The sequence below is a fragment of the Agrobacterium sp. LR_9 genome (genome assembly GCF_041954855.1).
Lineage (GTDB): Bacteria > Pseudomonadota > Alphaproteobacteria > Rhizobiales > Rhizobiaceae > Agrobacterium > Agrobacterium leguminum.
The window spans coordinates 1-115,343 of the sequence record NZ_JAVAYA010000013.1; the positions used below are offsets into that span (position 1 = coordinate 1).

A 115,343-nucleotide genomic window follows, 5' to 3' on the forward strand; every position below is an offset into this window, starting at 1 on the left:
AATCAACACCGTGCGCCATGTCCACCAAATTTAAACCGGACAGCAGTGGCCTTGTGCCGAGGATCTGCCAACGCATCGTCCAATCAATGCGTAGCAGATGCTCGGGACAGGCCCGAGCATGACGGAGGAGAGGTTTTGGGTTCGCCATCGATCACAGGCGGACGCATACCCGCCTTCCATTACCGGCCACCTTCTACCCTCACGAAGAAGAAACAACTATTCACGGAGAGACAGACCATGCAGACACCTTCCGTTTTCCCCAAAGGCGCAATCCAGACGGAAAACGGAACGGAATTCACGGTCTATTCCCGGCACGCCTCGCAGATCGATCTCTGCCTTTTCGATGCGAACGGCGAGAAAGAAACGGCCCGTTTGCCGATGACGCGCGGCGAAGATGACGTTCACCGGTTGACCGTCTCCGATGCCGGCCCCGGCACGCGATACGGCTTTCGCGCTCACGGCATTTACGCCCCCGAACACGGCCTCTGGTTCGATCCTGCAAAGCTGCTGCTCGACTCCTATGCCACGGAGATCGACCGCCCCTTCCGGCACGATCCCGCGCTTTACGCCTTTGGTGCGGAGACCGGCGGGATCATGCCGAAGGCGATCCTTTCGCAGCATGAGCCGGTCCGGCGTCAACCGCCGTTTTTTGCCGAAGGCGGGCTGATTTACGAACTCGCCGTCAAATCCTTCACCCGGCTGCATCCTGAAGTGCCGGAAGAGATCGGGGGCACCGTTGCCGCACTTGCCCATCCCGCCATTATCGCGCACCTGAAAAAGATCGGCGTCGATGCGGTGGAGTTGATGCCGATCACCGCCTGGATCGATGAGCGCCACCTGCCGCCGCTCGGCCTTTCCAATGCCTGGGGTTATAATCCCGTCGGCTTCATGGCGCTCGATCCGCGCCTCTGCCCCGGCGGCGTGCGGGAATTGCGGGATACGGTTGCGGCGCTGCATGCGGAGGGCATCGGCGTCATTCTCGATCTGGTCTTCAACCATACCGGCGAAAGCGATATCGAAGGTTCGATCCTGTCGTTGCGCGGGCTCGATAACCTCACTGCCTTTCGCCACCCGCCGGGAAAACCGGGCGTGCTGGTCAACGATACCGGCACCGGCAATACGGTTGCCTGCGACCATCCCTATATTCGCCAGCTCATCGTCGATTCCCTCAGGCATTTCGTTCTGAACGCCGGGGTGGACGGCTTCCGCTTCGACCTCGCGCCCGTGCTCGGGCGAACGGCCAATGGCTTTGACATGGCAAGCGAAACGCTCGCGGCCATGCATTCGGACCCGGCACTTTACGACCGCCTGCTGATCGCCGAACCATGGGATATCGGCCCTGGCGGATATCAGCTCGGCAATTTCCCCGAAAGCTTTCTGGAGTGGAACGACCGCGCCCGCGACGATATGCGCCGCTTCTGGCGCGGCGACGCCGGCACCACCGGGGCGCTGGCAGATGCGCTTTCCGGGTCTTCGCCGATCTTTTCCCGCCATGGCCGCCTAAACAGCCGCAGCGTCAACTTTCTCGCTGCCCATGACGGTTTCACCCTGTTCGATCTCGTCAGCCACGAACACAAGCACAATGAGAAAAACGGCGAGAACAATCGCGACGGCCACAATGAAAACCACTCCTGGAACAATGGTTTCGAAGGCCTGACGGATGATCCTGCCATTGTCGCCGCCCGCATTGCGGATGTGAAGGCGCTGCTTTCCACCCTGTTCGTCAGCCGCGGCGTCTTGATGCTGACCGCCGGCGATGAGGGCGGCCGCAGCCAGCATGGCAACAACAACGCCTATTGTCAGGACAATGACATCACCTGGGTCGACTGGTCTTCGCTTGTGCCCGAACTGATCGATCACACGGCATTTCTCGCAGTGCTTCGCAAACGCTTCGGCGTCTTTTCCGAGACCGGCTTCTTTTCCGGCAGCGGCGATGTGACATGGCTTGCCCCGGGCGGGGAGCCCATGACGATTGCGGACTGGGAAAGCCCGAATGGACCCGCCTTCGCCATGGTGCTTTCAACGTCGGACCGCGAAACGGGCGTCGAGGTCGAGCTTGCGGTTCTCATCAATCGCGGTCGCGAGATCGTTCCTTTCACGCTGCCCGGAGATGGCTGGCATGCGATCGGCACGGATTTCGGCAATCCCGCCTTCCTGCCCACCCGTTCCGTGGTGTTTTATCTGCGCAGTTGATCCCTTCGCGTCGCCAGCCGTATAAGTCCCAGGAAACAATGCGGACGAGGTAACATGACAAAAGAAATTGCGCTGGCGGAGATGAAAAATCTGGTCGGCACGGAAATGGGCGTCTCCGACTGGATCACCGTCGATCAGACAATGATTGACGCTTTCGGAAAGGCGACGCTGGACGAACAATTCATCCACACTGACCCGGAGCGCGCCAAAGCGGAAAGCCCCTTTGGCGGCACCATCGCGCATGGATTCCTGACGCTGTCTCTGCTTTCGGCGCTGAATTACGATGCCCTGCCCCGCATCCGCGAACAGACTATGGGCATCAATTACGGCTTCGATGCCGTTCGTTTCGTTACGCCGGTCAAAAGCGGTGCGCGGGTGCGCGGCCGCTTCACGCTGGCGGAGGCGCGTTTTCGCGGCGCGGCCATGTTGATGACGACCTATGACGTGACGGTGGACATCGAAAACGAGAAAAAGCCGGCGCTTACCGCCCGCTGGACCACCATCAGCCAGTTCAACCCGGAGGACAGGCCGGAAGACGCCTGAAACCGCCGCAAGGGAGAGACCGCATGCATGACGAAGCCGTAAGGAATGCGTTTCTCGTGCAGGCAAGAGCCTGCGACAGCCTCGGCTCGCCCTTTACCGCACGGCTTTGCCGCGCCATGGCAGCAAGGCTCGACCGCCATACCGAGGTGGGCGAGCGGATTTTATCCTAGCCCGGCGATGTCGGCCCCTCGGGCGATTCCGTTCCCCTCCGGCTGGCGGGCGCCCTGCATGCGCTCGCCATAGAGGAAAAGATCGCGCCGCTTGCCGATATCCCGCCGGAAGACGAAGAAGCGCTCTGGCAGGCCTGCGCCAGCGCCCTGCGTTTTCATTCCCCCTTCATCCTCGAAAGGTTGAAATCACCGCCGCAGACCAACGAGGTTCGGCGTTCCGCCGTTCTGCTGCCGGGCTTTCTTTCGATTGCGGCACTGACCGGCAAGCCGCTGGTGCTTTCCGAAGTTGGAGCCAGCGCTGGCCTCAACCTGCAATTCGACCGTTACCGATATCGCCTCGGCGATCTCGCCTGGGGTGAGCAATCTGATGTTTTCCTGTCACCGGAATGGCGCGGCGACACGCCCGCCCATGAGCGGATCGAGGTTATCGAGCGCGCCGGCTGCGATCTCAACCCGCTCGACCCGTCATCCGCCGAAGATCACCTGCGGCTGATGTCCTATGTCTGGGCCGACCAGACAGACAGGCTGGAGCGAACCGCCGCCGCCCTGCGGATAGCGGTGGAGCATGGTCTGCATGTCGAGAAGGCGGACGCGGTCGACTGGCTGAAATGCCGCCTCGCCACGCAATATGCGGGTGCTGTCCATGTCGTCTATCACTCGGTCGCCTGGCAATATCTGCCCGATGGACTGAAACAGGAAGGCGAGGTTGTGATTGCCGAAGCTGGAACCCGCGCCACGCCGGATGCCCCGCTTGCCCGGCTGCAAATGGAGGCGGATGCGACGCCGGGCGGTGCCGCCATTACCCTGCAGATCTGGCCGACCGGCGAGAAACAGGAAATCGGCCGGGCCGATTTCCATGGGCGATGGGTGGAATGGCGGGGCTGGATGGTAGGTTAAACCGCCACGTCCTCAGCCGCCTCCTGCAACAGCCCGCCGACATATTCCGCAAAGGAACGCCAGCATTCCACCCGGAACGTATCGTCCGCCGTGCGCAGCAGCACCACTTCCGCCTTGCCGAAAACGGTGCGCGAGCACGCGCCGACCGGGAACTTTGCGAGAGAAAGATCCTGCGGGCAACCGGCATTGAGTGCCGCTTCCGCACCGGCACCGGAGACGATGACGGCCGTATTGCGGTGGGAAACATCGGTTGCAGAAAACAGGCCGGAAACGCCGGCGAGAGCCGCCATCAGGTCGCTCTCGCCCTGATCAATCACCAGCCATTCATCCGGGCCGAGCCACAAAGCGGACCGCAGGCCCGAGGTGACGGAGCTTTTCGGGCGGGCCGGCAGGGCAAGACCGAGCGCTTCCGAAAGTGCCGGCAGGGCGCTTTCCCGGGCGCGCAGCGAGAGCCGCGAGGCGGAAGCAGCGGGTTTCAGCGAAACGAAGGGAGAGCCGCCGTGAAAATCCTCGAGCACGGATTTGCGTTTTGCGTGAAGTTTGTCAGCCATTGAGACGGGCTCCTTCCTTGTCGAGGAAGACCATGTCGGTCACTTCGACGGCAATGGTTTTATCGGCGAGCGGAATATAGAGCGTTTCGCCCATGCGCGCCCTGCCATCCGCCACCAGCGCGAAAGCGATGGAATGGCCGAGATTTTCCGACCAGTAGGCGGAGGTGACATGGCCGAGCATGGTCATGGGTTTCGGCTGGTTCGGATCGACAACGATCTGGCCGCCCTCGTCCGGAACGGTAAGCCGGTCTTTCGTCTTCAGGCCGACAAGCTGTTTGCGGCCGGAGCGCGTGAGATCGGTGCGTTTCAGACCGCGAATGCCGACGAAATCCGTCTTCTTCTTGGAAACGGCCCAGGCAAGCCCGGCATCGTCAGGCGTCACCGTGCCGTCCGTATCCTGCCCGACGATGATATAGCCCTTTTCCGCACGCAGGATATGCATGGTCTCGGTGCCATAAAGGCAGCCGCCGACGGCTTCCGCCCTTTCGCGGATCGCGGTCCAGACGGCCGCGCCGTAATCGGCCGGAACGTTGATTTCGAAACCCAGTTCACCGGTAAAGGACACGCGGAAGAGCCGTGTCGGCACACCGCAGAAGGTGCCTTCGGCCACCGCCATATGCGGGAAGGCCTCCGGCGAGAGATCGATGCCCTCGACGAAGGGAGCGATAACCTCGCGCGCCTTTGGCCCCTGCACGGCAATCACGGCCCATTGTTCGGTGGCCGAGGTGAGCCAGACATTGAGATCGGGGAATTCGGTCTGGAGATAATCTTCCATGTGCTGGAGAACGCGCGCCGCGCCGCCCGTGGTGGTCGTCACATGGAAACGGTCTTCGGCAAGACGCCCGACGACGCCGTCGTCGTAAACGAAACCGTCTTCGCGGGTCATGATGCCGTAACGGCAGCGGCCGGGTTTCAGCGTGTCCCAGGCATTGGTGTAGATGAGGTTCAGGAACTTCGCCGCATCCGGGCCGACCACTTCGATCTTGCCGAGTGTGGAGGCATCGAACACGCCGACGCTTGTCCGAACCGTCTTGCATTCGCGGTCGATCGCCTCATGCATGTCCTCGCCCGCCCGCGGGAAGAACCAGGCGCGCTTCCAGTTGCCGACATCCTCGAACACCGCACCGGCAGCCAGCTCTTCCTCGTGCATCGGCGTCTTGCGGGCCGGGTCGAACAGCGCGCCGCGCGAATGGTTGATGAGCGTGCCGAAGGTGACCGGCGTATAGGGCTGGCGGAAGGTGGTGAGACCGACCTTGGGCAAATCCCGGCCAAGCGCCTCCGATGCGATGGCAAGGCCGTGCATATTGGACATCTTGCCCTGATCGGACGCCATGCCATTGGTGGTGAAGCGCTTGATATGCTCGACGGAATGCATGCCTTCGCGCACGGCAAGGCGGATATCCTTGGCGCAGACATCGTGCTGGAAATCGATGAAGGCCTTGACGCCGGTGCCCTCACCCGCGCCTTCGGCCGCACCGATCATGCCGCCTGTCCAAATCCTTGCATTCTCACCGGAAAACTCCACGCCGCCGCCACCGGCAGCCGCAGCCTCGGCGATCAACGCGGAAAGATCGTCCGTGCCGTTGCAGGCGCCGATGGAAACACCGTTCTGCACATGGATATCTGGCAGGAAACGCTGGTTAGCCGCGTCAAACTTCAGCTTGCCGCGCGATTGCGAGAAGAGATGCACTGATGGCGTCCATCCGGCCGAAACCACCAGCGCATCGATGGCGATCTTGCGCTTGTTGGAACCGCCATTGCGGCCAACTGTCATGGAAGACACACGCAGGCGGCCGGCGGTATTGTAAACGCTATGGCCCGCCAGCACTTCGATGCCGAGCGCCCGCGCCTCATCCAGCAGGCGCTGATGCGGGTTCTCGCGGCAATCGACGATGGCGGCGATTTTCACCCCGGCCTTCTTCAGATCGAAGGCCGTCTCATAGGCCGAATCATGGGCGGTGTAGACCCCGACATTTTGACCCACGGCGACGCCGTAATGGTTGAGATAGGTACGTGCGGCCGAGGCCAGCATGATGCCGGGGCGGTCATTATTGGCAAAGACCATGTGACGTTCGATCGCACCCGCCGCCAGCACGACCTTTTTGGCGCGCACCTGCCACAGCCGCTCGCGCGGCTGGTGTCTGGCGGGCGTGGCGAGATGATCGGTCACCCGCTCGGCCAGCGCCACGAAATTGTGGTTGTAATAACCAAAAGCGGTGGTGCGGGTGAGAACCCGCACATTGGGCAGGGACTTCAGTTCGGCAAAAACCTTCTGCGCCCATTCGTAACCGGGCAGACCGTCGATAACCGTGCCAGTGTCGAAACGCAGCGCGCCGCCGACTTCGGCATTTTCATCGACCATAATGACGCTGACGCCGGTTTTCGCGGCAGCAAGCGCCGCCGTCAGACCAGCGACGCCGGCACCGGCCACCAGCACATCGCAATGGGCATAACGACCGGAATAATGATCCGCATCCGGCTCGCTCGGCGCCTTGCCAAGACCGGCGGCGCGGCGGATCAGCGGTTCGTAAACCCTGTGCCAGGCGGCCTTCGGCCACATGAAGGTCTTATAATAAAAACCGGCCGCGAACATCGGCGACAGGAGATCGTTGATGGCGCTCAGATCGAAGGATAGCGACGGAAAGCGGTTCTGCGAGGCGATGATCGCGCCGTCGAACACTTCCTGCACCGTGGCACGCACATTGGGCTGCTTGCGCAGACTGTCGCGGGAAACGTCGATCAGCGCATTCGGCTCTTCCGGCCCGGCGGAAAGGAAGCCGCGCGGCCGGTGATATTTGAACGAGCGGCCGATCAGATGCACGCCATTGGCCAGAAGCGCGGAGGCGACCGTGTCCCCCTCCAGCGCCTGATAAATCTTGCCATCGAAGGTGAAGCGCGCGGTTCTGGCCGGGGTGAGACGACCGGCCCCCTTGATACGATAATCGCCGCTCATTGCCCGGCTCCCTTTTCTGCGGAAAGGACCGTCTCAGTATCGGGTTTCGGCTCACCCGCCTTGTAGGTCATCAGGAATTTGTCGCTGACCGAATCGCGGGCGGCGTTGAAGAAGCGGCCGCAGCCGTGAATGTGACGCCAGCGCTCGAAAACGAGGCCCTTGTCATTGTCGCGAATGAAGAAATATTCGGCGAAGGCCTCGTCGGAAATATCGGCGATGTTTTCCGGCCGGGCGATATGGGCTTCGCCCGCCCAGCGGAATTCCAGTTCGGAACGGTCTTCCCCGCAATAGGGGCAATGGATCAGAAGCATCGTCGCTCCACCTAGAGAGAATTTTCCGGAAGGATCGTTCCGGCGGGTTGGTCACACAGCCGCTTTCCCATGGCTACGAAAGGGGAAAGCCGCTTTAAAAGCTGCTCGAAATTATCGAAAGGGCGTAGCGCCGAGGCCCGGCCCATATTGACGATGGCAACCGCCATCATGTCGGTGTCGATCGCGAAGGGGTAATCCTGCCCGCCATCCTCCTTCTCACCGACAAAATAAACCATCTTGTTCGCGAGACTTGGAGCGCAGAGAAGCAGGCCTTTTTCCGCCATGAAGGGCCAGTCTTTCTCACCCTGCATCTTAGCAATCTTCTGGCTGCGAAAATCCCTGGCCTCGGGAATGACGCTGCCGACGGGCACGGGCACGGCCGCGCCTGATATGTTGATCGCAAGCATGGCCGCCGCCAGCATCAATGCGCCACCGCGGCAGCGGCAGCCTCATCAATAAGACGGCCGGTGCGGAACCGGTCGAGCGTCAGCCCCGCCGCCAGACGATGCGGTTCACCCCGCGCGATGAGATGCGCGAAAAGATTGGCCGAACCCGGCGTCGCCTTGAAGCCGCCCGTACCCCAGCCGCAATTGACGAAGAGGTTCTGCACCGGCGTCACGCTCTGGATCGCCGAGCGGTCGGGTGTGTTGTCGGTAATGCCGCCCCATTGGCGCATCATCTTGACGCGGCGGAAGATCGGGAACAGCTCGCAGATCGCGTCGAGCGTGTGGGTGATGATCTGCAGGCCGCCGGTCTGGGAATAGGAGTTATATTGATCGGTACCTGCGCCGATGACCAGCTCGCCCTTGTCGGATTGCGAAATATAGGCGTGGACCGTGTTGGACATCACCACGCAGGGGAAAATCGGCTTCAGCGGTTCCGAAACCAGCGCCTGCAGCGGGTTGGAATGCAGCGGAACGCGCACATCCGCCATTTTCATGATGACGGAGGAATGACCGGCGGCGGAAACGCCGATCTTCTTCGCACCGATGAAACCGCGATTGGTTTCCACACCCGTCACCGCCCCGTCCGGCCCGCGGCGAATGCCCGTAACCTCGCAGTTCTGGATGATGTGCACGCCGCGGTCGGAGGCCGCGCGGGCATAACCCCAGGCCACAGCATCGTGGCGCGCCGTGCCGCCGCGGCGCTGGAGGGCAGCGCCGTTGATCGGATAACGCGCATTGCCTGATATATCGAGCGGCGGGCAATAGGCTTTCGCCTGCTCCGGCGTCAGCCACTCATTGTCGATGCCGTAAAGACGGTTGGCATTGATATGGCGGCTGAAGGACTGCCGGTCATGAATATTGTGCGACAGCATCATCACGCCGCGCGCCGAATACATGACGTTGTAATTGAGATCCTGGCTCAGGCCTTCCCACAGTTTCAGGGAATGCTCGTAAATATCCATGCTCTCTTCATAGAGATAGTTGGAGCGGATGATGGTGGTGTTGCGGCCGGTATTGCCGCCGCCAAGCCAGCCTTTTTCCAGAACTGCAACATTGGTAATGCCGTGTTCCTTGGCAAGATAATAGGCAGCCCCCAGCCCATGGCCGCCGCCGCCAATGATGATGACATCGTAATCCTTGCGCGGCTCGGGCGAGGCCCATTGCGCATCCCACCCCTTATGACCCCTGAGCGCCTCACGCGCCACGGCAAAAACGGAATATTTGCGCATTCGCAATCTGCTCCTCAAGAACCGGCCAGAAGCCGGAAACATGGCTCCGGCCCTTATCATACACATGGCAAATCGGGATGGGAGGCAATATCCATTTTGCGACGCCGCAATGATTTTGTTTCGACATCACAGGCAGAATTCCGGGCAAGCCGCATTTTGCTGGGTGATTATGCGCTACCGGCTGGACTTGGCTCAAATGATCTGTTATTGCACGTCACCAATCGCCCGGCTCGACAGCCGAACGAACGATTTTTTATTTGCGTGCGAATGCCTTATTCACATAGCAAATTAACCAAACCAAAGGAACGGGTTTAACGTGCAGGTACTAGTCCGCGACAATAACGTTGATCAGGCGCTCCGCGCCCTGAAGAAAAAGATGCAGCGCGAAGGCATTTTCCGTGAAATGAAAATGCGCGATTACTACGAAAAGCCCTCCCAGAAGCGCGCTCGCGAAAAGGCTGAAGCCGTTCGCCGCGTTCGCAAGCTGGCACGCAAGCGTGCACAGCGCGAAGGTCTGGTTGCAGGCCCCCGCGCAGGCCGTTAATAGGCCGTCTTTTGGACGTTTTTGAATGCTTGTTGGGCGGGGGCGATCAATTCGCCGCCGCTCTTTGTGTTTGTGGCCGGAGAACGCTCTTGAAAACGACCGTGAGACCGGCCTGCGAGGGAACCCACACCGAATGATCGCTGTCGACGCCTGTGTTGTGAAAAACTCCGATGCCTCCACGCGCCGGGTGCCATTGAAAAACAACAGAGGGTTCCGCGCTTCTCTGGTCGTCTGTACCGTCCTTGCCGGTCTTTCCGGCTGCGCGACATCCAACCAGACGGAGGATGTGTTCAGGATCGACCGTGCCCAGGGTTCGCAGGAAAACATCGCCTCGCTTACCTCGGTCATCAACGCCAATCCCCAGGATCCCGAAGGCTATAACGTCCGTGGCTCGGCTTACGGCCGCGCCGGCGATTCGCGCCGCGCCATCGAGGATTTCAACAAGGCGCTGCAGCTCAACCCACGCTTTTATCAGGCCTATGCCAACCGCGCGCTGGTCTATCGCAACTCCGGGCAGCAGCAGCAGGCCCTGCAGGACTACAACGCCGCCCTGCAAATCAATCCGAGCTACGATGTGGCGCTGATCGGCCGCGGCAATCTTTACCGCCAGTCCGGACGTGTGAACGAAGCCTTCAACGATTTCTCCCGCGCCATCGAGCTTGAAACCACCGATGGACGTGCCTGGCACAATCGCGGCCTGATCTACCAGCTGCGCAACCAGCATGCCCAGGCCATCGAGGACTTCTCCAAGGCAATCTCGCTGTCGTCGACGTCGCCCGAGCCCTATAATGGTCGCGGCCTTTCCTATGTCGCCTTGAACGACGATGAGAACGCCTTTGCCGATTTCAACCACGCCATTTCGCTGGATGGCAATGTGGCGGAATCCTGGGCCAACCAGGCGCTTGTTTATGAGCGTCGCGGCGAGATGGCCAAGGCCGCCAAGTCCTATGGACATGCGGCCCGGCTCGACCCGAAATACAAGCCCGCACTCGATGGCGTTGCCCGCACACGCGGCGCCGGCGCTTCCTGATCAAACGGGCATGAACAAAAAAGCCGGCAGGTTTGACACCTGCCGGCTTTTTTTATGGAAAACGCTGAGGCCTCAATGGCTGTCGCGGCGCGCCTCTGGCGTGGCATCGCCCGCCCACAATTCAGCCTGCACAGCGTTTTGAAATTCCATGACCTCGCGCCGCATGGCAGCGTCCTCATAGCCAAGCGCCATCAGACGGGCGGCCAGCTCACGGCACTCCCTGCGCCAGAAATCATTCGCCTCCACACCATGCAGCCGGTCGAGCATGGTTGCACATCTTTTTACGTCGGCAATACGGTTCTTTGCCGGAAAGGCGATTACTTCTGAACTCGTTGTCACGCGGGCACCTTGCTCTTGCTGAGGAATCAATACCGACTTTTTAAAGGCGAGATGGTTAACGAAGTCTGCAGAGGGCGTAAGACAGCCGACAATGGCCGCAAGAGAACGATTTTATGTCTCTAAAAAGCAGGAAATCGCCTGGTAAGGCAGCCCCGATTGGGGGAAGTCATCGACTACCGAGGAATTTACCAATCAAGATTACCGAAATTTCATGCCGCAACCGTTAGAAGAAGTATATGTGTGTTGAAACAGCACCGGTCTCATCGTATATTTCTTGCAAAGAAGAAAAATGCCGCAGCGCAGTCAAAAATGGAGAAATCGTTCTCGGGAGGAGAGCACCATGTATGCACCTCGTGTTTTTTTCAGCATGATCGGTGCATTGCTTACCTTTGCGGTTGCGACATATTTCATCCACGGCTCGTTCTATACGGCATTCATCCAGACCCTCATCTGCGCGGTCATTCTGCAAGTCGGTTATTTCATTGGGATTGTCGTCCTGGTCGCCCGGGAAAAGCGGCGGCTGCGCGAAACCTTCGCGCGGGATCGTGGTGCCGAGGCAATGCAGGCGGACGCCGTAAAAAGCCCGCCGCCGCACGGTGCAAAACTGACCGATATGTGAGCTTTCACGCAGCTTCATTTACTGCGTCGCAAAAAAATCGCTTGCATCCATACCCGTGACACTTTCTGCTGGCCAAATCCTGACGGTTGGTCAAAGCAGAAGGACAATACATGGTGAGCGGTTCACAGCCCATTTGCGTCATCATCGCTGCGAAAAATGCATCCGAAACGATCGATATCGCCATACGTTCCGCCCTCGGGGAGCCCGAGGTCGGCGAAGTGGTGGTGATCGACGATGGTTCCACCGACACGACGAGCGATGTGGCGCATGCGGCGGATGACGGCACGGGCCGTCTGCGGGTCGTGCGATTCGAGGTCAACCGAGGCCCTTCGGCTGCGCGCAACCACGCGATCTCTATTTCATCGGCGCCGCTCATCAGCATTCTCGATGCGGACGACTTCTTTTTCCGCGGCCGTTTTGCCGCCATGCTGGCCGACGATGACTGGGATCTGGTGGCCGACAATATCGCCTTCATCCAGCAATCGGTCCCCGGCGCATCCTCCATGCAGCCGGCCCGATTCGAACCGCAGGCGCGGTTTCTGTCGCTGACGGAATTCGTGGAAGGCAATATTTCCAGGCCCGGCGTTGAACGCGGGGAAACCGGGTTTCTGAAGCCGGTCATACGCCGCGCTTTTCTTGACAAACATGCACTGCGTTACGATGACGGCCTGCGGCTCGGTGAAGATTACGAGCTTTACGTGCGGGCGCTGGCCGCCGGCGCGCGTTACAAGGTCATCCGTCATTGCGGTTACGGCGCGATCGTGCGCGGCAACTCGCTGAGCGGCCGCCATCGCACCGAAGATCTTCGCCGCTTATACGAGGCGGACAAGGCCATTCTCGCCGGCTGCCGGCTTTCGGCAGAGGAAACGGCGATCATGCGGGAACACGAAAAACACATCCGCGCCAAATTCGAGCTTCGCCATTTTCTCGATGCGAAAAAGCAGAAGGGAATGGGCGGCGCGCTGAGCCATGCCCTTGCGCGGCTCCCCGCCCTGCCCGCCATCACGCGCGGCATCTGGAGCGACAAGACCGCCCGATTCCGTAAATCGCCGCCGGTGCGGGACGTGCGTTATCTGCTGGACGGTACGCCGGTTTCGTAGGGGAAAAGACGACCTGCGCCAATTCCTCGCCGTCATCCTCGGGCTTGGCTTGTCCCGAGGATCTACTCACGTATCGTATGATCGGTCGGTTGCAGATGCTCGGGACAGGCCCGAGCATGACGATAGAGACCCTAGAGGATGGCATCCTCAAGCGAAGGCGGCAGAAAATTCTCTGCCGCATCCACTCTTCACCCTCAGAGATAATCCCGCTTCACCGTTTCCAGAACGGCGGCGAAACGCTCCTTGCGCTCTTCCAGCCGGCCATCCGGGCTGAGACGCGGCTCCGCGCGGCTTGCCTGCCAGAGCGCCAGCGTGGAAGGTGCTGCCAGCACCTGCTTGGCCAATTTGCGCAATGACCGAGGCTGCGTTTCCTGCGGCCGCACCAGCACGTCGCCCTCATGCGCCGGGCCTTCATGTGCCGGAACGGAACCGGTCTCGGCAATGACGGGGCCGGGCGGCGGCGGGAAGCTCATGCCCCAGAAGCGCGAGCCCTTTTTCGCCGCCTCGGCGCGGGTTGAAACGGGCACATAGCGCGGCTGATATTCGACACCCACGCTGCCGGCCCAGTCGCTCCATTTGAAGCTGTTGATCGACGGCGAGGTGTTGACCGCGACCCATGGCACGCGGAAGGCATCGGCAAGAATTGCGCCATGCATGGATTCGGCCACGATGAATTCCGACTGGGCGATGGCGCGGATTACCGCTTTCGCCTCGCCGCGCGGGTCGAGATAGGTCAGCCCCGCCGGTTCGCAGACGGTTTCCCACATGCCGAATTCCGCCGATTCCCAGTGCGGAACGAAGGTTTTCTTGTAGAGCTTCGGCAGGCCTTTGAAATCGGGCATCTCGGTCACCATGACGGCCGGATCGACAATGCCCTTTTCGGGCGCGAGCCCCAGCTTGGCGGCGGTTTTTTCGCCGCGCACGCAGCGAATATCCCAGAACTCGGTGCTGGTATCCGGCACCGCGCCATAACCATAGCCGCTGCCGATCACCAGCTTGCGCTGCTTTGCGGGCAAAAGAACGTCGTTCAGCACGGTGCCGACGCCAACGAGCATGACGTCGTCATGCACATCGCGCAGGCCCGGAAGCAGAAAATCCCACAGCCACAGGTTGAGATCGTCACCGAAATTTCCGTGATGAGATTCCCAGTGGTAAGGTTTCATGAGGTCACTCCTGGGTGAAAAAACATATAAATTCTTGCGGGCGAGAATTCGCTCATCTGGAGCGGACGATTTTTCCAGCACCGAGCTCGAACGCGGCGCGCAGCAGTGCCGGATCGCGCATCGCCCATTTCAGGAGCAGTCCGAATTCGGGTGCCTTGCGCCGTTTCAGATTGCCCGCCTGGCTCCACAGCGCCTGTTTGCGCGCCGTGTTTTTATAGGAAGCGATGGAGGCGACATCGTCCGGCCGGCGTGAAAAACGCCCCTCCAGCGTATCGAGCGCCACCCAGGTATTGAACTGCTGGCGCAGGAATTCCGGCGAGGTATTGTCGATGCTGTGGAAGATATTGACCCCCATTCCGCGCATCGCGCCGGCGTCGTCACACAGAAGCGTGCGCTTCGATGCCAGGATGGAATCGCAGAAAAACAGCACGTCTTCCGCCGCCAGACGAAGCGCCGGGTCAAAGCGGATTTTCTCAAAAAGAGGACGGCCGATCACCATGCAGGAGAGATGCAGGAAGCTCCAGTTGCGCAGCATCACACTTGCCAGATCCGGCAGTTCGATCACCAGCGGCTTCTCGGAAAGCCTTGCCGCACCCTCATTTTTCTCCAGCTCGGAAATGGCGAAATGATAATAAAATTCGTCACTTGCCTGCATGGATGCCCAGTAGCACTCGCCGCCATAGGTCTGAAGCGCAAAGGCCGCATTCTGCAGATGATCGGGTGTCCAGATATCGTCGGAATCAAGAAAGGCGACATAGTCGGTGCCGTCAGGCACATTGTCCAAACCGGTGTTGCGGGCGCCGCCCGGGCCGGCATTGGCCTGTTTAATGACGAGAATCCGGTCTTTCTCACCCTGCGAAAGTTCCGCAAGTTCCTGATCGATCGGGTATGGCGATTCGTCATCGACGATGACAAGATCGAAATCCTGGTAAGTCTGCGCAAAAACCGATGCGAGTGCACGTCCCAAGACACCGTGCTGCTTTTGGTAGTAGGGAATGACGACAGTAAATCTTGCCATTGTTTCGCCCCTTGCGTTGATCAAGAAGTGTCGGGCCCGATCCTAAAAGCGGCCCCGATGGTATCGGCAACTCCCAACCGGCTTTCCTCCCGCCGGCCTCCAGAAACAGGATGCTTGTATGCCCCCAGCGCCAAATGTAAAGACCATCACCACGAATGTCGGCTGGAGCGTTTTATCAAAAACAGGGACATTCGGGCTTAAATTTGTCACGGTCCCAATTCTCGCAAGACTGCTTTCCCCGGAGGAATTCGGGGTGGTGGCGGTAGGACTAACGGTTGTACAGTTTCTGACGATGATCGCCGGCGCGGGGCTGACCTCTGCCCTGATCGTCGAAAAGGAAGAGGATATGGAAACGATCCATACCGTCTTCTGGGCCAATCTCGCCATCTCCTGCACCATGGCCGCCGTCCTCTACATCTGGGCAGAATTTTTCGGCGGACTTCTGGGTGCTGTTGAAAGCGCCTATCTGCTGCGCATCATGGCATTCCTCATCCCGCTGCAGCTTGCCGGCGATGTCGCCTATTCGCTGCTGGCGCGACGGATGAATTTCAGCAAGGACGCGCTGTGGAGCATGGCGTCGGAAAGCATCGCGGCCATCGTCGCGGTCGCGCTCGCCTTCATGGGCTTCGGCGTCTGGGCGCTGATCATCCAGCTTTTTGCCGCGGCCCTCATCCGGCTTGTCGGGCTTTATGCCGTTTCGCGCTATTGCCCGCGTTTCGTCATGAAACCGCGCCGGCTGGTGCCGCTTCTCGGCTTCAGTTCGGGGCTGATGGGCTCGGAAATCGCCAATTTCGTTACCTTCCAGTCACCGATGGTGGTCATTGCCCGACACCTGGGTCTGGCCGATGCCGGCGCCTATTCCGCCTCCAACCGCTTTGCCAGCATTCCCAATCAGGTAGTTCTGTCGTCCGTCATGGGTGTCCTGTTTCCCGCCTTCAGCCGCATGATGGACGACCCACAACGCCGGCGCGATGCGCTGATGTTCAGTACGCAGGTGCTGACCGTGCTCCTGGCGCCGATGATGTTCGGCCTCTGGGCCGTGGCGGAGCCGGCCATGCTTGTCATCTTCGGGCAGAACTGGGCCTATGCCTGGCCGGTCCTCGGTCTGCTCGCCCTGTCGAAGGCCATTCTGACGCCATGCAGCACCTTCATCCCCTATCTGAAGGGGGCAGGTTACGGCCGCGTGCTGTTCTGGTCGGCAACGATCCGCGCCATCGTCACCACCGTCGCGGTCTGGCTTGCCGCGCTTTATGGCACCCTGATCGACGCGATGGTGTGGCTCTGCATCGTCAATGCGGTAACGCTGGTCGCCTATTCCTGGGCCGTCTTCAAGGCGAGCGATACCCCCTTCTTCCGCGGCCTTTATGTCAGCAGCCGGCCGATGATCGCGGCGCTGGTGATGGCCGTTGCGGTGCGTTATCTGCTTCACCTTCTGGCTGAACGCGTTCCCAATGCCACGCTTCAGGTTCTCATCGGCGCTGCCGTCGGCGGCGTCATCTATGCGGTGCTGATCCTGCTGACCGAACGGGCGCTGCTCGGGAAAATTCTCGGAATGGTCAAATCGCGGCGTATGCGGGATACCGCAACTCAGGGTTAGTTCAACCGCAGAAAAACGCGCCTCATTTCCGCCGTTAACCGGCCTTTTCCGCGGTGATTTTCCTCACCGCGGCAGGGCGGGATGGCGGTTCTTTTTGCAGCGCAATATCACGACAAATGACAATTTCACACGCTTAGGCGATTTTTAACGATGGCGATATTTATAAAAATGCCAGTAATTTCAGATATTTGAATTTTTACAGCAACAGGAATGACCGGAACGCCAGACATTCACCCGCAAAATCTAAGCTTGTGTTTTTCCCGCGTCGCCACATTTTATCCCAAAGTCGAAACCAGACTTTCCAGTGCGGGCTTAAGTTCGCTCTGGTTGCAACGCGGCGTGGGTGGACGCCGCCCAATAGGGGTGACTGATGTGACTGTCGATCAGAACCTATCCTCCCGTATCAATTTGATGCGCATATTGCTGATCTCCGGGATCGTGTTCGTCCATGTGCCGCACGATGCCGAAACCAGCCCTTTTCTCGGCCTTTACGGTTTCTTCGACTGGCTGCGGGTTTTCCTCGGCGATGCGCTGTTTCGCATCGGCGTGCCCTGTCTCAGCGCCATTTCCGGTTATCTGCTGTTTCGCCGCGGCATGAGCGGTTTCGATTATCCGGCGACGATCCGTTCTAAGTCGAAAACCGTGCTGCTGCCCTTCCTTCTGTGGAACGGCGCGCTGTTTGCCGCGGTGCTGCTTATCCAGCTGTTCGACCTTGGCGTCGGCTATTTCCCTGATCTGTGGAATGCCAGCCCGCGGGAAATCATCAGTCACGGAACGGCGCTTGAAGAGCTGCCGGTCAACGTGCCGCTATATTTCCTGCGTGATCTCTTCGTCTGCATCCTGCTGTCGCCGGTGCTTGCCTTTCTGATGCGCCGTTTCGCGCTGCCGACGCTCGCGATCCTGCTCATCATCACCGCCATGCCTGATTTGACGATCTTCATCGTCCAGAAGAAATCCATCCTTTTCAGTTTTTCGCTCGGCATTGCACTTGCGCTGCACCGGGTCGACGTCAAGGCGCTCGATCCTTACGCCGTGCCAATCATGGCGCTGACCTTTGCCGCCTCGGCCATATTGGCGACGGGACTTTATTTCACCGGCCCGGAATTCACCTTCTGGCTCAACATGTCGCGCAATCTGCTTGCCGTTTTCGGCGCGCTCGGTTTCTGGGCGTCTTCCGCCCTGTTGATCCGCAGTCGGCTTGGCCAGCGGCTTGCCGAAACCGGCAGCCTGAGCTTCTGGATTTTCTGCGCCCATTATCCGCTGCTCGTCATCATGTGGATGGTATGGAACAAGGGCGGGCCGGATTTCTACCCCGCCTTTTATATCAGCGCAACGCTTTCCGCCTTCGTCATTCTGGTGATCAGCAATTCCCAGACCCGCAAATACCTGCCGACCGTCTATGCCGTGCTGACCGGAAGCCGCAGCGGCAAAGGCAAGACGAAGGCCGACTTTGCGGCAAAACGGGCCGCCATGATCGGCCCGCCGACATCCGAAACGCTTTATTCGCAACGACAGAGGTGAACCAATGACAACATTTGTCACCCGCGTTCAGACACGCATTCTTCTCGCCGCGGCCCTTCTGGCTGCTCCCTTTGCGACGCCGGGCCAGGCGCAGGAAGGCAATGGCGCATCCTTCATCGAGAACTTCGATTCCATGGACAGAAGCTTCTGGTACGTTTCCGACGGCTGGAACAATGGCGCGCATCAGAACTGCACCTGGTCGAAGAAACTGGCGACGGTGGAAAACGGCCAGCTGACACTCGGTTTTGAAGAAGCCAAGGCCGGCGACCGCAAATTCGCCTGCGGTGAAATCCAGACCAAGGGGCGCTATCGTTACGGCACCTATGAGGCACGCATGAAGGCTGCCACCGGCTCGGGCCTCAACTCCGCCTTCTTCACCTATATCGGCCCGACCGACAAGAAGCCGCACGATGAAATCGACTTCGAGGTTCTGGGCAGGAATACGGGCCAGGTGCAGCTAAACCAGTATATTTCCGCCAAGGGCGGCAATGAGAAGCTGGTGCCGGTGGAAGGCGGAGCCGATGCCGGCTTCAACGATTACGCCTTCGTCTGGGAACCGCAGCGCCTGCGTTATTACGTCAACGGCAAGCTCGTCCATGAAGTGACGGATGAGTCGAAAATCCCGCAAAACGCCCAGAAGATTTTCTTCAGCCTGTGGGGCACCGATATGCTGAAGGACTGGATGGGCAAGTTTTCCTATTCCGGCGCGACGCAGATGGTCGTTGATCGTTTTGCCTTCACGGCGCTCGGCGACAAATGTCAGTTCCCGGAATCCATTGCCTGCGCCCTCAACTGATTTTTTTGAACCAAACCGTCATCCGCGGCGTCTCTGACGCATGAACCAACCGGACCCTTGCATGACCCATGTTCTATATCTCGCGCATGATCTGTCGGACCCCGCCATTCGTCGGCGGGTGCTGACCCTGCTTGCGGGCGGGGCGCGGGTGACGCTGGCGGGCTTCCGGCGCGGACAGAACCGACTGGCGGAGATCGAAGGCGTCGTACCCGTCGTGCTCGGGGAGACCGCCGACGGGCAGTTTCTGCAGCGCATGGCGGCGGTGGCGAAAGCCAGCCTTTCGCTCGGCAAGACATTGAGCGGCATCCCCACCCCCGACGTCATTCTTGCCAGAAATCTGGAAATGCTGGCGCTGGCAAAGCGGGCCATGTCGATCTATGCCGGACAGCCGGCGCTGGTTTACGAGTGTCTCGACATTCACCGCCTGCTTCTTAACAAGGGAAAGCCCGGGCAAATGCTGAATGCCGCGCAGCGTTATTTCGCACGCGACGCCAAGCTGCTGATCACCAGCTCTCCCGCCTTCGTGGAGCATTATTTCAAGCCCGTGTCGGGCCTCGATCTTCCCGTCCTGCTGCAGGAAAACAAGGTGCTGGCGCTCGATGCGGCCGTTGCCGCCACGCCGCAGCCACGCGCTCCCGCCCAAGGCGAACCATGGAAAATCGGCTGGTTCGGCGCGCTGCGCTGCCGCAAATCGCTGGAAATCCTTGCCGAATTTGCCCGTCGAATGGAGGGCAAAGTCGAAATCATCCTGCGCGGCCGGCCGGCCTATTCGGAATTTGCCGATTTCGACGGCTTCGTGGCCACTGCCCCGCATGTGCATTTCCATGGGCCTTACAAGAACCCCGAGGAACTTGCCGCCATCTATAACGAGGTGCAATTCACCTGGGCGATAGACTTTTTCGAGGAAGGCCAGAATTCCAGCTGGCTGCTGCCCAACCGGCTTTACGAAGGTTGCCTTTATGGCGCCCTGCCGATTGCGCTGGCCGGCACGGAAACCGCCCGCTTCATCGAAAAGCGCGATATCGGCTTCGTGCTGCAACATGCGGGCGCTGGCGATCTCACCGCACTGTTTAACCGGATGAACCCGCAAACCTATGCGGACGCCTTCAACACCCTCTCGGCAACAGACAGGAAACAATGGCTGACGGACCGCGACGATTGCCGTCTGCCGGTGCAGCAACTGTCCTCTCTCGCCAAATCCGCTTCCGGCCATGCCCGTGAAGCGCAGTTTTCACCCGTGTAGTGCGTAGGGGGCAAATCATGGAAGGTCTTGGTCATTCCGGCATCAGAACGCTGATCGTCATTCCCTGCCTCAATGAGGCGAAGACGATCGAGGGGCTGCTTGTCAAATTCACCGGCGCGATGCAGGGGCGTCTTTTCCGCATCGTGGTTGCCGATGGCGGCAGCACGGATGGAACCCCCAATATCGTTTCCGCCTTCGCGGCGGCGGATGACCGCGTGACGCTTCTCGCCAATCCGAAGCGCATCCAGAGCGCCGGCATCAATCTTGCCGTGGCCACCTTCGGCGAGGATTTCGACTACCTCATCCGCATCGACGCCCATGGCGATTATCCCGATGATTATTGCCAGAGACTTATCGAGGATGCCGAGCGCACCGGTGCGGATTCCGTCGTCGTCGCCATGGATACCGTCGGCCACGGCCTGTTCCAGAAGGCGACGGCCATCGCCCAGAATTCCAAGCTCGGCAATGGCGGCTCCAAGCACCGCGAAGGTGCCAAAGGCCACTGGATAGACCATGGCCACCACGCGCTGATGCGGATTGCCGCTTTCGACGCGGTCGGCGGTTATGACGAGAGCTTCAGCCACAATGAGGATGCGGAGCTGGATTTCCGGCTGCGTAAATCCGGGTTCCGCATCTGGATGACCGACAAAACCCGCATGACCTATTATCCGCGCGCCAGCGTCATGCCGCTGTTCCGGCAATATCTCGCCTATGGCCGCGGCCGGGCAAAGAACCTGCTGAAACATCGCTCGATCCCGAAAATCCGACAGATGATACCGCTCGCCGTGCTGCCGGTTTTCATCTTCGCGCTGCTGTCGCTTGTGCATTGGGCGGCACTTATTCCGCTCGGCCTCTGGATCGCCGCATGTGTGGGTTATGGCTTGTGGATGGCAATAGGTCAGAAAAACCCATACGGCCCGCTCGCCGCCTTTTCGGCAATGGTGATGCATCTGGCCTGGTCCACCGGCTTCTGGCTGGAACTCCTGAAATTCCGGGGAAGAAAGGCTGTCTCATGACCGACAACACCGTCACCCGCACAGATGATTCGAAAACCGTCGATATCGGCATCTGCACCTACAGACGCCCGGCACTTATCGCCACACTTCTGTCACTCTTCGAGCTGGATGTGCCGGAAGGCGTGAACGTTCGGCTGATTGTTGCCGATAATGACGAGGAGCCGAGCGCCAGGGCAAGCGTCGATCGCCTGCGCGAAACCGCGCCCTTCGAGATCACCTATGTGCATTGCCCGAAATCGAATATTTCGATTGCCCGCAATGCCTGCCTGTCGGAATGCAAGGCGGATTATCTTGCCTTCATCGATGATGACGAGACCGCCCCGCCGAACTGGCTGGCTGCCCTTCTGGAAAAGGCCGATGAAACCGGTGCGGAAGCCGTTCTCGGCCCCGTAACGGCGGTTTACCGGGACAACGCGCCGGGCTGGATGAAACGCGGCGATTTCCACTCGACAGTTCCGGTCTGGGTGAACGGCGAGATCATCACCGGCTATACCTGCAACACATTGCTCAAGATGGATGCGCCCTCGGTGAAGGGCCGGCGCTTCGCGCTGGCGCTCGGCCAGAGCGGCGGTGAGGACACCCATTTCTTCTCGCACCTTCACGCCGCGGGCGGCCGCATCGTTTTTGCGGAAGACGCCATGCTGTCCGAACCGGTGCCGGAAAATCGCGCAAGCTTCATGTGGCTTGCCAAACGCCGCTTCCGCTCCGGCCAGACCCATGGCCGCGTGCTGGCGGACAGGAAACCCGGTATACGCCGCGTGGTGCAGGTGCTGAAGGCAGGTTCGAAAGTGCTGTATTGCGCCGTCTTCGCCGCCTTGAACGGCTTCAACGCCGTGCGCCGCAACCGTTATGCGCTGCGTGGCGCACTGCATATGGGCTCGATGAGCGGCGCCTTCGGCGTGCGTGAAATCCGCCAGTATGGCGTGGTGGAGGCGACCTGATGGAGAACCTTGCCTCGCCGCCCGATATCAGCTTCGTCATCGCCGCCTATAATGCCGCCGATACGATCGAAGCCGCCATTCAAAGCGCACTCGACCAGCAGGGTGTGACGCTGGAAGTGATCGTCGTCGACGACCGCTCCGCCGATGACACCATTGCGCTCGTGGAAGCTATCGCCATCATCGATCCGCGCGTCCGCCTGCTTGCTCTTGCCGAAAACCTCGGTCCGGGCGGGGCACGCAATGCCGGTATCGAAGCCGCGACCGGACGCTGGATCGCCGTGCTCGATTCCGACGATGTCATTCGCCCGGAGCGCTCCGCCTGCATGATGTGCCGGGCGGAAGCCGCCAATGCGGCGATTGCGGTCGATAATCTCGATGTGGTCTATACCGACGGCAGGCCCATGGAGACGATGTTTCCGGAAGAATTTCTGGAGGAACGGCCGGTTCTCACGCTTGAGGACTTCATTTCCTCCAACATTCTGTTCCGCGCCACCTTCAACTTCGGCTACATGAAACCGATGTTCCGGCGCGATTTCCTCAATGTCGAGGGACTGCGCTTCCGCGAGGACATCCGCATCGGCGAGGATTATATCCTGCTCGCCTCGGCGCTCGCCGCCGGCGGTCTTTGCGTCATCGAACCGAAGCCGGGTTATGTCTACAATATTCGCGAAGGTTCGATTTCGCGCGTGCTCGAACTTCATCACGTCGAAGCGATGATGCGGGCGGATCAGGAATTCCTGAGCCATTACACATTGCTGCCGGCAGCCATGGATGCGCAGCAGGCGAGAGCCCGCAGCCTGCGGCTGGCGCATAATTTTTTGACATTGGTGGAAAACATCAAGAGCCGCTCGGTACTCGGCGCCTTGAAGACCACGATAAGGGATCCTGCCGTGCTGGGGCACTTAAGAATGCCCATTGCAGTGCGGCTGAGGAGGCTGCGGGATGCGATGTTTGCGCCCGCGGCGAATACAGGGGTGAAAAGGCAGATTTCATAAAATTTGCGCGCGGACCATGTCTGCGCGGGGACTGGGGACAGATCAAACCTTGATGAAGGAGAACGCGATGGACCTGAACAAAACTGTCAGAAAAGCCGTCATTCCCGTAGCTGGCAACGGCACACGGTTTTTGCCCGCCACCAAGGCGATGCCGAAGGAAATGCTGACGATCGTGGATCGTCCGGTCGTGCAATATGCCGTTGACGAGGCCATGCAGGCCGGCATCGAGCACATTATTTTCGTGACGAGCCGCAACAAGACCGCCATCGAAGACTATTTCGACAGCGCGCCGGAACTCATCAACACGCTCACCCGCTCCGGCAAGACCGTGCAGGTATTGCAGCTGGAAAAGATGCTGCCCGTTGCCGGCACCGTCAGCTATACGCGCCAGCAGGTGCCGCTCGGTCTCGGCCACGCCGTCTGGTGTGCACGCGAACTGGTGGGCAAGGAGCCTTTCGCCCTGCTTCTGCCTGATATGGTTTCCTACGGTGCACGCGGCTGCATTGCCGGGCTGATGGAACTTTACGATGAAGTCGGCGGCAATATTCTCGGCGTAGAGGAATGCCTGCCGGAAGAAGTGTCGTCCTATGGCGTCGTCGGCGTCGGCCAGAAGGTCAATCACGGCTTCGCCGTCACCGGAATGGTCGAAAAGCCGGAACCTTCCAAGGCGCCTTCGAATTATTACCTGAATGGCCGTTACATCCTCCAGCCGGAAATCTTCGATATTCTCGCCAGGCAGGAACGCGGCGCGGGCAATGAAATCCAGCTGACCGACGGTATGAAGCGCCTTGCCGAAAAGCAGTCTTTCCATGCGCAGAAATATAGCGGCCGCACTTTCGACTGCGGCAGCAAGCAGGGCTTCATCGCCGCCAACGTCGCCTTCTCGCTGCTGCGCGCGGACATGGAAGCTCAGGTTCTCGCTTCGGTGAAGGAACTGGTGGCGAACCACGAAAGCCGCGTCCAGGCGGCCTGACTTTAATCGCGCCGCCGGGGGAGGCGGCCGGCGCACCAATAACGGGAGGCGGGAAGGCGAGCATGTGTTCGGCTTCCCGCGTACCATTTTAATTCACAAGGTAGGTCCATGCACCACAAGACCTTTAAATCCAACATCGGTTTTCCGGAGTCCGGCAAGGATTCCGATACGTTCATCGACCTCGACCGCCTGTGGGCCGCCGTGGTGCGTCGCGCCAATGTCATTGCCGCTTCGGTCATCGCCGCCGTGGTTCTGGCCGGCCTTTATCTGGTGCTTGCGACCCCCGTTTACACCGCGATGACGCAGGTGCTCCTGGATGAAAGCCTTTCCCGTTATGCGGAAGAGGAATCGCCGGTGCCCGCCGCGCAGATCGTCGACAACCGCATCGCCAGCGCCGTGGAAATCTTGAAATCCAAGGAAATGGCGCTGACGGTGGTCGACAAGGCCAAGCTCGATGAGAACGACACCATCGTCAATCCGCCGATGTCCCCGGTCGAACTCGTCAAATCCTCCGTGCGCGGCATTCTCGACCTAGTGCTGCCGGGCGACCCACCGGTCTCCGAAGCCGCAATCCGCGCCGGACGCCGCGAAAAGGCCGCCGCCGTGCTGCAGCAGTCGCTGACGGTGGAACGTGTCGGCCGCAGCTCGGTCATCGCCATCTCCACCCGCTCGACCGACCGCCAGCTCGCTGCGCAGATCGCCAAGACCTATGCGCAGGCTTATCTTACCGAACAGCTGAACGCCAATTTCGACGCCAGCGAACGCGCCTCCGTCTGGTTGCAGGAACGCATGACGGACCTGAACCAGCGCGCCCAGGCGGCTGAACTGGCGGTGCAGAAATTCAAGTCGGACAACAACATCGTCTCCTCGCGCGGCGAGCTGATGTCCGAAGGCCAGCTTGCCGACCTGAACGGCCAGCTGATTGCCGCGCAGGCCGATGCCGCGACGGCCTCTGCCCGTTACAACCAGTATAAATCGATCATCGACAGGGGGCCGGATGCGGCCGTCGACAATGCCGTCGTTTCGGCCCGTGATACCGATAATTCGGTCATTCAGGATCTGCGCAAACGCTACATCACCATTTCCGACCGGCAGCAGGGCATCGTCCAGCAATTCGGCGCCGACCACCCGCAGGCGGTCGCGCTGGACGCAGAGAAGAAAGAGGTTTCGCGGCAGATCTATCAGGAACTGCAGCAGCTTACCGGCAGCCTGAAGAACGAATACGACGTCACAAATTCCCGCGTTCAGTCACTGCGCGACAATATCGACCGGGTGGCTGGCCGTAATTCCGAAGCCAACATCACCATGGTCCAGCTGCGCGAACTCGAGCAGCGGGCAACCGCGCTGCGCACCCTCTACCAGTCCTATCTCGGCCGCTTCGAGGAGGCTTCCCAGAAGCAGTCGCTGCCAATCGCCAAGGCCCGCATCATCTCCGAAGCCGGCCTGCCGACATCGCCTTCCAGCCCGAAAAAGACCATGACCATGGCGCTTTCGGTCGTTCTCGGCCTGATGCTGGGCGGCGGTATCGCAGCGCTTCTCGAATTCCGGGATCGCTTCTTTCACACCGGTAATGATGTGCGTGACAATCTGCGCATGCGTTTTCTCGGTTACCTGCCCTTCATCGGTGAACGGGGCGTGGAAAACGCCAAGCCGGGCAACAGCGCCGCCACCCCCGGCGGCGAGAATGCGACGCTTGACGAAAGCGGACAGGTCTCGTTCCAGAAAATGCTGCGCCTTGCCGTCGACAGCCCGCGTTCCAGCTTTGCGGAGACGCTGCGTAACGTGAAACTCACGGCGGATGTCGTCATTCAGGAGCGCCAGTGCCGGGTCATCGGCGTCATTTCCTGCCTGCCGAACGAAGGCAAGTCGGTCGTGGCGCTCAATCTCGCCGGTCTCATCGCCTCCACCGGCAAGCGCACGCTGGTGGTGGATGCGGATATCCGCAATCCCGGCCTCAGCCGCATGCTGACGACACGGCAATCCGCCGGCCTCGTCGAAGTGGTGCTCGATGAAGTTCCGTGGACGCAGGCGGTGAAGGTGGATACGCGCACGAAAATGGGCATCCTGCCGGTTTCGACCAGCAACCAGTTCGCCCATTCAAGCGAGCTTCTGTCTTCCTCCGGCATGCGCAAGTTCATCGACTCCGCGCGAGAGGCCTGCGATTACATCATCGTCGACCTTGCACCCGTGGTTCCCGTCATCGACGCCAAGGCCTTTGCGCCGCAGGTGGACGGTTTCGTCTTCGTCACCGAATGGGGCAAGACGCCGATCCAGATGGTGCAGAACCTGATGGCCAACGAACCGCAGATCGCCAACAAGACGCTCGGCATCGTGCTGAACAAGACCGACATGACGGAATTGCAGCGTTATGCCGGCCCCGGCGGTTCGGAGCATTATCACGAGAAATTCTCGGCCTATTACGGCGATGCGAAGCCGCCGGTAAAGGAAGATGCGTAATGGCGAAACGGCCCGGTGAAAACCGGGCCGTTTTATTCTGCCGAAGATTAGAACGACAGGCCTCTGGCATTGCCCCCTGAAATTGCGCATTTATGGCATGAAGCTAAAATCGCAAGCAGGATCAGTCCCATGCCATCACCCATCGCCTTTGTTTCACGGATGAATGCGGAAACGGAAGCCGTCTGGAAAGAGGCGCTGCGCGCCGCAATGCCCCAGGAGGAAATCCTTTCCTTTTCCGAATTGACGGGCGAACAGCGCCGGGCAGTGGATTTCGCCATCGTCGCCAATCCCGATCCGGCCGATATCGCGGCACTTCCGGGCCTCAAATGGATCCACAGCCTGTGGGCGGGTGTCGAGCGGCTGGTGCTGGAACTGGGCGATAAGGCACCCCCCATCGTTCGGCTGAAGGACCCGGAGCTTTCCCGCGTGATGGCCGAGGCAGTGCTGGCATGGACCTATTATCTGCAGCGCGACATGCCCGCCTATCGCGAAAACCAAAAAAAGGCGCTCTGGCAGGAGCTGGACTATCACCACCCCGGTGAGATGACCGTCGGTCTCCTCGGCCTCGGAGCCCTCGGCACGGCTGCGGCGGAGCGCCTCACCCATGCCGGTTTCAACGTTGCAGGCTGGAGCCGTTCGGCCAAGGCGATAGAGGGCGTAGAAACGCTGACCGGCGATGCCGGGCTGCAGGCATTGCTGGAAAAGAGCGACATTCTCGTCTGCCTCGTGCCCCTTACCGATGCGACGCGCGGTCTTCTTGATGCCACCCGTCTCGCCGCAATGAAACAGGGCGCGGCACTCATCAATTTCGCCCGCGGCGCGGTCATCGTCGCCGATGACCTGATTGCGGCGCTTGATTCCGGCAGGCTTTCGCACGCCGTTCTCGATGTCTTCGAGCAGGAGCCGCTGCCCGCCGCTTCCGCCTTCTGGCAGCATCCCAAAGTTACGGTCCTGCCGCATATTTCCGCGCCGACAAGCCGGGAAAGTTCGGCCCGGATCGTGGCCGGCAATGTTCGCACATGGCGGGAAACGGGCGGGCTGCCGGAGACGGTCGACATGGCCCGCGGTTACTGAACCGGCGGCAAGGCGGCCTATTCGGCCGCCACCGACTTGCCCGTATGGGCCTGTTCAACGGCGGAGACGATCTGCTGTTCGTCGTAAGGTTTGGTCAAGAGAACCGCGCTTGCCGGCGCTCCTTCCGGCAAATGGCTGTCGCCCGTCGCAAACACAATGGCAATCCCCGGCTTGCGGCGCAGGGCCTCCACCGCCAGTTGGCCGCCCTTCATGTCGGGCAGGCCGATATCGGTGACGAGAACGTCGATCTGATCCGCTTCGATAGCTTTCAGCGCCTGCGCCGCATTTCCGGCCTCCACGACGGCAAAGCCGCTCTCCGACAGCATCTCCGTCGAATTCATCCGGATCAACTCGTCATCCTCGACCAGAAGAACGCGTATGGACCGGTTTTGATTTTCGACCGCCCTGACCGGCTCGGAAAGTTTGGAAGAACCCGGAGCCGATGTCGGCCGCGCTCTCGACAGCGAAACCTGCTTGCGGTTGGCGATGACGTGGCGAATGCGCCGCGCCAGCGCTTCGCGCGTATAGGGTTTGGAGAGAAGCTCCACCCCGGCATCCAGCTTGCCGCCATGCACGATGGAGTTTTCGGTGTAACCCGAGGTGAAGAGAACGGCGAGATTGGGCAGCCGTTCCTGCGCGCGGCGCGCCATTTCCCGGCTTTTCAACGGTCCAGGCATCACCACGTCAGTGAAGATGACATCGATCGGAATGCCGCTTTCCACCACCGTCAAACCGGCCTGCGCATCGCGGGCGGTCAGCACGCGGTAGCCGAGATCGCTCAAGGTCTCGACGACGGTGTTGCGCACTTCCTCGTCATCTTCCACCACAAGAATGGTTTCCGTGCCGCCCTCCACGGGGCCGGTCGGCATCACCACTTCCCTGTCCTCATCGGCGGCGGAGCGCGGCAGATACATCTTCACCGTCGTGCCCTGCCCCACCTCGCTATAGATGTTGACGTGGCCGCTGGACTGTTTCGCAAAACCATAAACCATCGAAAGCCCGAGGCCGGTGCCCTTGCCTTCCGGTTTTGTCGAGAAGAACGGCTCGAAGACCTTTTCGAGAATTTCCGGCGACATGCCCGAACCCGTATCGGTGACGGCGAGCATCACATATTGCCCCGCAGAAACTTCCGAGTGCTTGCGGGCATAATCGCGGTCGAGAACCGCATTTCCTACCTCGATGGTCAGCTTGCCCTGTCCTTCCATGGCGTCGCGCGCATTGATGGCCAGATTGAGAAGAGCATTCTCCACCTGGTTGGGGTCGGCATAGGTGTTCCAGAGACCGCCCGAGGTGATGACCTCCACCTCGATCGCCTCGCCAAGTGAGCGGCGAAGCAGGTCGTCCATGCCGGTCACGAAACGGGCGATATTGATGACACGCGGCTCCAGCGCCTGGCGGCGGCCGAAGGCCAGAAGCTGGCTGGCCAGCTTTGCACCGCGATGAACGCCGGCAAGCGCGTTTTCCAGCCGCCGCTCCGCACGTTCATTGCCCATCACATCCTTTGACAGCAATTGCAGATTGCCGGCGATCACCTGTAGCAGATTGTTGAAATCATGCGCCACGCCGCCGGTGAGCTGGCCGATGGATTCCATTTTCTGCGCCTGCTGTAGCGCCTTTTCGGTCTGGCGACGCTCGGCCATTTCCGCCTCGACACGCGCCTCAAGGCTCTCGTTCAATTGCCGAAGCTGCTCTTCCGCCCGGATGCGGTGGCGAATTTCGCGCTCCAGATTGCTCGCATGTTCCTTGAGGGTATTTTCGGCCCGCCGCTGTTCGGTGACATCCGTATGGACACCGACCCATTCGGCAATGGCGCCGGCCTTGTCGAAAATCGGCACGCCACGGATCGCGAAAGTGCGGTAGACGCCGTCATGGCGGCGCACCCGATGTTCCCAGATATAGGTCGACTTTTCCGCGACCGCTTTGTTCCAGCTGTCGACAGACCCCTGCCTGTCGTCGGGATGAACCGCTTCCGCCCAGCCAAACCCCTGATATTCTTCCGGAGTCTGACCCGTCAAAGCGCTCCAGGCGGGTTGCTCGCCCAGCATCATTCCTTCGGCGCTGTTGGTCCACAGCACGCCGTGCACGGCATCCACCGCAGCGCGGAAGCGATTGTTGCTGATGAGAATTTCCCGCTCCGAGCGCTTGCGCTCCTCGATATCGATGATCAGCACATAGATGCCGTCGATGGAGCCATCGGCAATGTAACGCGGAACATAGCGGATTTCGGCGGCGCGCGTGCTGCCGTCCGGTCTGCTGATCACGGTATCCGAAACGATCTTTTCGCCGCCGAGTGCGCGGTCGAGATAGGCCCTGCGGGCCTCGAAAAACGCCTCGCCGACGATTTCGGGAACGCTGCGGCCGATCACTTCTTCGGCGCGGCGACCGAACCATTCCAGATAGCCGTCATTGGCGAATTTATAAACGTAATCACGGTCGACATATCCGACCAGAATGGGCAGGGCATTGGTAAGCCGGCTCAGTTCCTCGCGGCTCTGTTCCAGCGCCTCCACGGCCTTCACCTTGTCGGTATTTTCAAGCACGGTGCATAAAACGCCGTCTACCGTGCCGCCCTCGTTATAGATCGGCGTGTAGAACAGGTCGAAGATCACCTCTTCCGGCAGGCCGTGCCGCATCAGCGTCATCGGCTGGTCGCGATAGGCCATGACCTCACCGCGAAAACCGGCTTCGAGAATGCGGCTGTTCCAGTCCCATATTTCCGGCCAGATGCCGGGCACGGTTCCGCCCAGCGCCTGCGGGTGATAATTGCCGGCGATCTCCGCATAGCCGTCATTATAGATCATCACATGATCCCTGCCCCACATCAGCACCTGCGGAATGGGGGAATTGACGACGGAATTGGCTTTCTGCCTCAGATTTTGCGGCCAGTCGCAAATAGGACCGAGCGATGTCTTCGACCAGTCGAAGCGGCGCACAAGCTCACCCGTTTGACCGCCACCGATCGGCCATACCGGCGCAGCAACAAGATTGGTCATTCAACATCACCACAAAAACCGAGAGAAAATCTCCCGTAATACAGAACAGGATAAAAGTCCAAGAAAACAAAAACTTCCGCTTATTGTTCCCACGCTTTTCAGAAAATTGAAAAAGTTCCATCGCGGCGTAAATGTCGCAAGGCGAATGCTAAACCATCAAACATTTCAGGACCTTCGTGCCAGAAATTTCTCTAATATATCCCTGCGACCCCGCCGTCGTTTGACAATTGGCATCCTCAATACGCCAGAAATTGCCGCAAACGGGATGGCGACAAAGGAATTATTAAGCCTCAATAAGGGCGCTGGCGGTCGCGGTGCCGTCAGCGCCCGGGTCTTCGCCACACCGCGACCAGAGGGAACAACAATGAAAATACTTTTGGGTGCCACAATTCTTTCCGCCGGCTTCGCCTTTTCAGGCGGTGCGGCCTATGCCGCCGACTGTGGAAACGTGACGATCGCCAGCATGAACTGGCAATCCGCCGAAGTCGCCGCCAATCTCGATAAGCTCATTCTCGAAAAGGGCTACGGATGCTCCGCCGAAATCGTCACCGGCGACACCGTGCCGACTTTGACCTCCATGGCCGAAAAAGGCCAGCCGGATATCGCGCCTGAGGCATGGGTCAGCCTGCAGCCGGAAATCGTCAAGCAGGGGCTGGAAGGCGGCAAGGTCGTTGCGGCCGCCAAGATTCTCTCGGATGGCGCGGTCCAGGGCTGGTGGATTCCGAAATATGTCGCCGACGCCAATCCCGATCTCAAGACCATTCCTGATCTCTTCAAACATCCCGAACTCTTCCCCTCGCCCGAAGACAAGTCCAAGGGCGCCGTGTTCAACGGCCCGCAGGGCTGGGGCGGCACTGTCGTCACCGCACAGCTCTTCAAGGCTTTCGGCGGTGAAAAGGCCGGCTTCACCCTCGTCGACACCGGCTCCGCCGCAGGTCTCGACGGTTCCATCGCCAAGGCTTATGAAGCCAAGCAGCCATGGGTCGGTTATTATTGGGCGCCCACCTCGCTGCTCGGCAAATACGAGATGGTAAAGCTCGAATTCGGAACGGACTATGATGCGGCCGAATGGAAGCGCTGCACATCCGTCGCCGACTGCGCGGACCCCAAGCCGAACGCATGGCAGGTGGACGACGTGCAGACGTTGGTCAGCAAGTCCTTTGCCGATCGTGCCGGCCCCGCCATGGACTATCTCAACAAACGCGCATGGACCAACGCGACCGTCAACAAGCTGATCGCCTGGATGACGGATAACCAGGCGACCGGTGAAGACGGCGCCAAGCATTTCCTGAAGGAAAACGAAGCGCTGTGGACGGGCTGGGTATCTCCCGACATCGCGGAAAAGATAAAGGCCGCCCTTTAAAAGCCGGCCCCTGCATATCTGCCCGGCAAACGGCGTCCGCCAGCGGCGACGCCGCGCCTGCATCGGCCCTGGAATGCCTCCCGGCTTTCCGGTGGCGATGCGCCGGTTCAACAGAGCGTTCCAGCCTGCATCCTGACGGATGCGCGGCGCTCTGACGATTTTACTCCCGGAGCGCGGAGGATATCGATCCCCGCCTCCGGTTCGTCATGGAGAACAGGATATGGAATGGCTTTTCAAATTTCCGACCATGAATGACGATGCTCTGCGCGCGCTGAAAAAAGTCATCGACGAGGGGTTCCGGGCTTTCACCCGAACCTATGGCGGCGCAATCGAGGGGTTGTTTACCCCCCTTCAGAGCTTCCTCATCTGGGCGGAAAGGCTTTTGATCGGCGCACCCTGGCCGGTCGTTATTCTTATTGTCGGCGCGCTTGCCTGGTTCGGCAGCCGCAGCGCCACCATTGTTTCGCTCTGTTGCGGCATTCTCTTCGCCATCGGCTGGTTCGGCATGTGGGAAGACACGATGAAGACGGTCTCGATGATCTTCGTCTGTGCCGTGCTGTCCATCGTCGTCGGCCTGCCCATCGGCATCGCCATGGCGCGCTCCAACCGCCTGCAGAGCGTGGTCAATCCCGTTCTCGACGTGATGCAGACGATGCCGAGTTTTGTCTATCTCATTCCCGTCGTCATGCTGCTCGGCATCGGCCGCGTGCCCGGCGTCATCGCCGTCGTCATCTACGCCATTCCGCCGATGATCCGGCTTACCAATCTCGGCATCCGCATGGTCGACCGCGACGTGCTGGAGGCTGCCGATGCCTTCGGCTCTTCGAAGCGCCAGAAGCTTTTCAAGGTGCAGCTGCCGCTGGCGCTGCCCACCATCATGGCCGGCATCAACCAGACAATCATGATGGCGCTCGCCATGGTCGTCATCGCCTCCATGATCGGCGTTCAGGGCCTCGGTCAGCCGGTGCTGAAGGCCATTGCCAACCAGTATTTCACGCTCGGCGTGTTCAACGGGCTTGCCATCGTCGGCATCGCCATCATCTTCGACCGCATCAGCCAGGCCTATGGCCTTCGCCTGCAAAAACATCGGGAAGTGGCGCATGGCTAGTCAATCGATCGAAATTCGCAGCCTCTACAAGATTTTCGGCCCCAAGGCGGGAGACTATGTCGAACCCGTCAAGGCCGGCATGTCCAAGTCCGATCTCAACGCCAAACATGGCCATGTGCTCGGCCTGCGCGATATCAACATCACCATGCCGGGCGGGCAGATCACCGTTATCATGGGCCTTTCCGGCTCGGGCAAATCGACGCTGATCCGCCACGTCAACCGGCTGATCGACCCGACCGCCGGCGAAATCCTCTATGGCGGCACGGACGTGTGTCGCCTCAACGAAGCGGATCTGCTGGAGTTTCGCCGCCACAAGACGGCGATGGTGTTCCAGAAATTCGGGCTGCTGCCACACCGCAACGTGCTGCAAAACGTCGTCTATGGCCTCGAGGTGCAGGGCGTCGACAAACGCGAGCGAGAGGAAAGGGCAGAGGTCTGGATCAGGCGCGTGGGGCTGGAAGGTTTCTCCAACCATTATCCCAACCAGCTCTCAGGCGGCATGCAGCAGCGTGTTGGTCTGGCGCGGGCGCTCACCAACAATGCCGAAATCCTGTTGATGGACGAAGCCTATTCGGCGCTCGATCCGCTCATTCGCGTCGACATGCAGACGGTGCTGCTGGAATTGCAGAAGGAACTGAAAAAAACCGTGGTCTTCATCACCCACGATCTCGATGAGGCCCTGCGGCTGGGCGACAAGATCGCCATTCTGCGCGACGGCGAGATCATCCAGCAGGGCACGGCGGCCGAAATCGTCATGTCTCCGGCCGACAGCTATATCGAAGCCTTCGTGGAAGAGGTCAATCGCGGCCGCGTCATTCGCCTTGGCGCCGTGGTGCAGCCGGAATTTGCCGGCCAGTCCCGCCTTCAGCTCGATGCGGATATGACGGTTGAAGAGGGCCTGCGCGCCCTCGTCCGGGAAAATGTCAGCAGCGCCACAGTCGTCGGGGAAAACGGCAAATCGCTCGGCGCCGTCACCACCGATGCCATCATGCGCTGCCTCGTCAGAACCGCACATGGTGAGGAAGCAGGCACAGCTGAACGTTTGTCAGGCTGAGCCTTCAAGCCACGCGGCCATGCCCTGTGCGGCGGCCTTGCCGGTTGCGAAACAGGCGGTCAAGAGATAACCGCCGGTCGGCGCTTCCCAATCCAGCATTTCCCCGGCAGCAAATATGCCGGGGAGCTTTTCCAGCATGTAGCTTTCACCAAGGCCGCTCCATGCGACGCCACCGGCAGATGAAATTGCCTCAGCAATCGGTCTCGTCCGCAAAAGCGGTATCTCCGCATGTTTTATTCTCGCGGCGACGAACTCATCCGGCATGGCCGCGATGTCGGGAAAGATTTCCCGCAGAAGCCCGACCTTCACCGCCGATAAGCCGGCCGCCTTGCGCATGCGGTTTGCAAAACTCTCCTTGCGCCCGAGCTTCGCCAGATCGCGGCTGAGGCGTTCGACCGTACGTCCCGGCGCAAGATCGATTGCGAGCGACACTTTGCCCGCCTCTTCCAGCCGGTCGCGCAGCGCGGCGGAATGGGCATAGATCACGCTGCCCTCAATACCATGCTCCGTGATGACGAATTCACCCTGAAAGGCTCCGTCCGGCGAAATGGTGATAGTGGATTTCACCGCTTCCCCCGCAAAACGCGCGCGGAAGATATCGCTCCAGTCAGCGTCGAAACCGCAATTGGCGGGGCGGAACGGGGAAAGCGCCACGCCTTTCTCCGCCAGCGCCGGAACCCATGCGGCATCGGAGCCGAGACGCGGCCAGCTTGCGCCGCCGAGCGCCAGAAGAACGGCATCGGCCTTGATGGTGATCTCGCCCTCCGGTGTCGCGAAAACCAGGTGCTCACCGGAAAAACCCGTCCAGCGATGCCGCGTCCTGATGGTCACCCCCTGCGCCTCCAGCCGGGCAAGCCATGCCCGCAGCAGCGGCGAGGCCTTCATGACGGTGGGAAACACCCGGCCCGAGGTGCCGACGAACGTTTCCTGCCCCAGCCCCTGCGCCCAGTCGCGCAGCATGTCCGGCGTAAAATCATCGAGAGCGGCGCGCAGTCTCGGTTCCGCATCGCCGAACCGGTGACGGAAGCTGTCGTAATCTTCGGCATGGGTGATGTTGAGACCGGATTTTCCGGCCATCAACAATTTACGCGCCACGGTCGGCATCGCCTCCAACACCGTCACGGCATGGCCTGCGGCCGAAAGCATCTCGGCCGCCATCAGCCCCGCCGGTCCGCCGCCGACAATCGCGACCTGCCTCGCCTCGCTCAAAACACTCTCCATCGCCATCTTCGCCATTGCGAGCCTTATACCGATTTCCGCATGCGAATATATGCGATATTGAAACGCCCATGTTCACGCTCGACCGCCCCGTCACCTTTTCGCAGGATATCAAGAAAAGCCGCTTCATCGCCTTTGCCGCGCCGGTGGCGGGCGAAGAGGACGCGAAAAACTTTCTTGCGGCGCATTCCGATCCCGACGCGAACCATAATTGCTGGGCCTGGCGAAGCGGCCAGACCTATCGCTTCAGCGATGACGGCGAGCCTTCGGGCACGGCCGGGAAACCGATCCTTCAGGCCATAGACGGTCAGGCGCTGGACAATGTCGCCGTTCTCGTCATCCGCTGGTTCGGCGGCATTCTCCTCGGCAGCGGCGGCCTGATGCGCGCCTATGGCGGCACGGCGGCCGCCTGCCTGCGGCTTGGCGAAACCTCGCCGGTCATCGCCTATGTCAGCGCGACGCTCAGTTGCCCCTTCTCCGATCTGGCGCTGGTGAAATCGCGCCTTTCCGCCACACAGAACCTGCGGGTGGAAAGGGAGGATTTCACCGGCACCGGCGCGGATATGCTGCTTTCGGTCCCGGCGGAGGAAGCCGAACGGCTCACCCGGCTTTTAAGCGACCTGACCAGCGGACGCGTCAATCTCCACATTCCCGACTAGAGTTTTTTCGCTTTTCTTCGAATCGCGAAAATACTCTAACTCTTTGTTTTGGCGCATTTCCGGACGGAAAACCGGGCTCCACTTTTCCCGGAAATGCTCTAGCGTCTGTCCGAATGCGCAATTCGTGCTAAGGAAGCGACATGTCATCCGAGCTTTCCAACCCCGTCTATAATCCGCCACTCGACCCCTGGCTCACCATCGTGCACCGCGACGACGATCTGCTGGTGCTCGACAAGCCGAGCGGGCTTTTATCGGTGCCGGGGCGCGATCCGGCGCTTTCGGACAGCCTGATGACGCGGGTGCAGAAACAGTTCCCGAAAGCGCTGATGATCAACCGGCTGGACAAGGACACCTCCGGCATCGTGCTGATGTCCCTGAACCGCAAGGCGCATGCGGCGATTGCGTCGCAGTTTGAAAACCGCCAGACGCGCAAATCCTATATCGCCATTGTCTGGGGAGAGGTTGCCGGAGACGCGGGAGAAGTGGACCTGCCGCTCGCCATCGATCCCGAAAACAAGCCACGCCACCGGGTCGACCACGAGAACGGCAAGCCGGCGCAGAGCCTTTGGCGGGTGCTGGAACGATTGCCGCTTCCGGCAACGCGACTGGCGCTAAACCCGCTTACCGGCCGCACCCACCAATTGCGGGTGCATATGAAGGCGCTCGGCCATCCGATCCTCGGCGATGAATTTTACGCCGAAGGCGAAGCGCTCGCCGCCGCGCCGCGCCTGATGCTGCATGCACAGGAGGTCGGGTTCCGCCATCCCGATGGCCGTGACGTCACCTATACCGTACCCTGCCCCTTCTGAGGTCCAAAATGAAGGAACAAAACGAAAGCTTCGTGGTGGATTTTGTCGGCGGTGCGGTCGGGCACCGTTTCCGTTCCGGCGAAGGGCGCGGGCAGGCCTTGCCGAAAGCCGCGGGTTTCACCAAAGGCCGCACGCCAAAAATCGTCGATGCCACGGCCGGGCTCGGGCGGGATGCCTTTCTGCTTGCCTCACTCGGCGCGGAAGTGACCCTCATCGAACGCTCGCCGGACATGCATGCGCACCTCGCCGATGGCATTCGCCGTGCGCTGGAGGCGGGCGGCGCCTACGCCGAGGCGGCGGCGCGCATGACGCTGCTTCACGGAGATTCACGCCAGTTGCTGAAAGAGCTTTCACCGGAGGTGGTGATTGTCGACCCCATGCACCCACCGCGCCACAATACGGCGCTGGTGAAAAAGGAGATGCGGGTGCTCAGAGAACTGGTTGGCTCCGACCCGGATCAGGTGGAGTTGATGGAGGCTGCACTGGAGAATGCGACGAAACGGGTGGTTCTGAAATGGCCGCTCCGCGCCGAGCCGATGCCGGGCATTCGCAAGCCTTCGCATCAGATAATGGGTAAGAACACCCGTTATGATGTCTTCATGATCTTCGGGAAATCTCTCGACCCGGAGGAATGATCAGCGGAAGCTCGGCTTGCGCTGCGCATTCATCAAAAGCTCGTGCCGCGAGGCGAACTCGCCAAACAGCTTTCTGAGCCGGGTTTCCTCGGCCTTGTCCAGCCGGTAACGCCGGCAGAATTCCGCAACGTTGAGAATCGGCTTGGTTCTGTTCCCGTCAATGGTCTTGTTGTCGATGATCTGCATGGCGCCCTCCGTATAACAGAGCCCAAACGTCGCTTGCGCCTTGCGGTTCCTTATGAATTCGCATGGATGAGAAAAGAGCGTTCCGCCTGCACACGGAGTGATCAAGTTTTCTTGAAACTATCGCAGGAAACGAAATCCTCCCCAAATGGTTCTCCGCCTGATGTAAACGATGGAAGGGAGACCCATGTTCCAAACCAACCGATTTCTGAGTTCGACGATCCTGTGTGCGCTGCTCGCCGTGCCGCTCGCCGGTGTTGCGCAGGCCCAGGCCCCGGCCGCCGAAACGAAACGGCCGAATGCGCCGGATCAGAAACCGGCCTTTGAGGGTCAGACCCGCGCGCCGCAGGCCGCCACCCAGCCAAGCGTCGAAAAAACCGTGATCGCGGACGGCCTGCCGCATCTGTGGTCGATGGAGTTTCTGCCCGATGGCCGCATGATCGTCGCGGCCAAGGAAGGCGCGATGCATATCGTCGCCGACGGCAAGGCCGGCCCGGCGATCGCGGGCGTGCCTGAGGTGGCATCCGACGGACAGGGCGGCCTTCTCGACATCGCGCTGGCTCCGGATTTCGAAACATCGCGCACCATCTTCTTCTCCTTCTCCGAACCGCGCGATGGCGGCAACGGCACGTCGGTGGCCTCGGCGAAACTGACCGAGGAGGGCGGCGCGGCAAAGCTGGACAATGTCTCAGTGATTTTCCGCCAGATACCGACCTATGACGGCGACAAACATTTCGGCTCTCGCCTCGTTTTCGGGCCGAACAACGAGCTTTATGTCACCGTCGGAGAACGTTCCGATTCAAAGCCGCGCGTGCAGGCGCAGGACCTGTCGAGCGGGCTTGGCAAGGTCTTCCGCATCGATACGCAGGGCAAGGCCTTTGAAGGCAATCCCTTCGCCAGCCAGCAGAACGCCCTCCCCGAAATCTGGAGCTATGGCCACCGCAACCTGCAGGCTGCGACACTGGATGGTGAGGGCAGGCTCTGGACGGTGGAGCACGGGCCAAAGGGCGGCGATGAGCTGAACCTGCCGAAAGCCGGCCTGAACTACGGTTGGCCAGTCATCACCTATGGCGTCGAATATAGCGGAAGGTCGGTTGGCGAAGGCGTTACCGCAAAGGAAGGCATGGAACAGCCGGTCTATTATTGGGACCCGGTGATCGGCCCCTCCGGCATGGCCTATTATGACGGCGACCAGATTCCAGAATGGAAGGGCGCCTTCATCGTGGGCGGTCTGGTGAGCCAGGGTCTCGTCATCCTGCATATCGATGGCGACAGGGTCGCCACCGAAAGCCGGCTGCCGCTGGAAGCGCGCATTCGCGACGTGAAGGTCGGTCCGGATGGCGCGATCTATGCCGTGACCGAAGAGCGCGGCGGCGGGGAATCGCAAATTCTGCGGATCGCCAAGGCCGGCTGATTAAAAAGACCGGCTGAGAAAACTCACGACTGGAACGACAGGCCGCCGGAACGAAGGTGGCCTGTTTTTCGTTTGCCGCAGCGTGAAACCTGCCGGAAAAAACCATGCCACAACCGCCCACCCGCCTTCTTGCCAAAATCGGACTTGCCTATGTCAACGATCAGGAGCCGGGTATTTCCCGCGAAAAACGCGGACGCGGTTTCTGTTACCGCCTTCCGGGCGGCGAACTTCTCTCCGACAGCGTCGAACTGAAACGCATCAAGGCGCTCGGCGTGCCGCCCGCCTATAAAGACGTCTGGATATGCATCGATCCATCAGGGCATCTGCAGGCTACGGGTTTCGATGCCCGCGGGCGAAAACAGTATCGGTATCATCCCGACTGGCATGCGCTCCGGGGTGAGACGAAATTCTTCCAGCTCAAAAGCTTCGGCAAGGCGCTGCCCGCCATCCGCCGCCGCGCCATCGCCGATATCGAAAAACAGGATCATGGGCAGGAAATGACACTCGCGGCGCTCACGCTGCTGCTCGATGCCGCCTATCTGCGCGTCGGCAACCGCTCCTATCTCGAAACCAACGGTACCTATGGCGCAACGACATTGCTCAAGCGGCACGTCTCCTTCGGTGAAACCATCGAGCTGCGGTTTGCCGCCAAGGGCGGACAGAAGGTGAAACGGCAATTGCGCCACCCTCGCCTTCAGAAAATCCTTGAGGAAATCGCCGATCTGCCCGGCAAGGAACTCTTCGTCTGGCAGGACAGTGAAAACCGGGTGCATTCGGTCGATTCCAGCGATCTCAACGCTTATCTCTCCCGTATCGGCGGTCAGGGTATTTCGGCCAAGACCTTCCGCACATGGGGCGGAACGCTCGCCGCCTTCTGCAATGCTATGGAACATGTGGCGGCGGGTGAAAAACCGAGCATAAAAGGCATGTGCCAGGCAGCAGCGGCGGAGCTTTCCAACACGCCCGCCATCTGCCGCAAGAGCTATGTGCACCCGGCCGTCCTCGACATCGCCACGGAAGAGAAAGCGCAGAAAAAGCTTGGCCGTATCCTGAAGGTCGGGGCAAAGCCAGTCTCCGGCCTCCGGGCGGATGAACGACGGCTGCTTGCCTTCCTGCCCTGAGGATCAGCGGCTGCCCGCCCATTCCGCCAGCTCCCGCTCGGCCCTTTCCAGCGCGCTGTAATTCAACAGCTTGCGCAGGAAAGCGACGGTAACGGCGCGGGTTCTGAGATTATACCGGCCTTCCGCCTCGTCATCGCCGGCTGCCTGATGCACGTTCAGTTTCTCATAGAGGCTTTGCAGCCGGTTCTGCACGCTGCGCAGCGACAGGTTGCGGCGGCGCGCAATCGCCTTGTCGGTAAGGCCGAGAGCGACATCGACAAGGATTTCATATTCGGAATCGGTAAAGCCATGCGCCTTGCCGAGGCTCTTTTCCTGCAGGCCGCGCACTTCCCGGTCGATCACACATTGCGCCTCGATGAAGATGCTGCGCAGCGCCAGCCGCAGGCGGTCATCGGAGGCGGATTTCAGCACGTAGCCATAGGCGGCCCCTTCCGGCACGATGCGGGAAACACCGCGCACATAGGCCTCGTCGGAATAGTTGGACCAGAACAGGATGCGGGTATCCGGCCTTTCCTTCCAGATGGTGCGTGCCGCCTCGATGCCGTTGCGCTCGTTCATCTGCAAATCCATGACGATATGGGCGGCGCGATTTTCCCGCGCGAGCTTTTCGCCGGTTCTGCCGTTTGCCGCTTCCAGCACCTTGTCACATTCCGGCAGCGCGGCACGCACCGCCTCGTTCAGATAGGCGCGGTGCAGCGCGTCGTCCTCAACGATCAGCACGTCCATGTCACAACTCCTCCCGCCGGTCGAAAGCGCCTGCCGGCAAGGTGACGGTGATGCGGGTTCCCGCTCCCGTGCCATTGCCGCCAATATCGAATTTCGCCGAAATCAGCCGCGCCCGCGTCTTCATATTGCCGATGCCGAGGCCGCCGGAGGCCCCGCCTTCGCCGCCGCCGCTGCCATCGTCGCTGACCGTCACCCGCAAGCCGCCGTCGATTGCGGTCAGTTTCACGGCAATCGCTTCGGGCTGGGCATGGCGAATGGCATTGTTCACCGCCTCCTGCACGATGCGGAACAGCGATATGGCCACCGTCTTGTCCAGCCTTTCCACCAGCCCGTCCGTCTCATCCGTCACCGACCAGTCGATTGCCGACCCGCTGTCGCGCACGGAACGGTCCACATAGGTCTCGATCGCCTCAACGACACCGAACAATTGCAGGATCGAAGGTTTCGCCTCCTCAATGATCTCGCGCAAATCCTGCATGCAATGCTGCAGGCTGCGCACCACCGGCTCCAGCATCTCGCCCGACAGGTCGGGGGTATGGCTCATACGCTCGATGCGGCGCGCCAGCCGCGTCAGATCCGCCAGCGTCTGGTCGTGCAGATCCATGCCGATGCGCTGCCGCTCGGCCTCCAGCGCCTCGGTCAATTGCAGCGCGCCTAAACGCAGGCCCTCCTCGCGGGCATTGGCGCGCGCCTCCTCGATGGCGGAGCGTTTCGCCTGCTCGGCGGCGCGGATGGCGTAGAAATAAGGCGCCAGCAAATCCGCGACGGCGCGGGCATTCGCCACGTCCTCCATAGTGTAGGCATCCGACTGGTGGGAGGAGCAACTCAGCGCGCCGATGATGTCGCCATGCACCTTCATCGGCACATGCAGGCGGCTATGCAGGTTAAGTTCGATGATCGGGCTCGAAAACGACCCTTCGAAATGAAAGCGCGGATCGGAACAGGCGTCGCCGCTTAAAAGATATTCGACCTCGCCTGACAGCAGTGTCCGGATCGGACTACCGGTCAGAAGGGCGGGCGGCTGCCGGCTCCAGGCGCTGACCAGACCGCTCTCATAGGCAATGTGATATTTGTCATCTAGCTGCTTGATGCAGACATCCATATGGTCATGCGGGATGATGTGGCTGATCTCGGTGGCGACCGCCTGGATGATGGCATTAAATTCCAGCTGCCCGGCAAGCAGCCGCGAAATGCCCATATAATGATGAAAAAGAGCGCTTTTCGGCGTATCCAGCATGTGCGGACGCCCTCCCAAGCGCCTGCCTTCGACCATCGCGGCAAGATTCAACCCCAAGGGCGCCGCATCATCCATTCTGCGCCCGGCAGTGGCGTTTCGTCCTGCGGGTTCCCGCAAGCTTTCTGCGGAAACCCGCAGGAAGATTGCCGCGATCCGCCTATACAAGCCAAATCTTCTTGGTCATTCTCGCTTCTACTGGGGAAAGGAGCTCCAGTGCAAAGGAATTCCACCTGCCGCCGAGGAGATTTGCGGCGTGCGTGAATTCCGGGCTCGAAAAGGGCAAGCCACGAGGGAGGAAATCAAATGGCTTTCAGGAAGATGCTTCTGGCATCGGCCGCTGTCGCATGCGCAGCTTTGCCGATCACCGCTCATGCCGATACGTCGGCAAAAAAAATCGCGCTTTCAAACAATTATGCCGGTAATTCCTGGCGTCAGGCGATGCTGACGAGCTGGGACAAGATCACCAAGCAAGCGGTTGCCGACAAGCAGGTCGCCGCCGCAGACGCCTTCACCACAGCCGAAAACCAGGCGACCGAACAGGCCGCGCAGATCCAGAACCTCATTCTTCAGGGTTACGACGCCATCGTCATCAATGCCGCTTCGCCGACCGCCCTTAACGGCGCGGTGAAGGAGGCCTGCGATGCCGGCATCACCGTCGTATCCTTCGATGGCATCGTCACGGAGCCCTGCGCATGGCGCATCGCGGTCGATTTCAAGGCGATGGGCGAAAGCCAGATCGACTATCTCGCCAAGGCCATGCCGAAGGGCGGCAACCTGCTCGAAATCCGTGGCCTCGCGGGCGTTTCGGTGGACGATGAAATCCACGCCGGCATCGCCGCCGGCGTCGCCAAGAACCCGCAGTTCAAGATCGTCGGTTCCGTCAACGGCGACTGGGCGCAGGATGTGGCGCAGCGGGCCGTCGCCGGTATTCTGCCGAGCCTTCCAGAAGTCGCGGCCGTCGTGACGCAGGGCGGCGACGGTTACGGCGCGGCACAGGCTTTTGCCGCCGCCAAGCGCCCGACACCCACCATCGTCATGGGCAACCGTGAAGACGAACTGCAATGGTGGAAACAGCAGAAGGACGCAAGCGGTTACGAGACCATGTCCGTCTCCATCGCCCCAGGCGTCTCGACGCTCGCTTTCTGGGTGGCGCAGCAGATCCTTGATGGCAAGGATGTGAAGAAGGACCTGACCGTGCCCTTCCTGCGCATCGACCAGGCCAATCTCGAGGAAAATCTGAAGACGACCCAGAAGGGCGGCGTGGCGAATGTGGAATATTCGCAGGAAGACGCCCAGAAGGCCATCGCATCGGCCAAATAGGCCGGATCGGCCCAGAGCCTGACTATTGCGGCGCTACCGGAACGGGCGCCGCAATAGCCACCATATTCTCCGATTTTCACATCACTTTTTCACATCACTGGCGTAGTTGCTCATGAATGACATCATCGAGGCGGAAGAAGTCGTCGCTGCGCGCGGCGTGAAGGTCGTGTTCGGCGCGGTAAGAGCGCTGGATGGGGCCGATCTCGTCATCCGCACGGGGGAATGCCTCGGGCTCGTCGGCCATAACGGCGCGGGAAAGTCCACCATCGTCAACGTCATCAATGGCGGGCTGACGCCGCATGAGGGTTCCGTTTCCTATGGCGACAACGAAAACCGCCATGGCATTGCCGCCGCGCGCGCGAGCGGCGTTCGCTGCGTGTTTCAGGAACTGTCGCTTTGCCCGAACCTGACGATCAGCGAAAATGTCCGCATCATGCATGCCGCCACGGGTGGGCGAAACTGGCGCGGCCGTGCGCTGACGACGATCCGCCAGACACTGGACGAGATTTTTCCCGGCCACGGCATCGATTGCGAGCTGACCATCGCCGAACTTTCCATCGCCGAACGGCAGATGGTGGAAATCGCCATCAATTTTTGCCGCATACCGAACGCGCCGAGACTGGTGATCCTCGATGAACCCACCTCTTCGCTGGATGCCGGTCTCGCCGAGCAGCTGATGGATTATGTCCGCCGTTTCGTGCGTGAGGGCGGCTCGGTTCTGCTGATCTCGCATATTCTCGGCGAAATTCTTTCGACGGCCACCCGTATCGTGGTGATGAAGGATGGCCGGGTGGTGGCCGACCGGAAGGCCGCCGACTTCACCACCCGCTCGTTGGTTGAGGCCATGGGCAGCGTCGTCAAGGAACAGGACAGGCGGCGGGGTGAAAGCCGCAAGGCAGGCGAGAAGGTGCTTTCCATGCCGGCACGGCGCGGCGAAGGCCTTGCCTTCGAGGCCTTTCGCGGTGAGATCGTCGGCCTTGCCGGCCTCGGCGGTCATGGCCAGACCGAAGCGCTGCTCGATCTTTATCTTGCCCGCAACAATAGCTGGCTGCCCGCGCGCAAGACCGATATCGCCTTCGTGGCGGGGGATCGCAGCCTGAACGGCACTTTTCCGCTGTGGAGCATCCTCAAAAACCTGTCCATCGCCTCGCTCAGGGATATTTCAGCCGCAGGCATGGTGGACAGAGCCAAGGAAACCGAGCTTGGGGCGCAATGGAAAAAGCGCATCGAAATCCGCACGCCCGACATGGGCAACAAGATCCTTTCGCTTTCCGGCGGCAACCAGCAGAAGGTGCTTTTTGCCCGCGCGCTTGCCACCACCGCCAGCACGGTTTTGATGGACGACCCGATGCGCGGCGTCGATATCGGCACCAAACAGGAGGTCTATGACATCTTGAGAACCGAAGCCTCCCACGGCCGCACCTTCATCTGGTACTCCACCGAAATGGACGAAATCCGCCTCTGCGACCGGGTCTATGTGTTCCGCGACGGCGCCATCCAGGCGGAACTCGTCGGCGACGATATTACCGAGCAGAATGTGCTGGCGGCCTCCTTTGCCGGAGAAGACCACGCATGAAACTCTCGGCAAACGCGCTCCGCCTCATCATTCCCGCCGCCTCGCTCGCCTTCCTGCTCGCCGCCGTCTTCTACATGCAGCCGCGCGCCATGAGCTATACCGGCATGAACCTGCTGTTCAATCTGGCGGTGCCGATTGCGCTCGCCACCATTGCGCAGATGCTGATCATGTCGGTCAACGATCTCGATCTGTCGATGGGTACCTTCGTCAGTTTCTGCGCCTGTGTGACCGCCACTTTCCTGCAAACCACGCCACTCCTCGGAATTGCGATTTTTGCCGGTGCGATTGCGGTCTATGCATTGCTGGGCGCCATCATCCATATCCGCGCCCTGCCCTCCATCGTGGTCACGCTCGGCATGAGCTTCGTCTGGGGCGGCCTCGCCGTTCTCATTCTCCCCTCGCCCGGCGGCCAGGCCCCCGCTTTCATCCGCACGCTGATGACGGCAAAACCGCCTTTTGTGCCGATCGCCATCGTCGCCAGCATCCTGATCGCTGTGGTCGCCCATTACATCGTCATGCGCTCTTCCTTCGGCGTGCTGATGCGCGGCGTCGGCGGCAATTTCCGCTCGGTCGAGCGTTCCGGCTGGTCGGTCGTCGGCATTCGCGCCGCCACCTTTGCGCTGGCCGGTTTCTTTGCGGTGCTGTCCGGTATCGCCCTCGTCGGGCTGACGACATCGGCCGACGCCAACATCGCGCTGCGTTACACGCTGCTCTCGATTGCCGGCGTCATTCTCGGCGGCGGTGAATTCGTCGGCGGCCGGGTATCGCCCATAGGTGCGGTCATCGGCGCGCTGACGCTGACGCTCGCCGGTTCGTTCCTCTCCTTCATGCGCATTTCGCCGGACTGGCAGATCGGCGCGCAGGGGGCGATCCTCATCATCGTGCTGGCGCTGCGCATCCTGCTCAACCGTCTTGAAAAGCGGGAGAAAAACCAATGAACGGGCTCTCTTCCCTCACCAGAAAACCATGGATCTGGTCTTTTGCCGCAACGGCGGTCGTCTGGATCGTCACCGTGCTCTTCACCGGCGGTGCAAGCTCCTTCGGCCTGTCGCATGCCGCACTCACCTTCGCAGCCTTTTCGGTCATCGTCGGCATCGGCCAGATGTTCGTCATCACGCTCGGGCCGGGCAATATCGACCTCTGCGTTCCCGCCACGATGACGCTGTCGGGGACGCTGGCGCTCAAATTCATGGATGTGTCCGACGGTCTCATCCTGCCCGGACTGCTGATCGCCATCCTGATCGGCATCGCCATCGGCATCGGAAATTATGCGCTGATCAAGCTCCTGCGCATCCCGCCGATCATCGCGACGCTCTCCATGAGCTTCATCGTGCAATCCATCGCCATCTGGTCGAACCGCGGCCTGCGCATCAAGCCGCCGGAAACATTGGCCACATTCGCCACGTCAAGTTTCTTCGGCATTCCGAACGTCGCCCTCGTGGCCCTGCTGCTTTCGGTCATCGCCTGGCTGCTGCTCGACCGCTCGTTTTACGGACGCTGGATTTCCGCCATCGGCCAGAGCACCTTTGCCGCCCGCATGACCGGCATTCCCGTGGACGGCGCACGTTTCGTCACCTATGTGCTCTGCGCGGTGCTTGCTGCCATCGCGGGTTACCTGCTCGCCAGCTTCTCCGGCGGTGCTGCGCTCAACATGGGCTCGGAATATCTGCTGATGTCCATTGCTGTCGTCGTCATCGGCGGAACGGCGGTGGCGGGAGGGGATTCCAATGTGCCCGGCATCTGGGGCGCTTCGCTCTTCATGTTCCTGGTGGTGTCGATGCTGAATACTTACGGTTTCGGCGCCGGCATCCGTCTCATCCTCACCGGCCTCATCATCATCTCCGTCATTCTTCTGGCAAGCGGCCCCAAGGCCACGCGCTGAACCCATAACGACAAGCCCCCAAGCGGACCACGCTCATGACCACAGACAAGACCTCCCCTTACGAAATCCACGACGACCGCTTTCGCCATCTGATCGTCGGCAATGCCGAGCTGGAAGAGCTTTATTCCGGTTGCCGCTGGGCCGAAGGCCCGGTGTGGTTTGCCGATCTGAACTGCCTGCTGTTCAGCGATATTCCGAATGAGCGCATGTTGCGCTGGGTGCCGGATGGCGGGATCTCGGTATTCCGCCAGCCCTCCAACTTCACCAACGGCAATACGCGCGACCGGCAGGGGCGGCTCGTTTCCTGCGAACATGGCGGCCGCCGCGTCACCCGCACCGAAGTCGACGGCGCGATCACCGTTCTTGCCGACAGCTACGGCGGCAAGCGGCTGAACTCACCCAATGACGTGGTGGTGAAATCCGATGGCAGCGTCTGGTTCACCGACCCCACCTACGGCATTCTGTCCGATTACGAGGGCTACAAGGCGGAACCCGAACAGAAGACGCGCAATGTCTACCGGCTCGATCCCGCAACCGGAAAAATCGACATCGCCATCGACGACTTCGTGCAGCCGAACGGCCTTGCTTTTTCGCCGGATGAGACGAAGCTTTACGTTGCCGACAGTTCCTATAGCCACGATGTCACCCGCCCGCGCCATATCCGCGTCTTCGATGTGGTGGACGGCGCAAAGCTCACCAACGGCCGGGAATTCTGCAATCTCGACAATGGCCTGCCGGACGGTTTCCGCCTGGATACGGCCGGCAACCTGTGGACCAGCGCCGGCGATGGCGTTCACTGCTTTTCCCCCGAAGGTACGCTCCTCGGCAAGATCAGGGTACCGCAGACAGTCGCCAACCTCACTTTCGGCGGCCCGAAAAAGAACCGCCTGTTCATCACCGCGACGAAATCGCTTTATTCGGTCTATGTCGCCGCAACCGGCGCGCAAACGCCCTGAGCTACTGAAAACCGGAGGAAACGGGCCGGGAAGGAACTGGCAAGACGGGTTCACCGCGCTATAAAAGCGGAATGAACGACGATTCCAGCCCCTTCCTGACCGACGACATGGCGATGGACGGCGACACGCCGGCCATTGAACCCACCAGCCGGATGCTGTCCTGGGCGCGCAATTCTGCGCTCTACCGGCTGGAACAGCGCATGATGACGGAAAAGCAGCTGCGCGACGCCATCATGCGCAAGGCGCGGGAAAAATTCGATGATATCAGCCCGGCGCAGGTCAGGGCGCTTGGCGAATTTGCCGTAACCTTCGCTTATGGCATCAAGGCGCTCGACGACACGGCCTTCGCGGAAATTACCGTGCGGAGCGGCCAGCGCAGCGGCAAGTCGAAACGCGGGCTCGCGCAGAAACTTCAGGTCAAGGGCATCGCCCGGGAAACGGCAGCCGTCGCGCTTCAGGAAACAAACGATCTCGTCGCAGCCGTCATCTTCGCACGCAAGCGCGCCTTTGGGCCGTTTCGCCGTGTCGAACTGGACGAGAAGCGCAAGGCCAGGGAATTCTCCGCATTCGCCCGCAACGGCTTCAGCTTCGAGATCGGCGCGAAAGTCATGGCGATGACCTTCGAAGAGGCGGAAGAGATTATCGCTGAAGCACCGCTCTGACCGCTATTGCGGCATGGGATGCGTTTTCAGATAGGCGATCAGATCCGCTATATCGGTTTCGCTCCACAGCCCGAAAAAGCGCATGGCATTTCCCGGGATCGCCTTTTTCGGGCTGGCGATGAATTTTTGCAGTTCCTCTTCCGACCACACCCGGCCAGCCGCGCCGGCATCCTTCAGCGCCTGCGAATAGTGGCCGTAATCGGTGACGGAAGCCATCGGCCTGCCGACGACACCCATCAGATGCGGCCCCATGCGGGTGCGTGGCGTGTCGACGCTGTGACAGGTGGAACAGCGGCTGAAGACCTTCTCCCCGTGGGCCGCATCGCCCTCGGCAAAAGCGGCTGTCGCCAAAAGGAAAGAACAGACGGTTACTGCCGCGACACTTCTGAATGTGGAAATCATGGCCCGGATAATACAACGCCCTCTCCGTCTGACAACGAAGAGGGCGTATTTTGACATGCGACAGAATGCCCGGCCGGGGCCGGGCACTTTGCCGATCAGTTCATGGCCGTGAGCGTCACGGAGGTGCCGGTGGCGGCGAGGTTGAGACCAACCTGACCCGTCACGCTGACCGTCTGCAGCTGGATGGAGCCGGACGTGCCGCCAACGAGAACGTTGGTGCCGACGCCGAGACCGACGGTGACTTCAGCCGTTGCGCCCTGATAAAGGCCGCCGAGCGAACCGCGGTGGTAACCGGCGGTCGGGGCGAAAACGGCCCAGACCAGACGGCCCTGCGTGGTGAAGCCGAGGTCAACACCCATCTTGCGGATGGCGCCGGTGTAATGGTCGGTGCGACGGGCGCCCATGGTTGACTGGAAGGTGCAATCCAGTTCCTTGGCCGAGCCGAGAACGTAACCGACGCCGCCGCCGATATCGCAGGTGAGGTAACCGATCTTGACGCCGTTGCGATCGTCCTGCTCCTGCGGAGCCGGCTCATATCTCGCGAGGTCGGCAGCGAGGGCGGATGCGGTTCCGCCGAGGCCCATCGTCAATGCGGCAAAAGTTACGGCAACAGCCTTTTTCATCTGATTTTCTCCTGTTTTATTCCTACCCGCAGCAGCCCTTCTTGCCCTCTCCGGATATTGAATTCCGCACTGTTAACGTTTGTTCCCTGAAATCGATCCAAAACAACTTAATTGGAGGCGATGAAAGCGGAACGGTTAACAATGTCTGATGGCGGTAGGACGCCATTAAGACATTGTTAGGGCGGGAAATACGTGGGGAATCGCCATCAACAGCCAGCGTTGCCGGCCGTTGTTTTGCTGCAACAAGCTCAAAGCGGCAGGGCGACGGGAAAGCCGGTGGCGGCATGGGTCATGACATCCATGCGGACACCATAGATGCGCTGCAGCGTCTCCGGCGTCATGATCTCCTGCGGCGTTCCCCGCGCGATAAGCTGGCCGGAATGAAGCGCGACGATCTCATCGCAGAAGCGCGCCGCCATGTTGACGTCGTGCAGCACGACGATGACGCCGAGACCCTTTTCGCGCGACAGTCTCTGCACCAGCGAAAGCACTTCGATCTGGTGCGCCATGTCGAGCGCGGAGATGGGTTCGTCGAGAAGCAGGCTCTCGGCGTTCTGGGCCACCAGCATGGCAAGCCACACGCGCTGGCGCTCACCGCCTGAAAGCGTATCCACCAGCCGGTCGCGAAAGGCGACGGTGTCGGTGAGTTCGATGGCTTCGTCCACCTTCTCCTGATCCGCTTTGGTGAACTGCCCAAGCGCGCCGTGCCAGGGATAACGGCCGAGCGCCACCAGTTCCTTGGCCAGCATGCCGGAGGCGGCCGGCGTATATTGCGGCAGATAGGCGAGCTTTCGCGCAAATTCACGATTGCCCCATGCGCCAAGCGCCTTACCCTCGAATGAGACCCCGCCCGCCGTCGGCTCCTGAATCCGCGCGAGAATCTTGAGCAACGTGGATTTTCCCGAACCGTTATGACCGATCAGGCCGATGGTCTTGCCGGTCGCAAAACTGGCCGTCAGCGGCTGCAGCAATGTCCTGCCCGGCACTTCCATGGTCACGCCGTCGAGAGAAAAAAGCGGAATATCGTCATAATCGACGGCAAGTGCTGCCTGACCCATGGTTCTCATCTCCGTACGTCGTTCAAGAAATTCATCATCGCCTGCCTGAAAGCCAGATCAGATAGGGCGCGCCGGCAAGCGCCGCAAAAAGCCCGAGCGGCAGTTCATAGGGAAAGGTGACTGTCCGTGCGCCAAGATCGGAAAGCGCCATCAGCACCGAGCCGAACAGGAAGGAGGCGAAGAGATGGTCGCGCGGCGTGGTGAAACCGGCGCGAAGTGCAATATGCGGCGCCATCAATCCGACGAAACTCAAGGGACCGACGAGCAGCGAGGCGGCCCCGGTGGCAATGCCCGCCACCGCGATGACGGCGACGCGCGCCGCACCGAGCGGCAGGCCGAGGGAGAGCGGCACATCGCGTCCGAGCGGCAGGATCGTCAGCCAGCGCGTGACCGATAACGCCCCCGCCAGCAGCACGACGGAAAGAATGGCGAGAAAGATCGCCGAAGCCGGCGTCGCCGTCGAACCCGAGCCGCTGAGCCAGGCGAGGATCTGCCATGCCCGCTGGTCGCCAATGGCAAGCAGCGCCGAGAGAACGGCCGAGCAGAGCGAACTGATGGCAATGCCCGCGAGCAGGATTTTTTCCGGCGCCAGGTGCCGGCGCATGGAAAACAGCAGGACGAGGATCATGACGGCCGCAGAGCCGATGCCGGCGCCGCAAAACAGTTCGAAAAGACCGGCGGCCGGAAAAATCGTGATGGCGGCGGCAAAACCGAGGCCGGCACCGCCGCTGACGCCGATCACCTCCGGGCTTGCCATGGGATTACCGGTAAGCCGCTGGAGAAGCGCGCCCGCCATAGCCAGAAGTCCGCCTGCTGCAACGGCCGCCACCAGCCGCGGCCAGCGGAACGGCAGCAGGCTTTGCAGATCGTCAGCCTTCAGCACCGTCCAGCCATCGGGCCCCTTGCCGATGGCGAGCGCTGCAAAAACAAGTCCCGCCATGACCGCCAGTACCGGCAGCAGGGCCGTAAGCCGGCGTCTTGTCGCCAGCTCGACGCCTTCACCGCGATGCACATCGGTCGGCCGGATTTTCGGCAGCAGCCACAAAAGCAGCGGGCCGCCGATCAGGGCCGTTACCGCGCCGGTCGGGAAAACTTCGGCGGTCGTGCTTGCCAGAAGCTGCACGAGACCGTCGCAGAACCACAGCAGCAGTCCGCCCAGAAGCGGGGAAACCAGGAGCACCGAAGACGAACGCCGCACACCGAGCGCCCGGGTAAGCGCAGGTGCTGCAAGGCCGATGAAGCTGACGAGGCCGACCGCCGAAGCAACGAAGGCGGCCAGCATGACCGCGACGGCGGCAACCGCCAGCCTGATCGAAAACAGCGAGACGCCGAGCGATCGCGCACCGGCATCGCCGAGACCGAGGACCGTCAGCGGCTTCATCAGCAGGCCGGTCAGAACGAGCCCGGCAACAAGCTGGAAACCGAGGGACAAGGCGTTCGACCAGTCCTGCTGGCTGAGCGAGCCGCCGTTCCAGACGACCAGCGACATCAGATATTCGCCCTGTGCCAGCGTCAGCGCGGCGGAAACGGACGCGGCGGTGATGCCGACCAGCAGCCCCGACACCACCATGGTCACCGGCTCGAAGGAGCGTCGCCAGCCGAGAAGAAACACGATGCCGGCGGCACCGGTCGCGCCGACAAGCGCCACCAAAGCGCGGTTGCCATCCAGCATCCACGGGAAGAACAGGGTTGCGATGACGATGGCCAGTTGCGCGCCGGCCGAGATGCCGAGCGTCGAAGGATCGGCAATCGGATTGCGCAGCAATTGCTGGAACAACGCGCCCGACAGGCCGAGCATCGCCCCCGCCAGAATGGCGACCGCCACACGCGGCATCAGGCTGAAGGCGAAAATCACCTGATCCATCGACATGGTGGCAGCATCGAACGGCAGGCCGGGCCATGCACCGAAAGGCAGCCGTAACAGCCCGGCATGCAGGGAAAGCCCGCAGGCCAGAACGAACAGCAGCCCGAAGAAAAGCTGAAGAGGCCGCGCCGTCACAGGGCTTCTCCCTGCGCCGAGAGCGCTTCGGTCAGAAGCCGCGCAAAGCGCATGCCGGCGGTGATGCCGCCATAGGGGCCGACATTGCCGAGCGTGACCACCCGGTTTTCCCGCACGGCGGGCAGCGCACGCCATATGGCGCTGCTGCGCAGGGTTTCCCGCGCCTCGACCGGAATATCGGAGACGATGACGATGCGCGCATCGGGCGAAGCGGCGAGGTTTTCAAGCGGCACCGGGGCCGCGAAGGTGAATTGCGAACGATCCACCCAGGCATTGGCGAGCCCCAGCCGGCCAAGAACATCCCCGAACATGCTATCCGCACCGAAAGCGCGAAAATGCCGGGCGTCGCCGATATTGATCACATAAGTCGGCCGCGCCGCAAAACCGGCAAGGCGGGTCCGCATGGCTTGCAGCGTCGCTTCCGTTTCGCCCAGAACCCTGCGCGCCTCATCGGCCCTGCCAAGCTTTTCGCCAAGGGCGGAGACCGCCGCCAGCGCCTTTGCGAAAGGCGGCTCGCCCTTCACGTAAAAGGGCAGCGAGAAGACCGGGGCAATCGCTTCCAGCCTGCCGGTATAGCGGGTGTAGAAGGGCGAAATCAGAATGAGATCGGGCCGGGTCAGTTGCAGAAGCTCGAAATTCGGCGCGCCGCGCAGGCCGAGATCGGCGACGGTTGCGGGGATTTCCGGCTCGACCGCGTCCGCCCGAAACTGGACGAGCTCGGTCGCCGCCACCGGCATGACGCCGAGCGCAACGGCGGTTTCCAGCATGGCCCAGTCGATGGCGGCAAGGCGTGGCGTGACCGCCGCCTGCGCCTTGCCAGCAAGAGCCGAAGCAGCGAGCAGGCCTAAAAATTCCCGCCGCCCCCAAAGGGGGGACATCCATCGATCCTTGCGCGTCATGCCCCTGCTGCTTCACTTTGATATGGCGTCACCAACGATAGGTCAGCTTGCCCATAACCGTTCTTCCGTCACCGTAATAGCATCCGAAAGTGGAGCAACTAGAAATATATTCTTTATCAGTCAAGTTTTGCACCAGAAGCGAGGCGCGGTAGCCGTTCTTCTCGTAATGCACGCCGAGATCGAGCAGGGCGAGGCCCTTCATCTCGAAGGTATTGGCGGCATCGCCATAGCGTTTTCCGACATAACGCACACCGCCGCCGATGCCGAAACCCTCAAGGGCGGTATCTTCCGGGAAAGTGTAATCCAGCCAGAGGCTTGCGGCGTGCCGCGGCGTGCTGTCCAGCTCCTTGCCGTTATTGACACGGCCGGAGACCTCGCTGTCCATGTAGGTATAGGCCGCGCGCAGGTCGAGCCCGTCGGCAAGGCTTGCGACGCCTTCAAGCTCGAGGCCTTTCACATGCGCCTCGTCCATCTGCTGCGTCACCCCGCCCACCGTCGTCGTGACGTTTTTCTGTGTCAGATCGTAGATCGCGGCGGAGAAGAAACCGTCGAAACCCTCGGGCTGGTATTTGACGCCCGCCTCCCATTGTTCGCCGGTGGTCGGTTTCGGCGCATCGCCGACAGCCGGCTGCGGCACCGGTTCGAAGGAGGTCGCGTAGCTGACATAGGGCGCGATGCCGCCATCGAACAGATAGCTAACGCCGACGCGGCCGGTCAGCTTGTGATCGTCCTTGTCGAGCGAACGGTAGGTGGTGCCGTTGAAGGTCGTACCGCTGGTGCTTGCCCAGTCCTGCCGCAGGCCGGCGGTAACGCGCCAGTTCTCAAAAGCCATCTCGTCCTGCGCATAAAGGCCGATCTGGGAAATATCCGTCTTCACATCGGCATAAAGCGTGCGCGAGGTGAGGCTGATCGGCCCGCCATAGACCGGATTGACGGGATTGAGCGGCGTCGCGGCCCAGAATTCGGTTTTGACGTTATTGTCGAAATAACGGTAGTCCAGCCCGACAAGCAGGGTGTGGTCGATTGGCCCCGTGGAGAACTCCGCCTGCAGGCTGTTGTCGATGTTGAAAGTGTTCAGCAACTCGTCCTGAAACGTCGCATTGCGGCGGATGAGATTGCCGATCATGCCGCCGCTGGTCGAGGACATGCCGAGCGCGCGGTAGGACCAGTCGAAATTGGAATAACGCGCATTCTGCCGGAAGGTGAAGGTCTCGTCGAAACGGTGCTCGAATTCATAACCGATATTGGTGAATTTGCGGCTCGACGTATCGAAGGACGGATCGCCGACATAAAAGCTGCGATCCAGCATATTGCCGGGTCTGAGATAGGTCAGCGCCGGCGGCAGGCCGGAGGGCGAACTCGGATTGTCGTGCTGATAGGAGGCAAGAACCGTCAGCTTCGTATCCTCGTCCGGCTGCCAGGTGAGCGCCGGCGCGATGAAATAACGGTCGTTCTGCAAATTGTCCGTCTGGGCATGGGCGTTGCGCGCAAGGCCTGTCAGGCGATAGGCGAAACTGTCGCTATCCGCCACCGGGCCACCAACATCGAACATCGACTGGTAATAGTCGAAGCTGCCGATCTGCACACCGACTTCGCCGAACCGTTCGAAGGTCGGCCGCTTGCTGATGAGATTGATGAGGCCGCCGGGATTGCCCTGACCGAAAAGAACGGAAGCAGGCCCGCGAATGACTTCCACGCGCTCCAGACCGTAAACCTCATAGGAGGGCGCACCGGCGGTGCGCATCAGCCGCAGACCGTTCAGGAACTGCAACTGGTTTCCCTGGAACCCGCGAATGCGCGGCGCATCGAAACGCGGATCCGCCCCAAACGGCTGCGCGACGACACCCGGAACATAATTCAGCGCCTCGCTGAGATTGCGAACGTTCTGAGCATCCATCTGGTCCTTGGTGATGACGGATACGGATTGCGGCGTCTCGATCAGGGATCGCCCCGTCTTGGTGGCGCTGGCGCTGGTTTTCGCCACATAGCCTTTCACGGGCGCCTTGGGGTCCTGATTTTTGGCGCCCTCCACGGTGATGGTCTGCAGCACCGTCGTACCGGCCTCCTGCGCAAGGGCGGAAGCCGGGGCCAAAAAGCCCACATAAGCGATGACGGCGCAACCGCCAGCCAGAATGGAAATGTGTTTGGTTTTTCCCTGCACCCCAAGCCCCTTCATCACCCGCGCCACCATAAGGCGGTATTTTTCTGGAGAATTTAAGTCATCTTATTACGCAAGGGACGAATTGTGATCCAATAAGCGCAGCCGGTTTTTTTCAGAACTATTGATTATGAAAAGTAGCAGCGATAATAGCTTGGAATTATTCAAATCTGCCGGAAAGGCCGTGACGATGGGCAGGAAACCGGCAAGCCGGGCAGAAACGTTCGAATTGCGCCACCTGCGCTATTTCACCACGCTGGTGGATGAGCGCAATTTCGAGCGCGCCGCCGCCCGCCTCGGCATTGCCCAGCCGGGTTTGAGCCAGCAGATCATGGCGCTCGAACAGATTGTCGGCATGCCGCTTCTCGACCGCACGCGCCGCTCGGTGAAGCTGACCACGCCCGGCCAGCTTCTCTACGAGGATGCCCGGAAGATCCTCGCCAATGCCGAGGCGACGCTTGCGGCGCTCAAACGCGTCGATCGCGGCGAAACCGGGCGCATTTCCATCGGTTATGTCGCCTCGGCCGCCTATTCCGGCCTGATGATCCGGTCCATCGCCAGTTTCCGCGCTTCCCATCCCGATGTGGAGCTACAATTGATCGAGATGGAGATGCGGCTGCAACTGGCCAAGATTGCCGACGGCAATCTGGACTTCGCCTTCATCCGCCCGCCCGCGCCTGTTCCGGAAGGTGTGACAACCCATGTGGTGCTGCGCGAACCGCTGATGGCCGCACTTCCTGAAAACCATCCCCTGGCGTTTGCGCTGCAGGTCGATCTGAAAAACCTTGCCGGCGAGACCTTCATTACCCCGCGGCAACCGCCGGATGTCGGCTTTCACTACAATACGATAGAAGCCTGCAATGAAGCCGGGTTCCAGCCGGCGATCACCCCGGAAGGCAGGGACTACACCACGATTGCCAGCATGGTGGCCATCGGCCTCGGCGTCGCGCTGGTGCCGCGCTCGCTTAATTGCCTGAGGCTGCCCGGTGTGCACTACGTGCCGCTTGCCGCCAGTGCCACGACCTCGGACCTCGCCATCGCCCACCGGAAAACGGAAGCCTCTCCCGCCGTCAGGGCCTTCATTCTCCATATGCGCAATTGAAGCGGCAGCACCCGCCCGCCTGTCGATCCCGTGGACGAAAAATCCGCCATTACCCGTTTGCGCCGCATCGGCGGCAACAGGCGGTGGCGGCGTAACCGCTTGGGATTGCGAAAGGAATGACGGTCTTGCGGGCAGGCCCAACACGAGGCCGAAATCCTGTCCGGATATTTCCTGTCCCCGCTTTTCCCCGCAGCCGCAGCGCACCCCATAATCGCGGCAGATTTCAATTTACGGGAGACAGCAATGGCTGAGACTTACGAACACCACGCCGCCGGCCTCGAATCCCCGGCATCCCACGCTTTCGATGTCGTTCCGGACGATACGAACCCGCTTTCTTCCCCCACCCGCGCCATCTATGTGGGCAATGGCGGCCATCTCTGCCTGACCCTGCTTTCCGGGGCGACGGTGACCTTCCAGAACCTGCCCGCAGGCAGCCTGCTGCCGGTCAGGGCCACGCGCATATTTGCAACGCGCACCACCGCCACAGGCATCGTGGGCCTCAATTAAGGCCTCTATCGTCTCGACGACCTCAAACACCCAACCGAACGGCCACGACGGAGTGTGACACTTCCATGACAAGCTTTCAGGTTGATGTCAGCAAAATGACGCATCCGCCATTGATCGGCCCATGCGGCAGTCTGGACGACGGCGTTTTCGCCTCGTCTGCGTTGCCGCCGGCCTATTGGAAATCTGGTGGATCTGACAGTGGCTCTTTTTACCGCGAAAGCGACGGGAACAGTAACATATCGTCTGGAAATCGGCAGCGTGCCGCTCAGCCTGCTGACGGCGGCCTATCTGCTGTTTTTCATGAACCGGACATTCTGGTCGAAGGTTCACACCTATCTTTCCGCCTATCCGGTCGCCATTGTCGCGCTTTATGCTGCCATGGCCGCCCTTCTCGGCGCCCTCATCATCATTTTTTCCGCCAAATATCTCATCAAGCCGTTTTTGATCTTCCTGGTCTTCGCGGCGGCCGCCGCTTCCTGGTTCATGGATCGCTACGGCATCGTCATCGACAGCGACATGATCCGCAACGCCATGGAGACGACGCAGGCGGAAGCCGGCAATCTGATCACGCCCGGCTTTCTCTGGCACATGGCGATTTACGGACTGGTGCCGTCCCTCCTCATCGCCGCCGTGCGTGTGCGCCACCGCCCAATCCTCGACAAGCTTTTGTGGAACACGATCAGCATCCTGATCTGTCTTTCCATCGCCGGCATCATCAGCTTCGCCAATTCCAAGACCTTCACCACCGCCGTGCGCCAGCACAAGGATATCGTCAAAAGCGTCAATCCCCTGTCGCCGATCGTGTCGGCCATTCATTACTTCACGCTGGCCGGCAAGGAAGTTGATATTCAGGTCAGCCCGGTCGGCGGGGATGCGAAGGTCCTGCCTTCATTGGGCGGCGTCCGCAAACCCCGTATCACCGTCATCGTGGCGGGCGAGACGGCGCGGGCCGCGAACTTTTCCCTGAATGGCTATGGGCGCGATACCAATCCCGAGCTTACAAAACGCGGTGTGGTCTATTTTCCGAACACGACCAGCTGCGGCACCGCGACGGCGATTTCCATTCCCTGCATGTTCTCCAAGTTCCCGCGTTCGGAATATAGCCACAAAAAGGCGCTCGCCAATGAAAACGTCATGGATGTTCTCGTCCATGCCGGGGTCAGCGCGACATGGCTGGACAATAATACCGGCAGCAAGAACGTGGCCGACCGCATCCCCTATTTCGACCTACCCTCCACCAATGACAGCCGCTTCTGCACCGGCGGGGAATGCCGCGACGATATCTTCTTCGACAAGCTCGACTCCTGGCTCAACAACGTCACCAGAGACAGCGTCATCGTGCTGCACCAGATGGGCAGCCACGGGCCGACCTATTATCTGCGCTACACCGACGAATTCCGTAAATTCACCCCGGATTGCCGCACGGCCGAGCTTGGCAACTGCTCCGACGCGGAGATCGTCAACTCCTACGACAACACGCTTCTTTATACCGACTATTTCCTCTCGACCGTGATCGACAAGCTGAAGGCCCGTTCCGACAGGCTGGCGACGGGCATGATCTACGCGTCTGACCATGGCGAGTCGCTCGGCGAGAACGGCGTCTACCTGCATGGTGCGCCCTATCTGCTGGCGCCCGACCAGCAGACCCATGTGCCGTTTCTCGTCTGGTTCGACGATGACTTTGCGAAATCCATGGGGCTCAACAAAGCCTGCCTCGTAAAAACCGCGGCGGAGGGCGGGCGCTCGCACGACAATTATTTCCACAGCATCCTCGGCATGATGAACGTCTCCACTTCGGTCTACGATCCCTCGCTCGATGTGTTCGGCGGCTGCACCCAGCGGCAGAACAGCTGAAACACCGTGCTTGACGCTTATCCGGAGAAAGAGATACGCAGGACGAAGCGATAGAGGGAGCTGTCTTGCGGGTTCTGCTTGTTGAAGACGATCATGTGCTGGGCGAAGCGCTGCGGGACCATGTCGCGGCGGCGGGTCATGCTGTCGACTGGTTCAAGACGCTCGGCGACGCCATGGCGGCGACGCTGACGATGGGTTACGGCCTCATCCTGCTCGACATGCGCCTGCCGGATGGCGAGGGCATCACCCTTCTGCAAAGCCTGCGCCAGCGCGATGACGCGACGCCGGTGATCATTCTGACGGCCCATGACCAGGTCTCCGACCGGATCGCCGGGCTGAACGCCGGTGCGGACGATTATCTGGTCAAACCTTTCGATCTCAACGAGCTTTCGGCCCGCATGCTGGCGGTTTCGCGCCGTTACGAAGGGCGCTCCGCTCCCGTCATCCGCCTGCCCGGCATCGAGATCAACCAGGTGGCGCGCAACATCACGGTCGATGGAACGGCGCAGACGCTGAGCGCCCGGGAATGGGCCGTGCTGGAAAAACTCGTCGAACATCCCGGCGCGGTCGTCTCGAAAGCGCAATTGCACGACACGCTTTATGAATTCGGCGCGGAAATAGAAAGCAACACGGTCGAGGTCTATATCAGCCGACTGCGCAAGAAAATCGGCCATGACCGCGTCGAAACCGTGCGCGGCGTCGGCTACACCATTCGATAGTCAGAATTACAAGCAGGCAGAAATGGCCAGACCGACCAGCATGACCCGCAAGCTCGTGACGGCGCTGACCAGCGTTGTCGCCATATCCTGGCTTCTCGCCTGCGGGCTGGGCGTCATGGTGATGCAGGATGAGTTCGCCGAAATTTTCGACGCCGGCGTTGAGGAAACCGCCGAAAGACTGCTGCCGCTATTGGTGGACGACCTGAGGGAAAACAACACCGCGCCTGCCGCGCAAAAGCTCAACCGGACGTCGGAACGGGCGGAATATCTGACCTATCAGGTCCGCGACCGGGAAGGACAGGTGGTGCTGCATTCGCATGACAGTTCCACCGAACCTTTCGAGGTCTCGCTCGAACCCGGCTTTTCCGAAACCCCGACCCAACGCATCTTTACGGTTGCGACACCGGACGGCAATTATTTCCTGCAGGTCGCCGATGCCTTCGCCAATCGCCGCGAGGCGATCGAAGAGGCGGGCACCGCGCTGCTTCTCCCCGTTCTCATCCTCATTCCCGCCAGCATTTTCGCCGTCATTGTCGTGGTGCGCAGAACGCTGCGACCGATACAGACCCTGCGCGACGACATCGGCAAAAAGGACGGCGGCAATCTCGCGCCGCTGCCGACGCAACCCTTTCCGGGTGAACTCCATCCCATTGCCCGTTCGGTCAATCTGCTGCTCGGACGATTGCGATCGGCAATCGAGGCGGAACGGGAATTCACCGCCAACAGCGCCCATGAATTGCGCACGCCGATTGCCGGCGCACTGGCGCAGGCGCAGCGGCTGCATGCCGACATTCCGCCGGAGCTTGCACCGCGCGTGGAAAACATCGAAAAATCCCTGCAGCATCTCGCCCACCTGGCCGAAAAACTGCTTCAGATGTCGCGCGCGGAGGCGAGGATCGGGGTCACCGACACGGCAAACGATCTCATTCCCGTTCTCGAACTCATTATCGACGACATGATGAGAACGGCCATCGGTTCATCCCGCATCCGCTTCACCAATCGCTGTGAAGGCGGCCTGTCCTGCAGGATCGGCCCGGATGCCTTCGGCATCATCATCCGTAACCTCCTCGAAAATGCGCTGATCCACAGCCCGGCGGAAAGCCCGGTGCAGGTCGTCGCCGAAGCGGACGGCACGATCCGCATCGTCAATTCCGGGGCGGCGATCGACGCGGCGCTCCTGCCCAAGCTGACGACGCGTTTTACCAGGGGCCAGACCACGGCGGACGGAACCGGGCTTGGCCTTGCCATCGTCAAGAGCCTGGTGGAGCAGGCCGGCGGAGAGCTGGTGCTTTCCTCGCCGGCGCCGGGCCGGCAGGACGGTTTTGAGGCCCGCATCGTCCTTCCCGCCGAAGCCGCCTGAATGCTAAAAAGAAAAAGCCCTGCCGGAAGGACGGGGCTTTTTCCGGTCTGGATGGTGGTCGCTCAATCCTCGTGGATATGGCTGTGAGCCCGCGTATCGCGCATCTTCACATAAACCACCAGCGACAGGGCGATCATGATCGTCACATACCAGAAGAACCAGTTTTCGTGGCCGATCTGCTTGAATTTCAGGGCCACGAATTCCGCCGTTCCGCCGAATATGGTGTTCGCCAGCGCATAGGGCAGAGCCACACCGAGCGCGCGAATATGGGCGGGGAACATTTCCGCCTTCACCACCGCATTGATAGAGGTATAGCCGGTAACGATCAACAGGCCGACCAGCACGAGGGCGAAAGCCATGATGGGATCGGTCGTCGTCGAAAGCGTGCTGAAGATCGCATAGGTGAACAGCGTTCCGAGAATACCGAAGCCGACCATCAGCGGCTTGCGGCCGATCCTGTCGGACAGCGCGCCGGCAATCGGCTGGCACAGCATGAAGACGAAGAGCGCTGCCGTGGTGATTTCCGTGGCGCTTTCCTTGCTGAAGCCGGAGGTGTTGACGAGGAATTTCTGCAGATAGGTCGTATAGGCATAAAAGGCGAGCGTGCCGCCGGAGGTGAGCGCCATGACCATCAGCGCTTCCCTTGGATAGTGCTTGAACAGCGCCCATCCGCTGGACTTCGGCTTGTCGGCAGCGCCGGTCTTGGCATTTTCGAAGGACTGCGTCTCGACAAGGCCGCGGCGGATATAAAACACCGCAATCGCCAGAAGGCCGCCAATGAAGAAGGGAATGCGCCAGCCCCAGGAGCCGAGCTGTTCCGGCGTCAGAACCCGCTGCAGTACCAGAAGCACCGCCAGCGCCAGAAGCTGACCGGAAATAAGCGTCACATACTGGAAACTGGAGAAGAAACCGCGGCGGTTCTTGCCGGCCATTTCGCTGAGATAGGTTGCGCTGGCGCCATATTCGCCGCCGACGCTGATGCCCTGCAGAAGCCTTGCGAAAACCAGAATGGCCGGCGCGGCAATGCCGATCGCCTCATGGCCTGGCGTAATCGCGATCAGCAGCGAGCCGAGGCACATCAGCGTGACGGATAAGGTGAGACCGGCCTTGCGGCCCTTGCGGTCGGCATAGGTGCCCATGAACCAGGCCCCGATGGGCCGCATCAGAAATCCGACGGCGAAAACGGCGGCTGCGCTCAAAAGTTCGGCGGTCTGGTTTCCGGAAGGGAAAAATACCGGCGCGAAATAAAGGGTGAAGGCCGAATAAACGTACCAGTCGTACCATTCGACGAGGTTGCCCGCCGATCCGCCGATAATGGATTTCAAACGGGTTTTCTGGTCCGGCGCGGTGGCGGGACCATTTGCCATAATATTCACGGGTAAACTCCAATTCATCTTCGTCTGGAGATGGAAGGGCGAACGGAAGGTGTGATAATTTGTCGCTCTCGGTGGGGGTATATACCCGTCATGTTGCAGTGCGCAAGTTTATACCGCATCGCAATATTGCCGAAAAACCAGCCAAACCCGCCCACCTGTGATCCGCCTTGTAAGCCGCCCGCGCTCAAACTAAAAAATATCAATGATTTACGATATATCGGACGTTCAGATCGAAAAGCTTCTCATTGCCGCCGCCCGTGCCGGCGAGGCGCTGGCGCGGCTGGACGAGCGGATCGACCGGTCACCGATGAAACACGGCTTCATCGAAAGACAGGATTTCACCGATGCGATTTCCTCCATGTGGGTGGATGGCGAACTCGTTCACATGGAAGATCTGGTGCTGCATGACGCGCATATGGATGTGCGCGCGCCAACCCATGAAATGACGGCGGCGCACCGGATTCTCCGCTCGAGACGACTGATCTTTTCCAATGCCCCCGGCTGGGCCTTTACCGCGCCTGGCCTCTCGAGGCTACGCGGCAAGGCGGCACTTGCCGAAGAGCCAGCGCCTCCCAGACAAACGCTCGACCACGCCCGCGATGAAGACACCGACGCTGAGGAGGAGGAAACATCGCTGGATGGCGCTTTTTCCGAGCTCGATGCGCTTCTGGCGCGAAGCGCCGCAACGCTCGACGCGATCACCACCGGTAGCGCGCTTCCGCCAATGCACAGGGAGGAAAGCCATGCGATCATCAACGAACCCGACTGGGACGAGGATGAGCGGCTGAAAGAATGGTGGAACGTCCATGCGCGGACGGAGGAACTGCCGGCGATTCTTCGCACCGCCATCCTTCTCGACGCCTGGAACATGATCGAGGTGCTGCAACGCAGCTCCTGGCTCGGCCGGCTTCTGGCCTCCGCCTTTCTGCGCGACGGCGCCGTCACGCCCGATCACCTGCCGGCCCTCAGCGCCGGTCTCCGCGCGGTCCCGCGGGAGCGTCGGCACGCCCGAAACCAGACACAGCGCGTTCTCGCACTTCTCGACAGCTTTTACGAAGCGGCGCAGGCCGGCATGAAGGAACATGACCGGCTGGCCCATGCGCGAGAACGCATGATGCGCAAGCTGGCCGGCCGGCGGTCCTCCTCGCGCCTGCCGGAACTCGTGGAACTTGTCGTCTCCCGACCGGTGGTTTCGGCGGCGATGATCGTCAGGGAACTCGGCACCACACCGCAGGGCGCGATCGGGCTCGCTAACCAGCTGGAACTGCGGGAAGTGACCGGTCGCGGCCGGTTTCGCGCCTGGGGCATGCTGTAGCGAAAGCCGCTCCCGCCCCTCGCAAGAGCCCCGAAAAACGGCGGTATCGCGGCCTTTTTCCGGCAAAGAGGTGCCGCAGGGATGCAGCGATCACGAATCTTAACAAAATTTAACTATTGCGTAGGTCGACGAAGCCGCTATGTTCCTCGCTGCGTTGCAGCACCGATTTTCTTCTCCGGCAACGCGGTCGCATTCGGCCCGGCAACTTTTCTTTGCCGCCCGCATTTAAGTGTCCATTCTGAGGGAGATGCAATAATGACAATTTCAATCTCACAACCCGATTCCGATCACGAAACCGATGCTCCTTTTGCCAAAAAGGTTCTCACCGCGCGCAATCTCGCCGGATATACGGTCGAACAGCTTGCCGTGACCTGCGGCCTGACGACCAGCGAAATACGCGCGCTCGAAGACGGCACGGACAGCGATCCGCTGCGCATCAGACGCGTTGCCGCAGCCCTTCATATTCCTGTCGAAACCGTTATCTGATCCGCCTTAGCGATCATCAAAAATCTCAGCGCCGCCGGGGACGATGTTCCCGGGAACATCCGGGCGGCGCGCGTGGCCTGATGCCGCCTATCCCTTCCGGAACATTTTCCGCGCCCCTCTCTTAACATTTTCGTTATCCGGCACCACATGGGGTTCACGAGCGACCATGTTGGCCGATTGCGACATGCGCCCCGCTTGTGCGAGAGCAGCAACAACCTCCGGAATCCTGCCATGACACTAAGTCTCGACACCGAAGAACGGGTTTCTTCAGCATTGGATGAATTGTGGCCAGCGGAAAAGACGGAAATTCTCGACTGGTTGATCACCGGCACCAAGGACGAACGCTTTATCGACGAGATATTCGTCGAGCTCTGCAACAGGCTGCGGGCGAGCGGAATTTCCGTGGCGCGGGGCGTGCTCGCTTTCCGCATTCGCCATCCGCAATGGCTTGGCGCGCGCATTCTGTGGAAAGCCGGCCTGTCCTCCGCCGAAATCGCCACCTATGGCTATGGGTCTGAAAATACGCCCGAATATCTGAACAGCCCTATCAACGACATTCACCAGGGCGCCACCGAAGTCCGCCACCGGCTGAACGGAGAGGACATCGATGAGCCCGGCTATACGATCTACGAAGACCTGCGGGCCGAGGGGCTGACGGATTATTGCGCCTGGCCGATCGAGCACACCTTCGGCAAGCGCCATGTCGCCAGCTTCTCCAGCGACCGGCCCGGCGGTTTTTCCGACAGCGAAATCCTCGCCTTGAAAAACCTGCTTCCGGCGCTGGCGCTCGTCAGCGAAATACGCTTGAAGAACCGCATGACGCGCACCCTTCTGGAGACCTATGTGGGGCCGCATGCGGGCGAAAAGATCCTCAATGGCGCGACCACGCGCGGCAGCGGCATGACGGTGGGTGCGGCGATCCTGATCTGCGACCTGCGCAATTTCACCCATATTTCCGACCTTTGGCCGCGTGACGATGTCATTGAGCTTCTCAACGGTTATTTCGACGCCATGTGCGATCCCATCGAGGAATTCGGCGGCGAAATCCTGAAATTCATGGGCGACGGGCTGCTGGCGATTTTCCCGCTCAGCAACCCGCAGGCCTGCGAAAACCTGCTGAAAGCCATCGCCAGCGCCCAGAAGAGCCTCGTCGCGCTGAATGAAATCAATTGCCGCAAGGGCCACGATCCCCTGGGTTATGGCATCGGCGTGCATGTCGGCGATGTCATGTATGGCAATATCGGCTCGAAAACCCGCCTCGATTTCACCGTCATCGGCCCCGCCGTCAATATCGCCTCGCGGCTGGAAACGCTGACCAAGGAGACGGGGCGCAATGTGCTTTTCTCCGAGGAATTCGTGCGCATGGCCGGATATCAGGGAAAGCTGGAAAATCTCGGTCCGTGGCTGCTGCGCGGCCTCGAAACTCCGGTCGAAGTATATGCCTTGCCCCACAATTCGGCCCTGACAGCTTCGGCTGATTGATTATCGCGAAGGGCTTTTAACGACACCGGCCATCCGCGCCGCATGACCTTCCCGAAGAGCGATTTCGGCCGTCTGGATCATCGTCAAAACGCTTGACACGTCTGCGATGTCGATCTAGCAAAATGGAACATATATTCCATATCGAAACATTGCTTGCATTCATATTCTGTCTTTCCGGGAGTGAGGGACGGGTGTGAGAAACCGGAGGAAAGATGGTTACGAAATTGGCACTGCTCGGCGCTGGACGGATCGGCAAGGTCCACGCCAAGGCGATCACCACCGACAGCCGTGCGCAGCTGGTGGCCGTTGTGGACGCCATGGCCGGTGCTGCGGAAGCAATCGCCCGCGAGGCGCAGTGCAAGGTCAGCACGATCGATGAGGTTTTGGCCGACCAGACGATCGACGCCGTCATCATCTGCACCCCGACCAACACCCATGCCGACCTGATCGAGCGTTTCGCCCGCGCTGGCAAGGCGATCTTCTGCGAAAAGCCCGTCGATCTCGATGTCGCCCGCGCGGAAGCCTGCGCCAAGGTGGTCGAGGAAACCGGCGCGAAGGTGATGCTCGGTTTCAACCGCCGTTTCGACCCGCATTTCCAGGCCGTTCACAAGGCAATCGACGATGGCCGCATCGGCAAGGTGGAAATGGTGACCATCACCAGCCGCGACCCCGGCCCGCCGCCGGCCGAATATATCAAGGTCTCCGGCGGCATTTTCCGCGACATGACCATTCATGATTTCGATATGGCCCGTTTCCTGCTCGGCGAGGAAGTGGAAAGCGTGTTTGCCACCGGTTCCGTCCTCGTCAATCCGGAGATCGGCGCGCTGGGTGATTTCGACAGCGCCAGCATCATCCTGACGACAAAAAGCGGCAGACAGGCGATCATTTCGAATTCCCGCCGCGCGACCTATGGTTACGACCAGCGCATCGAAGTGCACGGTTCGCTCGGTTCGGCCGCGGCCGAAAACCAGCGTCCTGTTTCCATCGAGATCGCCAATGCGGACGGCTACACCCGCCCGCCGCTGCATGATTTCTTCATGACGCGTTATACGGCCGCCTATGCCGCGGAAATCACCGCCTTTATCGACAGCATCGAAAACAACGTCGCGCCGTCGCCCTCCATCAAGGACGGTCTGATCGCGCTGAAACTGGCCGATGCCGCACTGAAATCCGCGACCTCGAAGACGGCCGTGAAGCTCGGCTGAAGCCACAACCGGGACGCTGAGCGTCTTGCTGAACCTTCTGTCCGCCGCGCAATTGTTGACGGCGGACAGCCCTGCCTGTCCCAAAGCCCTCGGCAGCAGGCTCACATCATACTAGCTCTACGCCGACCTGCGGAGCGGCGTGCCCACCGCCCTCATTCCTGTGCTCGTCACAGGAATCCAGCCGACGCGCGTCTGCACGGCGAGAAAAACTCCTTTCAGCCCAATGACTTGGGCTGGCTGAATCCCTGTGACAGGCACAGGGATGAGGAGAGAATGCAGCAAAAGCATGCTCCAGCAATCGCCCCTTTAAAACGCAGCTTCCACACTTGCATGGCAGCTATTCGGAAAATAAGGTTGTCTGACAAGGTACGGCCGTAACATATGGCTGTTACCCACCTCATTCACCCCGAATACTCTTTTGCCGGCGGCAGTCGGATAGCGGTTTTTTCATGCCATCACCCAGGACCGGCTTTCTTTATGCGCTTGTCGCTTTCACGATCTTTGCGGCGCAGGATGGCATATCGAAACATCTGGGCAGCGCCTATCCGCCGGTTTTTATCGCCATGCTGCGATACTGGGCCTTTGCCGTCTTCGTTCTTTTGATGGCCGCAAGGTCGGCGGGCGGCATTCGGGGCGCCGTCATGGCCAACCGTCCCTGGCTGCAGATCGGCCGCGGCGTGCTTCTCGCCGTACAGATCGTCATTTCGATCTTTTCTTTCGCCGTCGTCGGGCTGGCGCACAGCCATTCCATCCTTGCCTCCGCACCGCTGATCGTTGCGGCGCTGTCCATGCCTTTGCTGGGAGAGCATGTGGGCTGGCGGCGCTGGAGCGCCATTTTTGTCGGCTTCATCGGCGTTCTCGTCATCCTCAAGCCGGAGGGAGACGGTTTCGACAACCGGCTGATGATCACCTTCGTGGCGACCTTCATGCTGGCTCTCTATAGCGTCCTGACCCGCCTCGGCAGCAAAAGCGATTCGTCGATGACAAGCTTCTTCTACACCGGCGTGGCCGGTGCAGCGGCCCTGACGCTGGTCGGTCCGTTTTATTGGGTCAGCATCGAGCCGCAGGATTGGGGCTGGATGCTGGCGCTGTGCATTACCGGCATGAGCGGCCATTATTGCCTGATAAAGGCGTTCGAACTGGCGGATGCGGCCTCAGTGCAGCCCTTTTCCTATTATCAGCTGGTGCTCGTCTCCATCATCGGCGTCACCGTCTATGGCGAGGTAGTGACGTCCAACATGGTCATCGGTGCGGCGATCGTCATTGCCGCCGGCCTCTTCACTATCTGGCGTGAGCATGTGGTTTCCCGCAAGAACCGCCGGGAGACGAAATAGGCAGAAGACCCTAGACGAGAGCCGCCTCACACCGCAGCAGCATACCGAACAGGTCACGCGGCTCATCCGGGTCGGCCAGCAGATCGAGCTCCGTATAAAGCCCGGTGGATGGCAGCTTCGAGCGCACGTAACGCAGAGCCGAAAAATCTTCCGTCGCGAAGCCGACGCTGTCGAACAGCGTGATCTGCCGGTCGCTTGCCCGCCCCTGCTTTTCACCGGTTATGACCTGCCAAAGCTCGGTGACGGGATAATCCGCCGGCAATTGCTGGATTTCACCTTCAATGCGCGTCTGCGGCGGATATTCGACGAAAATATCGGATCGAAGCAGAATATCCCGGTGCAACTCCGTCTTGCCGGGGCAATCGCCGCCAACCGCGTTGATGTGAATGCCGGGCCCAACCATGTTGTCGGTCAGGATCGTCGCATATTGCTTGTCGGCGGTGACGGTGGTGATGATATCCGCCCCTTCGACCGCTTCCTGTGCGCTTTCACAGATCTTGATGGCAAAACCCTGCCCCGCGAGATTGCGGGCGCATTTTTCGCTGGCGGACGGGTCGATATCGAATAGTCGCAGCGTGTCTATGCCGAGAATCGCCTTGAAGGCGCGCGCCTGGAATTCGCTCTGCGCGCCATTGCCGATGATGGCCATGGAGCAGGAATTTTTGCGGGCGAGATATTTCGCCGCGACGGCCGATGTTGCGGCGGTGCGCAGCGCCGTCAGGATGGTCATCTCGGTCAGAAGCAGCGGATAACCATTGCCGACATCGGAAAGCACGCCGAAAGCCGTCACCGTCTGGCGGCCTTCCTTCATGTTCTTCGGATGACCGTTGACATATTTGAAGCCGTAAAGCGTGCCATCGCTGGTCGGCATAAGTTCAATGACGCCTTCCTTCGAATGCGAGGCGATGCGCGGCGTCTTGTCGAAGCTTTCCCAACGGCGGAAATCCTCTTCCACCGCCTCGGCAAGCTCGCGCAGGAACGTATCGATGCCGACGCGCAGCACGAGTTTCATCATGTGATCGACGCTGACGAAGGGCACGATATTGAGGTTCGGTATCACGTTCATCGCATCATTCCTTTCAGCCGGCCCGTGTCGGGCGGTCCATGACCCGCTTGCCCATCAGGCTGGTGGCGAGATCCACCATCAGCGTCGCGGTTCTGCCGCGCTCGTCGAGAAACGGGTTAAGCTCCACCAGATCGAGACTGCAGACCAGCCCGCTATCATGCAGCATTTCCATGACCAGATGCGCCTCGCGGAACGTCGCACCGCCCGGAACCGTGGTGCCGACGGCCGGCGCGATGGACGGCTCGAGAAAATCGACATCGAGACTGACATGCAAAAGCCCGTTTGCCGCCTGAACCCGCGCCAGAAACGCCCGCAGCAGAACGGCGACGCCATGCTCGTCTATCGAGCGCATGTCGTGCACGGTGATGCCGCTCTTTTCCAGTGCGGCCCTTTCGGCCGGATCCACGCTGCGGATGCCGATCATGCCGATATTGTCTTCCGGAACCGCATGGGAAAGCGGCGGGAAATAACCGGCAAATCCCTCTCGCCCACTGAAATAGGCGACCGGCGTGCCGTGCAGATTGCCGCTGCGCGTCGTCTCAAGCGTATGATAATCGGTATGGGCATCGAGCCAGAGCACGAAAAACGGCCGGCCGGTCTCTGCCACCCGGCGCGCCATGCCGGCGACCGTCCCCGCGGAAATCGCATGGTCGCCGCCGAGAAAGATCGGCACGGCATCCACGCTTTCACGATAGGCAGCCTCCGTCAGCGCCTCGGTCCAGGCCACGGTTTCAGACAGATGATGCACAGCGGGATTGGGATGGTTAAATTCGCGGAAGGTCGCCGGCGTCACATTGCCGGTATCGACAACGCGGTGCCCCAGTTCTTCAAGGGCATGAGCAAGTCCCGCGACGCGATAGGCGCTCGGCCCCATCTCGCATCCCAATTGCCCGGCCCCGATCTGCAGCGGCGCACCGATCAACCTGATTTCCATTCCCATCCTCGCTTTCCTGCCAACAAGACCAGTTCACCACAGTGATCTGGCGAAATGAACATCAAATATTGGCAATATTATCGAAATAAGCTATCGATCCGGTAAAATTGATTTACCGAATTGGTCATCATGGATAATCTCGACGAACGGCTCATCACCCTTTTGCGACACAATGGCAGGCGCAGCATTTCCGATCTCGCAATCGAGACGGAAACCTCGCGCGCCACGGTGCGCTCACGCATCGAAAGAATGGAGAACGACGGCACCATCATCGGTTACACCGTCATTTTGCGCGCCGATGCGGTGGAGGCCGCGATCCGCGGCATCATGATGATCGAGATTGAAGGCCATGTGACGGACCGCGTCATCCGCACCCTTGGCGGTTTTCCGGAAATCTCTGAAATCCACAGCACCAACGGCCGCTGGGACCTGATCGTGGAACTCAACGCCGCCACGCTCAGCGATTTCGACGCGGTACTGCGCCGCATCCGCCTGGTGCCCGGCATCACCGGCAGCGAGACCAGCCTTTTGCTCTCCACCCCACGCTCCACCCGGGCACGGCTCTGAACCGAGGAGCAAAACGCAAAACAGGGATAAAACGCATTTTTCGATTTTTTCGACTTGCGCCCCGGAATAAATCATCTATATGACGACCCACCAAAGCGAACGCGCCACGCGCTTTAAAGCTTTTGGGGAATAGTTCAATGGTAGAACAGCGGACTCTGACTCCGTCGATCTTGGTTCGAATCCAGGTTCCCCAGCCAAATTTCTCCAAATAAAATCAGCTTCTTGAGTTTTGAATATCGCATGGCATCGCGACATCCCGTGCCCGGCATCGTTCACCCGCGATAAACCACCGCTCCACCCGTCATACCAGCACCGGCGGCCGTCAGAAGCAGGATTTCGCCTTCCGCGAGAGGCCTTTCGGCATTGGTGACGGAGAGCGAAAGCGGAATGGTTGCGGCGGAGGAATTGCCGAAGCTTTCTATGGTGCGAACCGTCTTTTGCCTGTCAATGCCGAGATTGCCACAGACGGCGTCGAACATGCGGGCATTGGCCTGATGGGGCACGAAACGGTCGATATCGGTTGCTGTCATTCCGGCTTGATGCAGCACCCGCTGCGAGGTCGCGGTCATCAGCGCCACGGCACGGGAGAAGACTTCGCGGCCGTCACGCATCGTCATCAGCACCTCCTCAGTGGATGTATCGGCAGAGAAGGGCTGGCTGCTGCCTCCCGCCGCTATCTGGATCAGATCGTAACCGTCGCCATCCGCAACGAGATCGGCTGACAAAAGCCCACGCTGCGCCTCGCGGCAGGGCTTGAGGACGACGGCGCCGGCGGCATCGGCGAACAGGACCGCGCTTGCCCTTTCCGCCGGATTGATACGGCGGCTCAATATATTGGCGGCAACGATGAGGACGGCGCGGCCGTGGGCGCGGACAAAGCCATCCGCAAGGGTGAGCGCATAAAGAAAGCCGGAACAGGCCCCGGCGAGATCGATCGCGCCGGATCGGGCAAGGCCCAGCCTGTGGGCGAGCAGCGGCGCCGAGGGCGGCAAGAGGTGATCCGGCGTGGAAGTCGCAAGCAGCGTCAGAGCAATGTCGTCGGAGCCGATTTCGGCGTCTTCCAGCGCCATGCGGCCGGCGCTCGCGGCAAGGCCGCTCAGAGTGTCGCCCTCTTGCGCCCAATAACGCGTGCGGATGCCGGTGCGCCGCTCGATCCAGCCGGCTTCCAGCCCGAGACTGGTCTCTATCTCGGCATTGTCGACGCATCGTGACGGAACGGCATGACCAAAACCGGCCATGCGGGAAGAACGGGTCTGCATTGTCAGGACTTTCGGAAACGGTTCTGGAACAGGCTGAACATGGCCACACCCCGTTTTCACGCGATGCCGAGCGCGCGCGATTTTAGCGGAGCGGTTTCAGTGACGATCCCGGCCACGTCATCGATTGCGTCAAAGGCGCTGGCCAGATCTTCCGCCGTCGAACAATAGGGCGGCATCAGGTAAAGCACATTGCCGAGCGGGCGGATGACGAACCCGCGCTCGCGGAACAATTGCCGCATGCGCGGCCCCGCCTCGGCGAGATACCCGCCGGCGGGCACCACGAGATCGAGGGCCGCGATGGTCCCCATCTGCCGGATGCCGGTGAAACGCCGGTCATCCGCAAACCGCCGGAGATTGTCGCGCAGCACCCGTTGCAATTGCCCGATGCGCTGAAGCACGGGCTCATCCCGCCAGACCTGAAGATTGGCGACGGCCGCGGCGCAGGCAATCGGATTGGCCGTATAGGAACTGGAATGGAAAAAGGTCTTGCGACGATCCGTCGAAAAATGCGCGTCGAAAATCTCCGCACTGCACAGCGTTGCCGCCAGCGGCAGGGAGCCGCCGGTCAGGCCCTTGGAGATGCAGAGAATATCCGGTGAAATGCCGGCCTGTTCGCAGGCGAACATGGTTCCGGTTCTGCCCCAGCCCGTCATCACCTCGTCTGCAATAAAGAGGCAGCCATGGCGTTCGGCGATCTGTTTCAGCCCGGCCAGAACATCCGCGCCGTAAATCCTCATGCCGCCCGCCCCGAGCACCAGCGGCTCGACCAACAGGGCGGCGATGCGGCCTGAACGGCAGAAGTCTTCGAACATGTCCAGCGTGTGCTGTTCACCGCCCGCTTCCGGAAAAGCCAGCCGGCCAACGCCGAAGAGCAGCGGTTCGTAAGCGGCATTGAAGGCACCGCGCTCACCGGTCGACATGGTGCCGATAGTGTCGCCGTGATAGCCGTGCTCCATCACCACGATACGGTCGCGCTTTTCTCCGCGATTGTGGAAATATCCCAGCGCCATTTTCAGCGCCACCTCAACCGCCGTCGAGCCGCTATCGGAATAAAACACATGGCTTAGCCCAGCTGGCGCAAGCTCGATCAGCCCGCGCGCCAGCGTTTCGGCAGGTTCATGGGAGAACTCGGCGAAAATGACTTGATCGAAGGCCTCTGTCGCGGCGCGGATGGCCGCCATGATCGCCGGATGCCGGTGCCCGTGGGTGATGACCCACCAGGAGGAAATGGCGTCGAACAGGCGATCGCCGTCCTCATCGACGAGAAATGCGCCTTCCGCTGATACGACGCGTTTCATCGGCGGTTCCAGCCCATGCTGGGTGAAGGGATGCCAGACAGGGGAACGGCTCATGCCGGCGCCTCCAGAAAATCAGCGAGATTGAAGTGTCGGGCAAATGCCCGATGCAGCGCCTCTGATGTCATCTCCGGCAGGCGCGGCAGACGGCCGAGCAGGCGAATGGCGCCGATATTGGCGATGACGCGCTCATTTTCCCGGTTCTCATCGCCGATGAAGACCACGCCCTGCACGGGAATGGCGCGGTGCCGCAACGCCTCGAGCGAGAGCAGCGTGTGGTTGATGGTGCCAAGCGACGTTCTTGCGCACAGCACAAGCGGAATTTGCCAGCGGGCGAAGATATCGGCGAAGAGCACCGTGTCCGTCAGCGGCACCAGAAGCCCACCCGCGCCCTCGATCACCAGCGGTCCATCCGTTTGCGGCGGCAGCAGCAGCGTGGGGTCGATCGTTACATTTTCGAGGCGGGCCGACAGATGCGGCGAAGCCGGCATTTTCAGGCGATAGGCCTCCGGTAGGATGCGCCCGCGCGGCACGCCACCCAGCCGCTCCACCGTCTCACTGTCTGTTTCTTCCTCAAGCCCGGATTGCACGGGTTTCCAGTAACAAGCCTGCAGGGCATGGGTCAGCGCTGCGGAAAAAACCGTCTTGCCGATGCCCGTATCGGTGCCGGAGATGACGAAACGAGGGCTCATCTGCGCTCCTCCCCCAGCGAAAGGACAAGCAGCCCGATCATATCGGCGATCTGGCTCTCATCCACATTGAGCGTGATGGCGATACGCAGGCGCGCCGTGCCCTCCGGCACCGTCGGCGGGCGGATCGCGCGTACATCGAAACCGCCCTCCCGCAGATGTGCAGCGATACGAAGCGAACGGGCATTGTCACCGATCATCACTGGTAATATCTGGGAGCCGCTGGGCGCGACGCCGAGCCGGGCGCGAAGCTCTTCGCCGGCAAAATTTACCAGCTCCGCCAGCCGCAGGCGTCGCCATGGTTCACCGGCGACGATGCGCAGGGCTTCCCGCACCGCCGCCGCCATCAGCGGCGAAGGCGCAGTCGAATAGATGAAACCGCGGGCGCGGTTAACGAGGTAATCGGCAAGCACCGCCGGCAGGCTCAAAAGCGCGCCGGAAAGACCGAGCGCCTTGCCGCAGGTGTGCAATGCCACCACATTGCCCCTGCCTTCCAGCTCCGCGGCAAGGCCACGCCCGCCGGGGCCGAAAACACCGGTGGCATGGGCCTCATCGACGACAAGGAAGCCTCCGTGTTGCCCGGCAAGATCAGCCAGGGCCGAAAGGGGCGCTCGGTCGCCATCCATGGAATAAAGGCTTTCGATGGCGATCCACGGTCGGCCCCGGCCACCCTCCTGCCGCCAGCGGATAATTTCCCGTTCGAATGCCTCGATCTGATTATGCGGCACGGCAATCGCCTTCGCCTTGCCGGCCGCAATACCGTCATGGACGCTGGCATGGATCAGGGCGTCGTGAAGAACGAGGTCTTCCCGCAGCGGCAATGTGGAGAACAGCGCGACATTGGCGGCAAAACCGCTGCCGAAATAGATCGCTTTTTCCGCTCGGAAAAATGCCGCTGCTTCCGCTTCCAGCGCCTCATGTTCGCGGTGGTTGCCACGCAGCAGCCGCGAGCCGCCGGCCCCCACCGGCACGCCCCTTCCGATGGCGTCGGCAAATGCCGCCTTCAGCCGGGGTGAATCGGCAAGGCCAAGATAGTCATTGGAGGTGAAATCGATCCCCTGTTGAGGAGCGAGCGCGCGCAGCCGCGATTTGCGCTCCAGGCCTGCAAGCTTCGCCTCATAGGGAGAGAGGGCCGCGAGGGTCACCGGCACCCTCCCGCCTCCCCAGACTGCAATTCCGTGGACTGCAGTTCCATCGGCTTCAGGCCAAGACGGCGGAAAAGCGCCGTGTCGTGGTCCTCACCCGGATTATCCGCCGTCAGCAGGGTTTCGCCGATGAAGATGGAGTTGGCGCCGGCCAGGAAACAGAGCGCCTGCGTCTCATCGCTCATCTCCGTGCGCCCGGCCGAAAGCCGCACATGCGAACGCGGCATGAGGATGCGCGCCAGCGCGATGGTACGGACGAAATCGATCGGATCGACGGGATCGGCCTTGGCCAGCTTCGAGCCGGGGATCGGGATCAGCATGTTGATCGGCACGCTTTCCGGCGGCACCGGCAGGTTGGCAAGCGTCACCAGCATCGAGATCCGGTCTTCCACCGTTTCCCCCATGCCGAGAATGCCGCCGGCGCAGACTTTGATGCCGGCATCGCGGACATTGGCGAGCGTTTCCAGCCGGTCCTCGAAGGTGCGGGTGGTGATGATCTGCGAATAGAACCGCTCGGAAGTGTCGACGTTGTGGTTGTAGTAGTCGAGACCGGCATCGGCCAGCCGTTCGGATTGCTCCGGCGTCAACATGCCGAGCGTCATGCAGGTTTCCATGCCGAGCGCCTTCACGCCCTCGACCATGGCCACCACGGCCTCCATGTCGCGCTCCTTGGGATTGCGCCAGGCAGCACCCATGCAATAACGCGTCGCGCCGCCCTCCTTCGCCTTGCGCGCCTCAGCCAGCACCCGCTCCACTTCCATGAGTTTGGAGGCCTTAATGCCGGTGGGGTTGCGGGCGGACTGGCTGCAATAGCTGCAATCCTCCGGGCAGCCGCCGGTCTTGATGGATAAGAGCCGGCTCATCTGGATGGCATTGGGATCGAAATGACAGCGATGCACCTGTTGAGCGCGGAACAGAAGATCGTTAAAAGGTAAATTATAGATAATTTTGGCTTCTTCAAGCGACAAGTCATTGCCGAAGCCCGCAATCGGAGCTGGATTTCTATCGATTTGCGTGACTATCTGGTCCATCTGTCGATCTTTCCCTCAAAATAAATAGATAGAAGTTCTTTTTATCTATTTTTTTACGGCCGCTTTTTGCAAGCACTTTTTTCGAGAAAAATTTTCGGCAGGAGAGATGGCGACATATGCGAGGATCGGAATCGCCGGCTTTAAACGCTGAAATTCATTGAATACGCACGCGCTGACGGAAAAGATCGGGTCGGCCCATGGCGTGAAAACTCCGCCCTTGCTAAGGGTGAGGCATGATCACACTTCGTCCCTCCGAGAGCCGCGACGCTTCCCGCATCCTCGAGATATGGAGCAAAGCAGTCGACGCCACCCACGGGTTCCTTCTGCCGGCGGATCGCGTCGCGATCGGGGAGGAAGTCGAAGCCTTTCTGCCGCAGGCGCCGCTCACGCTGGCGGTCGATGTTTCTGACCGCCCCCTCGGTTTCATGTTTCTGCATGAAGGGCACATGGAGGCGCTTTTCATCGATCCGGACCATCACGGCCAGGGCATCGGCAAGGTTCTGGTTCAGCGGGCGCTTGCGCTCCACCCCGCACTAACCACGGACGTCAACGAACAGAACGCCGGGGCCATTGGTTTTTACCGCCGGCTGGGATTCGAACCGACGGGACGCTCCGATCTCGACGGACAGGGGCGACCCTATCCGCTCGTTCATCTTCGATTTCGCGCAACGGAAAAATAGGCCGCAGGGATCGTCGGGGAGGATCAAGCCACGAACACCATAGTCCGCTTCGCAACCGACGATTTTCTGCCCGAACACCGCTTCGACCAATGGCGCGAAGTGCGCGGCAAAAGCCTGTTTGGCGTGACAATCGAGCTTGCGCGGGATCTCCGCCACAGCTTCCGGGGTTCGTTTCAGGCGCGCGCCGTCGCCGGCGCCGTGGTGACCGAGATGCGTGCTTCCTCTTACCGGGTGAACCGCACCGAAGCCGATATTGCCCGCATTGCCGGCGACAGCCTCTGCATCGGCCTGCAGGTCAGGGGCTCCGGCTTTCTGCATGCCGGTAAAAATCAGGTTCACGCGGTTGGCGGTGGCGATATCACCATCAACTATTCCGACTTGCCCTATGATGCGATACCGGGAAACGAGGCGGATTTTCACTACAGGATGCTGAAGATCCCCGTGGATTACCAGGTCATGCTCGGTCAGGCCACCGATGACCTGTTTGCGACGCGTTATGCGGAAAACAACAGTTTCTCCCTGCCCTTCCGGGCCCTCTTCAATGCGCTGAACGCCGACCCCGGCAGGCTCATCGATCCCGCCCGCGATGTCACCCATATCGCCCGGCTTGCCATGACGGCGCGCGGGCGGCTTTCGCCCGCCATGCCGGAGGTTCGCGCCGCGCTCAGGACCGGGCTCTGTTATGCGGCACAGGACATCATGATACGGAAAAAATCCCGGCAGAACCTGACCCCTGCCGCCGTCGCAAGGGAACTGGGCATTTCGCTTCGGCAATTGCATGTGGTTTTCGAGGGTGCCGAACTGTCGTTTTCCCGCACGCTCTCCTCCATGCGGATAGAGGAAGCGAAACGGTTGCTGCTGGCATTCCCCGCCTTGCCGGTCACGCAGATCGCCTATGGCTGCGGCTTCGACAGCCTCGCTACTTTCTACAGGGTATTTGCCGGCACCTATGGCATGACGCCCGGCGACGCCCGCGCTGCGGATATGCCGCCGGCTTAAAATTTCACCTCTGCGCGCAATGAGAAGACGCGCCATTTCAGCTCCTGTAAGGCCGATTGGATCATCCCATCCCGGAGCGCGGCCCATGAACAATTTTTTCGATTTTGCGATCTCCCGGTTGCCGACCGCGACAGCCGATTGCCGCAGGCCAGCGCCCGGCGAAATAGAGGCGATGCTGCAAAAAGAACCCTTCGCGGCGGCGCTGCGTCTGCTGGCGGGAAGTTTCATCGCCCTTTACGAAGGCTCGCCCGAGATGACCGCGCTTTTTGCGACACGCCAGAGCCGGCTTCTGTGTCACGCGCTTCTGGCGCTCTATTTTCAGAAATGTGGCGCCCCTGAAACAGGAGAGGGAGAAGCCGCGCTGACGCGGGAAGATTTCGGCCATCTGGCGCTTCGGCATGGGCTCGCCAGCCATAGTGTCGCTTATGCCTTCTTCAAAGAGGCGCTGAAACGCGGAATGACACGCCCGGCAGACCAATCCAGCAATGGGCCCGGCAATGGGGTCGTGCCTTCAGCCCCGGCGCTGGCGATGCTCGCCCAATGGTACGACGTGCATTTTCAGGCGCTGGATCTGCTCGACGAGGGCTTCAGGGCATCACGTTTCATCAAGCGGTCGGAGGCCATGCTTCCCCATATCCACCCCCGCGTATCGCAGGCGTTTCTGTCACATCCGGAGGTGCGCTGCCCCGGCCCGCTTTCCATCATCTTCAACTGGTTCGATGCCGGCGGACTGCTGATGGACCGCCTTATCGCCGGCATCGACTGGGAAAGGCCGACCGAACAGGGCAGGCGCCTGACCGATGTGGAAACCGTGACGCAGCTGGCGACATCTCTTTCCCTGTCGCGTATCCACATCGGCCGCAAGCTTGCGGCGGCCGAACTGATCGGCGGCATCGGCTGGAGCGGACGACGCGGCCGTTCCGCACTCTGGATTTCGCAGGGTTTTTACGAGGAATATGCCCGCATGCAGGCCCGCAAGCTCCTTATTCTCGATGAAGCCTTCATCGACTTCGCCTAAGGTGCGGGCAGGCTGCAGACCCTGCCATTCCGCTTGCCGGCCTCGCTCCGCGTGAATGCGGCATAACGGTTTTCGTCGATGGTTATGAGGGATATCCATTGACAAATCACAGGACTACAGCTTTTCTACGCAACATGCGTGAGATGTTGCGAGCATCGAAATTGCTGGCCCTGTTGTTTAGACTGGTGATGATACTGTCACTGGCTGGCTATAGTGTTTCCACCGTCAATGCCGCAATGCATCCTGCCGAAGCCGGTGGAATGCAGCACGATCAGTCCGCCATGATGGATCACGGCGCCTCAGCCATGATGTCCGACAGTCACGATCACAACGATATGGCCGAACAGAACGGCGGCGTCAAAAAGCCCGTCAAGCCGCAATGCTGCGGCGATTTCTGTCTCGGCATGGCTGTTCTGATCAGCCACGACACCATTGGCAGACCTGTCGTCAACAGCATCCGTTCCTTCCTCGACGACAGCAAGGCGCTGGGCCAGACCCCGCTCCTTCACCGCCCCCCGAATATCTGAACAGGCAAAGCCCGCCTTTGGGCAATGACCGTGCGTGAGCGGCTTTAGCGCCGCCGCGCCGTTGCATCTCCTGTTCGGAAAATACCCATGAACCCAATTTACATTGTGGTTGCGGCGCCCCTGCTTCTGGGCGGCTGCACAGCCACATCCATGATGAACGACGCCGCCTCCTATGACGACGCGGCAAACCCTTCGCTCGGCGCGGCCCCCATCCGCTATCAGACCCCGGTCGCGGGTTACACGCACCGCGCGCCGGCGGACCCGAAGCCCTGGCGTAACCAGAACGATGCGCAGGCTCCGAAAGGAGACGCATCATGACGATACTTACCTTCAAACTCGGAGCGAAAATCGCGACCACCCTTTGCCTGCCGTTTCTTCTCGGCGGCTGTGTCACGGCCGCCCAATATGCGTCGCGTGAAGCCGGTTTCACCAATGTTTCGGCCAGGACATCGGAGGCGACAGGCAAGCAGGCGGTCTGGGTGCAGAACCGGGCCGAGGCGCAGGCGACGCAGGCCCGCGTCAAATCGCTGATGGCCGCCGCCAAAAGTCTCGATGTCGAGACGGCGGTGCAGGTTGCGCTCCTGAACAACAAGGGCCTTCAGGCGGCCTATGCCGATCTCGGCGAATCCGCCGCCACCGCATGGCAATCGACCATGCTGGTCAATCCGCGGGTCGGCATCGGGCTGACGGGGATCGGCACCCCGGGGCTCAGGGCCTATCAGGCGATCGAGGGTGTCGTCGTCACCAATATTCTGGCGCTGGCCACCCTCAAGAAAAATGTCGAGATCGCCGATACCGGCTTCCGCAAGGCGCAGTTAGGCGCCGCGCTGAAGACGCTGCAACTGGCGGCCTATACCCGCCGCGCCTGGATTACCGCGGTGGCGGCATGGGAAAATGTCGGCCAGTTGGCGCAGGCGCAGACCGCGGCGGATGCCGCCTCCGAACTTGCCGTGAAACTCGGCGAGGCGGGTTCGCTCAACAAGGAGGGCCAGGCCCGCGAACAGGTCTTTTACGCCGAGTTGACCGGCCAGATTGCCCGAGCGCGGCTTGAGGCCCGTCTTGCCAAGGAGGAACTGACCCGGCTCATGGGACTGTGGGGAGCGGATATCGAATACACCATTCCCAACCGCCTGCCCCCGCTTCCGAAAGCGCTTACCAAACGGGACATGATCGAGGCCGAGGCGCTGCAGCGCCGCGTGGATCTGCAGATGGCAAAGCTCGATCTGGAGGCGACCGCCCGGTCGTTCAAGCTCACGGAAGCCACCCGATACGTGACCGATCTCGAAATCCGTTCCGGCTTCGGGACCGAGCGCGAGCTGGAAGACGGCGAAATCCACAAGCAGACCACCGGCAATGCCGAGCTGGAATTCGTCATTCCGATCTTCGATTCCGGTCAGGCGCGCATGCGGGAATCCGAACTTGCCTATATGCGCGCGGCGAACCTGCTGGCGGAAAAAGCGGTCAATGTCCGCTCGGAAGCCCGCTCCGCCTATCAGGCCTATCGCTCGAACTATGACATCGCCAGGCATTACCGCAACAGCGTGGTGCCGCTGCGCACCAAAATCGAGGAGCAGTCGCTGCTGACCTATAACGGCATGATCACCAACACCTTCGAGCTTCTGGCCGACAGCCGGGAAAAGGTCAATTCAAGCCTGCTCGCCATCAATGCGAAACGTGACTTCTGGCTCGCCGAGGCCAGCCTCGCTCCCGCCATTTACGGCGGCGGCACGGGTGCTGCGGCGGGCGCGGAGACCGAGGTTGCCGCCGCTGGCGGCGGCGGTGGCGGACACTGAGAAAGGAAACGACCATGTTTAACAGAAGAAACTTTCTGGGTGTCGGCGCCGCAATGGTCTCCTCGGCGGCCTGGGCGAAAACATCCAACACCGGCCTGCCGGAAGCGGCAGTGATGGAAACGGCTGCGACCCAGGCCCCGGTCAAGCCCACCACCGGCCCGGATTACAACCCCGTCGTCACCCTCAACGGCTGGACCCTGCCCTTCCGGATGAACAACGGCGTCAAGGAATTCCACCTTGTCGCCGAGCCGGTGGAGCGCGAAATGGCGGAGGGCATGACCGCCCGCCTCTGGGGTTATAACGGCCAGTCGCCCGGCCCGACCATCGAGGCCGTCGAAGGCGACCGGGTGCGTATTTTCGTCACCAACAAGCTGCCGGAGCATACGACCATCCACTGGCACGGCATGATCCTGCCGTCCGGCATGGACGGCGTCGGCGGGTTGTCGCAGCCGCATATCCCGGTTGGCAAAACCTTCGTCTACGAGTTCAATCTCGTGAAATCCGGCACCTTCATGTACCACCCGCATTCGGACGAGATGGTGCAGATGGCGATGGGCATGATGGGCTTCTTCGTGATCCATCCGAAGGACCCGGCCTTCATGCCGGTGGACCGCGATTTCGTGTTCCTCATCAATGCCTTCGACATCGATCCCGGTTCCTATGTGCCGAAGATCATGACCATGACCGACTTCAATCTGTGGTCATGGAACAGCCGGGTGTTTCCGGGCATCGATCCGCTGGTGGTTTCCAAGGACGACCGGGTGCGCGTGCGCGTCGGCAACCTGACCATGACCAACCATCCGATCCACATGCACGGTTACGATTTCGAGGTGACCTGCACGGACGGCGGCTGGGTGCGTCCCGAGGCGCGCTGGCCGGAGGTCAGCATCGACATCCCCGTGGGTGCGATGCGGGCCTATGAATTCGACGCCAAATATGTCGGCGACTGGGCAATCCATTGCCACAAGTCGCACCATACGATGAATGCGATGGGACATGACGTCCCGACCTTCATCGGCGTCGACAAGAAGAGCGTCGCGGAGAAAATCCGCAAGGTGCGGCCGGAATATATGCCGATGGGCACCGCCGGCATGGCCGATATGGGCGCGATGGAAATGGAAATCCCCGAGAATACCGTACCCATGATGACGGGTTGGGGTCCGCACGGCCCCATCGAGATGGGCGGCATGTTCTCCGTGGTGAAGGTCCGCGAAGGCATCTCCGCGGGCGATTACTCAGATCCCGGCTGGTACGAAAACCCGCCCGGAACCCAGGCCTGGGAATGGACCGGCGAGTTGCCGGATACGACCAAGACCAATGACCCCAAAACGCAGATCACGCCGAAACCGATGAAACACGGCTGATCGCGCAGACCCCAACCCCCACAAGAACCCCACTAAAATCAAGGAAACATGGAATGACCAAACTGAAAATTGCACTGCTTCTCACCGCTCTCGCCACGCCCGCCCTTGCGTCGGGCACCCACGGCGGCGGCCATGAGGCGATGGCGATCGGCGAACCGGGCGACAAGGCCAAGGTGACCCAGACCATTCAGGTGACGATGAAGGAAACGCCGGACGGCAAGATGCTGTTCACGCCCACCAAGTTCGACTTCAAGAAAGGCAAGACAGTCCGTTTTGTCGTGAAGAACGTCGGCGAACTGGACCATGAATTCATTCTCGACGAACAGAAGGCCAATCTGGAGCACAAGGCCGCCATGGAGAAGGCTCCGGAGATGGAGCACGACAATCCGAACGCGATCAGCCTCGCGCCCGGCGAAAGCGGCGAAATCATCTGGAAATTCACCAATGACGGCATGTTCGAATTCGCCTGCCTGAAACCCGGACATTACGAGGCCGGGATGCGCGGCGATCTCAAAGTTTCTGCAAAGTAACCCGGCAACAAAGGAATCTGACCATGAAGACCATCGTTAAAATCACCGTTGCAGCAGCACTCCTGCTCACCGCTCCCCTCAGTGCATTCGCAGAGGAATTCACCAAGGGAACGGTAAAGAAGGTCGATGCCGCAGCCAAGAAGGTCACCATCATCCATGAAGAACTGAAGAACCTCGACATGCCGGCCATGACGATGGTGTTCCGCGTCAAGGACGATGCAATCCTCGCCAAGCTCAAGGAAGGCGCCAGTATTGAGTTCGTCGCCGAACGCGCCGACGGCAAGCTGGTCGTCGCCCAGGTGAAATAAGGCCTCCGGTCGCTCGGCAAGAAACAGCAGGGGCAGCGGTTTTCCGCTGCCCTTTTTGATATTGGGCGGATGTGATTCCCCTCAGCCTTATTGTCCCGCAAATGGCCTTGTTTCCGCGGCGGGCCGTGCCCCTTCGGCCTTGCGCGAGAAGGCGGCGTCTATCGCCTGTCGGTTGTTCATGAACGGCCACTGTAGGAGAAGAAACACCGCAAGCATCAAGGGCCATGCAATCAGGACATCGGAGAGGAAGTGAGCGCCCATTGCTACCCTGTTCAGGGAGACAATCACGATGAATGGCGCCAGTATCGCGATGCCGATCAGGCGAAATTTCTCTGGCAGGAGAATGGTGAAGGCGAGAAGAGCGGCTGCGGAAGCGCTTTCACCGGAAGGAAAAGAGCAATTTCGGGCGCAGCCACCGTCAAGGGAAAGAACCGGTGTAAACAACAGGTCTCCCCCGAACTCGCCGAGATGGCGCGGTCTTGCCCTGCCAAACGCGTTTTTCAGCATATGAACCGTGGCACCCGGTCCCAGAGCAAAAAAGACGCCAATAAGCAGCAGCTTGTGCGGTGGAAAAACCCGGGGGAGGCCGCCCGAAAATGGCATGAGGACAAGGATGCACACCAGCCCCGACAACAAAACCGGCGGAAGCATGCGGTTCAGATCTCGGACGGAAACCAGGAACTCGTCCTCGCCAAGGTGGAAACGGTCCGTCCAGAATTGCCGGCTCACCTCAAGATCGATATCCGACCTGATCGTGAAGACGATCATCATCGCTAGAGCGACCAGAAGAGCCAGCAGGGAGGAACTGCCGGCGGCCCGCAAAAAAGCCTGACGGGCGACATGGATGGCGCCTGCGCGAAATTTCGACCTCCGGGTCCAATTCCGCTTTTTCCGGTCGGTTTTACTGGCGAGAGGCTGGTGCATGGCCAGTTCTCTTCCGCAGAAATGTCAAGGCTTTGCGGAGAAAGAGACAAGACTGCAAGGAAAGCGGCACCGATAGTGTTTATTCGGGGATGGAGGCTCTTGCCCGATGTTTCGCATCCGCTTAGCGTCCCGGCGTTACCACGGCTACAGAAGCAGATTTGCGGATCGAGTATGGACAAAGGGCTTATTCTGATCGTCGAAGACGACCCCGATATTATTCAGATTCTGGACGCCTATCTTATTCGCGAAGGATACAGAACCGTCAGGGCGAGCGACGGAGAAATAGCGCTGACGCATTTCTCCATGTTGAGACCGGATCTGGTTCTCCTCGACATTCGCCTGCCGAAGTTCGATGGCATCGAGGTGTTGAACCGCATCCGGCGGGAACGGGATACGCCTGTCATCATGGTGACCTCCCTTGCGGAGGATATGGACAAGCTGACCGGCCTTCGCCTCGGCGCTGACGATTACATCGTCAAACCTTTCAATCCCCATGAATTGATCGCGCGGGTGAATGCCGTGCTGAAACGCACGCGACAGCCGGCCGCCGGCGGGGTCTTGCGCTTCGGGGCCATCGAAGTGGACACCGAAGCCTATGTCGCGGCCGTTTGCGGCGATGGGGGCCGGACCGTTCTACCCCTGACGCTGAGCGAGTTCAGGATACTCGCCCATATGACGCGCCGCCCCACCCACGCCTTTCAGCGCGCCGATATTCTGGATGCCTGCCTGCCGGAAAGCGATGCGCTGGCGCGCACCATCGACACGCACATCGCCAATCTGCGCAAGAAACTGGCGGATCATGGCGCCTGCGGTTATCTGGTCTCGGTGCGCAGCGTCGGTTATCGGCTGGCCGGGGAGCAGAAACCATGAAACTCTGGCGGCTCAGCCTGAGCACCATGACGGCGATCACAATCACGACGATGCTGATTTTTGCGGTCGCGATGGTCTATCACGGCGTCTCCTGGTATGGGGACAACATTCAGGAGCGCGCCCTTGCCAAGCTGTCGCCCGATGCCGCCAAGGCTTTTTCGGATATCGACCGGGGCGTGATGCCGGACCAGCAGCAGCTCCGGGCTCTTGTCGAGGTTTTGCCCAGGATAGAGGACGAGGCTGACGACGAGCTTCTCGCCTCGGTCTTCGGATTCGGCCTGCTCGGTGTCCTGCTGTGCAGCCTGCTCGGCTATTTCATCTCCCGGCGCATTGCCGCGCCGCTTGAGAAGCTTACCATCGCCACGCGGCGCATGGCATCCGGCGATTTCAGCAGCGGCGAGACCGTCAGGGCGAACCACATCGTCGAAATCGCGTTTCTGGTCGACAGTTTCGACACGCTGACGCGGGAACTCCAGATGATGGAGCGCCGGCTGAAGTTCAACACGATGGCGGTGGCCCACGAATTGCGCACCCCGCTGACGATCCTGCAGGGCCGTTTGCACGGCATCGCGGACGATGTCTTTCCGCTCGACAAGCAAGCCATTCGCCACCTCATCGTCCATGTGGAGGGGCTGGCGCGTCTTGTCGATGATTTGCGCACACTTTCCCTGGCAGAAACCAACAGCCTCGTCAAAGACACACAACCGCTTGATCTTGCCGCCGAATGCGCGGCCGTGGCTGAAGCGGCGCGGCCGCTGATGGATGAGGCCGGCATCGATATCGATATGTCGCTGGAGCCCGCACCCATTTGCGGCGACCGCCAACGCCTTCGGCAGCTATTGCTGATCCTGATGGACAATGTGCGCCGCTATGCGGCGAGCGGCAAATTTCTGCGCTGTTCGACCGGGCTTCAGGATGGGCGGCCCTTCGTCGCGATCGAGGATAAGGGGCCGGGCTTTCCCCCCGGCGTCGAGGCACACGGCATCGAACTCTTCTGGCGGATGGAACCGTCACGCGCGCGCAAAACCGGTGGCACGGGCCTCGGCCTTTCGATTGCCCGTGCAATCGCTCGGGCGCATGACAGCGATCTGCAGATAAAGACACGACCGGACGGCGGAGCCATCGTGACGGTTGTCTTTGGGAAAACCTCCTGAAATCTCCCGGCCAACCGTCTCTTTGCGGTTGCTTGTTTTGCGCTGAGGCAACAAACCGGTCTTCACGTAGGGCAGGCCGTTTCTCGACAGAATCTTGACAATTCTGGCGCATGCCCCGGCTGAACGCCATGTTCTGCCGGAAGCCCATTTATGTCGCGCATTCAAGATGTTGCCGTTCTGGCAGAGAAACTCCCGGTCACGGATGATGTGGCCCAGACGGTTTCGGAAACACCCCGTTTTTTGTTGCTCTGGAGAATTATGACCTTTCCCCGGCGCGCCTACTGGAAGCGGGCGGTCCTTTTCTGGCTGCGTTTTGCGGCCAATCCATTGGTCACCTTTCGGTGGTGGCGGTTTCTGGCGGATTTTTCAGCAGAGCGAAAATTGCCGCTCCCGCATGACGACCTTCTCCAGAAACCCCTGTCGAAACTGCTCATCAATAAAGTTTCCCGGAAGAGACGGCTGGTTTTTCTCATGGATAATTTCGCAATTGCGGACCGGCATTTTTCCAGGAGCGTCATGGCCGGGCTGTGGGCGGGAAAAACCATTGATATGGGCACGGTTCGCGGCCGGAATGATGAATATCGATGCATACTGGCGCTCGCGGATTGCTGCGGCGGCCGGCACGAGGGTGCTTTTTCAGTCAGACTCATTCGCAGCCATGACAACACCATTCTCTGGACAGCAACATTCACTTTCGTTGAAGGACGCGAGACACAGAACCACACGATTGTCGTTGGCGGCATGCAGGGTCCGCGCGCCGCGAAAGAGCAAATGGTGTCGATGACGCGCGACCTCTCGGGGCTTCGTCCGAAGGAGGCTGCACTCATGGTTCTGCAAGGCCTCGCCGCCGAGGGTGCACATGGCTATTTCGCTGTCGCCCATTCCAGGCACCCCATCCGTTACCGGCGCGCCCGGCGGCAAAAAATGATGGTTTCGGACATCGATGCTTTCTGGCGGGAACGCTCTGGCGAGCCGGATGAAATATTCGGTTTCAAAGTACCCTTCTCCAGCCTAGAGGGTGGAGATAAACGCAGCCATATGAAGCTCACTTTTTTCAACCTCGGCAAACGTCTCGCCGAGGCCAGAATAAACGAAAGCGCCTGAGGCTCGTCCCAGGTTGCCTGGACGTCGCGCTAGTCATGAGCAGGTTTTCGCGCCGGACCGAAGATCATGAAACTGATGGCGGCAAGGAACCAGACGCTTATGCCGGCATAAAGCATGACCAGACCAAAACCGTCCGCAAGCGCCTGATGGACGAGCTCTTGCGAAACACCCTGCGCAGAAGTGCCGGCGGTGCCCGCCGCGATCTTTTCCGCAAGCGACTGCAACGCCTCGATATCCGCAGCGGATGGCAGGTTTGCCCGAAGCGAAGCCCGGACGCCCTCGACCAGAATGAAACCCATGATCGGGATATTGATGGCGAGCGAGATCATGCGTGCGCTCATGTCGATGCCCGAGGCCATGCCGGAACGGGCGGGGGAAACCGCCCCCGTGGTGGTGTTGGTAACAGGCGTATTGGTCAGCCCGAGCCCGATACCGGCGAGGATGCAGCCGGGCAGCATGGTGAGCCAGTTCGCATTTTCGATGCCGCTTCCCGATTTCATCAGCATGAAACCGAGGCCGATGGTAAACAGCCCGGCCGGAATGACGAAGCGCGGCTGGTAGCGCAGCGACAGCCGCTCCGCCAGCGGCGGCACCACCAGCGCCGGCAGCGTATAGGCAAGCAGGCCGAGGCCGGCGGTGACGCTGTCATAACCGAGGCCCGCCTGAAACCAGATCGGCAGATAGATCATGAACGGCCAGAAGCTGATATTCATCGCCGCAGAACCGATGATCGCCCCGGAAAAAGGCCGGATGCGGAACACAGAGAAGTCGAACATCGGTCTTGAACTAAGCTTTTCAGCAATCACGAAGGCAATGAAGCTAGCAGCCGCGACACCGAGGATCAGAAGCGCCGCCGGGCTCACAAAACCGAGCGCGGGCCCCTGGGTGATGAAAAAGGCAAGGCAGAAAACGGCGACCGAAAGGGTGACCATGCCGGCAAGATCGAGACGCGCCGCCTCCGGATCGCGCGATTCTCCGACGCCGCCCGTGGCAAGCAGCCATGTTCCCGCGCCAAGCACGACGTGAACGAGGAACACCCATTCCCAGCTCCACAGCGCAACGATGGCGCCGCCGATGATCGGGCCGAAGCCCAGCCCCACGCCCGAGACGATGCCCCACCAGCCGAACGCCATCCCGCGTTCGCGGGCCGTGCGGAACTGATGCGACAGGATGGCGATCTGGCACACCAGCATCGCCCCGCCGCTCAGCCCCTGAAGGAAACGGGCGCCGATCAGCACCGAGACGTTTTCCGTCATTCCGCAGGCCAGAGAGGAAAGCGCGAAAGCGACGATGCTGGCGATAAAGACACGTTTGCGGCCGAAGCGATCTGCCAGCGCGCCCGTCGCCATCAGCACCATCGTCACGCCGATGGTGTAGGCGTTCATGATCCACTGAAGCTGGCGGAAATCCGCATGCAGCACCTGTTCGAGTGTTGGCAGGATCGCCGGAACGCTGGAGATTTCCAGTCCGAACATCAGGGCGGAGAGACAAACGGCAGCAAGCGCCATGGCGCTTCTGCTGCTTGCGGGTGCTGCAACGGCAAGGGTCATTCTTCAGCCTTTCATGGGTCGGCCCGCACTTGCGAAAACCGATCAGTGGAGGAGGCACGCTAGACAAAGCTTGACCATAACTGAATTGGATGATTGGCTATTTCAGAGACAACAAATTGGAATAATCGATATGAGCACGCTGGATGTGGAGGCCGTCGAGGCCTTCGTTACCATCGCCGATATGCAGAGCTTCACCCGCGCTGCCGAAGCGCTCGGCACCACACAGGGCGCCATCAGCGTCAAGCTCAAGCGGCTGGAAGACAGGCTCGGCCAGCGGCTGCTCGAACGCACACCGCGCTCAGTGCGGCTTTCGGCGCAGGGCGCGGTGTTTCTGGCGCCCGCCCGCGAGTTTCTCGCCGCGCATGACCGGGCGCTGGCGGGTCTTTCCTCCCCGCGCCGTCGTTTCGGCCTTGGCATTGCCGCCCATGTGGCGGGACCGGAGGTTCCGACCCTTCTTGCACGCCTCAACGACCATGACCCCGGGCTTACGATCGAAGTGCGCATGGATCATTCCCGATCCCTGCTGGACGCCTTCGACCGCGGGGAGATCGACGCGGCAATCATCCGGCGCGAGGACGACCGGCGCGACGGCGAGGTGCTCGGGCCGGAACATTTCGGCTGGTATGCAACCCCGCAGTTCGAACACCGTCAGGGTGAACCGCTGCGGCTGGCGGCGCTCTCGCCCGCCTGTGGCGTGCGTGACATCGCCACCCGCGCCCTGGACGCGGCTGCGATTGCGTGGACGGAGGTGTTTCTTGGCGGCACATCGTCGATGGTGACCGCCGCCGTCTCGGCCGGGCTCGCGGTTTCCGCCTTCTCTTCCCGCCTTGCACCGCCCGGCACGGTGGAGGTCAGTCAGCGTTTTGGCCTGCCGCCCCTGCCCTCCACGGAAATCATCATGTTTTCCACCCTCACGGACAGCAGATCCCGGGAAGCCTTACGCACGCTTGCCGCCGCCTTTCGCGAACATCGGCCGGGATCGTGACGCAATCCGTCTGACACCGGCTAAACACCGAACACCTCCGGCGTCAGTTTTCCGCCCTTCAGCAGATGTTGCAGCGTATAGGAAACCGAAAGCGCATCATCGAGCGCATCGTGCCCCTGCAATGGCGGATGCTCGACACCGTAATAATCGGCCAGCCTGTTGCTCGGCGTTTTTGCCAGATCCTCCAACGGCATTCCCACTGCAAGCAGAAGTTTGACGGCATTGTCGAAACGGTTGGCAGGGATGGGTGGCTGGATGCCGGCGACATAACAGCTGATCGCCACCATATTCAGCTCGTCCTTACCCCATGACCAGCACTGGGCACCTTCCGAGAAACTGTCGAAGCTTGAAAGGGCCTCCTGCAATGGAACGCCTTCCGCATCGATGATCTCCCCCGTGATCCCCGTCAGCCGGGTGAAGAACGGATCGATCGCATATCTTTCGCCATGACGGTCGACCGGACATATATAGGCCTTATAGGTCCCCAGAAGCGGAAAAAGCCGGCATTCGACGGGTCCCGCCTCAGCCTCGACCGCAAATTTCCCCCTCTGCTTGTCGACAATTCCGGACGGAAAAATTAGCATCGCGCGAAACGCCGCAGCGGAGCAATCATGTCACTTCCTCAGAAAATCGGTTTTATCGGAACGGGAGCCATCACCGATGCAATGGTCAGGGGCCTGCTCGCCAGACCTGCCGCCGTGCCGCATGTCATGGTGTCCCAGCGCAGTGCCGATATCTCGGCGAGACTTGCCGCCGATTTCCCGCAGGTGATCGTCTCCGGCGACAATCAGGCAATCGTCGATGGCTGCGATACCGTCATGCTGGCTATCCGGCCGCAGATCGCTGAAGAAGTCATCCGGCCCCTGCGGTTCCGGGACGGGCAGAAGATCGTCAGCGTCGTTGCCGCAACCGGCCGTGAGGCGCTTCTGGAGTGGATCGGCGCGGATGTGCGTCTCAGCCAGGCGATCCCGCTGCCCTTCGTTGCCCGGCGCAAGGGCGTCACCGCCATTTATCCTGCCGATATGGATACAGCTGCTATCTTCAACGTGCTCGGCAATGCGGTGGAATGCGAGACCAAGGCGGAATACGATCTTTTGGCCGCCGCCAGCGCTCTGATGGCCACCTATTTCGGCATCATGCAAACCACGACGGAATGGCTTGCCGAGAACGGTCTGCCGGAAGAAAAGGCGCGCGCCTATCTCGCGCCCCTCTTTGCCGGCCTGTCCGAGGTGGCCATGCTTGCCGGCAGCAGAACGGATTTCATCGATCTCAGCCGTGAATTCGCCACCAAGGGCGGCCTCAACGAGCAGGTGCTGCTGGATTTCGACGGCAAGGGCGGTTCAGGGGCCCTGAAAGATGCACTGAGCCGTGTGCTGGAGCGGATCACGCAATAACGAAAAAGGGGCCTTTTCGGCCCCTTTCCGTTTTACGCCTTCCCCGGACGGTTGATTGTGAGGAAGTGCCGCACCACCGGCTTTTCCAGCCCGGAATGATAAGCCAGCACCTTGCCCTGCAAATCCGCATCTGCATGGGAAACCCGCTTGTGTTGACGCAGATGCTCGGCCCAGGATTCCACCATGAACCATTCGACGATCTTCTGCGGATCGGCGGAGTCCTCCGTCACACCCCAGCCATAGGCGCCATCGCGGCGACGTTCCTGGGAAAGCTCGTCCAGTGCATGCAGGAAAGCGGAGCGGTGATGCTTTTCGACATTATATTCGATGAGGATGAGAACCGGGCCGCGATCATGGGCCACCGGCTCGGCCACGAGCGGTTCGGGCCAATGGTTGGACGGCACCATATCCGCATCGCCCGCAGGCAGTTTCAGGCGGTGCATGACGAGGCCCGCAACCAGCAATCCCGCAGCGCCGATCAGCAACGCACCCGGCACGCCTGTGGCTTCACCAACAGCACCCCAGCCAAGGCTGCCTGCCGTCATCGCGCCATTGAAGACGGTGAGGTAGACGGCAAGGCCACGGCCACGCACCCAGTTCGGCAGAACTGCCTGGGCTGCGCCATTCAGCGTCGTCAGCGCCGTGATCCAGGCACCGCCGAGAAACAGCAGGATGACGATGGCAAGCCATTTTGGCGGCGCGAAGGACAGCCCGGCCATGACGAGCGCGGTGGTGAGAGCCGCACCCAGCAGCAGGGCATCGGCATCGAACCGTTCGCGCAGCTTCGGCATGACCAACGCACCGCCGATGGCGCCTGCCCCGACAGCGCCGAGCAGGATACCGTAGAAGCTGGCATCTCCGCCGAGCAATTGCCGGGCGACCAGAGGCAACAGCGCCCAGACGGCACTGGCGAATGCAAAGAAGATCGCAGCCCGCAGCAGGACGACATGCAGCGGCCGGCTGGCGCGGGTATAACGAAGGCCCGCCCGGAATGCGCCGAAGAAACCTTCGGCCAGTGCATCATTGGCGTTCTTTGCCCGCGGCCACCATAGAAGCGCGGCGATGACCACGAAATAGCTTGCGACATCGGCGCCATAGGTGAAGGCCGCCCCGAAGGCCGCAAGAAGGATGCCGCCGGCGGCGGGACCGATGGAACGGGCGATGTTGATGCCCAGCGAATTCAGCGCCACGGCGCTTTTGATATCCTCACGTTTCACCAGTTCCGGCACGATGGCCTGCCAGGTCGGCCCCATCAGCGCAGCGCCGATGCCGCCGAGGAAGGTGAGCCCGATCAGCGCGCTGACGGACAAAAGGCCCGTATGGGAAAGAACCATGAGGGTGACGCTGACCGAGGCCAGCAGAAGCTGCACCGCGATCAGGAACTTGCGGCGGTCGAGAATGTCGGTCAGCACGCCGGCCGGGATCGCCAGAAGAAAGATCGGCAGGGTTCCGGCCGCCTGAACCATGGCGACGGCCGCCGGCGAGGCCGAAAGATCGGTCATCAGCCATGAACTGGCGACATCGCGCATGAAGCTGCCGGTATTGCCGAGCACCGTCGCCGCCCAGAGAACAGCGAAAACCGGTTGCGCAAGGGGAGCAAAGCTGCTCGCGGAGGTTTTTGCGGCACTCATTTGCCTGTTCCTTTCGTGAGATCGATTGCGGCGACGATGATGAAGGCACCGGCAAGGCCAAGATGTTCGAAGAAGGCGTTGGTGACCATCATGCGGTCCATGCCGGGCGCCATTTCCCAGAAGCGGAGAGCGATGAAGGTGGCGAGAAGCGTGAAGCCTGCAAGCGCCAGCGCACCGGCCCAGCGCAGGAAGCCCGACACCACCAGTGCGGAGGCGGTGAGCTCGAACAGGATGACGACGACAGCGAATGCGACCGCCGGCTGAAGGCCAAAATGGTTCATCTCCGCAATCGCGCCGGGAAAGTCGAAGATCTTGGTCAGCGGCCCCTGAATATAGGCCGAGCAGAGCGCCAGAAGCGCTAGGGTTTTTGTGGCGGGTGCGGCAACGATATCCGCGAGAAGCCCGCGAAGGCGAAAGGTTGAAGACGGCTCGGTCATTTGTTGCTCCTGCGATCTGGCCGGTCGGTTCGAGCGGCGCTGCGTTCATCTGATGGAGCGATATTGGCGCAAAGGATTACCGCCAACAATTGCATCAATAGTTTCGATATAATTGCGTAATTTGCAACATTATCCCATTCACGCTCGGCCGGGCAGCAGCTATCCGCTGCCCGGTGGATATTTGTGCTGGCCGGGCTCAGACTGCCCAGCAGGAGCAGCCCAGCGCTCCGAAAAAGCCCTTCAGATCGGCAATCGGCAATTTCGACGTCCATGCGCCGGCGTGGTCGTGGCCGTGAACGCCGCAATCATTGGCGCAGCCGCAGGAGGAGATCGCAGCCCGTCTGAGTGAATTCTTTCCAGCGCCCTGCGGCTCACCCCAGGCGGCATAACCGCCGAAGGTTCGCACAGGCGACCAGTCGGGCATCGCCGGCGGAATATTGCTTTCATCCAGTGCCTTGAAGTCACCGGCGCCATAAACGATCTTGCCGCCCACCATGGTCAGTTCCGAGGTGAGGAAGGAAATCTCATCTTCCGCGCAGGAGAAATAATCCTTGTCCGGCACCACGAGATCGGCGAACTGGCCTTTTTCGATGCGGCCCTTCTTGCCCTCCTCGTTCGAGAACCAGGTGACTTTTTCGGTCCACATGCGCAGAGCCGTCTCGCGATCGAGGCAATTGGCGCGCGGATAAAGCTGCATGCCACCGACCGTCTTGCCCGTCACCATCCAGAACAGCGACACCCAGGGATTATAGGAGGCGACACGCGTTGCATCCGTACCGGCCGAAACATTCACGCCCTTTTCCAGCATTCTCGCAATCGGCGGTGTGGCTTCCGCCACGCCCTGACCATAACGCTCGACGAAATATTCGCCCTGATAGGCCATGCGGTGCTGGGTGGCGATACCGCCGCCAAGGGCTGCGATACGGTCGATGGAGCGGTCGGAGATGGTTTCGGCATGGTCGAAGAACCAGTTCAACCCTTCGAGCGGGATATCCCGGTTGACCTTTTCGAAGACATCCAGCGCCCGCGAAATCGTCTCGTCATAGGTGGCATGCAGACGCCAGGGCCAGCGGTTTTCCGCCAGAATCCGGACAACGTCTTCAAGCTCGCCTTCCATCTCCGGTGGCATATCGGGCCGCGGCTGACGGAAATCCTCGAAATCGGCAGCGGAAAAGACCAGCATTTCGCCCGCACCATTGTGCCGGAAATAGTCGTTGCCCTGCTTGTATTTGACCGATTGCGTCCAGTTGAGGAAATCCTCCTTCTCCTGTTTCGGCTTCTGCGTGAAGAGGTTGTAGGCCAGCCGAACCGTCATCTGGTTCTCATCCGACAGCTTCTGGATCACCTCGTAATCGTCAGGATAATTCTGGAAGCCGCCGCCGGCATCGATCACGCCGGTCACGCCCAGCCGGTTCAGCTCACGCATGAAGTGGCGGGTGGAATTGACCTGATAGTCGAGCGGCAGCTTCGGCCCCTTGGCAAGCGTCGAATAGAGGATGCCGGCATTCGGCTTGGCGAGCAGCAGGCCGGTCGGATTGCCGTTGGCGTCGCGGGTGATCTCGCCGCCGGGCGGGTTCGGCGTATCCCTAGTGTAACCGACGGCGCGAAGTGCCGCACCGTTCAGCAGCGCCCGGTCGTAAAGATGCAGCAGGAAGACCGGCGTATCCGGCGCCACCGCATTGATCTCCTCGATGGTCGGCAGGCGCTTTTCAACGAATTGATGCTCGGTGAAACCGCCCACGACCCGCACCCATTGCGGGGCCGGCGTGATCGCCACCTGCCGCTTCAGCATGTCCATGGCATCGGCAAGCGAGCGCACGCCGTCCCAGCGCAGTTCCATGTTGAAGTTCAGGCCACCGCGCACGACGTGGGTGTGGTTGTCGATCAGGCCGGGCAGAACCCGCTTGCCCTTCAGGTCGACGATCTTCGTATCCGACCCGGCAAGGGCCATGACCTCGGCATCGCTTCCGACTTCCAGGAACAGGCCATCCTTGATGGCGACTGCCGTTGCATTGGGATTGCCGCGATCAAGCGTCGTGACGCGGCCGTTGTGAAGGATCGTATCTGGATGCATGGAAGAACCTCCGGTCTTGATGGGATCAGCGGCCTTAGCCGGTGAAAACAGATTCGGAAAGGCAAGGCTCGAGGCCGCGCCAAGAAAGGTGCGTCGTGTCGGCATCAGCTTCTCTCCCGGTTGATCGGCTGTTTAACTTCGGCGAGACCCGTGGTTTCAGCGCCACCCTTCGGCATATGGCCGAACATGTGCGGCTTGATCTGGTTGATCCACGAAACGACGGCCGGTTCCTTGCCGGCAATCGTCTTTGCGAAAGGAATGATCTGCTCTCCAACCAGGATGCCGAGCAGACCGACGAGAGCGATGACGGGCGGTGCGGGAGAACGCACATTGAGCAGGCTGTAAACGATACCGACCAGCAGGCCAGCGCCAAGGGACAGAAGATAGACTTTCATGGGAACCTCCGGATGGGTGAAAGCCGCACCGGGCTGGATGACGATCCTGCCGGCGCGGCGTGGTTGAAAGCTTATTTCTTGGCCGGGTTGGGGCCGATGCGCTTGCCGTGCTTGACGCGTTCTTCACCGCCATGGACATGGGTGACGGCATAGTCGATGCCCATGCCGTAGGCGCCGGAATGTTCCTTCACCAGCGAGGTGACGGCGTCATAGGTTTCCTTGCGCGCCCAGTCGCGCTGCCATTCGAGTAGCACCTGCTGCCAGGTGACGGGAATGATGCCGGCCTGCACCATGCGGTCCATGGCATATTTATGCGCATCGAGAGAGGTGCCGCCGGAAGCGTCCGCCACCATGTAGATCTCGTAATCTGCGACATCGTGGAGTGCGGAGAGCGCAAAGGTGGTGTTGCACACTTCCGTCCACAGGCCGGAGACGACGATCTTCTTGCGGCCACCGGCGGCGTTCTTCGCCAGCGCATCGCGGACATTCTGGTCATCCCAGGAATTCATCGAGGTACGCTCGAGAATGTCGTTTTCCGGAAAGACCGCAAGCAGTTCCGGGAAAGTGTTGCCGGAGAAGCTTTCCGTTTCGACCGTGGTGATGGTCGTCGGAATGTTGAAAATCTTTGCCGCCTTGGCGAGGCCGACGACATTGTTCTTCAGGGTCTGCCGGTCGATGGACTGCACACCGAAAGCCATCTGCGGCTGCTGGTCGATGAAGATGAGCTGGCTGTTGGCGGGGGTAAGGACTTCGAGCTTGGACATTTTCAGTTCTCCGTTCAGGTGGTGGTTGCCGATCTACGGCGGTGGAAATTGAGAAGGCTTCGCCGGCCGGCTGCCCGGCAGGGGCAGCCGTCTTGAAAAGCGAGGGTATCTTGGTCAGTGGATGCGGATCAGAGACCCGCTTTACGCTGCAAGCGGAGCGAGGTTCGCCTCGATCTGGTTGCGGAAAGGCTCGTAGCGGCTCGGCAGCTTGAGCGCTTCGCCCAGATGCGCGGTATCCTCGTCGCGATCGAAACCGGGCTCATTGGTGGCGACCTCGAACAGGATGCCGCCCGGCGTGCGGAAATAGATCGCCCAGAAATAATCGCGGTCGATGACGGGCGTGACCTGATAACCCGTATCCATCAGCGCCTTGCGCACTTCCAGCTGCTTCTCGCGGTTTTCGACTGCGAAGGCGATATGGTGGACCGAGCCCGCTCCCGAACGGGCAAAGGGTGTCTTGGGCAGGGCCGCAAGATCGATCGTATCTGCCCCGTTGCCCCCGGGAATGACGAAACGCGTCACATTGCCTTCAACATCAGTCCGCTCATAACCCATGAAACGCAGCAGTTCTTCGGTTGCGGCGGTGTCATGCAAATTGAACCGTGCGCCGGTGAAACCGCGTATGGCGTTGTCTTCGGAAATTCCCTCGGCCAGCCAGGCGGCACGGGCGTCGTCGCCTGTTTCGATCAGAGCAAGGCCATCGCCATCGGGGCCGGTGAAGCGCAGGCGATTGGCGCCGAAGACCGTGTCGGCCTGAATGCCGGCAGCGCCTTTGGCGAGGAGACGCTCTTTCCAGAAACCCAGCGAACCCTTCGGAATGGAAAACTGCGTCTCGCCCACCTCGCCGACGCCGGGACGGCCGGCCATCATGTTGGCGAAGGGAAAATAGGTCATGACCGTGCCGGGCGTTCCCTTTTCGTCGCCGTAATAAAGGTGATAGACGCTGGGTTCGTCGAAGTTGACGGTTTTCTTCACCCGGCGCAGGCCGAGCGTATCAGTGAAGAAACTGTTGTTCTGCCGGGCGTCCGACGCCATGGAGGTGACGTGGTGCAGGCCCTTGATATCCTTGATCATCGTCGGCGCCTTTCATCTTTGGTGTGTCCGTTTCGATGGACAAAGATGTAACCCGCTTGATTGCATCGCGGAATTGCAATATTTTTCTCGAATGAATTGCGATTTTTGAAATAATGGCGATGAACGATCATAAAGCTCTCAAAACCTTTCTGATGGCGGCCGAAAAGCGCAACTTCGCGCAGGTCGCCCGCGAACTGGGCATGACGGCAGCCGCCGTCACCCGTGCTATTGCCGCGCTTGAAGACGATCTCGGTGTGCAATTATTCGTCCGCACCACCCGGCAGGTTTCCTTGACGACGGACGGGGCGATCTTCGCCGCACAGATCCAGCCCGCTGTCGAGGCGCTGGAGAATGCCCGGCGCGATGTCCGCAACGCCCATAAGGCGGATGAGGGGCGGCTGAGGATCAGCGCGCCGACATGGCTCGGCAAGACGGTGCTGCCGCCGATCCTGTCCGGTTTCCGGGAGCTCTATCCGAAAATGTGCTTCGAGATTTCGCTCTCGGACGGCCTGATCAATATCGTGGATGACGACTACGATCTGGCAATCCGCATTTCGTCCGCCCCATCGGACAAATTCACCATCTGGCGCAAGATCAGGGCCGTGCCGAGAATATTGGTGGCGGCCCCAGGCAGCCGGTTTACGCAGATGGAGCATCCGGGCGAGCTGACCCCTGACGATTGCCTTGCCTATAGCGGTGAAAGCCGGCGGGAGAACTGGGTCCTGTCGGACGGCGGATCGAGCATCACCATATCGGCCGGCCGGGCATTTAGCGCCAATAGCGGCGAGGTTCTGGCCGATATGGCAGCGGAAGGCGCCGGTGTGGCCCTGCTGCCGGGATTTAATATCGCCGAACATATCCATAGCGGCCGGCTCGTTCATGTGCTGCCCGGCTGGGTGCCACCCGAACTCTGGCTGACGCTTTATTATCCGCCCTATCAGGCGCTGCCACCCCGTATTGCGACTTTCTCGAAATTTTTTGAAGAGCAGTTGCCGGCACATATGGTGATGCTGGACTAGAGCCGGCAGCACTGACAGTGCCGACGCGCACGAGCGCGCCGCCTGAGGCGAAAAATAATGTGACGGCAGCCACGGCTGCCGTCACATCTTTATGATCGCCTTCTACGCCAGATGCTGATTGAAGAAAGCGGCGATCCGGTCGAACGGGATCTTGTCGGCGCGGTCATAAAGGTCCGTGTGGTTGGCGTCCGGAATGATCACCAGCTCCTTCGGTTCGGCAGCCGCGGCGAAAGCGGTCTCGCTGAAATAGAGGGAATGCGCCTTTTCCCCATGGATGAACATCACCGGCCGCGGCGATATTTCGGCGATATAAGTCAAGATTGGCATGTTCATGAATGACAGCGGTGTCGTCTGCGTCCAGGCATTGCCGGAGTTGACGGCGCGCGCATGGTAACCGCGCGGTGTCCGGTAATAGTCGTGATAATCGATCAGGAACTGCGCTTCGCCACCCTTGAGATCGTTATAAGGGGGTTGATAGGCGGGGCTTCCCTTTTCCGCATCCTGCCAGCGCTGCCGGCTCATCTGCTCCAGCGCCTGCGTGCGTTGTTCGAGGGTAACGCTGTCGTTGTAGCCTTTGGACATCACCCGCGTCATGTCATACATGGTGCTGGCCACGACTGCCTTCACGCGCTTGTCCACCGCCACGGCATTCAGCGCCATGCCGCCCCAGCCGCAGATGCCGATGACACCGATGCGCTCGCGATCCACGTAGGATTGCAGCCCGATATAGTCGACCGCGGCACTGAAATCCTCTGTATTGATATCCGGCGACGCGACGTTCCGGGGCTCACCACCGCTTTCTCCGGTATAGGACGGATCGAACGCCAGCGCGGCAAATCCGCGCTCCGCCATGGTCTGTGCATAAAGGCCGGACGACTGTTCCTTCACGGCACCAAAGGGACCGCTGACGACAAGAGCAGCCAAAGGCGCAGCTCCGCGGTTCTTTGGCAGGTAAAGATCGCCTACGAGAGTAATGCCGTATCGGTTCCTGAACGAGACCTTCTGGTGGTCGACATTGTCGCTCTTCGCGAAGACCTTGTCCCACGAAGAGGTTTGGGCGAACGCCTGCGTCGCACCCGCCACCTGCACCATGCCCATTGCGGCGGCGACGATGCCCGTTGCCTTCATCAGGTTGCGCCTGCCGGTATTGCAGGTTTCACTCGTTTCGATTGGCTTGCTCATGCTGGGAACTCCTGGGGTTCGGTTCATTGGACGCGTTCAATACGCAGCGGAAATTCCCCAGGGATATGAAGCGCTTCGTAGCCTTGATCGAAGCGTCCCAGCCGAATGAGGCCGGGATGCCTGTAGTCGGCATAGAACATCGCGAGATTGCCCCAGGGCATGTAATAACAAAGGTCGTAACGCCGCTCGTTGTCGAACGGACCATGGCCTTCGACTGTCAACTTTCGAGGGAGGTAGGCGATCTTCTCATTGGAGCCGAAGTCGGCGATCTTGAGATCGAGCGGAAGCATGGATGCAAAATCGCGCGCCGACGGATTGTCGTAGAGCGTCGCGATCATTGTGTTTTCTCCGAAAGTCAGCTTGATCTTCAAACCGGTCTTCTCCTGATTGTCGGCGCCGCTTTTGCTGAGGACTCGCCCGGGCAGGATGAACGCGGCGGCCATCGCCAGCAGGATGCGTCGGGCAGGAACCATCGGGCGCACCTTCATGACGGCTTCCGCGCCAGCCGCCAGGCGACAAAAGACGCGAGCGAGGAGCAGCAGAGCAGCAATGCGCTCAATGTGAAGGCGGACCACCAACCGAAACTGTCGAATAAAATTCCACCGACCGAGGCCCCCGCCGTGATCGCCAGTTGAATGACGGCAACCTGAAGCCCGCCGCCGGCCTCGGCATCGTCGGGCAGAATGCGGCTCAGCCAGGTGCCCCAGCCAACCGGTGCGGCGGTTCCAAGAAAACCCCAGCCGACAAGGGCGGCGATGACTGGACGTTCCGCTTCGCCAAAGACGACCATGGAGAGCGCGATACCGGCCATCATCATCGGAATGACCACAAGAATGCTGAAGAGACGGCGTTGCAGCAGTCGACCGATGACCCATGTTCCGACCGCCCCGGCCAGTCCCATGATCAGAAACAACAGTGACAGCACCGTGATTTCGACCCGCGTGACCCGTTCGAGAAAGGGCCGCAGATAGGTGAAAAGTGCGAACTGGCCCATGAATAACAGCAGGATCGCGATCATGCCCGCTGCGACGGCTGGACGTCCAAGCAGCCTGAAGATAGTCGTGGATGCGCGGTCGCGCCGCGGCGGGAGTTCCGGCAGGACGATCCATTGCCATAGGAGTGCAAGCAGGCCGATCGGCACGACAAGAAAGAAGGCGCCGCGCCAGCCGATATAGGCGCCCAGCAGGCTGCCGAGCGGGGCGGAAACCGTTGCCGCAACCGCATTGCCGGCATTCAGCAGGGCAAGCGCCTTCGGCACCTGGGCATGGGAGACAAGACGCATCACGATGGCGGTGGACATCGACCAGAAGCCGCCGATCGAAATGCCGAGCAAGGCGCGGCCAAGCATCAAAACCGGAAAAGACGGTGCAAGGGTGACCACGATTCCGGACAACATCAGCAGCGCCGTCAGGCCGAGCACGACAAGGCGCCGGTCGAGCCGCCGGGTCAGGCCGGCAATGAACAGGCTGGTGATGACCGCAAAGATGCCGGAGACGGAGATCGCCTGCCCCGTATTGCCTTCCGAAACACCGAGATCGGCAGCGATCGGCGTCAGCAGGCTGACGGGCATGAATTCCGAAGCGATCAATACGAAGGCGCAGAGCGTCATGCAAAGCACGGCGCTCCATGCCGCGCGCCTGCTGCCCATCTCTTCGTCATAAGTGAGTGCCATTCGCCCAGATCCCACTAAAATCCCGGTTTCTTTCAATGGCGGCAAGATATTGCCGGGCGACTTTGCGGACAATCCGTGCTAATTCGCATGGACTTATCGAAATTCAATATTAATTGGCGAGGTTTGATGCAGCGAGAGGACATGAAGGATCTCCTCTGGTTCATGGAGGTTGCTAAGGAGCGGAGCTTCACAAAGGCTGCGGCGACGCTTGGAACATCGCAGTCGACATTGAGCTACACAATCAAGCAGCTGGAAGCCCGGCTGGGCGTGCGGCTCCTGACACGGACGACACGCAGCGTGGCCACCACGGAAGCCGGCGAGCGCCTGTTTTTGTCCATCGCTCCGCGATTTCAGGGGATCGAGGCGGATTTGGCGGACCTCGTCGCCTTTCGTGAAAAACCCTCAGGCACCGTGCGCCTCACCTTGTCCGATCACGCCCTGCAAACGACCGTCTGGCCGAAGCTGAGCCGCGTACTCACCAACTATCCTGACATCCATGTCGAACTCTATAGCGACAATGGCATGCGCAATATTGTCGAGGAACGCTTCGATGCCGGCGTGCGACTGGGCGAGAGCGTCGACAGGGACATGATTGCCGTCAGGATCGGTCCGGACTGGCGGCTCCGGGCCGTGGCTTCGCCGGACTACTTCGCCAGACACGGCATCCCTGCCACACCCCAGGATCTGGTCGGCCATGTCTGCATCAATACACGTCAGGCCACCTGGGGCGGATTTTACACCTGGGAGTTTGAAAAGGACGGGCGAGAACTGCGGGTCAGAGTTGACGGGCAACTCAGCTTCAACTCATCGATCTCCCAGATCGACGCGGCGATGAAAGGCTACGGCATCGCATATATTCCCGAAGACCTTGTCGAGGAGCACATCGCCGAAGGGAGATTGCAGGCGGTTCTGGACAATTGGAGCGCACCCTTCACCGGCTATCACCTCTATTACGCCAGCAGGCGCCAGATGTCTCCGGCGATGAAGGTAATCATCGATGCCCTGCGCCATCATGCCTGATACCGGCGATTGAAGTCTTGCCCAGGGGCAGCTGGGTCAAACCAAACCAGCCCGTCATTTGTGGCGGGTCATTGCGCCTTGGACACCAGTTTTCCCCATCGGGATATCGCCGAATCATCGCACGACCCGTGCCCGCCCGGCCGAAGCATTGCCGTGGCCCGGAAACCGGAAATAACAGCTCCCGCTTTAAAAAAACCAACTACACGGCACCCGAAATAAAGGCGACAAAGCAAAGCATTGTCCGATTCTGGCAGCCGTTACATAGGTGGGTCAGCGCCCGGCAAGAATCGCAGGACAGTTTTAGACGAAAATAACGGTCAAACCCTTGCGCTCTCGCCCCTCAAAACGGATACTACTTATCCGTGAGCTGTCACGTCTGGTTGCCCGCAGTGGAAGCCGATCGAATCGATAGTTGGCTTCGTGATTTTATACTCTACAAGACTCTAAGATACGAAAACATCAAGAATAAAATGCGACGCCTCCAAATATTAACTAGGCTTTAAATGTTGGCCTGATATGACACGCTCGTCGCGAAAATCTTAAGCGGCAGAAATTATTGAGCGGCATTCGCACAAGCTAGCGTGGAAAATCCGGGCCCCTATCTCCGGCTCGAATTGCATGAAGCGTTTCCAGCGCAGGTTCACATGAGCCATGTTCTCCACAATTTCGCTTTATTTGCGGATGTCGGACCGCTGTCATCATAGGCAGTGTCTGGCAGCAGATAGGCGTGACCATCCGCCATTCGGTAAAGGACACGTTCATGACTTCGATCCTCTCCTCATTGTCTGCTGTGCAGATTTCCAAGCTTTCGACGTCCACCATTGCCAGCCTGACGTCGGAAGACGTGAATGCTCTTGATAGCACCAAAATCAAGGCTCTTTCGTCATCTCAGATCGCGTCTTTGAGCACGGATAACCTTGCTCTTTTCAGCTCTGAGGACCTGCGCGCCATTTCCGTGACGGCAGTCAAGGGTCTGACCCTCACCCAGATGGCGAAACTGAGCTCCGCTCAGGTCAGCAGCCTGTCGTCCTCTCAGGTTACCGCCCTTTATGCCAGCCAGATTGACGCCCTTTCGACCGACCAAATCAAGGCACTCAACTCGTCTCAGGTCGCAGGCCTCAGCTCCGCTCAGGTTGCAACACTGAGCAGCGACGAACTGGCCCTCTTCTCTACCGACGAGATCAAGGCGATCAGCGCCACTGCCATCGCTGGTCTTTCCACAGCAGCCATCGCCGCCCTCAGCACCGACAATGCAGCCGCGCTGACAAAGACGCAGATCGCCGCCTTGTCTTCCACGCAGTTCAATGCGCTCAGCTCCGGCAGCCTTGCAACCTTCTCGGCAGACGAAGTCAAGGCGATCAGCACCAAGATCCTTGCTGGTCTCGATGTGACCAAGCTCAGCACCGGCAATATCGCCGCACTCAGCAAGGCGCAGGTTTCGGCGCTCTCCACTGCGCAGTTTGCGGCCATGTCGACTGATCAGATCAAGGCGCTGACATCCGAGCAGGTCTCTGGCCTCAGCTCTGCTCAGGTCGCGACGCTCAGCAGCGACGAACTGGCTCTCTTCTCGACAGACGAGATCAAAGCGATCGCCGCCAACGCCGTTGCCGGCCTTTCGTCCGCAGCCCTCGCTGCCCTCACGACCGACAATGCATCTGCCCTGACGAAGACCCAGATTGCCGGCCTTTCGTCCACGCAGCTCAACGCATTGACCTCCGCAAACCTCGCCACCTTTACGGCAGACGAGATCAAGGCGATCACCACCAAGGCGCTCTCCGGTCTCGATGTGACCAAGCTCAGCACCGACAACATCGCCGCGCTGACCAAGGCTCAGGTAACGTCGCTTTCCTCGACGCAGTTCGCCGCCATGTCGACTGATCAGATCAAGGCGCTGACCTCCGAGCAGGTCTCTGGTCTGAGCTCCGCCCAGGTCGGCACACTGAGCAGCGACGAACTGGCCCTCTTCTCCACGGCAGAGATCGGCGCCTTGAGCGCCAATGCGGTCGCTGGCCTTTCCACGGCGGCTCTGGCTGCCCTTACGACCGACAATGCCACGGCCCTGACGAAGACGCAGATCGCCGGCCTCTCGTCCACGCAGCTCAACGCCCTGACCTCGGCTAGCCTCGCCACCTTCACGGCGGACGAAGTCAAGGCAATCACAACCAAGGCGCTCGCTGGCCTTGATGTCTCCAAGCTCAGCACCGGCAATATCGCCGCACTCAGCAAGGCACAGGTTTCGGCCCTCTCAACGGCACAGTTTACCGCCATGTCGACCGACCAGATCAAGGCGCTGACCTCCGATCAGGTGTCCGGTCTCAGCTCCGCTCAGGTCGCGACGCTCAGCAGCGACGAACTGGCCCTCTTCTCCACCGATGAGATCAAGGCCATCGGCGCCAACGCCGTTGCCGGCCTTTCGTCCGCAGCCCTCGCTGCCCTTACGACCGACAATGCATCTGCCCTGACGAAGACCCAGATTGCCGGCCTTTCGTCCACGCAGCTCAACGCGCTGACCTCCGCAAACCTTGCCACCTTTACGGCAGACGAGATCAAGGCGATCACCACCAAGGCGCTCTCCGGTCTCGATGTGACCAAGCTCAGCACCGGCAACATCGCCGCACTGACCAAGGCTCAGGTAACGTCGCTTTCCTCGACGCAGTTCGCGGCGCTCTCGACCGACCAGATCAAGGCTCTCACCTCCGATCAGGTCGCTGGCCTCAGCTCCGCTCAGGTCGGCACGCTCAGCAGCGACGAGCTGGCTCTCTTCTCCACGGATGAGATCAAAGCTATCGCCGCCAACGCCGTTGCCGGTCTTTCTACCGCGGCCCTGGCCGCCCTCAGCACCGATAATGCAGCAGCCCTGACGAAGACCCAGATTGCGGGCCTCTCGTCCACGCAGCTCAACGCGCTGACCTCGGCTAGCCTCGCCACCTTCGCGGCAGACGAAGTCAAGGCAATCACTACCAAGGCGCTCGCTGGCCTTGATGTCTCCAAGCTCAGCACCGGCAATATCGCCGCACTCAGCAAGGCACAGGTTTCGGCCCTCTCCACGGCACAGTTTGCCGCCATGTCAACCGACCAGATCAAGGCCCTCACCTCCGATCAGGTGTCCGGTCTCAGCTCCGCTCAGGTCGCGACGCTCAGCAGCGACGAACTGGCCCTCTTCTCCACCGATGAGATCAAGGCCATCGCCGCCACTGCCGTCTCCGGTCTGACGACTGCGGCTATTACGTCGCTTACCACCGACAACGCCGCAGCACTGACCAAGACCCAGATTGCGGGCCTGTCTTCGACGCAGCTCAACGCCTTCAACTCCGCGAACCTTGCCACCTTCACGGCGGACGAAGTCAAGTCGATCACCGCCAAGGCTCTCGGCGGTCTCGACGCCACCAAGCTTAGCACCGGCAATATCGCCGCACTCAGCAAGGCTCAGGCCGCAGCACTGTCCTCGACGCAGTTCGCAGCCCTCTCGACCGATCAGATCGCGGCACTGACCTCCGAACAGGTGTCTGGTCTGAATTCTGCTCAGGTCGCTACGCTCAACAGCACCGAGCTGGCGCTGTTCTCGACAGACGAGATCAAGGCTATCAGCGCCAATGCCGTCGCCGGTCTTTCCACCGCGGCTATCGGCGGCCTCAGCACCGCCCAGGCTGGAGCTCTTTCGGCCCAGCAGCTGAAAGTCATGAACGACGCACAGGTTGAAGCGGTCATCAAGGCTTACAAGGGTGTATAAAATTTAAGAAACAAGACAATCCACGACGCGGCCCGAAGCCGCGTCGTGGCCTTTTCGTCGCAGAATACTTCGAAAGATTTCTGAAAAATTCGTCTGCATCGTTTATCGAAACAATGCTTTCATAGCGCGACAGAACAATGAGCTGAGGCATTCTCGCCCGGAGAAAATATCAGCAATTGGTCCCTTGGCCTGACTGATCCGTTGCCTCCCAGGCGACCGTTCGACTGGAAGGACATTTCGCTCCTCAAAGCCCGCGGCTGATCAGCGCAAGCAACCCGGATCTCAATACATCCAGCCACAGGCAAGTTACCTGCGATAGCTAAGGATGGCCCATCAACAGGCTGTTCTTATCTTCGACCCTTTGTCGCCTTGCCGCAGGATGTCATGACCGCCAACCAAGTCTCCCCATCAAATGACGACACCGCTCCGAGTGCACTCGATCTTGCGCGGAACCAGCGGCTGAGCCTCATGGATCTGCTGAGCATATCAGAGGCGCTCAATGCCGCCGGGCAACAGGCGGCGGCGGCGGAACTTTACAAGACCTGGGTCGCATTCAACGACAACAACCCGACGATCCATCTCGCCTATTTCAACTATGCCGTCATGCTCAACCAGCTGGGCGATCGGGCCGGCGCTGTACAGGCGTTTCGCGCCTGCCTGAAGGCCAACCCGGAATTCGCGCCCGGCCACATCAATCTCGGCCGCGCGCTTGAAGATGCCGGGCTGATCGGCCACGCGGTGGAGCAATGGTCGCATTATGCCGAAGCGACGAAAAGCGTCGACGCCGAGACAATCGGCCATCGGCATATGACCCTGCAGAATATGGGCAGGGTTCTAGAAGGCGCCGGAAAGCTCGAAGAGGCCGAGACCGCCTTGCTACAGGCATTCGAACTGCGGCCGGAACTGCCGGAGGCCGGCCAGCACTGGGCATCGTTGCGGCAGCGCCAGTGCAAATGGCCCATACTTGCCCCTTCGAGCCATATTCCCGTGCGCAAGATGCTCGATGCGATGTCGTCGCTGACGCTGAGCTGTTACGCCGACGACCCGATGTTCCAGCTCGCCAAGGCATATCGCCTCAGCAAGATGCTGGTCGGTGCGCGTCCAGACCTCAGCCGGTTCCCGCGCAGATCACCCAAGCAGAAATCCGGCACCGGCCAGCGTCTGCGCGTCGGCTATCTTTCGTCGGATCTTCGCGATCATGCCGTCGGCTTCGCACTCTGCGAAGTTCTGGAACTGCATGACAAGGATAGCATCGAGGTCTTCGGCTATTATTGCGGCAATGTCCGCGGCACTGACAGCACGCAGGCACGCATCAAGGCCGCGGTTCATTGCTGGCGTGATATTCACGGCATGGATGATGCCACCGCGGCATCTCAGATCATTGCCGACGAGATCGATATATTGATCGACGTGAATGGCTACACCAAGGATGCCCGTACGAAAATCTTCGCCTATCGTCCCGCGCCTGTCATCGTCAGCTTCTGCGGCTATCCCGGATCGATGGGAAGCCCGTTCCATCAATATCTGATCTCCGACGGCTACATGATCCCGCCGGAGAACGAGATCTATTATTCCGAAAAGGTGCTCCGCATCGCCTGCGACCAGCCCCTCGACCGGAAGCGGTCCATCGCCCCCCGGCCGACCCGGGCAGAGGTCGGACTGCCGGAGGATGCCTTCGTTTATGCCAGCTTCAACGGCATGCAGAAGATCACGGAAAACTGCTTCGCCCGCTGGATGACGATCCTGTCTGAGACGCCCGGCAGCCTGTTGTGGCTGCTGGCGGGTGATGACGACGTCAATCAACGCCTGCGAGACCTTGCGGAAAAGAGCGGCGTCGCGTCCGACAGGCTCATCTTCGCGCCGAAGGCCCAGAACCCGCAGCATATTGCGCGCATCGGCCTTGCCGATCTGTTTCTCGACACGTTCCCCTATGGCGCGCATTCCACGGCGTCGGATGCGATAACCTCAGGCCTGCCGGTTCTCACCATGTCTGGCAAGACCTTTGCCGCACGCTTCTGCGGCAGCATCGTCACCGCAGCAGGCGTGCCGGAGATGATCTGCTCCTCACCGGAAGATTATGTCGCCCGCGCCATCGGTTTCGAACGCGACCGTAAGAGCCTTCTGGAGGTCAGGGAATCGATCGCCCGGCAGCGCGACACCAGCGTCCTGCGCGATATTCCCGCCCTGGCGCGGCGTCTCCAAGAACTCTTCTGGCAAATGCAGGGTGAATGCGAGCGTGGCGAGACCCCGGTGCCCGACCTCAGCAATCTCGATATTTATTACGAAGCAGGTGCAGAAGCGCTGCAGGAAAACATCGAGTTCGAGGACGAACAGAGTTACCGCGAGCGCTACCTGAAGAAGCTGAGGCAATGGCACGATTATGCGCCGATCCCCTATGACCGCCGCCTCTGGCAGAAACCGGACAATTGAGCTGGGATCGAACGACACCGGCGAGGACAAGCGCCGTGCGGCGCCTCCCGACAAATCTTGACCGCCCGCAAGGCGATGGATGAACAGGACTGACTTAGCAATGTTCGCGGACGAAAGAATTGTCATTGTGGGCGCCGGGCTTTCCGGCGCGGTCATCGGCCGGGAGCTGGCGCTGGCAGGCCACAGGGTCGATATCGTCGATGCCCGCGATCACATTGCCGGCAATTGCCACACCGAACGCGACGGTGAGACCGGCGTTATGGTGCATGTTTACGGTCCGCATATTTTCCATACCGACGACAAGGAAGTCTGGGAATATGTGAACGGCTTTCAGACATTCATGCCTTACAAGAACCGCGTCAAAACGACGAGCGGCGAGCGCGTCTATTCGCTGCCGGTCAATCTGCACACGATCAACCAGTTCTTCGGCAAGAATTTCCGGCCCGATGAAGCCAGAGCCTTTATCGAGGAAAAGGCCGACAAGTCGATTACCGATCCACAGACCTTCGAGGAGCAGGCGCTGCGCTTCGTCGGCCGCGATCTCTATGAAGCCTTCTTCAAGGGATACACCGAGAAACAATGGGGCTGCTCGCCGACGGAACTGCCGGCCTCGATCCTGAAACGCCTGCCCGTGCGCTTCAACTATGACGACAACTACTTCTTCCACAAATATCAGGGCATGCCGGAAACCGGCTATACGGACATGATCGAACGCATCCTCGATCATCCGAATATCAGCGTCAAACTTGGCACCCATTTCCAGCGCGCCGAAGCGCCGGCCTCCGCACACGTCTTCTATTCCGGTCCGCTCGACGGCTATTTCGACTTCGAATTCGGCCGTCTGGCGTACCGGACGCTCAATTTCGAACGTTTCACCTATGACGGCGACTATCAGGGCTGTGCGGTGATGAATTATGGCGACGTTTCGGTGCCCTTTACCCGCATCACCGAACACAAGCACTTTTCTCCGTGGGAAGATCATGCCGGCTCCGTCTGCTACAGGGAATTCTCCCATGAATGCGGCCCGCAGGACATTCCCTATTATCCCATCCGGCTGGTCGAGGACAAAGAACAGCTCGCCGAATATGTGGCGCGCGCCGAGCGGGAAGCGTCGGTAACCTTTGTCGGGCGGCTCGGGACCTATCGCTATCTCGACATGGATGCGACCATTCGCGAGGCGCTCGACACCGCCCGCCTCTATCTCGCCCGGCGAGCGGAGGGCGCTCCCATGCCGGCATTTCTGCATTCACCCCTTTGAGGTGACGGCGGCTGAAGCGTAGCAACTTAAGGTTCAGGCAAGCCCGATTGCGTACTCAACATCTGAAAAATGGTGGATCTCAGTGACCGATGCCCCTCCAGGGGCTCGGGCGGAAAATCCACCTGTTGGGCCTGGACTTTAGGATTTTTCAGACATGACGTCGATCATTTCTTCCCTGAACGTCAATCAGATCAGATATCTCTCGACAGAGGCGGTCGCTGCCTGGACAACCGAGGACGTCGCGTCGCTCTCTACAACGCAGATCAAGGCGCTCTCCTCGGATCAGATCGCGGCACTGGATGTGGAGGATGTCAAAGTCCTCAACTCACAACAGTTGAGCGCCATTTCGCAGGGCGCCATCGTTGGCCTGACGCTGGATCAGCTCAATATTCTCGATCAATACGCCATCAAAAGCCTGAATTCGAGCCAGATTTCTGCGCTCACCACCACCCAGCTCCATGCCCTGACGACGGAACAGGCGGACGCTTTGACCTCATCTCAGGTGCGCGCCCTCAATGCGACGCAAATTGCCGCCCTGAGCGCGGAAGATATAGCAACATTCTCAACCGCCGATATCGCCGCAATCACAAGCAAAGCCATGCCGGGCCTGAGCACGGAGGTGATCGCACGGCTTACCCCCGAGCAGATCGCGGCCCTGAGCACGAGCGCCGTTGCGAGCCTGACGACCGACCAGATCGCGGTCCTGAGCCCGGAACAGGCCGAAGCCCTGTCGCCGGCGCAGGTCAAAGTGCTGAGCTCGATGCAACTCGCTGCCCTCGGCACAGACGACATAGCGACATTCTCGACCGCCGACATCGCGGCGATCACCGTCAAGGCCATGCCGGGCCTCAGCACCGAGGCAATCGCAGCGTTTAGCCCGGATCGGATCGCCGCCCTCAGCGCAAGCACGATTGCCGGCCTGACGATCGACCAGATAGAAACCCTAAGCACCGCCCAGGTCGCCGCATTGACGACGGCGCAGATTGCCGCACTCAAGACGACGCACATTGCCGCCTTAAGCACCAGCCAGGTCGAAGCCCTGTCGCCGGATCAGGTGAGGTCGCTGAGCGCGGCGCAATTCGTGGCCCTCAGCGCGGAAGACATCGCGACATTCTCAACTGCCGATATAGCGGAGATCACCGGCAAAGCCATGCCCCGTCTGGGCACGGAGACGATCAGCACGCTGACCAGAGAGCAGATCGCCGCATTGACGACGGCCCAGATGAACGCCCTCGGCGTAGCGCAGTTTCAGGCCTTGAGCACGGCTCAGATCGAGGCCCTGTCAACCGCTCAGATTGCCGCCCTCAGCACCGGCGTGGTCGCAAACCTGATGGCCGACCAGATCGAAGCCTTCAGCACCCAGCAGGTCGAGGCCCTGTCCTCGGCACAGGTGAAGTTGCTGAGCTCGATCCAGCTTGCGGCCCTGAGCGCGGAGGACATAGCAACATTCTCGACCGCCGATATCGCGGCAATCACCGGCAAAGCCATGTCCGGCCTGAGCGCGGACGCAATCGCGGCGCTGTCCACCGCCCAGATCGCCGCCCTGACCACCAGCGCCATTGCCGGCCTGACGGCCGATCAGATCGAAGTTCTGAGCACCGAGCAGGTCGAGGCGCTGTCTCCGACGCAGGTGAAGTCCCTGAGTTCAGCGCAGCTTGCAGCCCTGAGCATCGAGGATCTGGCGACATTCTCGACCGCCGATATCGCAGCGATCACGAATAAAGCCATGTCGGGCTTGAACACCGATGTTATCGCGGCCTTCACCACGGCTCAGATCGGCGCCCTCACCACCAGCGCCATCACCGGCCTCACCTCCGATCAGATCGAAGCCCTGAGCGGCAATCAGGTCAGCCTTCTATCCACCGCGCAGATCAAGGCGTTGAGTTCGGTTCAGGTCGCCGCCCTGGGCAACGATGTGGCCGCCCTGTCCACCAGCCAAACCGCCGTGTTGAGCACATCGGGCATCAAGGGTCTGACCAGCGATCAGGTTGCGGCCCTCAGCATCGATCAGTTCGCGGCCCTGACCACAGCCCAGATCGCGGCTTTCGGCTCGGGACAGATTGCGGCATTGAGCACGGACAATATAGCATCGCTTTCCGTGGCCCAGCTTGCGGCAATGAGCACCTCCGGCATCCTCGGACTTTCGACCGGCCAGATCGCCGCCCTCAGCACCGATCAGGTCTCCAAGCTGTCGACCAAGCAGATGGCGCGGTTGAGCTCGGCACAAATTGCCACCCTCGGCACAGACGACATAGCCGCTCTTTCAACGGCCCAGATCGCCTCCCTGAGCGCTGCGGGCGTTACGGGACTAAGCGCGCAACAGCTGGCGACCCTCACCACCAGCCAGGCCGAAGCCTTAACGAGCGCGCAGATCGTCAATCTCGGCTCCACACAGATTTCGCAGCTGGGGACGGACGATCTGGCGAAATTCACGACCAAGGACATCGCCGCGATCACGTCCAGCGCAATCGCAGGACTGTCGGCAGAGACCCTCGCCTCCCTGACGACAGCCCAGATTGCCGCCCTGAATGTACAAAGCATCGGTGCGTTGAGCACCGCGCAGATCGCCGCCTTGAGTATCGCCCAGGTCGAGGCCTTGACCACCGCCCAGGTCGGCGCTCTCAGCTCGAAACAGATCGCCGCCTTGAGCGCGGATAACATTGCGACATTCTCGACCAAGGATATCGCCGCGATCAGTTCCAGTGCGATCTCCGGATTGTCGGCAGAGACCATCGCCTCCCTGACGACAGCCCAGATTGCCGCCCTGAACGTGCAAAGCATCGGTGCGTTGAACACCGCGCAGATCGCCGCCCTCAGCACCGCGCAGGTCGAGGCCTTGACCAGCGCTCAGGTAAGCGCTCTCAGCTCGACGCAGATAGCTGCCCTGAGCGCGGAGGATATGGCGACGTTCTCGACCAAGGACATTGCCGCCCTTAGTTCGAATGCAATCCCGGGCCTCTCCACCCAAACCATAGCGTCGCTGACGACAGCGCAGATCGCAGCGCTGAGTACGGCTGGCATTGGCGGGCTGAGCACCGGACAGGTCGCAGCGCTTACTGGCGATCAGGTGGACGTCCTGACCAGTACCCAAATCGCGGCACTCACCTCCAAACAGGTTGCGGCCTTGAGCGTGGCTGACATCGCCTCGCTTTCAGCAGCCCAGATAGCCGCCCTCAGCACGGCGGGCATAACGGGCCTGACCACTGACCAGATCGCGGCCCTCGATACCGCGCAGGTCGAGGCTTTGACCGAGACCCAGGTCGGTGCTCTCAGCTCGAAACAGATTGCGGTCTTGGGTACGGACGACATGGCAACGTTCTCGACCAAGGACATTGCCGCGATCAGTTCAAATGCCATCCCGGGCTTGTCAACGGAGACCATAGCGTCGCTGACCACGGCCCAGGTCGCAGCCTTGAGTGCGGCTGGCGTTGGAGGGTTGAACACCGGGCAGGTCGCAGTCCTGACGAGCGATCAAGTCGACGCCCTGATCAGTATCCAGGTCAGCGCCCTCACCTCCAGGCAGGTTGCCGCCCTCAGCGTGGCCAGCATCGCTTCGCTTTCGGCAACCCAGATAGCCGCTCTCAGCACGGCGGGCATAGCGGGCCTGACCACCGATCAGATCGCCGCTCTCAACACCGCTCAGGTCGAGGCCCTCACCAGTGCTCAGATCGGCGTCCTCAGCGCAAAACAGATTGCGGCCCTCAGCGCCGGTGGCCTTGATACATTCACCGCCGCCGAGCTGGCTGTCATCAGCTCGAGTGCGATCTCGGGCCTGTCGACAGCGGCAATCGCTTCGCTGACGACGGCGCAGATCGCCGCTCTGGGCGCGGCGGCAGTACCCGGCCTGACCACCGCCCAGATCGCGGCCCTCGGCACCGGTCAGGTGGATGCCCTCACCAGCGCCCAGATCGCCGCCCTCACCTCCAGACAGGTTGCGGCTCTGAGCGTGGCCAGTATCGCCTCGCTCTCGGCAGCCCAGATCGCCGCCCTCAGCACGGCGGGCACGGCGGGCCTGACCACCGATCAGATCACGGCCCTCGACACCCTTCAGGTCGAGGCCCTGACCAGTGGTCAGATCGGCACTCTCAGTTCGAAACAGATCGCGGCCCTCCGCGCCGGCGATCTCGATACATTCACTGCCGCCGAGCTGGCTGCCATCAGTTCGAATGCGGTCGCGGGCCTGTCGACAGCCACGATCGCCTCGTTAACGACCGCTCAGATCGCCGCACTCGGCGCGGCGGCAATACCGGGCCTCACCACGGATCAGATCGCGGCTCTCGGCACCGGTCAGGTGAGCGCGCTGACCAATGCGCAGATCGGCGCCCTCACCTCCAAACAGGTTGCGGCCCTGAATACGGCCGACATCGCCTCCCTTTCCGTCAGCCAGATAGCGGCTCTGGACGCCAAGGCGATTGCGGGCCTTGGCAGCGCGCAGACCGGCGCGTTGAGCATTGAACAGGTCCAGACATTATCCACCCGGCAGATAGCATCGCTGAATTCGGACGCGCTCAAAGGCCTGTCTGCCGAGATGCTGGAAACCTTCTCGACAGAGGAACTCGCGGCTATCGGCTCAAGCTCGATAAAGGGACTGTCCACGGACTTTATCGCCGCTCTTTCCACCGCCGAGGTTGCGGCCCTGAGCACGGCTGGCGTCGCCGGATTGACCAGCGATCAGATCAATGCCCTCGGCAAGGACCAGATCGAAGCACTCTCCACCAGCCAGATCGCCGCATTGAGTTCGGCCGGACTTGCGGGATTGACGGCGGACGATCTGGATACATTCTCGACCGGCGAACTTGCCGCCATCAGTTCGACGGCGATAAAGGGACTGTCCGCCACCGTCGTGGCCTCCCTGTCTTCTCAGGAGATCGCCGCTTTGACGACGGGCCAGGTGGCTGCACTGAGCTACGGTCAGGTCGCGGCGATGGGGTCTGCGCAAATCGGAGCGCTGTCACTG

At 60.6% G+C, this 115,343-nt stretch carries 100 protein-coding genes, 1 tRNA gene and 1 pseudogene (1 of these 102 running past the window's edge); 63 read left to right on the top strand and 39 right to left on the bottom strand.

Going from position 1 to position 115,343, the window contains the following annotated elements:
* Nucleotides 1–237: 237 nt before the first annotated feature.
* The 3 genes and pseudogenes from glgX (at nt 238) to RAC79_RS15720 (ending at nt 3,803) form a co-directional block, all read left to right on the top strand.
* The gene (gene glgX / locus RAC79_RS15710; RefSeq protein WP_374997263.1) at nt 238–2,193 is read left to right on the top strand and encodes a glycogen debranching protein GlgX; all 1,956 of its coding nucleotides are present in this window, start codon (nt 238–240) and stop codon (nt 2,191–2,193) included.
* A gap of 54 nt (nt 2,194–2,247) precedes the next feature.
* Nucleotides 2,248–2,736: a MaoC family dehydratase gene (locus tag RAC79_RS15715; protein WP_020809754.1), complete on the top strand. Its 489-nt coding sequence runs from the start codon at nt 2,248–2,250 to the stop codon at nt 2,734–2,736.
* Nucleotides 2,737–2,759: 23 nt separating this feature from the next.
* A pseudogene (locus tag RAC79_RS15720) lies at nt 2,760–3,803 on the top strand (DUF2332 domain-containing protein).
* On the opposite strand, the gene RAC79_RS15725 reads toward RAC79_RS15720, so the two are convergent.
* From RAC79_RS15725 to RAC79_RS15745, 5 genes are read right to left on the bottom strand one after another with little or no spacing between them, the layout of a single operon-like run.
* Complete coding sequence (locus RAC79_RS15725) at nt 3,800–4,354, bottom strand: sarcosine oxidase subunit gamma (RefSeq protein ID WP_078052607.1); 555 nt, start codon at nt 4,352–4,354, stop codon at nt 3,800–3,802. The pseudogene RAC79_RS15720 and the gene RAC79_RS15725 sit on opposite strands and share 4 nt — an antisense overlap.
* A complete protein-coding gene (locus RAC79_RS15730; RefSeq protein ID WP_174040185.1) occupies nt 4,347–7,307 on the bottom strand; it encodes a sarcosine oxidase subunit alpha in 2,961 nt (986 codons plus the stop codon). The genes RAC79_RS15725 and RAC79_RS15730 overlap by 8 nt, the downstream gene beginning before the upstream one ends.
* Nucleotides 7,304–7,618 carry a sarcosine oxidase subunit delta gene (locus RAC79_RS15735; RefSeq protein ID WP_003508553.1) on the bottom strand — a complete coding sequence of 105 codons (315 nt, stop codon included), beginning with the start codon at nt 7,616–7,618 and terminating at the stop codon, nt 7,304–7,306. Before RAC79_RS15735 ends, RAC79_RS15730 begins: the two co-directional genes overlap by 4 nt.
* An 11-nt stretch (nt 7,619–7,629) precedes the next feature.
* The gene (locus tag RAC79_RS15740; RefSeq protein WP_161987979.1) at nt 7,630–8,040 is read right to left on the bottom strand and encodes a hypothetical protein; all 411 of its coding nucleotides are present in this window, start codon (nt 8,038–8,040) and stop codon (nt 7,630–7,632) included.
* A complete protein-coding gene (locus RAC79_RS15745) occupies nt 8,040–9,293 on the bottom strand; it encodes a sarcosine oxidase subunit beta family protein (protein ID WP_059756984.1) in 1,254 nt (417 codons plus the stop codon). Before RAC79_RS15745 ends, RAC79_RS15740 begins: the two co-directional genes overlap by 1 nt.
* Nucleotides 9,294–9,609: 316 nt before the next feature.
* On the opposite strand from RAC79_RS15745, the gene rpsU reads away from it, so the two are divergent.
* Together rpsU and RAC79_RS15755 are read left to right on the top strand one after the other, a co-directional pair.
* Nucleotides 9,610–9,837, top strand: a complete 228-nt coding sequence (rpsU, locus tag RAC79_RS15750; RefSeq protein WP_003508541.1) for a 30S ribosomal protein S21 — start codon at nt 9,610–9,612, stop codon at nt 9,835–9,837.
* Between the two features lie 133 nt (nt 9,838–9,970).
* Complete coding sequence (locus tag RAC79_RS15755) at nt 9,971–10,867, top strand: tetratricopeptide repeat protein (RefSeq protein ID WP_003508539.1); 897 nt, start codon at nt 9,971–9,973, stop codon at nt 10,865–10,867.
* Between the two features lie 72 nt (nt 10,868–10,939).
* On the opposite strand, the gene RAC79_RS15760 is transcribed toward RAC79_RS15755, so the two are convergent.
* Nucleotides 10,940–11,206 carry a DUF6074 family protein gene (locus tag RAC79_RS15760; RefSeq protein ID WP_035239160.1) on the bottom strand — a complete coding sequence of 89 codons (267 nt, stop codon included), beginning with the start codon at nt 11,204–11,206 and terminating at the stop codon, nt 10,940–10,942.
* 340 nt (nt 11,207–11,546) lie between these two features.
* Here RAC79_RS15760 and RAC79_RS15765 point away from each other — a divergent pair, with 340 nt between their 5' ends.
* Nucleotides 11,547–11,825 (top strand): exopolysaccharide production repressor protein, encoded by a 279-nt coding sequence (locus tag RAC79_RS15765; protein ID WP_065657382.1) that lies wholly within the window; start codon nt 11,547–11,549, stop codon nt 11,823–11,825.
* A gap of 110 nt (nt 11,826–11,935) precedes the next feature.
* A complete protein-coding gene (locus RAC79_RS15770; RefSeq protein WP_065657383.1) occupies nt 11,936–12,925 on the top strand; it encodes a glycosyltransferase family 2 protein in 990 nt (329 codons plus the stop codon).
* A 194-nt stretch (nt 12,926–13,119) separates the two neighbouring features.
* Here the strand turns inward: RAC79_RS15770 and RAC79_RS15775 are convergent, their stop codons facing one another.
* Together RAC79_RS15775 and RAC79_RS15780 are read right to left on the bottom strand one after the other, a co-directional pair.
* Nucleotides 13,120–14,088 (bottom strand): polysaccharide pyruvyl transferase family protein, encoded by a 969-nt coding sequence (locus RAC79_RS15775; protein WP_174040181.1) that lies wholly within the window; start codon nt 14,086–14,088, stop codon nt 13,120–13,122.
* A 52-nt stretch (nt 14,089–14,140) separates the two neighbouring features.
* Nucleotides 14,141–15,106: a glycosyltransferase family A protein gene (locus tag RAC79_RS15780; RefSeq protein WP_059755880.1), complete on the bottom strand. Its 966-nt coding sequence runs from the start codon at nt 15,104–15,106 to the stop codon at nt 14,141–14,143.
* Between the two features lie 118 nt (nt 15,107–15,224).
* Between RAC79_RS15780 and RAC79_RS15785 the strand changes: the two genes are divergently transcribed.
* The 10 genes from RAC79_RS15785 (at nt 15,225) to RAC79_RS15830 (ending at nt 27,719) form a co-directional block, all read left to right on the top strand.
* Nucleotides 15,225–16,703: a lipopolysaccharide biosynthesis protein gene (locus RAC79_RS15785; RefSeq protein ID WP_374997264.1), complete on the top strand. Its 1,479-nt coding sequence runs from the start codon at nt 15,225–15,227 to the stop codon at nt 16,701–16,703.
* A 372-nt stretch (nt 16,704–17,075) separates the two neighbouring features.
* Nucleotides 17,076–18,224 carry an acyltransferase gene (locus RAC79_RS15790; RefSeq protein ID WP_142846031.1) on the top strand — a complete coding sequence of 383 codons (1,149 nt, stop codon included), beginning with the start codon at nt 17,076–17,078 and terminating at the stop codon, nt 18,222–18,224.
* Nucleotides 18,225–18,228: 4 nt separating this feature from the next.
* Nucleotides 18,229–19,020 (top strand): glycoside hydrolase family 16 protein, encoded by a 792-nt coding sequence (locus tag RAC79_RS15795; protein ID WP_174040179.1) that lies wholly within the window; start codon nt 18,229–18,231, stop codon nt 19,018–19,020.
* A gap of 61 nt (nt 19,021–19,081) precedes the next feature.
* The gene (locus RAC79_RS15800) at nt 19,082–20,263 is read left to right on the top strand and encodes a glycosyl transferase family 1 (protein ID WP_374997265.1); all 1,182 of its coding nucleotides are present in this window, start codon (nt 19,082–19,084) and stop codon (nt 20,261–20,263) included.
* Nucleotides 20,264–20,280: 17 nt separating this feature from the next.
* Nucleotides 20,281–21,279 (top strand): glycosyltransferase family 2 protein, encoded by a 999-nt coding sequence (locus RAC79_RS15805; RefSeq protein ID WP_080857672.1) that lies wholly within the window; start codon nt 20,281–20,283, stop codon nt 21,277–21,279.
* Nucleotides 21,276–22,220 carry a glycosyltransferase family 2 protein gene (locus RAC79_RS15810; RefSeq protein WP_174040176.1) on the top strand — a complete coding sequence of 315 codons (945 nt, stop codon included), beginning with the start codon at nt 21,276–21,278 and terminating at the stop codon, nt 22,218–22,220. Before RAC79_RS15805 ends, RAC79_RS15810 begins: the two co-directional genes overlap by 4 nt.
* Entirely contained in the window at nt 22,220–23,215 is a 996-nt protein-coding gene (locus RAC79_RS15815) for a glycosyltransferase family 2 protein (RefSeq protein WP_065657391.1), read from the top strand. Before RAC79_RS15810 ends, RAC79_RS15815 begins: the two co-directional genes overlap by 1 nt.
* A gap of 67 nt (nt 23,216–23,282) precedes the next feature.
* The gene (locus RAC79_RS15820; protein ID WP_080857669.1) at nt 23,283–24,188 is read left to right on the top strand and encodes a UTP--glucose-1-phosphate uridylyltransferase; all 906 of its coding nucleotides are present in this window, start codon (nt 23,283–23,285) and stop codon (nt 24,186–24,188) included.
* Nucleotides 24,189–24,296: 108 nt separating this feature from the next.
* Entirely contained in the window at nt 24,297–26,645 is a 2,349-nt protein-coding gene (locus tag RAC79_RS15825; protein WP_065657393.1) for a polysaccharide biosynthesis tyrosine autokinase, read from the top strand.
* 129 nt (nt 26,646–26,774) lie between these two features.
* Entirely contained in the window at nt 26,775–27,719 is a 945-nt protein-coding gene (locus RAC79_RS15830; protein ID WP_374997266.1) for a 2-hydroxyacid dehydrogenase, read from the top strand.
* A gap of 17 nt (nt 27,720–27,736) precedes the next feature.
* Here RAC79_RS15830 and RAC79_RS15835 read toward each other — a convergent pair whose 3' ends face one another.
* Nucleotides 27,737–30,712, bottom strand: a complete 2,976-nt coding sequence (locus RAC79_RS15835) for a PAS domain-containing protein (protein ID WP_142846024.1) — start codon at nt 30,710–30,712, stop codon at nt 27,737–27,739.
* A 364-nt stretch (nt 30,713–31,076) separates the two neighbouring features.
* Here RAC79_RS15835 and RAC79_RS15840 point away from each other — a divergent pair, with 364 nt between their 5' ends.
* From RAC79_RS15840 to RAC79_RS15850, 3 genes are all read left to right on the top strand, one after another.
* Complete coding sequence (locus RAC79_RS15840) at nt 31,077–32,075, top strand: ABC transporter substrate-binding protein (protein ID WP_078053665.1); 999 nt, start codon at nt 31,077–31,079, stop codon at nt 32,073–32,075.
* Between the two features lie 220 nt (nt 32,076–32,295).
* Complete coding sequence (locus RAC79_RS15845; RefSeq protein WP_035263623.1) at nt 32,296–33,183, top strand: proline/glycine betaine ABC transporter permease; 888 nt, start codon at nt 32,296–32,298, stop codon at nt 33,181–33,183.
* Entirely contained in the window at nt 33,176–34,237 is a 1,062-nt protein-coding gene (locus tag RAC79_RS15850; protein WP_065657397.1) for a glycine betaine/L-proline ABC transporter ATP-binding protein, read from the top strand. The genes RAC79_RS15845 and RAC79_RS15850 overlap by 8 nt, the downstream gene beginning before the upstream one ends.
* On the opposite strand, the gene RAC79_RS15855 is transcribed toward RAC79_RS15850, so the two are convergent.
* Nucleotides 34,229–35,473, bottom strand: coding sequence for a TIGR03862 family flavoprotein (locus tag RAC79_RS15855; protein WP_374997267.1), 1,245 nt, complete (start codon nt 35,471–35,473; stop codon nt 34,229–34,231). The genes RAC79_RS15850 and RAC79_RS15855 overlap by 9 nt on opposite strands.
* 53 nt (nt 35,474–35,526) lie before the next feature.
* On the opposite strand from RAC79_RS15855, the gene RAC79_RS15860 reads away from it, so the two are divergent.
* The 3 genes from RAC79_RS15860 to RAC79_RS15870 all read left to right on the top strand — a co-directional run bounded on the left by RAC79_RS15860 (nt 35,527) and on the right by RAC79_RS15870 (nt 37,558).
* Nucleotides 35,527–36,114, top strand: coding sequence for a YigZ family protein (locus RAC79_RS15860; protein ID WP_142846022.1), 588 nt, complete (start codon nt 35,527–35,529; stop codon nt 36,112–36,114).
* 140 nt (nt 36,115–36,254) lie between these two features.
* Nucleotides 36,255–36,923: a pseudouridine synthase gene (locus tag RAC79_RS15865; RefSeq protein WP_374997268.1), complete on the top strand. Its 669-nt coding sequence runs from the start codon at nt 36,255–36,257 to the stop codon at nt 36,921–36,923.
* A gap of 8 nt (nt 36,924–36,931) precedes the next feature.
* Nucleotides 36,932–37,558 (top strand): class I SAM-dependent methyltransferase, encoded by a 627-nt coding sequence (locus tag RAC79_RS15870; protein WP_142846020.1) that lies wholly within the window; start codon nt 36,932–36,934, stop codon nt 37,556–37,558.
* Here the strand turns inward: RAC79_RS15870 and RAC79_RS15875 are convergent, their stop codons facing one another.
* Nucleotides 37,559–37,744, bottom strand: coding sequence for a hypothetical protein (locus tag RAC79_RS15875; RefSeq protein WP_003508485.1), 186 nt, complete (start codon nt 37,742–37,744; stop codon nt 37,559–37,561).
* Nucleotides 37,745–37,928: 184 nt separating this feature from the next.
* On the opposite strand from RAC79_RS15875, the gene RAC79_RS15880 reads away from it, so the two are divergent.
* Both RAC79_RS15880 and RAC79_RS15885 read left to right on the top strand, forming a co-directional pair.
* Nucleotides 37,929–39,155, top strand: coding sequence for a PQQ-dependent sugar dehydrogenase (locus tag RAC79_RS15880; protein ID WP_374997269.1), 1,227 nt, complete (start codon nt 37,929–37,931; stop codon nt 39,153–39,155).
* A gap of 104 nt (nt 39,156–39,259) precedes the next feature.
* Complete coding sequence (locus RAC79_RS15885) at nt 39,260–40,276, top strand: DNA topoisomerase IB (RefSeq protein WP_065657404.1); 1,017 nt, start codon at nt 39,260–39,262, stop codon at nt 40,274–40,276.
* Between the two features lie 3 nt (nt 40,277–40,279).
* Here RAC79_RS15885 and RAC79_RS15890 read toward each other — a convergent pair whose 3' ends face one another.
* Nucleotides 40,280–41,002, bottom strand: coding sequence for a response regulator transcription factor (locus RAC79_RS15890; RefSeq protein ID WP_003522116.1), 723 nt, complete (start codon nt 41,000–41,002; stop codon nt 40,280–40,282).
* 1 nt (nt 41,003) lies between these two features.
* On the bottom strand, nt 41,004–42,239 hold the full coding sequence (locus tag RAC79_RS15895; RefSeq protein ID WP_125146162.1) for a sensor histidine kinase: 1,236 nt from the start codon (nt 42,237–42,239) through the stop codon (nt 41,004–41,006).
* 303 nt (nt 42,240–42,542) lie between these two features.
* Here RAC79_RS15895 and RAC79_RS15900 point away from each other — a divergent pair, with 303 nt between their 5' ends.
* The 6 genes from RAC79_RS15900 (at nt 42,543) to recX (ending at nt 48,635) form a co-directional block, all read left to right on the top strand.
* Entirely contained in the window at nt 42,543–43,559 is a 1,017-nt protein-coding gene (locus RAC79_RS15900) for an ABC transporter substrate-binding protein (protein ID WP_003522114.1), read from the top strand.
* A 112-nt stretch (nt 43,560–43,671) separates the two neighbouring features.
* Nucleotides 43,672–45,135, top strand: coding sequence for an ATP-binding cassette domain-containing protein (locus RAC79_RS15905; protein WP_174040171.1), 1,464 nt, complete (start codon nt 43,672–43,674; stop codon nt 45,133–45,135).
* A complete protein-coding gene (locus tag RAC79_RS15910) occupies nt 45,132–46,073 on the top strand; it encodes an ABC transporter permease (protein WP_080857658.1) in 942 nt (313 codons plus the stop codon). Before RAC79_RS15905 ends, RAC79_RS15910 begins: the two co-directional genes overlap by 4 nt.
* Nucleotides 46,070–47,017: an ABC transporter permease gene (locus RAC79_RS15915; RefSeq protein WP_003522111.1), complete on the top strand. Its 948-nt coding sequence runs from the start codon at nt 46,070–46,072 to the stop codon at nt 47,015–47,017. The genes RAC79_RS15910 and RAC79_RS15915 overlap by 4 nt, the downstream gene beginning before the upstream one ends.
* Before the next feature lie 35 nt (nt 47,018–47,052).
* Nucleotides 47,053–47,973 (top strand): SMP-30/gluconolactonase/LRE family protein, encoded by a 921-nt coding sequence (locus RAC79_RS15920; RefSeq protein WP_174040170.1) that lies wholly within the window; start codon nt 47,053–47,055, stop codon nt 47,971–47,973.
* Between the two features lie 71 nt (nt 47,974–48,044).
* The gene (gene recX, locus RAC79_RS15925; RefSeq protein ID WP_174040169.1) at nt 48,045–48,635 is read left to right on the top strand and encodes a recombination regulator RecX; all 591 of its coding nucleotides are present in this window, start codon (nt 48,045–48,047) and stop codon (nt 48,633–48,635) included.
* Between the two features lie 3 nt (nt 48,636–48,638).
* Here the strand turns inward: recX and RAC79_RS15930 are convergent, their stop codons facing one another.
* From RAC79_RS15930 to RAC79_RS15955, 6 genes are all read right to left on the bottom strand, one after another.
* The gene (locus tag RAC79_RS15930; RefSeq protein ID WP_174040168.1) at nt 48,639–49,037 is read right to left on the bottom strand and encodes a c-type cytochrome; all 399 of its coding nucleotides are present in this window, start codon (nt 49,035–49,037) and stop codon (nt 48,639–48,641) included.
* 95 nt (nt 49,038–49,132) lie between these two features.
* Nucleotides 49,133–49,660, bottom strand: a complete 528-nt coding sequence (locus tag RAC79_RS15935; RefSeq protein ID WP_003522107.1) for a DUF992 domain-containing protein — start codon at nt 49,658–49,660, stop codon at nt 49,133–49,135.
* Between the two features lie 248 nt (nt 49,661–49,908).
* Nucleotides 49,909–50,718, bottom strand: a complete 810-nt coding sequence (locus RAC79_RS15940) for an ATP-binding cassette domain-containing protein (RefSeq protein WP_174040167.1) — start codon at nt 50,716–50,718, stop codon at nt 49,909–49,911.
* 34 nt (nt 50,719–50,752) lie between these two features.
* The gene (fhuB, locus tag RAC79_RS15945) at nt 50,753–52,717 is read right to left on the bottom strand and encodes a Fe(3+)-hydroxamate ABC transporter permease FhuB (protein WP_174040166.1); all 1,965 of its coding nucleotides are present in this window, start codon (nt 52,715–52,717) and stop codon (nt 50,753–50,755) included.
* Nucleotides 52,714–53,616: an iron-siderophore ABC transporter substrate-binding protein gene (locus RAC79_RS15950; RefSeq protein WP_174040165.1), complete on the bottom strand. Its 903-nt coding sequence runs from the start codon at nt 53,614–53,616 to the stop codon at nt 52,714–52,716. Before RAC79_RS15950 ends, fhuB begins: the two co-directional genes overlap by 4 nt.
* 28 nt (nt 53,617–53,644) lie before the next feature.
* Nucleotides 53,645–55,807, bottom strand: coding sequence for a TonB-dependent siderophore receptor (locus RAC79_RS15955; RefSeq protein ID WP_374997270.1), 2,163 nt, complete (start codon nt 55,805–55,807; stop codon nt 53,645–53,647).
* Between the two features lie 157 nt (nt 55,808–55,964).
* Between RAC79_RS15955 and RAC79_RS15960 the strand changes: the two genes are divergently transcribed.
* The 5 genes from RAC79_RS15960 (at nt 55,965) to RAC79_RS15980 (ending at nt 61,316) form a co-directional block, all read left to right on the top strand.
* Nucleotides 55,965–56,876 (top strand): LysR family transcriptional regulator, encoded by a 912-nt coding sequence (locus tag RAC79_RS15960; protein WP_174045955.1) that lies wholly within the window; start codon nt 55,965–55,967, stop codon nt 56,874–56,876.
* A 243-nt stretch (nt 56,877–57,119) separates the two neighbouring features.
* Entirely contained in the window at nt 57,120–57,383 is a 264-nt protein-coding gene (locus RAC79_RS15965) for a hypothetical protein (protein WP_065657417.1), read from the top strand.
* Between the two features lie 186 nt (nt 57,384–57,569).
* Nucleotides 57,570–59,237, top strand: coding sequence for a phosphoethanolamine transferase (locus RAC79_RS15970; protein ID WP_374997271.1), 1,668 nt, complete (start codon nt 57,570–57,572; stop codon nt 59,235–59,237).
* A gap of 65 nt (nt 59,238–59,302) precedes the next feature.
* The gene (locus tag RAC79_RS15975) at nt 59,303–59,956 is read left to right on the top strand and encodes a response regulator transcription factor (protein ID WP_020010073.1); all 654 of its coding nucleotides are present in this window, start codon (nt 59,303–59,305) and stop codon (nt 59,954–59,956) included.
* 22 nt (nt 59,957–59,978) lie between these two features.
* On the top strand, nt 59,979–61,316 hold the full coding sequence (locus RAC79_RS15980) for a sensor histidine kinase (RefSeq protein ID WP_374997272.1): 1,338 nt from the start codon (nt 59,979–59,981) through the stop codon (nt 61,314–61,316).
* A gap of 62 nt (nt 61,317–61,378) precedes the next feature.
* Here RAC79_RS15980 and RAC79_RS15985 read toward each other — a convergent pair whose 3' ends face one another.
* Nucleotides 61,379–62,683 (bottom strand): MFS transporter, encoded by a 1,305-nt coding sequence (locus RAC79_RS15985; RefSeq protein WP_065657420.1) that lies wholly within the window; start codon nt 62,681–62,683, stop codon nt 61,379–61,381.
* 211 nt (nt 62,684–62,894) lie between these two features.
* Between RAC79_RS15985 and RAC79_RS15990 the strand changes: the two genes are divergently transcribed.
* The 5 genes from RAC79_RS15990 to RAC79_RS16010 all read left to right on the top strand — a co-directional run bounded on the left by RAC79_RS15990 (nt 62,895) and on the right by RAC79_RS16010 (nt 68,514).
* Nucleotides 62,895–64,007 (top strand): RHE_PE00001 family protein, encoded by a 1,113-nt coding sequence (locus RAC79_RS15990; RefSeq protein WP_374997273.1) that lies wholly within the window; start codon nt 62,895–62,897, stop codon nt 64,005–64,007.
* 255 nt (nt 64,008–64,262) lie between these two features.
* Nucleotides 64,263–64,493: a helix-turn-helix domain-containing protein gene (locus RAC79_RS15995; protein ID WP_003522093.1), complete on the top strand. Its 231-nt coding sequence runs from the start codon at nt 64,263–64,265 to the stop codon at nt 64,491–64,493.
* Between the two features lie 231 nt (nt 64,494–64,724).
* Nucleotides 64,725–65,975 carry an adenylate/guanylate cyclase domain-containing protein gene (locus RAC79_RS16000; RefSeq protein ID WP_125146151.1) on the top strand — a complete coding sequence of 417 codons (1,251 nt, stop codon included), beginning with the start codon at nt 64,725–64,727 and terminating at the stop codon, nt 65,973–65,975.
* Nucleotides 65,976–66,187: 212 nt separating this feature from the next.
* Nucleotides 66,188–67,180, top strand: a complete 993-nt coding sequence (gene iolG, locus RAC79_RS16005; protein WP_065657424.1) for an inositol 2-dehydrogenase — start codon at nt 66,188–66,190, stop codon at nt 67,178–67,180.
* A gap of 449 nt (nt 67,181–67,629) precedes the next feature.
* Nucleotides 67,630–68,514, top strand: a complete 885-nt coding sequence (locus RAC79_RS16010; protein WP_174037217.1) for a DMT family transporter — start codon at nt 67,630–67,632, stop codon at nt 68,512–68,514.
* A 10-nt stretch (nt 68,515–68,524) separates the two neighbouring features.
* Here the strand turns inward: RAC79_RS16010 and RAC79_RS16015 are convergent, their stop codons facing one another.
* Nucleotides 68,525–69,580, bottom strand: coding sequence for an ornithine cyclodeaminase (locus RAC79_RS16015; protein WP_174037216.1), 1,056 nt, complete (start codon nt 69,578–69,580; stop codon nt 68,525–68,527).
* 13 nt (nt 69,581–69,593) lie between these two features.
* Nucleotides 69,594–70,514 carry an arginase gene (gene rocF, locus RAC79_RS16020; RefSeq protein ID WP_125146146.1) on the bottom strand — a complete coding sequence of 307 codons (921 nt, stop codon included), beginning with the start codon at nt 70,512–70,514 and terminating at the stop codon, nt 69,594–69,596.
* 129 nt (nt 70,515–70,643) lie between these two features.
* Here rocF and RAC79_RS16025 point away from each other — a divergent pair, with 129 nt between their 5' ends.
* Together RAC79_RS16025 and RAC79_RS16030 are read left to right on the top strand one after the other, a co-directional pair.
* Nucleotides 70,644–71,081, top strand: a complete 438-nt coding sequence (locus RAC79_RS16025) for an Lrp/AsnC family transcriptional regulator (RefSeq protein ID WP_003508428.1) — start codon at nt 70,644–70,646, stop codon at nt 71,079–71,081.
* A gap of 123 nt (nt 71,082–71,204) precedes the next feature.
* Nucleotides 71,205–71,278: transfer RNA gene (locus RAC79_RS16030), tRNA-Gln, on the top strand.
* Between the two features lie 75 nt (nt 71,279–71,353).
* Here the strand turns inward: RAC79_RS16030 and RAC79_RS16035 are convergent.
* The 5 genes from RAC79_RS16035 to bioB are packed head-to-tail and all read right to left on the bottom strand — an operon-like array spanning nt 71,354 to nt 76,500.
* Entirely contained in the window at nt 71,354–72,340 is a 987-nt protein-coding gene (locus RAC79_RS16035) for a beta-ketoacyl-ACP synthase III (protein ID WP_174040159.1), read from the bottom strand.
* A gap of 56 nt (nt 72,341–72,396) precedes the next feature.
* The gene (locus RAC79_RS16040) at nt 72,397–73,692 is read right to left on the bottom strand and encodes an adenosylmethionine--8-amino-7-oxononanoate transaminase (RefSeq protein WP_174040158.1); all 1,296 of its coding nucleotides are present in this window, start codon (nt 73,690–73,692) and stop codon (nt 72,397–72,399) included.
* On the bottom strand, nt 73,689–74,327 hold the full coding sequence (bioD, locus tag RAC79_RS16045) for a dethiobiotin synthase (protein WP_142846144.1): 639 nt from the start codon (nt 74,325–74,327) through the stop codon (nt 73,689–73,691). Before bioD ends, RAC79_RS16040 begins: the two co-directional genes overlap by 4 nt.
* Nucleotides 74,324–75,469 carry an 8-amino-7-oxononanoate synthase gene (locus tag RAC79_RS16050; protein WP_142846146.1) on the bottom strand — a complete coding sequence of 382 codons (1,146 nt, stop codon included), beginning with the start codon at nt 75,467–75,469 and terminating at the stop codon, nt 74,324–74,326. Before RAC79_RS16050 ends, bioD begins: the two co-directional genes overlap by 4 nt.
* On the bottom strand, nt 75,466–76,500 hold the full coding sequence (bioB, locus tag RAC79_RS16055; protein ID WP_174040157.1) for a biotin synthase BioB: 1,035 nt from the start codon (nt 76,498–76,500) through the stop codon (nt 75,466–75,468). The genes RAC79_RS16050 and bioB overlap by 4 nt, the downstream gene beginning before the upstream one ends.
* Before the next feature lie 233 nt (nt 76,501–76,733).
* Between bioB and RAC79_RS16060 the strand changes: the two genes are divergently transcribed.
* The 9 genes from RAC79_RS16060 to RAC79_RS16100 all read left to right on the top strand — a co-directional run bounded on the left by RAC79_RS16060 (nt 76,734) and on the right by RAC79_RS16100 (nt 83,719).
* Nucleotides 76,734–77,180, top strand: coding sequence for an acetyltransferase (locus RAC79_RS16060; protein ID WP_374997274.1), 447 nt, complete (start codon nt 76,734–76,736; stop codon nt 77,178–77,180).
* A 99-nt stretch (nt 77,181–77,279) separates the two neighbouring features.
* Nucleotides 77,280–78,179, top strand: coding sequence for an AraC family transcriptional regulator (locus RAC79_RS16065; protein WP_162934207.1), 900 nt, complete (start codon nt 77,280–77,282; stop codon nt 78,177–78,179).
* Nucleotides 78,180–78,264: 85 nt separating this feature from the next.
* Entirely contained in the window at nt 78,265–79,197 is a 933-nt protein-coding gene (locus tag RAC79_RS16070; RefSeq protein ID WP_374997275.1) for a hypothetical protein, read from the top strand.
* Between the two features lie 134 nt (nt 79,198–79,331).
* Nucleotides 79,332–79,724, top strand: a complete 393-nt coding sequence (locus tag RAC79_RS16075) for a hypothetical protein (protein ID WP_174040183.1) — start codon at nt 79,332–79,334, stop codon at nt 79,722–79,724.
* A gap of 87 nt (nt 79,725–79,811) precedes the next feature.
* Nucleotides 79,812–80,042, top strand: coding sequence for a hypothetical protein (locus RAC79_RS16080; protein WP_125146140.1), 231 nt, complete (start codon nt 79,812–79,814; stop codon nt 80,040–80,042).
* Entirely contained in the window at nt 80,039–81,517 is a 1,479-nt protein-coding gene (locus tag RAC79_RS16085) for a TolC family protein (protein ID WP_374997276.1), read from the top strand. The genes RAC79_RS16080 and RAC79_RS16085 overlap by 4 nt, the downstream gene beginning before the upstream one ends.
* Before the next feature lie 14 nt (nt 81,518–81,531).
* Nucleotides 81,532–82,881 (top strand): multicopper oxidase family protein, encoded by a 1,350-nt coding sequence (locus RAC79_RS16090; protein WP_374997277.1) that lies wholly within the window; start codon nt 81,532–81,534, stop codon nt 82,879–82,881.
* Between the two features lie 53 nt (nt 82,882–82,934).
* The gene (locus tag RAC79_RS16095; protein ID WP_065657440.1) at nt 82,935–83,411 is read left to right on the top strand and encodes a plastocyanin/azurin family copper-binding protein; all 477 of its coding nucleotides are present in this window, start codon (nt 82,935–82,937) and stop codon (nt 83,409–83,411) included.
* A gap of 23 nt (nt 83,412–83,434) precedes the next feature.
* Complete coding sequence (locus tag RAC79_RS16100; protein ID WP_174037208.1) at nt 83,435–83,719, top strand: copper-binding protein; 285 nt, start codon at nt 83,435–83,437, stop codon at nt 83,717–83,719.
* A gap of 87 nt (nt 83,720–83,806) precedes the next feature.
* Here the strand turns inward: RAC79_RS16100 and RAC79_RS16105 are convergent, their stop codons facing one another.
* Nucleotides 83,807–84,643, bottom strand: coding sequence for a phosphatase PAP2 family protein (locus RAC79_RS16105; RefSeq protein ID WP_374997278.1), 837 nt, complete (start codon nt 84,641–84,643; stop codon nt 83,807–83,809).
* A gap of 171 nt (nt 84,644–84,814) precedes the next feature.
* Between RAC79_RS16105 and RAC79_RS16110 the strand changes: the two genes are divergently transcribed.
* From RAC79_RS16110 to RAC79_RS16120, 3 genes are all read left to right on the top strand, one after another.
* On the top strand, nt 84,815–85,513 hold the full coding sequence (locus RAC79_RS16110) for a response regulator (RefSeq protein WP_003522071.1): 699 nt from the start codon (nt 84,815–84,817) through the stop codon (nt 85,511–85,513).
* Complete coding sequence (locus RAC79_RS16115) at nt 85,510–86,667, top strand: ATP-binding protein (protein WP_374997279.1); 1,158 nt, start codon at nt 85,510–85,512, stop codon at nt 86,665–86,667. Before RAC79_RS16110 ends, RAC79_RS16115 begins: the two co-directional genes overlap by 4 nt.
* Before the next feature lie 150 nt (nt 86,668–86,817).
* A complete protein-coding gene (locus RAC79_RS16120) occupies nt 86,818–87,771 on the top strand; it encodes a DUF535 family protein (protein ID WP_374997280.1) in 954 nt (317 codons plus the stop codon).
* 29 nt (nt 87,772–87,800) lie between these two features.
* On the opposite strand, the gene RAC79_RS16125 is transcribed toward RAC79_RS16120, so the two are convergent.
* Nucleotides 87,801–89,321, bottom strand: coding sequence for an MFS transporter (locus RAC79_RS16125; protein ID WP_374997281.1), 1,521 nt, complete (start codon nt 89,319–89,321; stop codon nt 87,801–87,803).
* Between the two features lie 130 nt (nt 89,322–89,451).
* Here RAC79_RS16125 and RAC79_RS16130 point away from each other — a divergent pair, with 130 nt between their 5' ends.
* Nucleotides 89,452–90,306 (top strand): LysR family transcriptional regulator, encoded by an 855-nt coding sequence (locus RAC79_RS16130; RefSeq protein ID WP_003522061.1) that lies wholly within the window; start codon nt 89,452–89,454, stop codon nt 90,304–90,306.
* 20 nt (nt 90,307–90,326) lie between these two features.
* Here the strand turns inward: RAC79_RS16130 and RAC79_RS16135 are convergent, their stop codons facing one another.
* Complete coding sequence (locus tag RAC79_RS16135; RefSeq protein ID WP_236781203.1) at nt 90,327–90,890, bottom strand: exonuclease; 564 nt, start codon at nt 90,888–90,890, stop codon at nt 90,327–90,329.
* A gap of 27 nt (nt 90,891–90,917) precedes the next feature.
* Between RAC79_RS16135 and RAC79_RS16140 the strand changes: the two genes are divergently transcribed.
* The gene (locus tag RAC79_RS16140; protein ID WP_078053710.1) at nt 90,918–91,700 is read left to right on the top strand and encodes a pyrroline-5-carboxylate reductase; all 783 of its coding nucleotides are present in this window, start codon (nt 90,918–90,920) and stop codon (nt 91,698–91,700) included.
* 32 nt (nt 91,701–91,732) lie between these two features.
* Here RAC79_RS16140 and RAC79_RS16145 read toward each other — a convergent pair whose 3' ends face one another.
* The 6 genes from RAC79_RS16145 to RAC79_RS16170 all read right to left on the bottom strand — a co-directional run bounded on the left by RAC79_RS16145 (nt 91,733) and on the right by RAC79_RS16170 (nt 98,075).
* Nucleotides 91,733–93,331: an MFS transporter gene (locus RAC79_RS16145; RefSeq protein ID WP_078053711.1), complete on the bottom strand. Its 1,599-nt coding sequence runs from the start codon at nt 93,329–93,331 to the stop codon at nt 91,733–91,735.
* On the bottom strand, nt 93,328–93,768 hold the full coding sequence (locus RAC79_RS16150) for a DoxX family protein (RefSeq protein ID WP_142845953.1): 441 nt from the start codon (nt 93,766–93,768) through the stop codon (nt 93,328–93,330). The genes RAC79_RS16145 and RAC79_RS16150 overlap by 4 nt, the downstream gene beginning before the upstream one ends.
* Before the next feature lie 196 nt (nt 93,769–93,964).
* Nucleotides 93,965–95,947: an amidohydrolase gene (locus tag RAC79_RS16155; RefSeq protein ID WP_142845952.1), complete on the bottom strand. Its 1,983-nt coding sequence runs from the start codon at nt 95,945–95,947 to the stop codon at nt 93,965–93,967.
* A complete protein-coding gene (locus RAC79_RS16160; RefSeq protein ID WP_065657451.1) occupies nt 95,947–96,237 on the bottom strand; it encodes a XapX domain-containing protein in 291 nt (96 codons plus the stop codon). The genes RAC79_RS16155 and RAC79_RS16160 overlap by 1 nt, the downstream gene beginning before the upstream one ends.
* A 71-nt stretch (nt 96,238–96,308) precedes the next feature.
* Nucleotides 96,309–97,001 carry a hydrolase gene (locus RAC79_RS16165; protein ID WP_078053714.1) on the bottom strand — a complete coding sequence of 231 codons (693 nt, stop codon included), beginning with the start codon at nt 96,999–97,001 and terminating at the stop codon, nt 96,309–96,311.
* 141 nt (nt 97,002–97,142) lie between these two features.
* Nucleotides 97,143–98,075, bottom strand: coding sequence for a VOC family protein (locus tag RAC79_RS16170; RefSeq protein ID WP_374997282.1), 933 nt, complete (start codon nt 98,073–98,075; stop codon nt 97,143–97,145).
* 119 nt (nt 98,076–98,194) lie between these two features.
* Here RAC79_RS16170 and RAC79_RS16175 point away from each other — a divergent pair, with 119 nt between their 5' ends.
* Nucleotides 98,195–99,094 carry a LysR family transcriptional regulator gene (locus tag RAC79_RS16175; RefSeq protein WP_125146127.1) on the top strand — a complete coding sequence of 300 codons (900 nt, stop codon included), beginning with the start codon at nt 98,195–98,197 and terminating at the stop codon, nt 99,092–99,094.
* A gap of 102 nt (nt 99,095–99,196) precedes the next feature.
* Here the strand turns inward: RAC79_RS16175 and RAC79_RS16180 are convergent, their stop codons facing one another.
* From RAC79_RS16180 to RAC79_RS16190, 3 genes are read right to left on the bottom strand one after another with little or no spacing between them, the layout of a single operon-like run.
* The gene (locus tag RAC79_RS16180; RefSeq protein WP_078053717.1) at nt 99,197–100,276 is read right to left on the bottom strand and encodes an alpha/beta hydrolase; all 1,080 of its coding nucleotides are present in this window, start codon (nt 100,274–100,276) and stop codon (nt 99,197–99,199) included.
* A 23-nt stretch (nt 100,277–100,299) separates the two neighbouring features.
* Nucleotides 100,300–100,764, bottom strand: a complete 465-nt coding sequence (locus RAC79_RS16185) for a cyclophilin-like fold protein (RefSeq protein WP_374997283.1) — start codon at nt 100,762–100,764, stop codon at nt 100,300–100,302.
* On the bottom strand, nt 100,761–101,948 hold the full coding sequence (locus RAC79_RS16190; RefSeq protein ID WP_374997284.1) for an MFS transporter: 1,188 nt from the start codon (nt 101,946–101,948) through the stop codon (nt 100,761–100,763). The genes RAC79_RS16185 and RAC79_RS16190 overlap by 4 nt, the downstream gene beginning before the upstream one ends.
* Nucleotides 101,949–102,074: 126 nt before the next feature.
* Here RAC79_RS16190 and RAC79_RS16195 point away from each other — a divergent pair, with 126 nt between their 5' ends.
* From RAC79_RS16195 to RAC79_RS16215, 5 genes are all read left to right on the top strand, one after another.
* A complete protein-coding gene (locus RAC79_RS16195) occupies nt 102,075–102,968 on the top strand; it encodes a LysR family transcriptional regulator (protein WP_125146124.1) in 894 nt (297 codons plus the stop codon).
* Between the two features lie 760 nt (nt 102,969–103,728).
* Nucleotides 103,729–106,698 carry a beta strand repeat-containing protein gene (locus RAC79_RS16200; RefSeq protein WP_374997285.1) on the top strand — a complete coding sequence of 990 codons (2,970 nt, stop codon included), beginning with the start codon at nt 103,729–103,731 and terminating at the stop codon, nt 106,696–106,698.
* Between the two features lie 384 nt (nt 106,699–107,082).
* Nucleotides 107,083–109,128: a glycosyl transferase gene (locus tag RAC79_RS16205; protein ID WP_374997286.1), complete on the top strand. Its 2,046-nt coding sequence runs from the start codon at nt 107,083–107,085 to the stop codon at nt 109,126–109,128.
* Between the two features lie 100 nt (nt 109,129–109,228).
* Nucleotides 109,229–110,386: a UDP-galactopyranose mutase gene (gene glf / locus RAC79_RS16210; protein ID WP_078053722.1), complete on the top strand. Its 1,158-nt coding sequence runs from the start codon at nt 109,229–109,231 to the stop codon at nt 110,384–110,386.
* Between the two features lie 154 nt (nt 110,387–110,540).
* Nucleotides 110,541–115,343, top strand: partial view of a beta strand repeat-containing protein gene (locus RAC79_RS16215; protein WP_374997287.1) — the 5' portion only. The gene runs 384 nt beyond the window's last position; 4,803 of the gene's 5,187 nt are visible here — the first part of the coding sequence; its start codon is at nt 110,541–110,543; the stop codon falls past the right edge of the window.

What these genes read in the sequence shown, in the direction of transcription:
- glgX (WP_374997263.1), top strand. Translation starts at nt 238, where the DNA reads ATGCAGACACCTTCCGTTTTCCCCAAAGGCGCAATCCAGACGGAAAAC.
- RAC79_RS15715 (WP_020809754.1), top strand. Translation starts at nt 2,248, where the DNA reads ATGACAAAAGAAATTGCGCTGGCGGAGATGAAAAATCTGGTCGGCACG.
- RAC79_RS15725 (WP_078052607.1), bottom strand. Translation starts at nt 4,354, where the DNA reads ATGGCTGACAAACTTCACGCAAAACGCAAATCCGTGCTCGAGGATTTT.
- RAC79_RS15730 (WP_174040185.1), bottom strand. Translation starts at nt 7,307, where the DNA reads ATGAGCGGCGATTATCGTATCAAGGGGGCCGGTCGTCTCACCCCGGCC.
- RAC79_RS15735 (WP_003508553.1), bottom strand. Translation starts at nt 7,618, where the DNA reads ATGCTTCTGATCCATTGCCCCTATTGCGGGGAAGACCGTTCCGAACTG.
- RAC79_RS15740 (WP_161987979.1), bottom strand. Translation starts at nt 8,040, where the DNA reads ATGCTGGCGGCGGCCATGCTTGCGATCAACATATCAGGCGCGGCCGTG.
- RAC79_RS15745 (WP_059756984.1), bottom strand. Translation starts at nt 9,293, where the DNA reads ATGCGCAAATATTCCGTTTTTGCCGTGGCGCGTGAGGCGCTCAGGGGT.
- RAC79_RS15755 (WP_003508539.1), top strand. Translation starts at nt 9,971, where the DNA reads ATGATCGCTGTCGACGCCTGTGTTGTGAAAAACTCCGATGCCTCCACG.
- RAC79_RS15765 (WP_065657382.1), top strand. Translation starts at nt 11,547, where the DNA reads ATGTATGCACCTCGTGTTTTTTTCAGCATGATCGGTGCATTGCTTACC.
- RAC79_RS15770 (WP_065657383.1), top strand. Translation starts at nt 11,936, where the DNA reads ATGGTGAGCGGTTCACAGCCCATTTGCGTCATCATCGCTGCGAAAAAT.
- RAC79_RS15775 (WP_174040181.1), bottom strand. Translation starts at nt 14,088, where the DNA reads ATGAAACCTTACCACTGGGAATCTCATCACGGAAATTTCGGTGACGAT.
- RAC79_RS15780 (WP_059755880.1), bottom strand. Translation starts at nt 15,106, where the DNA reads ATGGCAAGATTTACTGTCGTCATTCCCTACTACCAAAAGCAGCACGGT.
- RAC79_RS15785 (WP_374997264.1), top strand. Translation starts at nt 15,225, where the DNA reads ATGCCCCCAGCGCCAAATGTAAAGACCATCACCACGAATGTCGGCTGG.
- RAC79_RS15795 (WP_174040179.1), top strand. Translation starts at nt 18,229, where the DNA reads ATGACAACATTTGTCACCCGCGTTCAGACACGCATTCTTCTCGCCGCG.
- RAC79_RS15800 (WP_374997265.1), top strand. Translation starts at nt 19,082, where the DNA reads ATGACCCATGTTCTATATCTCGCGCATGATCTGTCGGACCCCGCCATT.
- RAC79_RS15805 (WP_080857672.1), top strand. Translation starts at nt 20,281, where the DNA reads ATGGAAGGTCTTGGTCATTCCGGCATCAGAACGCTGATCGTCATTCCC.
- RAC79_RS15810 (WP_174040176.1), top strand. Translation starts at nt 21,276, where the DNA reads ATGACCGACAACACCGTCACCCGCACAGATGATTCGAAAACCGTCGAT.
- RAC79_RS15815 (WP_065657391.1), top strand. Translation starts at nt 22,220, where the DNA reads ATGGAGAACCTTGCCTCGCCGCCCGATATCAGCTTCGTCATCGCCGCC.
- RAC79_RS15820 (WP_080857669.1), top strand. Translation starts at nt 23,283, where the DNA reads ATGGACCTGAACAAAACTGTCAGAAAAGCCGTCATTCCCGTAGCTGGC.
- RAC79_RS15825 (WP_065657393.1), top strand. Translation starts at nt 24,297, where the DNA reads ATGCACCACAAGACCTTTAAATCCAACATCGGTTTTCCGGAGTCCGGC.
- RAC79_RS15830 (WP_374997266.1), top strand. Translation starts at nt 26,775, where the DNA reads ATGCCATCACCCATCGCCTTTGTTTCACGGATGAATGCGGAAACGGAA.
- RAC79_RS15835 (WP_142846024.1), bottom strand. Translation starts at nt 30,712, where the DNA reads ATGACCAATCTTGTTGCTGCGCCGGTATGGCCGATCGGTGGCGGTCAA.
- RAC79_RS15840 (WP_078053665.1), top strand. Translation starts at nt 31,077, where the DNA reads ATGAAAATACTTTTGGGTGCCACAATTCTTTCCGCCGGCTTCGCCTTT.
- RAC79_RS15845 (WP_035263623.1), top strand. Translation starts at nt 32,296, where the DNA reads ATGGAATGGCTTTTCAAATTTCCGACCATGAATGACGATGCTCTGCGC.
- RAC79_RS15850 (WP_065657397.1), top strand. Translation starts at nt 33,176, where the DNA reads ATGGCTAGTCAATCGATCGAAATTCGCAGCCTCTACAAGATTTTCGGC.
- RAC79_RS15855 (WP_374997267.1), bottom strand. Translation starts at nt 35,473, where the DNA reads ATGGCGAAGATGGCGATGGAGAGTGTTTTGAGCGAGGCGAGGCAGGTC.
- RAC79_RS15860 (WP_142846022.1), top strand. Translation starts at nt 35,527, where the DNA reads ATGTTCACGCTCGACCGCCCCGTCACCTTTTCGCAGGATATCAAGAAA.
- RAC79_RS15865 (WP_374997268.1), top strand. Translation starts at nt 36,255, where the DNA reads ATGTCATCCGAGCTTTCCAACCCCGTCTATAATCCGCCACTCGACCCC.
- RAC79_RS15870 (WP_142846020.1), top strand. Translation starts at nt 36,932, where the DNA reads ATGAAGGAACAAAACGAAAGCTTCGTGGTGGATTTTGTCGGCGGTGCG.
- RAC79_RS15875 (WP_003508485.1), bottom strand. Translation starts at nt 37,744, where the DNA reads ATGCAGATCATCGACAACAAGACCATTGACGGGAACAGAACCAAGCCG.
- RAC79_RS15880 (WP_374997269.1), top strand. Translation starts at nt 37,929, where the DNA reads ATGTTCCAAACCAACCGATTTCTGAGTTCGACGATCCTGTGTGCGCTG.
- RAC79_RS15885 (WP_065657404.1), top strand. Translation starts at nt 39,260, where the DNA reads ATGCCACAACCGCCCACCCGCCTTCTTGCCAAAATCGGACTTGCCTAT.
- RAC79_RS15890 (WP_003522116.1), bottom strand. Translation starts at nt 41,002, where the DNA reads ATGGACGTGCTGATCGTTGAGGACGACGCGCTGCACCGCGCCTATCTG.
- RAC79_RS15895 (WP_125146162.1), bottom strand. Translation starts at nt 42,239, where the DNA reads ATGCTGGATACGCCGAAAAGCGCTCTTTTTCATCATTATATGGGCATT.
- RAC79_RS15900 (WP_003522114.1), top strand. Translation starts at nt 42,543, where the DNA reads ATGGCTTTCAGGAAGATGCTTCTGGCATCGGCCGCTGTCGCATGCGCA.
- RAC79_RS15905 (WP_174040171.1), top strand. Translation starts at nt 43,672, where the DNA reads ATGAATGACATCATCGAGGCGGAAGAAGTCGTCGCTGCGCGCGGCGTG.
- RAC79_RS15910 (WP_080857658.1), top strand. Translation starts at nt 45,132, where the DNA reads ATGAAACTCTCGGCAAACGCGCTCCGCCTCATCATTCCCGCCGCCTCG.
- RAC79_RS15915 (WP_003522111.1), top strand. Translation starts at nt 46,070, where the DNA reads ATGAACGGGCTCTCTTCCCTCACCAGAAAACCATGGATCTGGTCTTTT.
- RAC79_RS15920 (WP_174040170.1), top strand. Translation starts at nt 47,053, where the DNA reads ATGACCACAGACAAGACCTCCCCTTACGAAATCCACGACGACCGCTTT.
- recX (WP_174040169.1), top strand. Translation starts at nt 48,045, where the DNA reads ATGAACGACGATTCCAGCCCCTTCCTGACCGACGACATGGCGATGGAC.
- RAC79_RS15930 (WP_174040168.1), bottom strand. Translation starts at nt 49,037, where the DNA reads ATGATTTCCACATTCAGAAGTGTCGCGGCAGTAACCGTCTGTTCTTTC.
- RAC79_RS15935 (WP_003522107.1), bottom strand. Translation starts at nt 49,660, where the DNA reads ATGAAAAAGGCTGTTGCCGTAACTTTTGCCGCATTGACGATGGGCCTC.
- RAC79_RS15940 (WP_174040167.1), bottom strand. Translation starts at nt 50,718, where the DNA reads ATGGGTCAGGCAGCACTTGCCGTCGATTATGACGATATTCCGCTTTTT.
- RAC79_RS15950 (WP_174040165.1), bottom strand. Translation starts at nt 53,616, where the DNA reads ATGACGCGCAAGGATCGATGGATGTCCCCCCTTTGGGGGCGGCGGGAA.
- RAC79_RS15955 (WP_374997270.1), bottom strand. Translation starts at nt 55,807, where the DNA reads ATGGTGGCGCGGGTGATGAAGGGGCTTGGGGTGCAGGGAAAAACCAAA.
- RAC79_RS15960 (WP_174045955.1), top strand. Translation starts at nt 55,965, where the DNA reads ATGGGCAGGAAACCGGCAAGCCGGGCAGAAACGTTCGAATTGCGCCAC.
- RAC79_RS15965 (WP_065657417.1), top strand. Translation starts at nt 57,120, where the DNA reads ATGGCTGAGACTTACGAACACCACGCCGCCGGCCTCGAATCCCCGGCA.
- RAC79_RS15980 (WP_374997272.1), top strand. Translation starts at nt 59,979, where the DNA reads ATGGCCAGACCGACCAGCATGACCCGCAAGCTCGTGACGGCGCTGACC.
- RAC79_RS15985 (WP_065657420.1), bottom strand. Translation starts at nt 62,683, where the DNA reads ATGGCAAATGGTCCCGCCACCGCGCCGGACCAGAAAACCCGTTTGAAA.
- RAC79_RS15990 (WP_374997273.1), top strand. Translation starts at nt 62,895, where the DNA reads ATGATTTACGATATATCGGACGTTCAGATCGAAAAGCTTCTCATTGCC.
- RAC79_RS15995 (WP_003522093.1), top strand. Translation starts at nt 64,263, where the DNA reads ATGACAATTTCAATCTCACAACCCGATTCCGATCACGAAACCGATGCT.
- RAC79_RS16000 (WP_125146151.1), top strand. Translation starts at nt 64,725, where the DNA reads ATGACACTAAGTCTCGACACCGAAGAACGGGTTTCTTCAGCATTGGAT.
- iolG (WP_065657424.1), top strand. Translation starts at nt 66,188, where the DNA reads ATGGTTACGAAATTGGCACTGCTCGGCGCTGGACGGATCGGCAAGGTC.
- RAC79_RS16010 (WP_174037217.1), top strand. Translation starts at nt 67,630, where the DNA reads ATGCCATCACCCAGGACCGGCTTTCTTTATGCGCTTGTCGCTTTCACG.
- RAC79_RS16015 (WP_174037216.1), bottom strand. Translation starts at nt 69,580, where the DNA reads ATGAACGTGATACCGAACCTCAATATCGTGCCCTTCGTCAGCGTCGAT.
- rocF (WP_125146146.1), bottom strand. Translation starts at nt 70,514, where the DNA reads ATGGAAATCAGGTTGATCGGTGCGCCGCTGCAGATCGGGGCCGGGCAA.
- RAC79_RS16025 (WP_003508428.1), top strand. Translation starts at nt 70,644, where the DNA reads ATGGATAATCTCGACGAACGGCTCATCACCCTTTTGCGACACAATGGC.
- RAC79_RS16035 (WP_174040159.1), bottom strand. Translation starts at nt 72,340, where the DNA reads ATGCAGACCCGTTCTTCCCGCATGGCCGGTTTTGGTCATGCCGTTCCG.
- RAC79_RS16040 (WP_174040158.1), bottom strand. Translation starts at nt 73,692, where the DNA reads ATGAGCCGTTCCCCTGTCTGGCATCCCTTCACCCAGCATGGGCTGGAA.
- bioD (WP_142846144.1), bottom strand. Translation starts at nt 74,327, where the DNA reads ATGAGCCCTCGTTTCGTCATCTCCGGCACCGATACGGGCATCGGCAAG.
- bioB (WP_174040157.1), bottom strand. Translation starts at nt 76,500, where the DNA reads ATGGACCAGATAGTCACGCAAATCGATAGAAATCCAGCTCCGATTGCG.
- RAC79_RS16060 (WP_374997274.1), top strand. Translation starts at nt 76,734, where the DNA reads ATGATCACACTTCGTCCCTCCGAGAGCCGCGACGCTTCCCGCATCCTC.
- RAC79_RS16070 (WP_374997275.1), top strand. Translation starts at nt 78,265, where the DNA reads ATGAACAATTTTTTCGATTTTGCGATCTCCCGGTTGCCGACCGCGACA.
- RAC79_RS16075 (WP_174040183.1), top strand. Translation starts at nt 79,332, where the DNA reads ATGCGTGAGATGTTGCGAGCATCGAAATTGCTGGCCCTGTTGTTTAGA.
- RAC79_RS16080 (WP_125146140.1), top strand. Translation starts at nt 79,812, where the DNA reads ATGAACCCAATTTACATTGTGGTTGCGGCGCCCCTGCTTCTGGGCGGC.
- RAC79_RS16085 (WP_374997276.1), top strand. Translation starts at nt 80,039, where the DNA reads ATGACGATACTTACCTTCAAACTCGGAGCGAAAATCGCGACCACCCTT.
- RAC79_RS16090 (WP_374997277.1), top strand. Translation starts at nt 81,532, where the DNA reads ATGTTTAACAGAAGAAACTTTCTGGGTGTCGGCGCCGCAATGGTCTCC.
- RAC79_RS16095 (WP_065657440.1), top strand. Translation starts at nt 82,935, where the DNA reads ATGACCAAACTGAAAATTGCACTGCTTCTCACCGCTCTCGCCACGCCC.
- RAC79_RS16100 (WP_174037208.1), top strand. Translation starts at nt 83,435, where the DNA reads ATGAAGACCATCGTTAAAATCACCGTTGCAGCAGCACTCCTGCTCACC.
- RAC79_RS16105 (WP_374997278.1), bottom strand. Translation starts at nt 84,643, where the DNA reads ATGCACCAGCCTCTCGCCAGTAAAACCGACCGGAAAAAGCGGAATTGG.
- RAC79_RS16110 (WP_003522071.1), top strand. Translation starts at nt 84,815, where the DNA reads ATGGACAAAGGGCTTATTCTGATCGTCGAAGACGACCCCGATATTATT.
- RAC79_RS16115 (WP_374997279.1), top strand. Translation starts at nt 85,510, where the DNA reads ATGAAACTCTGGCGGCTCAGCCTGAGCACCATGACGGCGATCACAATC.
- RAC79_RS16120 (WP_374997280.1), top strand. Translation starts at nt 86,818, where the DNA reads ATGTCGCGCATTCAAGATGTTGCCGTTCTGGCAGAGAAACTCCCGGTC.
- RAC79_RS16125 (WP_374997281.1), bottom strand. Translation starts at nt 89,321, where the DNA reads ATGACCCTTGCCGTTGCAGCACCCGCAAGCAGCAGAAGCGCCATGGCG.
- RAC79_RS16130 (WP_003522061.1), top strand. Translation starts at nt 89,452, where the DNA reads ATGAGCACGCTGGATGTGGAGGCCGTCGAGGCCTTCGTTACCATCGCC.
- RAC79_RS16135 (WP_236781203.1), bottom strand. Translation starts at nt 90,890, where the DNA reads ATGCTAATTTTTCCGTCCGGAATTGTCGACAAGCAGAGGGGGAAATTT.
- RAC79_RS16140 (WP_078053710.1), top strand. Translation starts at nt 90,918, where the DNA reads ATGTCACTTCCTCAGAAAATCGGTTTTATCGGAACGGGAGCCATCACC.
- RAC79_RS16145 (WP_078053711.1), bottom strand. Translation starts at nt 93,331, where the DNA reads ATGAGTGCCGCAAAAACCTCCGCGAGCAGCTTTGCTCCCCTTGCGCAA.
- RAC79_RS16150 (WP_142845953.1), bottom strand. Translation starts at nt 93,768, where the DNA reads ATGACCGAGCCGTCTTCAACCTTTCGCCTTCGCGGGCTTCTCGCGGAT.
- RAC79_RS16155 (WP_142845952.1), bottom strand. Translation starts at nt 95,947, where the DNA reads ATGCCGACACGACGCACCTTTCTTGGCGCGGCCTCGAGCCTTGCCTTT.
- RAC79_RS16160 (WP_065657451.1), bottom strand. Translation starts at nt 96,237, where the DNA reads ATGAAAGTCTATCTTCTGTCCCTTGGCGCTGGCCTGCTGGTCGGTATC.
- RAC79_RS16165 (WP_078053714.1), bottom strand. Translation starts at nt 97,001, where the DNA reads ATGTCCAAGCTCGAAGTCCTTACCCCCGCCAACAGCCAGCTCATCTTC.
- RAC79_RS16170 (WP_374997282.1), bottom strand. Translation starts at nt 98,075, where the DNA reads ATGATCAAGGATATCAAGGGCCTGCACCACGTCACCTCCATGGCGTCG.
- RAC79_RS16175 (WP_125146127.1), top strand. Translation starts at nt 98,195, where the DNA reads ATGAACGATCATAAAGCTCTCAAAACCTTTCTGATGGCGGCCGAAAAG.
- RAC79_RS16180 (WP_078053717.1), bottom strand. Translation starts at nt 100,276, where the DNA reads ATGAGCAAGCCAATCGAAACGAGTGAAACCTGCAATACCGGCAGGCGC.
- RAC79_RS16185 (WP_374997283.1), bottom strand. Translation starts at nt 100,764, where the DNA reads ATGAAGGTGCGCCCGATGGTTCCTGCCCGACGCATCCTGCTGGCGATG.
- RAC79_RS16190 (WP_374997284.1), bottom strand. Translation starts at nt 101,948, where the DNA reads ATGGCACTCACTTATGACGAAGAGATGGGCAGCAGGCGCGCGGCATGG.
- RAC79_RS16195 (WP_125146124.1), top strand. Translation starts at nt 102,075, where the DNA reads ATGCAGCGAGAGGACATGAAGGATCTCCTCTGGTTCATGGAGGTTGCT.
- RAC79_RS16200 (WP_374997285.1), top strand. Translation starts at nt 103,729, where the DNA reads ATGACTTCGATCCTCTCCTCATTGTCTGCTGTGCAGATTTCCAAGCTT.
- RAC79_RS16205 (WP_374997286.1), top strand. Translation starts at nt 107,083, where the DNA reads ATGACCGCCAACCAAGTCTCCCCATCAAATGACGACACCGCTCCGAGT.
- glf (WP_078053722.1), top strand. Translation starts at nt 109,229, where the DNA reads ATGTTCGCGGACGAAAGAATTGTCATTGTGGGCGCCGGGCTTTCCGGC.